The organism is Nonomuraea sp. NPDC026600 (assembly GCF_040638335.1).
Taxonomy (GTDB): domain Bacteria; phylum Actinomycetota; class Actinomycetes; order Streptosporangiales; family Streptosporangiaceae; genus Nonomuraea.
Map to the genome: position 1 here is coordinate 94,540 of NZ_JBEZYD010000028.1, position 88,359 is coordinate 182,898.

The 88,359-nt window shown below is 69.6% G+C and carries 92 protein-coding genes, 1 pseudogene and 1 riboswitch (1 of these 94 only partly in view); of the genes and pseudogenes, 50 read left to right on the forward strand and 43 right to left on the reverse strand.

What is annotated here, in order from left to right; genetic code table 11:
• The 8 genes from AB0F17_RS44835 to AB0F17_RS44870 all read right to left on the reverse strand — a co-directional run.
• Positions 1-32 carry the beginning of a BadF/BadG/BcrA/BcrD ATPase family protein gene (locus AB0F17_RS44835; RefSeq protein ID WP_358036281.1) on the reverse strand. It extends 958 nt beyond the left edge of the window, so 32 of the gene's 990 nt are visible here — the first part of the coding sequence; the start codon lies at positions 30-32; its stop codon lies off the left edge, out of view.
• Entirely contained in the window at positions 29-1,288 is a 1,260-nt protein-coding gene (locus AB0F17_RS44840; RefSeq protein WP_358036283.1) for a 6-phospho-beta-glucosidase, read from the reverse strand. The genes AB0F17_RS44835 and AB0F17_RS44840 overlap by 4 nt, the downstream gene beginning before the upstream one ends.
• Entirely contained in the window at positions 1,285-2,184 is a 900-nt protein-coding gene (locus AB0F17_RS44845; protein WP_358036285.1) for a carbohydrate ABC transporter permease, read from the reverse strand. Before AB0F17_RS44845 ends, AB0F17_RS44840 begins: the two co-directional genes overlap by 4 nt.
• Positions 2,184-3,167: a sugar ABC transporter permease gene (locus AB0F17_RS44850; protein ID WP_358036287.1), complete on the reverse strand. Its 984-nt coding sequence runs from the start codon at positions 3,165-3,167 to the stop codon at positions 2,184-2,186. The genes AB0F17_RS44845 and AB0F17_RS44850 overlap by 1 nt, the downstream gene beginning before the upstream one ends.
• Before the next feature lie 6 nt (positions 3,168-3,173).
• The gene (locus tag AB0F17_RS44855; protein ID WP_358036289.1) at positions 3,174-4,493 is read right to left on the reverse strand and encodes an ABC transporter substrate-binding protein; all 1,320 of its coding nucleotides are present in this window, start codon (positions 4,491-4,493) and stop codon (positions 3,174-3,176) included.
• Positions 4,494-4,561: 68 nt separating this feature from the next.
• A complete protein-coding gene (locus AB0F17_RS44860; protein WP_358036291.1) occupies positions 4,562-5,719 on the reverse strand; it encodes an ROK family protein in 1,158 nt (385 codons plus the stop codon).
• A 217-nt stretch (positions 5,720-5,936) separates the two neighbouring features.
• Positions 5,937-6,794, reverse strand: coding sequence for a hypothetical protein (locus AB0F17_RS44865; protein WP_358036293.1), 858 nt, complete (start codon positions 6,792-6,794; stop codon positions 5,937-5,939).
• Positions 6,795-6,993: 199 nt separating this feature from the next.
• A complete protein-coding gene (locus AB0F17_RS44870) occupies positions 6,994-7,518 on the reverse strand; it encodes an RICIN domain-containing protein (protein ID WP_358036295.1) in 525 nt (174 codons plus the stop codon).
• Positions 7,519-7,762: 244 nt separating this feature from the next.
• Here AB0F17_RS44870 and AB0F17_RS44875 point away from each other — a divergent pair, with 244 nt between their 5' ends.
• The 3 genes from AB0F17_RS44875 (at position 7,763) to AB0F17_RS44885 (ending at position 9,921) form a co-directional block, all read left to right on the forward strand.
• The gene (locus tag AB0F17_RS44875) at positions 7,763-8,239 is read left to right on the forward strand and encodes a hypothetical protein (protein WP_358036297.1); all 477 of its coding nucleotides are present in this window, start codon (positions 7,763-7,765) and stop codon (positions 8,237-8,239) included.
• A gap of 181 nt (positions 8,240-8,420) precedes the next feature.
• Positions 8,421-9,392 carry an alpha/beta hydrolase gene (locus tag AB0F17_RS44880; RefSeq protein WP_358036299.1) on the forward strand — a complete coding sequence of 324 codons (972 nt, stop codon included), beginning with the start codon at positions 8,421-8,423 and terminating at the stop codon, positions 9,390-9,392.
• 316 nt (positions 9,393-9,708) lie between these two features.
• On the forward strand, positions 9,709-9,921 hold the full coding sequence (locus AB0F17_RS44885) for a hypothetical protein (RefSeq protein WP_358036301.1): 213 nt from the start codon (positions 9,709-9,711) through the stop codon (positions 9,919-9,921).
• A gap of 215 nt (positions 9,922-10,136) precedes the next feature.
• Here AB0F17_RS44885 and AB0F17_RS44890 read toward each other — a convergent pair whose 3' ends face one another.
• The 5 genes from AB0F17_RS44890 to AB0F17_RS44910 all read right to left on the reverse strand — a co-directional run bounded on the left by AB0F17_RS44890 (position 10,137) and on the right by AB0F17_RS44910 (position 15,632).
• Positions 10,137-10,364, reverse strand: a complete 228-nt coding sequence (locus AB0F17_RS44890; RefSeq protein ID WP_358036303.1) for a hypothetical protein — start codon at positions 10,362-10,364, stop codon at positions 10,137-10,139.
• Complete coding sequence (locus tag AB0F17_RS44895; protein WP_358036305.1) at positions 10,361-10,678, reverse strand: hypothetical protein; 318 nt, start codon at positions 10,676-10,678, stop codon at positions 10,361-10,363. Before AB0F17_RS44895 ends, AB0F17_RS44890 begins: the two co-directional genes overlap by 4 nt.
• A gap of 575 nt (positions 10,679-11,253) precedes the next feature.
• Entirely contained in the window at positions 11,254-12,705 is a 1,452-nt protein-coding gene (gene sucB, locus AB0F17_RS44900) for a 2-oxoglutarate dehydrogenase, E2 component, dihydrolipoamide succinyltransferase (protein WP_358036307.1), read from the reverse strand.
• A gap of 38 nt (positions 12,706-12,743) precedes the next feature.
• Positions 12,744-14,108 carry a dihydrolipoyl dehydrogenase gene (gene lpdA, locus AB0F17_RS44905; protein WP_358036309.1) on the reverse strand — a complete coding sequence of 455 codons (1,365 nt, stop codon included), beginning with the start codon at positions 14,106-14,108 and terminating at the stop codon, positions 12,744-12,746.
• A 51-nt stretch (positions 14,109-14,159) separates the two neighbouring features.
• The gene (locus tag AB0F17_RS44910; RefSeq protein ID WP_358036311.1) at positions 14,160-15,632 is read right to left on the reverse strand and encodes a leucyl aminopeptidase; all 1,473 of its coding nucleotides are present in this window, start codon (positions 15,630-15,632) and stop codon (positions 14,160-14,162) included.
• Positions 15,633-15,737: 105 nt separating this feature from the next.
• On the opposite strand from AB0F17_RS44910, the pseudogene AB0F17_RS44915 reads away from it, so the two are divergent.
• Positions 15,738-15,953: pseudogene (locus AB0F17_RS44915) on the forward strand (GntR family transcriptional regulator); the annotation flags it as partial.
• A gap of 173 nt (positions 15,954-16,126) precedes the next feature.
• On the opposite strand, the gene AB0F17_RS44920 reads toward AB0F17_RS44915, so the two are convergent.
• Positions 16,127-16,951, reverse strand: a complete 825-nt coding sequence (locus AB0F17_RS44920) for an adenosylcobinamide-GDP ribazoletransferase (protein ID WP_358036313.1) — start codon at positions 16,949-16,951, stop codon at positions 16,127-16,129.
• A gap of 216 nt (positions 16,952-17,167) precedes the next feature.
• Here AB0F17_RS44920 and AB0F17_RS44925 point away from each other — a divergent pair, with 216 nt between their 5' ends.
• A complete protein-coding gene (locus tag AB0F17_RS44925; RefSeq protein ID WP_358036315.1) occupies positions 17,168-17,968 on the forward strand; it encodes an ATP-binding cassette domain-containing protein in 801 nt (266 codons plus the stop codon).
• Between the two features lie 28 nt (positions 17,969-17,996).
• On the opposite strand, the gene AB0F17_RS44930 is transcribed toward AB0F17_RS44925, so the two are convergent.
• Positions 17,997-18,992, reverse strand: a complete 996-nt coding sequence (locus tag AB0F17_RS44930) for a bifunctional adenosylcobinamide kinase/adenosylcobinamide-phosphate guanylyltransferase (protein ID WP_358036317.1) — start codon at positions 18,990-18,992, stop codon at positions 17,997-17,999.
• A 218-nt stretch (positions 18,993-19,210) separates the two neighbouring features.
• Positions 19,211-19,348: a hypothetical protein gene (locus AB0F17_RS44935; RefSeq protein WP_358036319.1), complete on the reverse strand. Its 138-nt coding sequence runs from the start codon at positions 19,346-19,348 to the stop codon at positions 19,211-19,213.
• A gap of 140 nt (positions 19,349-19,488) precedes the next feature.
• On the opposite strand from AB0F17_RS44935, the gene AB0F17_RS44940 reads away from it, so the two are divergent.
• Positions 19,489-19,695 (forward strand): hypothetical protein, encoded by a 207-nt coding sequence (locus AB0F17_RS44940; RefSeq protein ID WP_214637851.1) that lies wholly within the window; start codon positions 19,489-19,491, stop codon positions 19,693-19,695.
• Positions 19,696-19,761: 66 nt separating this feature from the next.
• Here the strand turns inward: AB0F17_RS44940 and AB0F17_RS44945 are convergent, their stop codons facing one another.
• Positions 19,762-20,763: an aldo/keto reductase family protein gene (locus AB0F17_RS44945; RefSeq protein WP_358036321.1), complete on the reverse strand. Its 1,002-nt coding sequence runs from the start codon at positions 20,761-20,763 to the stop codon at positions 19,762-19,764.
• A gap of 56 nt (positions 20,764-20,819) precedes the next feature.
• On the opposite strand from AB0F17_RS44945, the gene AB0F17_RS44950 reads away from it, so the two are divergent.
• On the forward strand, positions 20,820-21,788 hold the full coding sequence (locus AB0F17_RS44950) for an SMI1/KNR4 family protein (RefSeq protein WP_358036323.1): 969 nt from the start codon (positions 20,820-20,822) through the stop codon (positions 21,786-21,788).
• Positions 21,789-21,795: 7 nt separating this feature from the next.
• Here the strand turns inward: AB0F17_RS44950 and AB0F17_RS44955 are convergent, their stop codons facing one another.
• Positions 21,796-22,380: a DUF3043 domain-containing protein gene (locus AB0F17_RS44955; RefSeq protein WP_358036325.1), complete on the reverse strand. Its 585-nt coding sequence runs from the start codon at positions 22,378-22,380 to the stop codon at positions 21,796-21,798.
• A 153-nt stretch (positions 22,381-22,533) separates the two neighbouring features.
• On the opposite strand from AB0F17_RS44955, the gene AB0F17_RS44960 reads away from it, so the two are divergent.
• The 7 genes from AB0F17_RS44960 (at position 22,534) to AB0F17_RS44990 (ending at position 29,460) form a co-directional block, all read left to right on the forward strand.
• Positions 22,534-23,346 (forward strand): PspA/IM30 family protein, encoded by an 813-nt coding sequence (locus tag AB0F17_RS44960; RefSeq protein ID WP_214637848.1) that lies wholly within the window; start codon positions 22,534-22,536, stop codon positions 23,344-23,346.
• Positions 23,343-23,621: a hypothetical protein gene (locus tag AB0F17_RS44965; protein WP_358036327.1), complete on the forward strand. Its 279-nt coding sequence runs from the start codon at positions 23,343-23,345 to the stop codon at positions 23,619-23,621. Before AB0F17_RS44960 ends, AB0F17_RS44965 begins: the two co-directional genes overlap by 4 nt.
• Before the next feature lie 2 nt (positions 23,622-23,623).
• A complete protein-coding gene (htpX, locus tag AB0F17_RS44970) occupies positions 23,624-24,523 on the forward strand; it encodes a zinc metalloprotease HtpX (protein WP_358036329.1) in 900 nt (299 codons plus the stop codon).
• A gap of 6 nt (positions 24,524-24,529) precedes the next feature.
• The gene (locus AB0F17_RS44975) at positions 24,530-25,087 is read left to right on the forward strand and encodes a hypothetical protein (protein ID WP_358036331.1); all 558 of its coding nucleotides are present in this window, start codon (positions 24,530-24,532) and stop codon (positions 25,085-25,087) included.
• Positions 25,088-25,112: 25 nt separating this feature from the next.
• Positions 25,113-26,549: an alpha/beta fold hydrolase gene (locus tag AB0F17_RS44980; protein ID WP_358036333.1), complete on the forward strand. Its 1,437-nt coding sequence runs from the start codon at positions 25,113-25,115 to the stop codon at positions 26,547-26,549.
• A gap of 130 nt (positions 26,550-26,679) precedes the next feature.
• A complete protein-coding gene (locus AB0F17_RS44985) occupies positions 26,680-28,806 on the forward strand; it encodes a serine/threonine-protein kinase (RefSeq protein WP_358036335.1) in 2,127 nt (708 codons plus the stop codon).
• A gap of 36 nt (positions 28,807-28,842) precedes the next feature.
• Positions 28,843-29,460: an SIMPL domain-containing protein gene (locus tag AB0F17_RS44990; protein WP_358036337.1), complete on the forward strand. Its 618-nt coding sequence runs from the start codon at positions 28,843-28,845 to the stop codon at positions 29,458-29,460.
• A 14-nt stretch (positions 29,461-29,474) separates the two neighbouring features.
• Here AB0F17_RS44990 and nadA read toward each other — a convergent pair whose 3' ends face one another.
• Entirely contained in the window at positions 29,475-30,632 is a 1,158-nt protein-coding gene (gene nadA / locus AB0F17_RS44995) for a quinolinate synthase NadA (protein WP_358036339.1), read from the reverse strand.
• A 157-nt stretch (positions 30,633-30,789) separates the two neighbouring features.
• On the opposite strand from nadA, the gene AB0F17_RS45000 reads away from it, so the two are divergent.
• Positions 30,790-31,143, forward strand: coding sequence for an iron-sulfur cluster assembly accessory protein (locus AB0F17_RS45000; RefSeq protein ID WP_358036341.1), 354 nt, complete (start codon positions 30,790-30,792; stop codon positions 31,141-31,143).
• 123 nt (positions 31,144-31,266) lie between these two features.
• Positions 31,267-32,253, forward strand: coding sequence for a carbohydrate kinase family protein (locus AB0F17_RS45005; protein ID WP_358036343.1), 987 nt, complete (start codon positions 31,267-31,269; stop codon positions 32,251-32,253).
• 79 nt (positions 32,254-32,332) lie between these two features.
• On the opposite strand, the gene AB0F17_RS45010 is transcribed toward AB0F17_RS45005, so the two are convergent.
• The 3 genes from AB0F17_RS45010 to AB0F17_RS45020 form a co-directional block, all read right to left on the reverse strand.
• Positions 32,333-32,764: a CBS domain-containing protein gene (locus tag AB0F17_RS45010; protein ID WP_358036345.1), complete on the reverse strand. Its 432-nt coding sequence runs from the start codon at positions 32,762-32,764 to the stop codon at positions 32,333-32,335.
• Between the two features lie 91 nt (positions 32,765-32,855).
• The gene (locus AB0F17_RS45015) at positions 32,856-33,101 is read right to left on the reverse strand and encodes a sulfurtransferase TusA family protein (protein WP_214637838.1); all 246 of its coding nucleotides are present in this window, start codon (positions 33,099-33,101) and stop codon (positions 32,856-32,858) included.
• Entirely contained in the window at positions 33,098-34,240 is a 1,143-nt protein-coding gene (locus AB0F17_RS45020; protein ID WP_358036347.1) for a cysteine desulfurase family protein, read from the reverse strand. The genes AB0F17_RS45015 and AB0F17_RS45020 overlap by 4 nt, the downstream gene beginning before the upstream one ends.
• Before the next feature lie 174 nt (positions 34,241-34,414).
• On the opposite strand from AB0F17_RS45020, the gene AB0F17_RS45025 reads away from it, so the two are divergent.
• The 4 genes from AB0F17_RS45025 to AB0F17_RS45040 all read left to right on the forward strand — a co-directional run bounded on the left by AB0F17_RS45025 (position 34,415) and on the right by AB0F17_RS45040 (position 38,693).
• The gene (locus tag AB0F17_RS45025) at positions 34,415-35,215 is read left to right on the forward strand and encodes a cytochrome c oxidase subunit II (protein WP_358036349.1); all 801 of its coding nucleotides are present in this window, start codon (positions 34,415-34,417) and stop codon (positions 35,213-35,215) included.
• Positions 35,212-36,873, forward strand: a complete 1,662-nt coding sequence (ctaD, locus tag AB0F17_RS45030; protein ID WP_358036351.1) for a cytochrome c oxidase subunit I — start codon at positions 35,212-35,214, stop codon at positions 36,871-36,873. The genes AB0F17_RS45025 and ctaD overlap by 4 nt, the downstream gene beginning before the upstream one ends.
• Positions 36,873-37,286 carry a cytochrome c oxidase subunit 4 gene (locus AB0F17_RS45035; RefSeq protein WP_358036353.1) on the forward strand — a complete coding sequence of 138 codons (414 nt, stop codon included), beginning with the start codon at positions 36,873-36,875 and terminating at the stop codon, positions 37,284-37,286. The genes ctaD and AB0F17_RS45035 overlap by 1 nt, the downstream gene beginning before the upstream one ends.
• 141 nt (positions 37,287-37,427) lie before the next feature.
• Positions 37,428-38,693, forward strand: coding sequence for an Ig-like domain-containing protein (locus tag AB0F17_RS45040; RefSeq protein ID WP_358036355.1), 1,266 nt, complete (start codon positions 37,428-37,430; stop codon positions 38,691-38,693).
• Positions 38,694-38,796: 103 nt separating this feature from the next.
• Here the strand turns inward: AB0F17_RS45040 and trpD are convergent, their stop codons facing one another.
• Both trpD and AB0F17_RS45050 read right to left on the reverse strand, forming a co-directional pair.
• Complete coding sequence (gene trpD, locus AB0F17_RS45045) at positions 38,797-39,843, reverse strand: anthranilate phosphoribosyltransferase (protein WP_358036357.1); 1,047 nt, start codon at positions 39,841-39,843, stop codon at positions 38,797-38,799.
• 9 nt (positions 39,844-39,852) lie between these two features.
• A complete protein-coding gene (locus AB0F17_RS45050) occupies positions 39,853-40,251 on the reverse strand; it encodes a hypothetical protein (RefSeq protein WP_358036460.1) in 399 nt (132 codons plus the stop codon).
• A gap of 196 nt (positions 40,252-40,447) precedes the next feature.
• On the opposite strand from AB0F17_RS45050, the gene AB0F17_RS45055 reads away from it, so the two are divergent.
• Genes AB0F17_RS45055 through AB0F17_RS45070 form a run of 4 tightly spaced genes read left to right on the forward strand, consistent with a single transcriptional unit; the run spans position 40,448 to position 44,689 of the window.
• On the forward strand, positions 40,448-41,098 hold the full coding sequence (locus AB0F17_RS45055) for a heme-copper oxidase subunit III (RefSeq protein ID WP_358036359.1): 651 nt from the start codon (positions 40,448-40,450) through the stop codon (positions 41,096-41,098).
• A 14-nt stretch (positions 41,099-41,112) separates the two neighbouring features.
• A complete protein-coding gene (locus AB0F17_RS45060; RefSeq protein ID WP_358036361.1) occupies positions 41,113-41,925 on the forward strand; it encodes a c-type cytochrome in 813 nt (270 codons plus the stop codon).
• Positions 41,922-43,034 carry a Rieske 2Fe-2S domain-containing protein gene (locus tag AB0F17_RS45065; RefSeq protein ID WP_358036363.1) on the forward strand — a complete coding sequence of 371 codons (1,113 nt, stop codon included), beginning with the start codon at positions 41,922-41,924 and terminating at the stop codon, positions 43,032-43,034. Before AB0F17_RS45060 ends, AB0F17_RS45065 begins: the two co-directional genes overlap by 4 nt.
• Positions 43,031-44,689: a ubiquinol-cytochrome c reductase cytochrome b subunit gene (locus AB0F17_RS45070; RefSeq protein WP_358036365.1), complete on the forward strand. Its 1,659-nt coding sequence runs from the start codon at positions 43,031-43,033 to the stop codon at positions 44,687-44,689. The genes AB0F17_RS45065 and AB0F17_RS45070 overlap by 4 nt, the downstream gene beginning before the upstream one ends.
• A 100-nt stretch (positions 44,690-44,789) precedes the next feature.
• Here AB0F17_RS45070 and AB0F17_RS45075 read toward each other — a convergent pair whose 3' ends face one another.
• Positions 44,790-45,443: a TetR/AcrR family transcriptional regulator gene (locus tag AB0F17_RS45075; protein WP_358036366.1), complete on the reverse strand. Its 654-nt coding sequence runs from the start codon at positions 45,441-45,443 to the stop codon at positions 44,790-44,792.
• A gap of 68 nt (positions 45,444-45,511) precedes the next feature.
• On the opposite strand from AB0F17_RS45075, the gene AB0F17_RS45080 reads away from it, so the two are divergent.
• Positions 45,512-46,072: a TIGR03086 family metal-binding protein gene (locus AB0F17_RS45080; protein WP_358036368.1), complete on the forward strand. Its 561-nt coding sequence runs from the start codon at positions 45,512-45,514 to the stop codon at positions 46,070-46,072.
• A gap of 170 nt (positions 46,073-46,242) precedes the next feature.
• Here the strand turns inward: AB0F17_RS45080 and tsaA are convergent, their stop codons facing one another.
• From tsaA to AB0F17_RS45095, 3 genes are all read right to left on the reverse strand, one after another.
• Complete coding sequence (gene tsaA, locus AB0F17_RS45085) at positions 46,243-46,644, reverse strand: tRNA (N6-threonylcarbamoyladenosine(37)-N6)-methyltransferase TrmO (protein ID WP_358036370.1); 402 nt, start codon at positions 46,642-46,644, stop codon at positions 46,243-46,245.
• A gap of 179 nt (positions 46,645-46,823) precedes the next feature.
• Positions 46,824-47,111, reverse strand: coding sequence for an Lrp/AsnC ligand binding domain-containing protein (locus AB0F17_RS45090; protein ID WP_214637825.1), 288 nt, complete (start codon positions 47,109-47,111; stop codon positions 46,824-46,826).
• Between the two features lie 9 nt (positions 47,112-47,120).
• Positions 47,121-48,821 (reverse strand): DEDD exonuclease domain-containing protein, encoded by a 1,701-nt coding sequence (locus tag AB0F17_RS45095; protein WP_358036372.1) that lies wholly within the window; start codon positions 48,819-48,821, stop codon positions 47,121-47,123.
• A gap of 86 nt (positions 48,822-48,907) precedes the next feature.
• On the opposite strand from AB0F17_RS45095, the gene AB0F17_RS45100 reads away from it, so the two are divergent.
• The 3 genes from AB0F17_RS45100 to AB0F17_RS45110 all read left to right on the forward strand — a co-directional run bounded on the left by AB0F17_RS45100 (position 48,908) and on the right by AB0F17_RS45110 (position 53,416).
• On the forward strand, positions 48,908-50,416 hold the full coding sequence (locus AB0F17_RS45100) for a serine/threonine-protein kinase (RefSeq protein ID WP_358036374.1): 1,509 nt from the start codon (positions 48,908-48,910) through the stop codon (positions 50,414-50,416).
• Positions 50,406-51,839 carry a serine/threonine-protein kinase gene (locus AB0F17_RS45105; protein WP_358036376.1) on the forward strand — a complete coding sequence of 478 codons (1,434 nt, stop codon included), beginning with the start codon at positions 50,406-50,408 and terminating at the stop codon, positions 51,837-51,839. Before AB0F17_RS45100 ends, AB0F17_RS45105 begins: the two co-directional genes overlap by 11 nt.
• A 74-nt stretch (positions 51,840-51,913) precedes the next feature.
• Positions 51,914-53,416 (forward strand): hypothetical protein, encoded by a 1,503-nt coding sequence (locus AB0F17_RS45110; protein WP_358036378.1) that lies wholly within the window; start codon positions 51,914-51,916, stop codon positions 53,414-53,416.
• Between the two features lie 336 nt (positions 53,417-53,752).
• Here the strand turns inward: AB0F17_RS45110 and AB0F17_RS45115 are convergent, their stop codons facing one another.
• From AB0F17_RS45115 to AB0F17_RS45125, 3 genes are read right to left on the reverse strand one after another with little or no spacing between them, the layout of a single operon-like run.
• The gene (locus tag AB0F17_RS45115) at positions 53,753-55,249 is read right to left on the reverse strand and encodes a PH domain-containing protein (RefSeq protein WP_358036380.1); all 1,497 of its coding nucleotides are present in this window, start codon (positions 55,247-55,249) and stop codon (positions 53,753-53,755) included.
• Positions 55,246-55,734: a PH domain-containing protein gene (locus AB0F17_RS45120; protein ID WP_358036382.1), complete on the reverse strand. Its 489-nt coding sequence runs from the start codon at positions 55,732-55,734 to the stop codon at positions 55,246-55,248. The genes AB0F17_RS45115 and AB0F17_RS45120 overlap by 4 nt, the downstream gene beginning before the upstream one ends.
• Positions 55,731-55,958: a hypothetical protein gene (locus tag AB0F17_RS45125; RefSeq protein WP_358036384.1), complete on the reverse strand. Its 228-nt coding sequence runs from the start codon at positions 55,956-55,958 to the stop codon at positions 55,731-55,733. Before AB0F17_RS45125 ends, AB0F17_RS45120 begins: the two co-directional genes overlap by 4 nt.
• Positions 55,959-56,069: 111 nt before the next feature.
• On the opposite strand from AB0F17_RS45125, the gene AB0F17_RS45130 reads away from it, so the two are divergent.
• Together AB0F17_RS45130 and AB0F17_RS45135 are read left to right on the forward strand one after the other, a co-directional pair.
• Positions 56,070-57,266 (forward strand): histidine kinase, encoded by a 1,197-nt coding sequence (locus AB0F17_RS45130; protein ID WP_358036386.1) that lies wholly within the window; start codon positions 56,070-56,072, stop codon positions 57,264-57,266.
• On the forward strand, positions 57,263-57,919 hold the full coding sequence (locus tag AB0F17_RS45135) for a response regulator transcription factor (protein WP_358036388.1): 657 nt from the start codon (positions 57,263-57,265) through the stop codon (positions 57,917-57,919). Before AB0F17_RS45130 ends, AB0F17_RS45135 begins: the two co-directional genes overlap by 4 nt.
• Here the strand turns inward: AB0F17_RS45135 and AB0F17_RS45140 are convergent.
• Positions 57,894-58,970: a phosphotransferase family protein gene (locus tag AB0F17_RS45140; protein WP_358036390.1), complete on the reverse strand. Its 1,077-nt coding sequence runs from the start codon at positions 58,968-58,970 to the stop codon at positions 57,894-57,896. The two genes, AB0F17_RS45135 and AB0F17_RS45140, sit on opposite strands and share 26 nt — an antisense overlap.
• 153 nt (positions 58,971-59,123) lie before the next feature.
• On the opposite strand from AB0F17_RS45140, the gene AB0F17_RS45145 reads away from it, so the two are divergent.
• From AB0F17_RS45145 to AB0F17_RS45170, 6 genes are all read left to right on the forward strand, one after another.
• Positions 59,124-60,446 (forward strand): NYN domain-containing protein, encoded by a 1,323-nt coding sequence (locus AB0F17_RS45145; RefSeq protein ID WP_358036392.1) that lies wholly within the window; start codon positions 59,124-59,126, stop codon positions 60,444-60,446.
• 99 nt (positions 60,447-60,545) lie between these two features.
• Positions 60,546-61,505 carry a C40 family peptidase gene (locus AB0F17_RS45150; RefSeq protein ID WP_358036394.1) on the forward strand — a complete coding sequence of 320 codons (960 nt, stop codon included), beginning with the start codon at positions 60,546-60,548 and terminating at the stop codon, positions 61,503-61,505.
• Positions 61,506-62,285: 780 nt separating this feature from the next.
• Positions 62,286-62,443: riboswitch (cyclic di-AMP (ydaO/yuaA leader) on the forward strand.
• Positions 62,444-62,516: 73 nt separating this feature from the next.
• Positions 62,517-63,035 carry a C40 family peptidase gene (locus tag AB0F17_RS45155; protein ID WP_358036396.1) on the forward strand — a complete coding sequence of 173 codons (519 nt, stop codon included), beginning with the start codon at positions 62,517-62,519 and terminating at the stop codon, positions 63,033-63,035.
• Between the two features lie 118 nt (positions 63,036-63,153).
• Positions 63,154-64,065 carry a hypothetical protein gene (locus tag AB0F17_RS45160; RefSeq protein ID WP_358036398.1) on the forward strand — a complete coding sequence of 304 codons (912 nt, stop codon included), beginning with the start codon at positions 63,154-63,156 and terminating at the stop codon, positions 64,063-64,065.
• An 11-nt stretch (positions 64,066-64,076) separates the two neighbouring features.
• Positions 64,077-65,702: a M48 family metalloprotease gene (locus AB0F17_RS45165; RefSeq protein WP_358036400.1), complete on the forward strand. Its 1,626-nt coding sequence runs from the start codon at positions 64,077-64,079 to the stop codon at positions 65,700-65,702.
• Entirely contained in the window at positions 65,699-66,784 is a 1,086-nt protein-coding gene (locus AB0F17_RS45170; RefSeq protein ID WP_358036402.1) for a glycosyltransferase family 4 protein, read from the forward strand. Before AB0F17_RS45165 ends, AB0F17_RS45170 begins: the two co-directional genes overlap by 4 nt.
• 10 nt (positions 66,785-66,794) lie before the next feature.
• On the opposite strand, the gene AB0F17_RS45175 is transcribed toward AB0F17_RS45170, so the two are convergent.
• From AB0F17_RS45175 to AB0F17_RS45185, 3 genes are read right to left on the reverse strand one after another with little or no spacing between them, the layout of a single operon-like run.
• Positions 66,795-67,712, reverse strand: a complete 918-nt coding sequence (locus AB0F17_RS45175; protein ID WP_358036404.1) for a carbohydrate ABC transporter permease — start codon at positions 67,710-67,712, stop codon at positions 66,795-66,797.
• The gene (locus AB0F17_RS45180; RefSeq protein ID WP_358036406.1) at positions 67,709-68,581 is read right to left on the reverse strand and encodes a sugar ABC transporter permease; all 873 of its coding nucleotides are present in this window, start codon (positions 68,579-68,581) and stop codon (positions 67,709-67,711) included. Before AB0F17_RS45180 ends, AB0F17_RS45175 begins: the two co-directional genes overlap by 4 nt.
• Positions 68,581-69,873 (reverse strand): ABC transporter substrate-binding protein, encoded by a 1,293-nt coding sequence (locus AB0F17_RS45185; RefSeq protein ID WP_358036408.1) that lies wholly within the window; start codon positions 69,871-69,873, stop codon positions 68,581-68,583. Before AB0F17_RS45185 ends, AB0F17_RS45180 begins: the two co-directional genes overlap by 1 nt.
• Positions 69,874-70,084: 211 nt before the next feature.
• On the opposite strand from AB0F17_RS45185, the gene AB0F17_RS45190 reads away from it, so the two are divergent.
• The 4 genes from AB0F17_RS45190 to AB0F17_RS45205 all read left to right on the forward strand — a co-directional run bounded on the left by AB0F17_RS45190 (position 70,085) and on the right by AB0F17_RS45205 (position 74,169).
• Positions 70,085-70,852, forward strand: a complete 768-nt coding sequence (locus AB0F17_RS45190; RefSeq protein ID WP_358036410.1) for a DeoR/GlpR family DNA-binding transcription regulator — start codon at positions 70,085-70,087, stop codon at positions 70,850-70,852.
• A 185-nt stretch (positions 70,853-71,037) separates the two neighbouring features.
• The gene (locus AB0F17_RS45195; RefSeq protein ID WP_358036412.1) at positions 71,038-72,330 is read left to right on the forward strand and encodes an extracellular solute-binding protein; all 1,293 of its coding nucleotides are present in this window, start codon (positions 71,038-71,040) and stop codon (positions 72,328-72,330) included.
• Between the two features lie 61 nt (positions 72,331-72,391).
• Entirely contained in the window at positions 72,392-73,342 is a 951-nt protein-coding gene (locus tag AB0F17_RS45200) for a sugar ABC transporter permease (RefSeq protein ID WP_358036414.1), read from the forward strand.
• Positions 73,342-74,169: a carbohydrate ABC transporter permease gene (locus AB0F17_RS45205; protein ID WP_358036416.1), complete on the forward strand. Its 828-nt coding sequence runs from the start codon at positions 73,342-73,344 to the stop codon at positions 74,167-74,169. Before AB0F17_RS45200 ends, AB0F17_RS45205 begins: the two co-directional genes overlap by 1 nt.
• Before the next feature lie 57 nt (positions 74,170-74,226).
• Here the strand turns inward: AB0F17_RS45205 and AB0F17_RS45210 are convergent, their stop codons facing one another.
• Together AB0F17_RS45210 and AB0F17_RS45215 are read right to left on the reverse strand one after the other, a co-directional pair.
• The gene (locus AB0F17_RS45210; protein WP_358036418.1) at positions 74,227-74,598 is read right to left on the reverse strand and encodes a hypothetical protein; all 372 of its coding nucleotides are present in this window, start codon (positions 74,596-74,598) and stop codon (positions 74,227-74,229) included.
• A gap of 142 nt (positions 74,599-74,740) precedes the next feature.
• Positions 74,741-76,507 (reverse strand): AMP-dependent synthetase/ligase, encoded by a 1,767-nt coding sequence (locus tag AB0F17_RS45215; protein WP_358036420.1) that lies wholly within the window; start codon positions 76,505-76,507, stop codon positions 74,741-74,743.
• Positions 76,508-76,610: 103 nt separating this feature from the next.
• Between AB0F17_RS45215 and AB0F17_RS45220 the strand changes: the two genes are divergently transcribed.
• The 7 genes from AB0F17_RS45220 to AB0F17_RS45250 are packed head-to-tail and all read left to right on the forward strand — an operon-like array spanning position 76,611 to position 82,202.
• Complete coding sequence (locus tag AB0F17_RS45220; RefSeq protein ID WP_358036422.1) at positions 76,611-77,378, forward strand: metallophosphoesterase; 768 nt, start codon at positions 76,611-76,613, stop codon at positions 77,376-77,378.
• A 21-nt stretch (positions 77,379-77,399) separates the two neighbouring features.
• Positions 77,400-77,837, forward strand: a complete 438-nt coding sequence (locus tag AB0F17_RS45225) for an SRPBCC family protein (protein WP_358036424.1) — start codon at positions 77,400-77,402, stop codon at positions 77,835-77,837.
• 1 nt (position 77,838) lies between these two features.
• Entirely contained in the window at positions 77,839-78,996 is a 1,158-nt protein-coding gene (locus tag AB0F17_RS45230) for an ArsA family ATPase (RefSeq protein ID WP_358036426.1), read from the forward strand.
• Positions 78,989-79,399, forward strand: coding sequence for a hypothetical protein (locus AB0F17_RS45235; protein WP_358036428.1), 411 nt, complete (start codon positions 78,989-78,991; stop codon positions 79,397-79,399). The genes AB0F17_RS45230 and AB0F17_RS45235 overlap by 8 nt, the downstream gene beginning before the upstream one ends.
• Positions 79,400-79,414: 15 nt before the next feature.
• The gene (locus AB0F17_RS45240; RefSeq protein WP_358036430.1) at positions 79,415-80,347 is read left to right on the forward strand and encodes an ROK family glucokinase; all 933 of its coding nucleotides are present in this window, start codon (positions 79,415-79,417) and stop codon (positions 80,345-80,347) included.
• Between the two features lie 14 nt (positions 80,348-80,361).
• The gene (locus tag AB0F17_RS45245; RefSeq protein WP_358036432.1) at positions 80,362-81,054 is read left to right on the forward strand and encodes an endonuclease/exonuclease/phosphatase family protein; all 693 of its coding nucleotides are present in this window, start codon (positions 80,362-80,364) and stop codon (positions 81,052-81,054) included.
• 38 nt (positions 81,055-81,092) lie between these two features.
• Positions 81,093-82,202 (forward strand): hypothetical protein, encoded by a 1,110-nt coding sequence (locus AB0F17_RS45250; RefSeq protein ID WP_358036434.1) that lies wholly within the window; start codon positions 81,093-81,095, stop codon positions 82,200-82,202.
• 22 nt (positions 82,203-82,224) lie between these two features.
• On the opposite strand, the gene AB0F17_RS45255 is transcribed toward AB0F17_RS45250, so the two are convergent.
• Together AB0F17_RS45255 and AB0F17_RS45260 are read right to left on the reverse strand one after the other, a co-directional pair.
• A complete protein-coding gene (locus AB0F17_RS45255; RefSeq protein WP_358036436.1) occupies positions 82,225-82,686 on the reverse strand; it encodes a hypothetical protein in 462 nt (153 codons plus the stop codon).
• A 46-nt stretch (positions 82,687-82,732) separates the two neighbouring features.
• Positions 82,733-83,491: an alpha/beta fold hydrolase gene (locus AB0F17_RS45260; protein ID WP_358036438.1), complete on the reverse strand. Its 759-nt coding sequence runs from the start codon at positions 83,489-83,491 to the stop codon at positions 82,733-82,735.
• A 147-nt stretch (positions 83,492-83,638) separates the two neighbouring features.
• Between AB0F17_RS45260 and AB0F17_RS45265 the strand changes: the two genes are divergently transcribed.
• Positions 83,639-84,340 carry a lysophospholipid acyltransferase family protein gene (locus AB0F17_RS45265; protein ID WP_358036440.1) on the forward strand — a complete coding sequence of 234 codons (702 nt, stop codon included), beginning with the start codon at positions 83,639-83,641 and terminating at the stop codon, positions 84,338-84,340.
• 4 nt (positions 84,341-84,344) lie between these two features.
• Here AB0F17_RS45265 and AB0F17_RS45270 read toward each other — a convergent pair whose 3' ends face one another.
• A complete protein-coding gene (locus AB0F17_RS45270; protein WP_358036442.1) occupies positions 84,345-84,800 on the reverse strand; it encodes a MarR family transcriptional regulator in 456 nt (151 codons plus the stop codon).
• Between the two features lie 84 nt (positions 84,801-84,884).
• On the opposite strand from AB0F17_RS45270, the gene AB0F17_RS45275 reads away from it, so the two are divergent.
• On the forward strand, positions 84,885-85,313 hold the full coding sequence (locus AB0F17_RS45275; protein ID WP_358036444.1) for a DoxX family protein: 429 nt from the start codon (positions 84,885-84,887) through the stop codon (positions 85,311-85,313).
• A gap of 75 nt (positions 85,314-85,388) precedes the next feature.
• Here AB0F17_RS45275 and mmuM read toward each other — a convergent pair whose 3' ends face one another.
• The 3 genes from mmuM to AB0F17_RS45290 form a co-directional block, all read right to left on the reverse strand.
• On the reverse strand, positions 85,389-86,255 hold the full coding sequence (gene mmuM / locus AB0F17_RS45280) for a homocysteine S-methyltransferase (RefSeq protein ID WP_358036446.1): 867 nt from the start codon (positions 86,253-86,255) through the stop codon (positions 85,389-85,391).
• A gap of 88 nt (positions 86,256-86,343) precedes the next feature.
• The gene (gene otsB, locus AB0F17_RS45285) at positions 86,344-87,162 is read right to left on the reverse strand and encodes a trehalose-phosphatase (protein ID WP_358036448.1); all 819 of its coding nucleotides are present in this window, start codon (positions 87,160-87,162) and stop codon (positions 86,344-86,346) included.
• Positions 87,163-87,204: 42 nt separating this feature from the next.
• A complete protein-coding gene (locus tag AB0F17_RS45290; RefSeq protein WP_358036450.1) occupies positions 87,205-87,906 on the reverse strand; it encodes a Crp/Fnr family transcriptional regulator in 702 nt (233 codons plus the stop codon).
• 72 nt (positions 87,907-87,978) lie between these two features.
• Between AB0F17_RS45290 and AB0F17_RS45295 the strand changes: the two genes are divergently transcribed.
• Positions 87,979-88,236: a YciI family protein gene (locus AB0F17_RS45295; protein WP_358036452.1), complete on the forward strand. Its 258-nt coding sequence runs from the start codon at positions 87,979-87,981 to the stop codon at positions 88,234-88,236.
• Positions 88,237-88,359 lie beyond the last annotated feature (123 nt).

Here is an 88,359-nt window from a genome sequence, read left to right on the forward strand (position 1 = left end):
CCGCCGTCGATCGCCAGCACTCCGTCGATCACGCCGCCGCCCAGGGCAGAAGGTCACGGTTGACGGAGACCAGCCGGTCGGCCAGGGTCGCCGACTGGTCGATCTGGCCGATGAGCGGGTGCGCCAGCAGCGCGTCGAACACCCGGTCACGGCCGCCGTGCAGCGCCGCCTCCAGGGCCAGGTTCTCGTACGCGGTGACGTGGGCGACCAGGCCCGTGATGGCCGGCGGCAGCGGGGCCACCGGCAGGGGGACCGGGCCGGCGCCGGTGATCCGGGCGGGCACCTCGACCACGGCGTCGGCGGGCAGGAACGGCAGGGTGGAGCCGTTGCGGACGTTCACCACCTGCACATCTCCCTTGTCGCCCAGCAGGGACGCCACCAGCCGCACCGCCGCCTCCGAGTAGTAGGCGCCACCGCGTTGCTCCAGCAACGCCGGTTTGGCGACCAGGCTCGGATCGCGGTACATCTCAAGGAGACGGTGCTCGATCTCGGCCACGGTCTCGGCTCGTGACGGGCCCCGCTGGCCGGCCACGATCGCGTCGTGACGGTAGTAGTACTTCAGGTAGTAGGACGGCACGGCGCCGAGCCGGCGCATCACGTCGGCGGGGAGCCCGACGTGCTCGGCGAGCTCGTCGGCATGGTCGGACAGCAGCCGGGGGAGCACGTCCACGCCGTCGACGCGCACGGCACGCACCCAGGTCAGATGATTGAGCCCGGCGTGGTCCAGCGTGATCGTCTCCGGCGCGACACCCAGTTTCCCGGCCACCCAGCGCTCGAAGGTGATGGCGACGTTGCAGAGCCCCACCGCACGGTGACCGGCGTTGAGCAGCGCGCGGGTGACGATGCCGACCGGGTTGGTGAAGTCGACGATCCAGGCCTTCTCGCCGGCGACCCGCCGCACCCGTTCGGCGATGTCGAGGACCACCGGCACCGTGCGCAGCGCCTTGGCCAGGCCCCCCGCACCTGTGGTCTCCTGACCGACGCACCCGCATTCCAGCGGTACGGTCTCGTCCGTCACGCGGGCGGCCTGGCCGCCGACGCGTAGCTGGAGCAGTACGGCGGCGGCCCCGTCGGCACCGGCCTCGAGATCGGCGGTGAGGCGCACCTTGGCCGGATGACCCGCGTGATCGAGCAGGCGGCGCGCGAACCCGCCCACCACCTCGAGCCGCTCGGTGTCGGGGTCGACCAGCGCGATCTCCTCGATGTCGAGGGCGGCGTACTGATGGGCGATCCCGCTGACCAGTTCCGGGGTGTAGGTGGAGCCGCCTCCGACGATGGTGAGTTTCAACCCTTGACTCCTGTGAAGGTAATGCCTTTGACGAAGGACTTCTGAGCGAGGACGAAGAGGAGGATGACCGGCAGCATGACCACGACCGTCGCGGCCATGGTGAGGTTCCACTGCACCTGGTGCGCGCCCCGGAACGAGGCCAGGGCCAGCGACAGGGTCCACTCGTCCGGGTTCTCCCCGGCGTACAGCAGCGGCCCGAAATAGTCGTTCCAGGTGTACATGAAGCAGAACAGGGAGATCGCCGCGATGCCGGGCCGGGTCATCGGGAGCAGCACCCGCAGCAGCGTCCGCAGGTCGCCACAGCCGTCCACGCGGGCGGCGTCGAGGTAGGACTGCGGGACCGTGAGGAAGAACTGCCGCAGCAGGAAGATGCTGAACGCGTCGAGCAGGAAGTACGGCAGGATCAGCGGCCACAGGGTGCCGGTGAGGTGGAGACGGGCCCACAGGATGTAGAGCGGGACCGACAGGACCTGTGGCGGGATCATCATGGCGGCGATGATCACCAGGAACACCGTCTGGCGGCCCCGCCAGCGCATCCGGGCCAGGGCGTAGGCGGCCGGGACGCTGGACAGCAGCATCCCGGCTGTGGCGAGCAGCGAGTACATCATGCTGTTGCCCAGATACTTCAGCAGCGGCGCGGTGCGGAACACCTCGGCGAAGTTCGCCGGATGCCAGGACCGCGGCCACAGATCGGCCGTCAACGCCTGCCGGTCCGACATGAACGCGGTGAGCGCGACGAAGACCAGGGGCAGGACGAACATCAGCCCGATGGCCAGCGCGATGCTGTGCACCGCGATCCAGCGCATGAGGCCGCGCCGGTTCGACCGGCGGCGCGCCGGTCCGCGCCGGGACGTCGAGCCGGCGGCGAGGTCGGTGGTGGTGGTGAGAGTGGCCATCACGCCATCTCCTCGGCATGGGAAGCACGGCGTAGACGGTGCACGAAGAACACGGTGAACACCGTCGAGACCACGAACAGGGCGATGGACATGGCTGATGCGTAGCCCATGTTGTAGTAGTGGAACCCCTGCTGGTACAGCCACACAGGGAAGGTCAGCGTCGAGTTGTCCGGGTAGCCGATGACCCGCCGGCTGCCGGCGATGTCGGCCGACCCGGAGGCCACCGACGCCGCGACCACCGCCTGGGTGAAGTACTGCAGCCCGAGGATGATGGAGTTGATCACTCCGAAGACGAGCACCGGCGTGATCGCCGGAAGCGTGACGTGCCAGAACCGCCGCAGTGAGCCCGCGCCGTCCAGCGACGCCGCTTCGTAGAGCTCACCGGGCACGTCCAGCATCCCCGCCATGATGATGATGATCAGCTCGCCCGAGGCCCACAGGGTGAGCAGGGTCAGCGCGGGTTTGGCCCACGCGGGGTCGCTGAACCACAGCGGCCCGGAGACGCCGAACCAGCTCAGCACCGTGTTCACCGGCCCGGTGCCGGGATTGAAGAGGAAGGTGAAGGCCAGGGTGGCCGCCACCGGCGGGGCCAGCGCGGGCAGGTAGATCAGCGTCCGGAACAACCCCGCGCCGTTTCTGACCCGGACCAGCACGGCCGCGACCCCGGTGGCGAAGACCAGGCGGAGCACGGTGATGACGACCACCAGCCACACGGTGTTGTAGGCCGCCTTCCGGGCCAGCGGATCGCCCCAGAGGAGGAAGACGTAGTTGCGCAGCCCGACCCACACCGGAGTGTTGAGCAGGTCGTAGCGGGTGAAGGAGTAGTAGACCAGCGCGAGGAGCGGGTAGACGACGAACAGCGCCAATCCGGCCAGCGCCGGTGCCATGAAGGCCAGCGGCCGTATCCAGTGTCCCGGCCGCGGCCGGATCCACCTGGTGAGGCTGGATCCGGCCACGTGCGTGGTGTGCGGTGCGGCGGTCATCAGTGGTCAGCTGCCGAGTTGCGCGTCGGCGTCGATCTGCGCGCCCGTCTTGGCCAGTCCCGCCTTCAGGTCGGTGGCGCCACCGCTCTGATAAGCGATGGCGAAGTCCTCGGCGGACTTGAGGTAGGCGCCGCCGTTCGCGCTGGCCGGGTTCGTGGCCAGGTTCGGGTTGGCGAAGATGTCGAGGAAGGTCTTGAAGTGGACGTCCTTCTGCAGCGTCGGGTCCTGCAGCGCGGGGACCGTGGACGGGACGTTCTTGAGGCCATGGGCCAGTTCCTGCAGAGCACCGGGGTCCGTCGACAGGTACTTGAGCAGTTCCCAGCCGGCACCGGCGTTCTTGGCGCCCTTGGGAATCCCGATGATCGTGCCTGTGGTGTAGCCGCCCCCGTACAGGTCGGGCTTGTTGTCCGCGACCGGGAACGGAGCCGTGGCGTAGTCCAGCTTGGGCGCCTCGGCCTCGATGAAGGCGGTGCGGAACTCACCGTCCATCGCCATCGCGATCTGCCCCTTTTCAAAGGCATGGTCCGGTGAGTACTCCTGGCCGAGACCGGCCGTGAACTTCGCCAGCTTGTCGCGCCCGTAGAAGTCGGTGAACTTCTTCCCCCACTCGAGCATCGCCTGCCACTGCGGGTCGGTGCCGAGCGTGGACTTTCCGTCCTGGCCCGCCCACTGGGCGCCCCAGCTCGCCGCCCACATCTGCACGTGGTTGGCGTAGAAGCCGATCGTGGGCACGAAGCCGGCGACCTTGATGGACCCGTCGGGGTTGACCACCGTCAGCTTCTTGGCGGCTTCGAACAGCTCCGACATCGTCTTCGGTGGCGCGCTGATGCCGGCCTTGGCGAACATCGCCTTGTTGTAGTAGAGGCCGTAGACGTCGGCGAGCAGCGGCATCGCGCAGCGTGTGCCCTTGAATTCGGTGTACGCGCGGGTGGCGGCGGGAAGCTGGTTCAGGTCCACCTTGTCGCGGGCGATGTAGGCCTTGAGGTCCTGCCAGGCGCCGCCGGAGCAGAACTGGCCGATGTTGTCGGTGGAGAAGGAGATGGCGACGTCCGGAGGGTTTCCTCCTCTGATCGCCTGGGCGACCTTGTCGTCGTCCTGGCTTCCCTGGTTCTTGACAGTGATGTTGGGGTGCTTGGCCTGGAAACCGTCCAGCACCTTCTGGAGCACGCCCAGCTCGCGACCGCTGAACTTGCTCCAGACGCTCAGGGAGACCTTCTCGCCGGCGCTCGGCGCATTGGCCGTCCCCGATGAGCTCGTCTCCGGGCCACACGCACTCGCCAGGAGTGCGAATGCCGCACACGCCGCCGCGACACAGATTCGTCGCATCGAAACCCTCCAAGGGGGGTGAACTGCTGACCCGCCGCCATGGTCAGGTCAAGGGGTTGAGGCTGTCGTCAGGAATGGATGGCGAACACCTCGTCGCGCGCTCCGGCCAATGCCAGCCGCAGCGCGCCGGAGCGGACCGGGTTACCGGTCAGCAGGCTCGGTTGAATCTTCGGCCGGGGAAGGACGAGTCCGCCCAGTTCCTCGGTGACCAGGCCGCACAGGACGCTGCCGCCGGCCCGGCCGATATCGCCGGTGAGGACCACCAGCTCGGGATCGATCACGGACACCACACCTGCCACGGCCAGCGCCACCCGGCGGGCCAGGTCATGGAGAAAGGCCGAGCGGGCGACCGGGTCCGTGCCGAGATCCTGCGCGAGCAGCTTGTCCAGATCGTCTCCGGCGAGTCCGTGCGCGTGGGCCAGCTCCAGGACCGCCTTGGTGCCGAGCACGTCACCGATGCGCCGGCCACCGGTTACGCCGGAGGGCGGGCAGGGCATCCAGTCGATCTCGCCGGCGCCACCGGAGGAGCCTCTTAACAACCGCCCGCCCGAGACGACCGCGGCACCGATCCCTCGCCCCATCCAGATCAGCACGAAGTCGTCGACCCCGACGGCTTGACCGACCGCCATCTCGTCGAGGGCGACCAGGTTGACGTCGTTCTCGACGGCCACCGACGTGCCGAGCGATCCTGACAGCCGATCCAGGACGTCGAAGCCCTGCCACGGCGGCAGGTGCGGGGCGAAGCCCAGGTGCCCGGTGCGCGCGTCCACGGAACCGGGCACTCCCACGACGACCTTGTGCAGTTGCCCGGTGGTCAGGCCCACCTCGGCGGCGGCGACGGAGACCGCACGGCACAGATCATCGGCATCGAGGTCGGCCTCCTCGACGGGACGGTATCGGTGCTCGGCGACGATCTCTCCGCAGATGTCGGACACCGCTATGTCCAGCGTGCGCGGGGTGAGATCGACCGCCGCCACGTAGGCCAGCGCGCCGTTGACCGCCCAGAGTTGCGCGCGCGGTCCCTTACCGCCCTCCCGGAGCCCGGCGCGCCGTACGTGACCACTCTTCTCCAGCCGAAGCAGGAGGTCGGCTGTCGCCGGTTTCGACAGGCCGATGTGCGAATCCAGCTCCAATCGAGTCAGCGGCCCTCGATCGAGCAGAGCCAGCAGCGCCGCGCGGTCGTTGATCCGGCGCAGCAGCTGAGGGCTTCCCCCGCGCTGTTCCACTTGGGCTCCCTTACTATCTGGGAACTTCCCAGACTATTGGGGAGGAATGTACCCCATGCACATCGGCCCACGTCAAGAGGCCATCGCAAGAGAATCGAAGAGCGCGCTTATGCGTGATCGCGGCCGCGATGCCGGTTGAGGACGGTCATCACGCGATCTTCAGAGGTCCGCACGACCGCCGGAACATCACGTGCTGGCCGTCCACCTGAGGTGCTGGTCAGAAAGGAACTCTGCCGCCCCGCAGGACCGGCAGCCCGCTACCGGAGTCGAGCACGACGCGATCGCCGAGCGGCCGCTTGAGCGTGACGGTCGCGCGGCCGAGCAGGAGCATCAGGTTACACATGCCGCCGGAGCCTTCCTCGTCCACGTCCACGACCACCACGTCGTCGGTCTCGTAGGCCCGGGTACCGTGCACGCGGTCACAACTGCCGTACCCGTACTTGACAAGCAGCTCGTTGGGATTGCCAGGCATGGGGTCGAAGCTCCGCACCTCTTCGCGGCCCCCCTTCACCGCATGGGGACGCGGGGTCGTGGCCGAGGGATCAACGGCCACCACGACGAACCTCTCCTTGATCCCCTTGGCCGTGAAGTGCCAGGCAGGCACCCGGATCGTGCCCCGGCTGGTGGCCAGCGCCGTCTCCCCAAGCTCGACGCCGGTCATCCGGAGCCGACGGCAGCCCTTACGCGGGCACTCCTCGTCGATGAAGTCGGCCGGCTCGCTGAGCCGCGCGTACGCCGTCGCGGCGGTGATGAGCGGCACCTCCGAGACTGAGCCGTCCGGCCAACGCAGCGGCACGCGGGCCGGAGAGTCCGCGGGTAACTCGGCGTCCAGGGCCCACGCGCCGTTGTGCAGACTCAGAGCCGCCCAGGCGGGTATGCGCTCCCATCGCGGCACGACGTCGAGCCCTGCCAGCGGGACGAAGCCCGCACGCCACGCCTGGTCGATCGGGGAGCCCTGCCAGCTCGCCGCCAACCCTCGAGCACGCCATTCGAACGCGCCGGGCGAAACACGGTCGGACCAGCTGCAGGAGGTCAGGAGCAGCGTCAGTAGCAGGCACCCGATCGTCCTACGCAAGAGCTCTCCCTCGGCTTGATCACCACCAGGCTAGAGCAGATACGTCAAGCGCTGACCTGCGGTAGACCTGCTCAGGAACCGGAACTCACTCACTCACTCACGAGCGCGCCGCGATGCCTTCGACCGGCATTGCGGCGCGCTCGTGCTCGTGCTCGTCAGTACGCGCAGGTAGATGATCGATCGTCCGATCCCTGGCCGGTCAGGGGGTCGTTCCATCGTCGTAGGAGAAGCCGAAGCTGCCCGGCCAGCCCTCTAGCAGCCACTGCTGTGTGGGGCCAAGGGCACAGCTCTGCGTAACCAGCTGGGTGCCGAAGGCTGTGCTGCCGTTGGCCGGGCCGACGCACGAGAAGCCGGAGTGTTGCCGGAGGAACCATACGCCGTCAGGGGCACCGGGCTGCAGTGCGACGAAGGTCCACTGCTGATCACCTGCGGCGAAGTTGACGCAGCTCCGCAGCACCAGCCGGGTGCCGACAGGGGCCGGGTTCTGGGTGTTGGCCAGGCTGAGGCACTTGCCGCTGGAGTGACGGATCGAGTTGTCCGTCGTGCTGGCGACGGGCGCGAAGCCGTGCCAGCGTTGACCGCAGTCCATCAGCACTATCGAGGTGCCGTCGGCCGTGCCACCGTTGAAGGGGCCGATGCACCTGGCGGGTGTCACGATGGCGTTGCTACGAATCGCCGTGAACGGGAAGTCGGCCGCCTGGGCGGCCGTTGCTGCCATCGCCACGGATATCACCATGGTTAACCCGGTAAGGACGATGAGGAGAAGTCGGCGCACGTTCGCTCCTTTGAAGTTGACGGATCTTGTGACACGCGGAGCGCGTGTCTGCCTTGTAGGCGTGCCATCCGGTGCCAGGTGCTGGAACCGCGTGTACCGCATCACCGCCAGGCGTTCCATCTCGTGCCAGCTGATCGAACCTCCCCATCGATGTCCTCTTGAAGCCGACACCCGACCCCTTGGAGAAGCCGTCATGACCATGCCTGACCACATCACGACTTGGCGCGACGCTCGCTACGACATGCCTGTCAGCCAGCAGTTGGAGCGCTACGACGAGCTGGCCGCCAAGAACGCATCGGCTCGCGCGCGGATGGAGCTGGTGGCGCGGGGGATCTATGACCCTGCCCGGCACGGAGCCGATGACCGTCCTCCGCTCACCGTGGGCGAGCACATCGAACTGCTGGCGCTGGCGGAGTGCATCGCGCGCACCGTGCGCCATCCCTCCAACATCCACCACGCACTGCTGGCCGGGGTCACCTGGGCCGACATCGCCCACATCGTCGACTCCGACGAGCCGACCGTCCGGCGGGACTACCAGCAGTGGGCTGACGACCAGCACGAACTCAACCAGCGCTACCCTGACCGCGGCATGACCGCCGACGAGCACGCCGCCGCGACCGCCAGAGCCGCGGAGGGGTATGGAGGCGCGGCTGGGCATCCTGTCCCATGAGTGGAGTGATGCGCGCGATAACCCCCTGTTAGGGGAGAGTTTTATGCCCTGTTTGCTGGCTATATCCGGTTTAGCGGGGAGGGTTGAATCGCATGGCGTCGGAGGTCTCCGCCCATGGTCCGGAGTCGTCTCCGCAGGGGAGACCGGCGCATCACACGGTGACACAGTTGAGGAGAACCACATGTCCGATGCCGTCAAGCCTGTTCAGCCGGTCCTGGAGCCGGCGGCGGCCGCCTTCGTGAAAGCCACCGCCAATCCGCCGTACCTGTTCGACCTGGCGCCGGCCGAGGGCCGCAAGGCGGTCGACGAGGTACAGTCCGGCGAGATCGACAAGCCGAACGTCGACGAGGAGTGGATCACCGTCGCGGGCGGTCCGACGGGCAGCGTCCAGGCCCGCATCGTCAAGCCGGCCGGGGCCGAGGGCAAACTGCCGGTGATCCTCTACATCCACGGCGCGGGCTGGGTGTTCGGCAACGCCCACACCCACGACCGGCTGGTACGTGAGCTCGCCGTCGGCGCGGACGCCGCCGTGGTCTTCCCCGAGTACGATCTGTCCCCCGAAGCCCGCTACCCGGTCGCCATCGAGCAGAACTACGCCGTCGCCCAGTGGATCGTCCAGCAGGGCGCGGCCAAGGGCCTGGACGTCTCCCGCCTGGCCGTGGCCGGAGACTCCGTCGGCGGCAACATGACCGCCGCGCTGACCCTGATGGCCAAGGAGCGCGGCGACGTCCCCTTGCTCCAGCAGGTCCTGTTCTACCCGGTCACCGACGCGAACTTCGACACCGGCTCCTATCACCAGTTCGCCACGGGCTACTTCCTCCGCCGGGACGGCATGCAGTGGTTCTGGGACCAGTACACCACCGACGAGGCCCAGCGAGCCGAGATCACCGCCTCCCCGCTGCGGGCCACCGCCGATCAGCTCACCGGCCTGCCCCCGGCCCTGGTCATCACCGGCGAGGCCGACGTCCTGCGCGACGAGGGTGAGGCCTACGCCGGCAAGCTCCGCGAGGCGGGCGTGCCGGTCACCGCCGTACGCTTCCAGGGCATCATCCACGACTTCGCCATGCTCAACGCCCTGCGCGAGACCCACGCCGCCGAGGCCGCCATCACCATGGCCGCGGCCACCCTGCGCACTGCCCTCCACCAGCGCTGACACCCGGACGGGACCGCAAGTCTCAGCCCACTGCGGTTCCCGTGCACGGCGCCTTCGCGGACGCCGCCAGCGGGTCGGGGGGCATCGCCGAGCTTCCGAACGACGGTGGCATCGCCGAACCCGCTGCGCGGCCCGGCGTCCAACGCCGCGTACATCGCCCCGGCGGCCTCCCAGCTCGACGGCTCCGTCGAGCGCCGAATCCGGGCGGATGTCACGGCCAAGTCGGGTGATCGTGGATGGCTCGCCGCCGTTTGGCGCGCAATCCCAGAGGAAACTATCAGCAATGACTCAGTAACTCTATGTGATAGGAGTTCACATGCGTCGTCTGGTAGTCACCCTCGTCTCCGTAGCCGCCGCGGGCGCGCTGACACTCGGCTTTGCCGCGACGGCTCAGGCCGCCGCCCGCGAGTACATCACTGTCGCCGCGTGCGTGTTCGCCGGTGGTGTGGTCGTTCCTGACTGGCTGAGCCCGACCGGACGCACCTGCGTCGGCGGCGGCTACCACGGGTACCCGGTCTTCCCCTACTAGCACCCGCTATGCGAACCGGCCCGCCTCCCGCCACTCCGGGGGGCGGGCCCTCCTTCTTTTGCGTCGCGGTCGAGCGCGGCGAGCTGCCCGACGTGCCGCGTTCGTCCCGCGTGGAGAACCTGCCGTTGGACCTGTTGCGCCATGACATGTTCACCGCCGACGACCTCGGCATGATCGCCCCGTCCTCAAGGAGGGGACGGTCTCCTCTCGCCACCTCACGGGCCTCGGCGGTGCGGGTCACGCGCGGCCACGGTGCGCTCGCAAGCCTCATGTACGGGATCACCGGCCTCCCACTGGAACAGCACTCCCAGTCCGGCGCGGTCGCAGACCACGACCCGCGCGCCGCAAACGGCCGTCTCCCAGGTGGACACCCGGATTCCGGGGTGGTGCTCAACGAGGCAGAACGGTCCCACACCGGCGAACGCGAGCACATAGGTCGTCACCCCGCTCCCTCCGCATCGGTCAACAGGCGAGCAACGCGGCGGCGGAAGCAGTCATCCGGTGAAATGACGACGTGTGTGGTCGTCTGGTCGCGCTGGGTGCGCAGCAGGACCTCGCCATGCCGGTATGACGGATGACGGGCGCGTCGCTCGAGACGCACTGTCCGCACCAGGCCGCTCGCACCCGGCGAGAGCGTCTTCAGGGCTCCCACCAGCAGTTCGGTCGCCCGCTCTTTCTCGCTGGTCACACCACATGAGCCCGCACCGAGATCGTCCCGGGCGTACCACGAGTAGAAGCCATCCAGGTCTGGTTGCATGATTCCATAACTACTCTGCGTAGTCACATGTGTACAGGTGGGAATGGGGGAGAGAAGCGGAGAGCCCCCAGTCCTGCGAGGTGTCGTCCATGGGCAGCGAGCGCAAGACACGCAATCCGCCACCGGCATGGGCAGTACGGCTGAGGGCCCGCGCTACTGGTCGCAGAAGGAGATGGCCAAGCGGCTTTTCGAAGCTGCCCCACACGAGGTCCAGCAGCACTTCCCGAGCCGCGAGTCCCTCATCCGGGAGATCCGGGATTGGGAGACGGGCACCTGGAAACCGGGCGATGTCTGTCGCAGGCTGTACGCCATCGCGTACGGGATCGACGAAGCCGTTCTGTTCGCCGAGCCGCTCAAGCCGCCCGGTGCTGTCGGCCGATGTGGCCAGCGACCGTACGGCCGACCGGGCGCGGGTGGTTCTGGACCGGCTTGGGCCGTACAACGCCGTTCCGGAAGTGCGCGAACTCCTGTCGAGTTACTCCCTCGGAGCGTGCGCCGTCAACCACCCAGATGGGTAACGGGTGAGTGGCCAGGGCCGAGGAAGGCGATCCATCCTCGGCCCTGGCGCGCGTGAACTACGCGAGACCCAGCTGGGCCTCGAAACGTCCCTCTTCCAGGCGACGCTTCACGGTCGTCAGGAAGCGGGCCGCGTCGGCACCGTCGACGAGGCGGTGGTCGTACGTCAGCGCCAAGTACACCATCGACCGCACCGCGATGACCTCACCCTCGGCGGTGTCGATCACGACGGGACGCTTCACGACCGCGCCGGTGCCGAGCATGCCGACCTGCGGCTGGTTCAGGATCGGCGTGTCGAACAGGGCGCCGCGGCTGCCGGTGTTCGTCAGCGTGAAGGTGCCGCCGGTGATCTCGTCGGGCGTCACCTTGTTGGCGCGGGTGCGCTCGGCCAGGTCGGCGGTCTTGCGGGCGAGGCCGGCCAGGTTGAGGTCGCCGGCGTTCTTGATGACCGCCGCGATCAGGCCGCGCTCGGTGTCGACCGCGATGCCCAGGTGCTCGACGTCGAAGTAGGTGACCTCCATGGTCTCGTTGTTGATCGTGGCGTTGAGCTTCGGGTGCTGCTTGAGCGCCTCGATGGCCGCCAGCTCGAAGAACGGCATGAACGACAGCTTGACGCCCTCGCGGCGCAGGAAGTCGGCCTTGGCCTGGTCGCGCAGCCGGGAGATCTTGGTGACGTCGACCTCGACGACCGTGGTGAGCTGGGCCGCGGTCTGCAGCGACTCGACCAGTCGCTTGGACATGGTCTGCCGCAGCCGCGACATCTTCTCCGTACGGCCGCGCAGCGTGGTGTCGACCTCGACGGGCTCGGGGGCGGCGGCCGGGGCCGTCACGGTCTGAGCGGGTGCGGCGGCAGGAGCCTGGGCAGCGACGGCGGGGGCCGGGGCGGCGGCCTGCTCGCGCTGCGACTTGGCGGCCTCCAGGACGTCCTGCTTGCGGATGCGACCGCCCACACCGGTGCCGGTGATCGAGTCGAGGTCGACGCCGTGCTCGTTGGCGAGCTTGCGCACCAGCGGCGTCACGTAGGGGCTGTCGCCCGAGGACGGCAGCGGGGTCGGCTCGGAGACGGCCGGCACCTGCTGAACGGGCGCCGGAGCGGCCGGGGCCTGCTGCACCAGAGCCGGCGCGGGGGCCGGAGCCGGGGCCTGGGCAGGGGCGGGCTGCGGGATCGAGGAGACCGGTGCGGGAGCCGGGGCGGGCTCGGGCACCGGCTGCGGCGCGGGCTGCGCGGCGGGGGCCGGGGCGGCCTGCTGCGCCGAGGCGCCGCCGGCCTGGCCGTTCTCGTCGATGACGGCGAGCTCCGCGCCTACCTCGACGGTTTCGTCCTCAGCCACGACGATCTTGGTGAGGACGCCGGCGGACGGCGACGGGATCTCGGTGTCGACCTTGTCGGTCGATACTTCGAGGAGCGGCTCGTCGGCCTCGACGCGCTCGCCTTCCTTCTTCAGCCAACGGGTTACCGTGCCCTCGGTGACGCTCTCGCCGAGCTGGGGCATCTGTACGGAGACCGGCATCGTTATCTTCTCTCGCGTTCTGATCTCGAGGGCTTGGACTAGTTGTGTACGTGCAACGGCTTGCCGGCCAGGGCCAGCATCGCCTCACCGACGGCCTCGGACTGGGTCGGGTGTGCGTGGATGAGCTGGGCGACCTCTGCGGGCAGAGCCTCCCAGTTGTAGATGAGCTGGCCCTCGGTCACGAGTTCGCCGATGCGGCGGCCCACCATGTGAACGCCCACGACGGGTCCGTCCTTCTGGGCGATGACCTTGACGGCGCCCGCGGTGCCGAGGATCTGGCTCTTGGGGTTGCCTGCGAGGTCGTAGACCTGTTCGACGATCTCGATGCCGCGCTCGGCGGCCTGTGCGGACGTGATGCCGACCGAGGCGACCTCGGGGTCGGAGTAGGTGATCCGCGGCACGCCCGCGTAGTCGATGGCGGGCGGGTTGAGTCCGGCGATGTGCTCGGCCACCATGATGCCCTCGGCGAACCCGGCGTGGGCCAGCTGGAGGGTCGGGATCAGGTCGCCGATCGCGTAGACGCCGGAGACCGAGGTCCGGCAGTGCTCGTCGACCACGACCGCGCCGCGCTCGACGGCGATGCCCTGCTCCTCGAAGCCCATCCCGGCCGAGACGGCGCCGCGGCCGACCGCGACCAGCAGCAGCTCGGCGTCGAGGGTCTTGCCGTTGGCGAGCGTGACGACCACGCCGGTGTCGGTGGTCTTGACGCCCTCGAAGAAGACGCCCAGCTCGTACTTGATGCCGCGGCGGCGGAAGGCGCGCTCCAGCAGCTTGGAGCTCGACTCCTCCTCGGTCGGCAGCAGGTGGGGCAGCGCCTCGACGATCGTGACCTCGGCGCCGAACGAGCGGTAGACGCTGGCCAGCTCGACGCCGATGACGCCGCCGCCCAGCACGATCACCGAGGTGGGCACGCGGTCCATCTTCAGCGTGTGCTCGCTGGTGATCACGCGCTGACCGTCGATGTCCAGCCCGCGCAGCGTCTTGGGCGCGGAACCGGTGGCCAGGACGATGTTGCGGCCCTCGTACACCTCGGAGCCCACCTGGATCCGGTGCGATCCGACCAGGCGGCCCTCGCCTTCGACGATCGTCACGCCGGCGCCCTTGAGCAGGCCCTGCACGCCCTTCCAGGCGCGGGTGACGATCTTGTCCTTGAACGCGTGGACGCCCGGCACGTCGATGCCGTCGAAACGCGCCTTGACGCCGAACGCCTCGCTCTCGCGGGTCTCGTCGGCGACCTCGGCCGAGTGCAGCAAGGCCTTGGTGGGGATGCATCCCCTGTGCAGGCAGGTGCCGCCGATCTTGTCCTTCTCGATCAGGGCGACCGTCTTGCCCAGCTCAGCCGCCCGTAGCGCGCAGGCATATCCGCCGCTGCCGCCTCCCAGGACGACGATGTCGTAGGCCACAGTCAGGCTCCTTGTCGGGGTGTTCGTGATGCCGTCATCTTTTCATTTGTTTCAGATGCTCGCGTGCCGCTCGGCCAGTCCGATGAGCGTGCGGGTGATGGCCCCCGTGCCGCCCTTCGGCGTGTAGCCGTGCGGCTCGCCCTTGTTGAACGCGGGTCCGGCCATGTCGATGTGCGCCCAGCGCACCCCGTCGGGCACGAACTCCTTCAGGAAAATGCCCGCGGCCAGCATGCTGCCCCAGCGTTCGGGCTGGAGGTTGGCGATGTCCGCGATCGGGGAGTCGAGGCCCTTACGCAGCTCCTCCGGCAGCGGCATGCCCCAGGCGCCCTCGCCCGCGGCCCCCGCCACCTCGACGACCAGCTCGCGCACCGCGTCGTCGTTGGCCATCACGCCGGCCGTGCGCCAGCCGAGCGCGACGATCTGCGCGCCGGTGAGGGTGGCCACGTCGACGATCAGGTCGGGGGAGTCCTCGGCGGCGCGCGCGATGCCGTCCATGAGGACCAGGCGGCCTTCGGCGTCGGTGTCGAGCACCTCGACGGTCTTGCCGCTGTAGCTGTGGATGACGTCGGAGGGGCGCTGCGCGGTGCCGCTGGGGAGGTTCTCGGCCAGGCAGAGGTAGCCGACGACGTTCACCTGCGGGGCGAGCCGGGCGATGCCGATCAGGGCGCCCAGGACCGCGCCCGCGCCGCCCATGTCGGACTTCATCCAGTCCATGGAGGCCGACGGCTTGAGCGAAAGGCCGCCGGAGTCGAACGTGATGCCCTTGCCCACGAACGCCAGCGTCTTGGTGGCCTCGGGGTGGGTGTAGGAGAGGCGGACCAGGCGCGGCGGATTGACCGAGCCCTGGCCGACGCCGACGAGGCCGCCGTAGCCGCCGTCCTTGAGCTGCTTGTCGTCGAGCACCTCGACGGTCAGCCCGGCCTCGCCGCCACGCTGCTCGGCGATCTCGGCGAACTTGGCCGGCCACAGGTCGGAGGGCGGCGTGTTGACCAGGTCGCGGACGAGTGTGACCGACTCGGCCAGCACAGTGGCGCGCCCGGCGATCTCGTCGGACCCGTCGCTCGAGAGCACGGTGAGGTCGCCCACGGGCGCCTTCGACTCGCCGTTCGTGCGGTAGCGGGAGAAGCCGTACGCGCCCAGCAGCGCGCCCAGCGCCACGGCCTCGGCCGCTTCGGCCGATTCGGTGGGCAGGACCAGGGCGGCGCGGGCCGTACCGGCGAGGGAGCGGACGGCGGCGCCCGCGGCACGGCGCAGTGCCTCAGCGTCGGCGGAGTCACCGAGACCCACCGCGACCAGCAGCGGAGCGGCGAGAGCGCCGAACGCGGGCACCTTGGCGAGCTCTCCGGGCTTGCCGGAGAAGCCGATGGCGGTGAGCGAGGCGGCGAGCCTGCCGCCGAAGGCCGCGTCGAGGGACTCGGCGCCCGTGGCAGGGCGAGGGCCTTCGGGGCCGGACCGGAACCCGACGATCAGCGCGTCGGTGTCGAAAGAGACTGGATCTGCTGAGTTCAGCCGCACAGTGGTCACGTAAACCGATGCTATCCAGGGTTTCGAGGTACTCACAAACAGGGGTTCATCCCACCAATCTCCTTTGCGCAAACATGAAGACTTGGTGCTAGCGTCATTGGCACCATGTTGCTCACTCTGGACCTCAGCGACGCGCGTCCCCTGCACGAGCAGGTGGCCGGCGCGATCCGCCGCGCCATCGGCGAGGGCTCGTACGCGCCGGGCGACCGGCTGCCACCCGCCCGGGACCTGGCCGAGGCGCTCGGCATCAATCCCAACACGGTGCTGCGCGCCCTGCGTGACCTGCGCGATGAGGGGCTGCTGGAGTTCAGGCGGGGGCGCGGCGTCAGCGTCGCGGGCCGCGCCGACGGGCGGGCGCTGCTCCTGCAGCGGGCCCGTGAACTTCTGGAAGAGGCCATGAGGCTCGGCTACCGCCGCGAAGACCTCATCACGATGCTGGAGGAACTTGGTCGTACGGCGCGGCCGGTTCCTGGTCGTGCGACAGGCGGTGGCGGTCAGGCGAACAGGGCGCAGACGGTGAGCGTGGCGGCCGTGGCGGTCTCGACCAGCGCGCCCAGCACGTCACCGGTGACGCCGCCCAGGCGCCGTCTGGCATGGCGGAGCAGGAGCAGCGCCGCCCCGAGCCCGGCGACCACGCCGAGAGGGAGCACGTAGACCATCCGGTGTCCCGCCACCGAGCCGAGCTCGTCACCGGCCACCAGGCCGAGTCCGTGGCCGGCCGCCGAGCCGAGCCCCATCAAACCGATTCCGTGGTCGGCCATCGAGCCGAGGGCCGCGGCAGCCGCCAGGGCCGTGGCGGTGGCCCCCCAGGCGGCGCCTGGCCGTACCGTGCCCGCGACCAGCGCCCCGAGCCCGTCGGGACGGGCGGCGGGGACGACTGACCGGCAGGCCCAGGTGAGCGCCAACCGGCCGGTCACGCAGGCGGCTACCAGGGCGGCCGGCCCGAGCCCGGACAACGCGGCCACCTGGATGACCAGCACCAGCACCAGCGTCATCACGCCAAACGGCCCAATATCCGACTTTTTCATGATGTCGAGCGCCTGAGAAGCAGGCTTACCACTGCCCAGCCCGTCCGCGAGATCCGCCAGCCCGTCCAGATGCAGCCCCCGCGTCAGCACGGCCAACAGCCCGACCGCGAGCGCCGCACCCAGCAACGGCGGCCCGGGCAGCAGCAACGGCCAACAGCTCACCAGACCCAGCACCAGCCCAAGGACCGGAGCCAGCACCATCGCCCGCCCCGCGACCCCACGATCGACGCGTGTCACCCGGACCGGGAAGACACTCAGCGTTCCGATCGCGAACCGCGTCCCGTCCAACACTCCAGTTCCTCCCACGGTTGTCGGCCCGTCCACGGACCGGGGCCAAGAAGACGCACGTTACGGGGCCCGGCCCCGTGAACCGCAGGAGCGTGCCCCTGGACAGACGCCGGCCTCGTATGGCGGGTGGGGCTCACCGGGCTGGTCGTAAAAAGGAGAAATACCGCCCCCCACCAGCGGGCGCTGATCGCGGTCGGGGGCGGCCACTAGGGTGGCCGGATGCACGTTGTTGAACTCGAAGGCGTAGGAGTCCGGGTCGCCGGCAAGTCGCTGCTGAGTGCGGTCGACTGGCGAGTGGAGTACGGCGAGCACTGGGCCGTGCTCGGGCCCAACGGTGCCGGCAAGACGACGCTGCTCTCGCTGGCCGCCGCGATACGGCACCCGACAGAGGGTACGGCCAGCATCCTCGGCCACCGGCTCGGCCGGGTCGACGTGCGTTCGCTGCGGCGCCACATCGGCCTGGTGGCCTCCAGCCAGCGGCTGATCGACGAGGAACTCCTGGAGGAGGAAGGCGCCACCGCCCTCACCGTGGTGCTCACCGGCCACACGGGCACGAGCGCCCCCCTCTGGGACCGGTACGGCGAGGCCGAGCGGGACCGCGCGCTGCGGCTGCTGGGGGACGTGGGCTGCAAGGACCTGGCCGAACGCCTGTTCCGGGTGTGCTCCCAGGGCGAGCGGGCCAGGATCAGGGTGGCCAGGTCGCTCATGTCGGACCCGGCGGTGCTGCTGCTCGACGAGCCGTTCGCCGGCCTCGACCTGCCGGCCCGTGAGGACCTCATCGAGACGGTGGAGGACCTGGCGATGACCAGGCCGGTGCTCACCACGGTGACGGTGACCCACCGCCTGGAGGAGGTACCCGCCACGACCACGCACGCCATGCTCATGCGTGAAGCACGCGTCCTGGCGGCCGGCCCGGTCACGGACGTCCTCACACCGACGAACCTGTCCGACTGCTTCGGCCGCCCCCTGCACGTCGACCGCATGGACGGCCGCTGGTACGCCAGAGCCATCCGCCACTAGGGCCGGCGAGACGCGCGTGCCCCGTGTGTCACAGGCGCAGGAGGCGTCCGGCGATGACGAGGGCGACGTCTTCGGACTCGGCGGCGAGGCGTTCGTTGAGACGCCCCAGCGCGTCCCTGAACGCCCGCCCGCTGGCCGTCGCGGGCACCACACCCATACCTACCTCGTCCGACACGGCCACGATGCGCCGGCTCGTACCCCGCCACGCCGCCACCAGCTCATCACAGCGCCCGGCCACCGGCGCCCGGTCGCCGTCCCAGGCGCCGTGCTCGTCGAACACCGCCGCCAGCCACGTACCCAGCCCGTCGACCAGCAGCGGCGTCGTGGCCGCGCGGATCGTCCCCGCCAGGTCGGTGGTCTCCACCGTCGCCCAGTGGGCGGGCCGCCGCTCCCGGTGGGCCCGTACCCGCGCCGCCCACTCGCCGTCGCCTTCACCACGCGAGCCGGTGGCGACATAGGTGACGTACGGGTCGGCGGCCAGCCGCAGCTCGGCCTCGGCCGACTTGCCCGACCGGGAACCGCCCAGCAACAGGGCCCGCCTCGGCTGTTCAGGAGCGGGGGACGCGGGGAGGGACGTGTCGAGCGTCGTTCCCTCCGGTACGGCCCGCACGCGCCACAAGGCGAGCCGTCGTGACAGCTCCTCCTCGGACCTGACCCGGTGGTCCAGCCCGACGGCCACCACCTGGGTACGGTCGGCCACCAGCCCCGCCCGCCGGAGGAGCCCGATCCGCTCGGGCCGATCGAGCGGATCGACCAGCACGACGTCGTACGGGGCCTCCGGGGTCGCCGTGGTGTCCTGGGGCGCGTACAGCAGGCGGGTGCCGTCGGGACCCTCCAGACCGTGACCGTTGGCGAGGATCCGGTAGCCGCGCGGCACGTCGTCGAACGGGAAGCGCACCACACCGTCGACCACGAGCTCGAACGGCCGGCGGTGGCCGGAGGGGAGACCGGCGCACGAGGCGCACGGGCAGCCCGGCTCCGGCCAGCCGGTGCCGGCTGCTGTACCGGCGAGAAAGAGTTTCACTGGGCTGAGCGTACAAACCTCATAGACCCCGGCCCCTCCGGCTCGCAGCCTGAACTGCGGCTCTCGGTGGGTTGAGGGCCTTTGGGGTTGGGAGGCCGGGGCGGAAGCCTGAACTGCGGCTCTCGGTGGGTTGAGGGCCTTTGGGGTTGGGAGGCCGGGGCCGAAGCCTGAACTGCGGCTCTCAGCGGCCTGAGGGCCTCTGGGCGGGGATCTTGGGGCTAGAGGGCCTTGACGGGACGGGGTGCGGTGGTGGACAGGTAGCCGTTGATCGCCACCACGTCCCCCTGAGCGTTCACGCGAGCCTGGGCGGCCAACTCCAGTAGTCGGGCCGTGGAGGCGGTCTCCGCGCCCGTCACGCACTTCGTCAGCCCCTCAGAGGGCGGCTCCCGTCGCCACACGACATGCGCGCGGCATCGATTGACCTCCAAGCTCGGGAGTAGGGTTCCAGTGCCGTCGGAGGGTGCGTCGGCGAACCCGCGGAAAAGGAGCGTATGGCATGACATGGCGGTGGCGTTATGAAAATGCAAATGGTGGTGAGGTGACGGATCGCCCTTTGCCGCGAGAAGTTTTTCCGAGCCAGGCGGACGCGGAGTCCTGGCTTGGCGAGAACTGGGGTGAGCTGCTGGAATCCGGCGTCGAGCAGGTGGCGCTGCTCGACGAGGACCGGGTCGAATACACGGGATTGTCATTGCGTCCGGAGTGAATCCAGGAGAAAGGAAAAACCCCTTGAGCGTCATTGTCGCTCAAGGGGTTTTTACTGCCCGGGATGTTATGGGCGCTTCGGCGGGCTGGCCGTCTTGGTGGGGTCACGCTCGATCACCGGGCCGAGAACGGTGTCGATCCGCTCCAGTACGCCGGAGTCGAGCTTGACGCCGACCGCCTTGACGTTGTCGCGCACCTGCTCGGGGCGGGAGGCGCCGACGATGGCGCTGGCGACGTTCGGGTTCTGCAGCACCCAGGCGACCGCCAGCTGCGCCATGGTGAGGCCCAGGTCGGCGGCGATCGGCTTGAGCTCCTGTACGCGGCCGAGCACGTCGTCGTTCATGAAGCGGGAGATCATGTCGGCGCCGCCGCTCGCGTCGGTCGCCCTGGAGCCCTCCGGCGGGGCCTGGCCGGGCAGGTACTTGCCGGTCAGTACGCCCTGCGCGATGGGCGACCAGACGATCTGGCTGACGCCCTCGCGCTCGCTGAGCGGCACGATCTCCGGCTCGATGACGCGCCAGAGCGCCGAGTACTGGGGCTGGTTCGACACGATCCGGTCGAAGCCCATGTCGTCGGCGATCTTCAGCGCCTGGGCGATCTGGTCCGCCGTCCACTCGCTGACACCGAGGTAGAGGACCTTGCCCTGCCGTACGAGATCGTCGAAGGTCTTGAGCGTCTCCTCCAGCGGCGTCTCGTAGTCGAAGCGGTGCGCCTGGTACAGATCGACGTAGTCGGTCTGCAGACGGCGCAGCGACCCGTGGATGGACTCGGTGATGTGCTTGCGGGACAGGCCGCGGTCGTTCACTCCGGGGCCGGTCGGCCAGTAGACCTTGGTGAAGATCTCCAGCGACTCCCTGCGTACGCCCTTCAGAGCCCTGCCGAGCACCGCTTCGGCCTTGGTGCCGGCATAGACATCGGCAGTGTCGAACGTGGTGATGCCCTCGTCGAGCGCCGCCTGCACGCACTGCTTGGCGGCGTCCTCCTCGACCTGGGAGCCATGGGTGAGCCAGTTGCCGTAGCTGATCTCGCTGACTTTGAGACCGCTGCGACCAAGGGTACGGAATTCCATAGATCCGACCTTAGGCGCTCTCATGGGGTGATCTATTTCGGGATAGGGTGCGCGACGTGCTGAAGCTCGTACGGTTGGCGCTGACCGCGGCCATCCTGACCGCGATCGCGGTGCGGGTGCGCCGCCGGGCCCGCAGGACGGAGCCGGAGCCGGGGCCGGCGGGCCCCGAGCCGATCCTGGGCCGCCCGACCAGGGCGGATCTGGCCCGTTACGCGGGGCGCGGGAGGTCCCGGCCGATGGCGGTGCTGTTCGGGTGGGGCGCGCTGACCGCGGTCGTCTTCGGGGTGTTCGCCTTCATGGGCATGCCGATCTCGGAAAGCGAGAAGGCCCCGTACGTGAATCGGGCCCTCAAGCAGGTGAGCGAGTCGGGCAGAGTCGCGTCCTTCGCGGCCGACGCTCTGACCTCACGGCTGCCGAAGCCGGTGTTCCCCGACCCTTACTGCAGCCCCGTGCTGCGCCCGGTCACCGTCCGGCCGCTGGACCCGAAGGTGAGACGCGCGGTCGACCGGCAGTGGCGGCGCATCGAACGGTGGCTGAAGGCCAAGGCGCCCAGGACGTACGCGACGCTGGGCCGTCCGGGCCGGGCCAGGACGATCGCCGTCGCCGAGTCGCAGATGGGGATCGACTTCCCCGACAGCCTGCGCGCCTCGCTGCTGCGTCACAACGGCGCGAAGGGCTTCGGCCTCGGGTATGGAGCGCAGCTCTCGACCAGGCAGATCCGCGACGCCTGGCGGCTGATGTGCCGGGAGGACCCCACCAATCTGGAGCTCGACCCCGGGCCGGAGTTCTCCGGCGTGCTGATCCCGTTCCAGGACCGCTATGACGAGGGCTACGGCCTGATCGACTCGGAAGCAGGCTCCCTGTCGTGGGACGCGGCGCAGGAGGGCATGCTGAGCACTTCGGACCTGCCGTCCTATGACGCGCTGCTGCGCGCCACCGCCGACGCCCTGGAGCAGGGCGGGACGGTCGACGGCACGCGGCCCCGCGTGGTGCGCGGAACACTGCGCTGGGAGCCGGCGGACTGAGCCGGCGTCACTTCTTCGGCGGCACCGGCTTGCCACCCGGCAGCACCGTGGGCGGCGGGAAGCGCAGCCTGCGGATCTGCAGGGCCCGCATCGCGGCGTAGAAGCCGACGCCACGCAGACTCTCCTTGGGATACTTCTCCGCCACCAGCTTCTTGATCCGCCAGGCCACGAAGATCGAGGTGAAGAGCACGCCGATCATCATGATCGGCCAGCCGATCGTGATCACGTAGCTCAGCACCAGCGGCCGGATGTCGGCCGGCCACGGGACCCAGGTCGCCAGCAGGATCAGCAGCGAGAACGGCAGGAAGTACTGGCTCGGCAGCCGCCGCGAGTCGACCCAGTCACGCGCGAACTTACGCGCCGGGCCCTTGTCACGGGCCGGGAAATAGCGCTCGTCGCCCGCGAGCATGCCCTTTCGGGCCCGCTCGCGCTCGGCCGTCTGCTTGGCGCGGGACTGCCGATAGGCCTCTTTGCGGTCCTTGGGCGCGGTGACCGGCTGGCGCCGTCTGCCTTCCGCGTCCCGGCGCTTGGGTGTGGGACGACCCTTGCCCTGGGGCTTAGGATCGTCAATGGGGACGGGGGTGTCGTCCACGGAGGTTTGGGAACGGCGTCGCAACACAACGTCAACCCTACCTGGACGGCAACTTAGTGACGCCCCCGTGCGTTATGCGTAGGGTAATCCCAAGGCGGCTGCGCTGCACTGGGTGAACACCAGCACGACCTAAGAAGGGGACGGCCGACGCGCATGAGCGTGATGAAGAGACTTTCGATGATCTTCAAGTCCAAGGCCAACAAGGCCCTGGACAAAATGGAGGATCCGCGCGAGACCCTCGACTACTCCTATCAGCGGCAACTCGAGTTGCTGCAGAAGGTGCGCCGGGGCGTGGCGGACGTCGCCACTTCGCGCAAGCGGGTGGAATTGCAGGTCAACGGTCTTGAACAGCAGGCCAGGCGCTACGAGGAGCAGGGCCGCAAGGCGCTGTCCGTCGGGCGCGAGGACCTGGCCCGCGAGGCCCTCCAGCGCCGGTCCAATCTGCAGGGGCAGATGGCCGACCTGAAGATCCAGCATGACAACCTGCAGGCCGAGGAGGAGAAGCTCACCACGGCTTCCCAGCGGCTGCAGGCCAAGGTCGACTCCTTCCGTACGAAGAAGGAGACGATCAAGGCGACCTATACCGCGGCCGAGGCGCAGACGCGCATCAACGAGGCCTTCTCCGGCATCTCCGAGGAGATGGGCGACGTCGGTCTCGCGATCCAGCGGGCCGAGGACAAGACCGCGCAGATGCAGGCCCGCGCCGGCGCCATCGACGAGCTGCTCGCCAGCGGCGCGCTCGACGACTACAGCGGCTCCCGCACCGACGACATCCAGGCCGAGCTCGACCGCATGGGCGGCGGCATGGACGTGGAGCTGGAGCTGGCCCGGATGAAGGCCGAGCTCGGCCAGGGTCCCGCCCCGAAGAGCGCCATCGAGCCGGGTCAGGGTGGCCAGCAGGCCGCGCCCCAGCAGCAGCCGCAGTCGCAGACGCAGCAGTTGCGCCAGCCTGGGGAGGGCGCATGATCGTCAGAATCATGGGCGAGGGGCAGGTCGAGATCTCGCCCGAGGACATCTCCGTGCTGAACCAGCTCGACACCGAGCTCGAGTCGGCCATCGAGTCCGGCGACGAGGCGAGCTTCCGGGTCAAGCTGCACGCCCTGCTCGACAAGGTTCGCCACGTGGGCAAGTCGCTTCCCGACGACAGCCTTGAGCCGTCAGAGCTGATCCTTCCCCCCGCGGACGCCTCGATCGAGGAGGTCCGGGAGATGCTGGGCGACCAGGGTCTCATCCCGGGCTAGCCGTGAGCAGCACGCGGTTCGCGCCCGACCGCGGCCTGACCAGCCGTATGGTCGTGACGATGTTCCTGCTCGGGCTGCTCTACGTGGCCTTCGTGGGCGTCCTGATCGCCGTCGGCGTACAGGCTCTGGTCGTGCTGGTGTTCGCCGGGGGCCTGCTGCTCGTGCAGTACTTCCTGTCCGATCGCATCGCGCTGTTCGCGATGCACGGCCGCGAGGTCTCACCGCAAGAGGCTCCCGAGCTGCACGGCATGGTCGACCGGCTGTGCGCGATGGCCGACATGCCCAAGCCCCGGGTGGCGATAGCGGATTCCGATGTCCCCAACGCCTTCGCCACCGGCCGCAACCAGCAGAATTCGGTTCTCTGCGTGACGACTGGCATCCTGCGCCGCCTGGAGCCCCAGGAGCTGGAGGGCGTGCTGGCACATGAGCTGTCGCACGTCGCCCACCGCGACGTGGCGGTCATGACGATCGCCTCGTTCCTCGGCATCGTCGCCGGGTTGATGACCAGGTTCGCCCTGTACACCGGCCTGGGCCGCAGCCGCGACAACAACGGCGGCCTGCCGATCGGGCTGATCATCATGCTCGTCTCGATCGTCGTGTACGCGATCAGCTTCCTGCTCACCCGCGCCCTGTCGCGCTACCGCGAACTGGCCGCGGACCGGGCGGGCGCGTTGCTCACCCAGCGGCCGTCGGCCCTGGCCAGCGCGCTGACCAAGGTCACCGGCGACATGGCCAGGATCCCCAGCCGCGACCTGCGCGAGGCGGAGCCGTTCAACGCCTTCTACTTCGCCCCCGCGCTGGCCAAGGGCACCTCCATCGCCAACTTGTTCTCCACCCACCCACCGCTGGAGCGCCGCCTGGAGCAACTGGCCAGGATCTCCGCCCAGCTCGGAAGGGGCTAAAACCGCATGGGCTGGCTCGACACCCTGCTAGGCCGGTCGAAGCCGGTACAACCCAACCTCGACGCGCTGTTCGCGCTGCCGTCCGCGGCGGTGACGCTGCAGGCCGCCACCGGTCTCGTCCCCACCGGTCTCGGCTCGGTGTGCTTCCGCGCGGCGGAGGGCGGCGCGTTCGCCACGCTCGAACGCGACGTGCACGACCTGCTCGGCGACCGCGTCGACAAGTCCTCCGACAGTTACGGCTACACCTGGCTCCTGGTACGCCGTTCGCCCGACGACGTCAGTGACCTGGTCACCGAGCTCCACGCGGTCAACTCCTCGATGGAGGGCGCCGGGTTCGGCCCCTCGCTGCTCTGCTCGCTGGTGTCGTTCGCCGACGCCAACGGCCGGCGGCTGGCGGTCGTCTACCTGTACAAGCGAGGCACGTTCTACCCGTTCGCGCCCCTGTCCGGCCAGCACCGCGACAACGCGCTGGAACTCCAGGCCAGAGGCGCGCTGGAGGGCGAGCTGCCGCTGGAGCAGGATCTCGGCCGCTGGTTCCCGGTGTGGAGTGCCCCCGGGCTCTGATCGCACCGGGTGATCTAATGATCGCGTGGAGCGAAGACTGCTGGTGCTCGCGGCCACGGCGTTCGTCGTGGCCGCCGTGCTGTACAGCGCGTGGATGCCCGGCCAGTTCACCAGCCCGCTGGTCGACAGGACCGACGGCCTGGTCGGCGAGCTGGCGGCGCGCGACCAGCCGTCGACGCGCCTGTTCAGGACCAGTGACGTGCTGTCGGGCCTGGCGATCGTGCTCGGCGTGGCGGTGACGTACAGGGTGCGGCGCGAGTGGTCCGGCTGGCTCGCGCTGGCGGCGTTCGGCGTCCTCGTGATCGCCGGCGGGCTGTTCCCGCTCGACTGCGCCGCGCTGGGCGATCCGGTCTGCGAGCTCACCCCGCTGTCCCTCTCCCACCACGTCCACGCCGTGACCGGCGTCCTCGCCACGCTCGCCGTACTGGCCGCGATGGCCCTGCTGAGCCGGTGCTGGAACGCGTGCGGCGCCTGGCTCATCACCGGCGCCGCCCTGGGCGCCACCGCGCTGACACTGACGGCCATCGCGGGCGGGTACCTGGCGGGGGTGGCGCAGCGCGCGCAGGCGACGCTGACGGCGATATGGCTGGTGTACGTCGCACTCCGGCTGCTGGTGGCCGATGACCCGGTCGACGGCGGCCCGGTTTCGGGCGGGTGGTTGGTCGGCGGTCTGGTTTCCGGGGTGGTGGGGGGCGCGGGGGCGCACGTGGTCGTTCAGGGGGAGGGGCCGGTGGTGCTCATCAGCGCGGGGCTGGGCGGTGCGTGGTTCCACTGGGATCGGGTGGCCGCCGAGCTGGCGCGGAGCCATCGGGTGGTCCGCTTCGACCGGTCCGGTCTCGGCCGCAGCCCCGCCTCGCCGACCCCGCCCACCCTGTACGGCGAGGCCGCCCGCCTGGCCGCCCTCGCTCCCGCCCATCCCGAACAGGTCACCGTGGTCGCCCACTCGGTGGCCGCCTGGCACGCGGAGGCGTTCGTCCGGCTGCATCCGATGTACGTGTCCCGGCTGGTGCTCGTGGACCCGAGCCGCGACGTCCGCCGCCGGCGCGCCTCGTCGTTCGGCAGGGCGGTCGGCCCGTGGCTGCCCGCGCTGGGCAGCGCGTGGGGGGCGACCGCGCTCGCCCTGCTGGCGGGTCCGGCCGTCCATCGGATGGTCAACGGCTTGCCCGACCACGGGCGCGCGTACCGTAAGGGCCGGGTGCTCGCCGCGGCGGCGGGGGAGTGGCTCGCCCGGCACGACATGGCCGCCGACCTGCGCCGCGTCAGGGCCCGGCACGCCTTCCCCGACGTGCCCGTGACCGTGATCAGCTCGCGCGGGAGAGCGCGCGGCCAGGCGCGGCTGGCCGCCGAACTGAACGCCGACCTCGTCCACCTGACCGCCTCGGCCCGCCGAATCCACCTCGCCGCCTCTGCCCCGATCGCCGCCGCCGTCCGCCGCGATCGGGCACCCGGCTCCTCCGGCTGACCGGCAACCCGCCTGGGCGCCTCGGGTGGCTGGGCGAGGTGTTTCGGGAGGTACGTGCGCTGATGGGCTGACGAGGAGCGCTGCAACCCACCAGAATGGCGGAAAAGACGCCATATATGGGGGTTGCACAATGCCGGACCTCGCGGCCCTTCGGCCAGGGGATCCCGCGTCGGTGGGGGAGTACACCTTGTCGGGGCGGCTGGGCGAGGGCGGGCAGGGGACCGTCTACCTCGCGACCGCCGCCAACGGCGCGCGGGTCGCGGTGAAGTTACTCCGCGCGGACCTGGCGGGGGACCACGAGGCGTCGGAGCGGTTCGTCCGCGAGGTGGCGATGGCGCGGCGGGTCGCGCCCTTCTGCACTGCCCAGGTCATCGAGACGGGGCTGTTCGGCCGCCTGCCGTACATCGTCAGCGAGTACATCGACGGGCCGACGCTCGACGACGTGGTGCGCACGGACGGGCCGCGCTCGGGGACGTCGCTGCATCGGCTGGCGATCGGTACGGTCACCGCGCTCGTCGCCATCCACCAGGCGGGCATCGTGCACCGCGACTTCAAGCCGTCGAACGTGGTGCTGGCCTCCGACGGGCCCCGGGTGATCGACTTCGGCATCGCCAGGGCGCTCGACCTGACCTCGTCGTTGACCGCCAGTGCCATCGGGACGCCGTCGTTCATGGCGCCCGAACAGCTCACGGACGCGGCTCCCGGGCCTCAGTCGGACATGTTCGCGTGGGCGTGCACGCTGCTGTTCGCCGCTTCGGGGCAGCCGCCGTTCGGGCAGGACAGTCTGGCCGCGGTGGTCAATCGGATCATCCACACCGATGCCGACGTGACGCCGATCGAGGATCCGGCGCTGCGCTCGCTGGTGATGGACTGCCTGGCCAAGGATCCCGCGCGGCGGCCGACGGCGAGTGAGGCGCTGATGCGGCTGCTCGGCCACGGGCCCGGCGGCGCCTCGCCCGGCCTCCTGCGCCAGGGCACGGCCGTGGCCGCCTCGGGTCCGGTCCCGCCGGTGATCTCGGGGCCCGTGCCGCCGAGGAATCCCGTGCCGCCGGGGATGGGCTCGGTGCCTCGGTACGGCGCCGCACCTTCGTACCAGCAGCCTCCTCCGCCCCCGTTCTACCAGCAGCAACTCCCCCTGCCCCTGCCGCCCACCCGGACAGGCGGCCGGCGGGGCACCGGGTGGATCGTCGCCACGGCGGTCGCCTGCACGCTCGTGCTGGCCACGGTCGGCACCATCGTCGTGGTACGGCTCGCGTCCCTGCCCGACCCGGGCATCACGTCCTCGCCGACGCCCGACAACACGAACAAAACGGATAACTTGGCGACGCCGACACCAAGCCCGACCCCGACGCCCACCCCCACGTCCAGCGCGAACCAGACCACCCGGACGATCGCGCTGCCCGGCAGCTCGGTCGAGATCCGCGAGAACGGCTCCGACCCGATCAAACTGGCCGCCTACAGCCTGGACAGCGGCAAGCGCGTCTACGTCAGGCGGGCCGCGTCCGACGACTTCACGCTCAACAGCCGCTACTTCGAGTACGCGCTGGCCGCCGACGGCACCCGCGCGCTGGCCACCGACGTCGACTACAGCACCGACGGCTACGGCCTCGTGTCGATCATCGACCACCGGACCGGCGCCAGGCGCACGGTGAAGCTCAGCGTCAAGCCGGTGTTCCCGACGACGCCGCGCTGGTCGCCGGACGGCAAGCTCGGCCTGGTGACGCTCTTCAAGGACGCGGGCGGCAAGAGCGTCGAGTACGGCTACGGCGTCATCGACGTCGAGAAGGGCACCGGCAAGGTCTACGAGATCAAGGAGAAGGGCGCGGGCGAGTGGCGCTTCTTCTGGGACGCCGACGGGCAGGCCGTCGGCACGTGGGTGGGCGGCCGGATGAAGTTCTACGACCTGGACGGCAACGCGCTGCGCACACTGACCGGCGCGGGCTCGCCCGTCTGGGTGGAGGGCGACGACGTCTCCCCGTCGGGCGGGCTGTTCCTGTCGCACTGCGGCACGGCGGGTGACACCCTCTGCGCCAGGTCCACGACGGGCGGCGGCACGCCCGTCACCATCCCCTTCGCCTCCAACCGGCTCATCGGCTGGTGGGATGACCAGCACCTGGCCGTGTGGCGGGCCAAGGGCGCCGGGTACGAGGCGGTTGTCATCGATCTGAAGGGGCAGGTCAGCAGAGTGCTGGCCACCGCGGCGAAGCAGGCCGAGTTCGACAAGATGGGCCTGCGCTACAGCCGCGGGACGCCCTGACGAACCTGCCGATCCTACGGACCCAAGGGGGTACGCGTGGAAACGGAGCACGAGCAGATCGCCGTCGCCGGCGAGGGCGCGGTCTCGGCCGCGCCGAACGTCATGCGGCTGAACACCGGCGTCGAAGTACGCAGGACCTCGGCCGCCGAAGCCTTCGCGGCCGTCCGGGCCGCCGCCGCCCGGCTCACAGAGGCGCTGATAGGGGCCGACATCGCCCCTGAGGACCTGCGCACCAGCGAGCTTTCCCTCGGCCCCGAGTACGAGGTCTACCCCAAGGTGGCTGCCTACAGGGCCGCGCAGGGCGTCGAGGCGCTGGTCCGCGACCTGTCGCGGGCCGACCGGGTGATCGACGCCGTGGCCGCGGTGGGCGAGGAGGCGCGGCTGAACGGCGTCTCGTTCGAGCTGTCCGACCCCGCCGGGGTGCTGGTGGAGGCGAGGGTACGGGCGTTCCGCGACGCCGCCGCCAAGGCCGCCCAGTACGCCGGACTGGCCGGGCGCCCGCTGGGCCGGGTCGTCTCGGTGACCGAGGAGCTGAGGGGCGGGCCGCAGCCGCTGGCGTTCGCCACGCTCGCGGCGGAGGAGAGGGGGTCGATCAGCCCCGGACACCAGACCTTGTCGATCGGTGTCCGGGTCGTCTACGCCTTCGGTGACTAGCGGAGCCCGTGGTGCTAAGGGAGGGCCAGCATGCGGTCGAGGGCGACCCTGGCCCAGTGGGCGGTGTCGTCGTCGACCGTGATCTGGTTGACGACCTCCCCGAGCGCCAGCGACTCCAGCGCCCACACCAGGTGCGGCAGGTCGATCCGGTTCATGGTCGAGCAGTAGCAGACCGTCTTGTCGAGGAACGAGACGTTCTTGTCGGGGAACATCACGGCGAGCCGCTTGACCAGGTTCAGCTCGGTGCCGATCGCCCAGCTCGAACCCGCGGGGGCCGCCTCCAGCAACTTGATGATGTGCTCGGTCGAGCCGACGTGGTCCGCCTTGAGCACCACCTCGTGCTGGCACTCGGGGTGGACCAGCACGTTGACGCCCGGGATGCGGCGCCGTACGTCATCGACGGACTCGGCCGTGAAACGGCCGTGCACCGAGCAGTGGCCCTTCCACAGGATCATCCGCGCGCGGTCGAGCTGCTCCTGGGTGAGGCCGCCGTTCGGGCGGTGGGGGTTCCAGACGACGCAGTCGTCCAGGGACATGCCCATCTCCAGGACCGCGGTGTTGCGGCCGAGATGCTGGTCAGGCAGGAACAGCACCTTCTCGCCCCGCTCGAAGGCCCAGTCCAGAGCCCGCTTGGCGTTGGAGGAGGTGCAGACCGCGCCGCCGTTCCGGCCGCAGAACGCCTTGATGTCGGCGCTGGAGTTCATGTACGTGACGGGAATCACCCGATCGGCGAGACCGGCGTCCTCCAGGGCCTCCCAGCACTCCTCGACCTGGTCGAAGGTGGCCATGTCCGCCATCGAGCAGCCCGCCGCCAGGTCGGGCAGGATCACCTTCTGCGTCTCACCGGTCAGGATGTCGGCGGACTCGGCCATGAAGTGCACGCCGCAGAAGACGATGAACTCCGCCTCCGGCCTGGCCGCGGCCTGCCGCGCCAGTTTGAAGGAGTCGCCGGTGACGTCGGCGAACTGGATGACCTCGTCACGCTGGTAATGGTGGCCCAGCACGAACAACCGGTCACCGAGCGCCTCCTTCGCCTTGCGCGCCCGCTCCACCAGGTTCGGATCGGAGGCGGGCGGCAGCTCACCAGGACAGTCGACCCCCTTCTCGCTGTGTGGATCGGCGTCCCGGCCGAGAACGAAGAGCGGCAGCCCAGTCTGGGTGGCCATGGCCATACCCCCTTATCGTCGAACTGACGATACTCATCATGACATATGGGGCGTAGCGCTTATTCCGGGGGTCCAGGGGGCAGGGAATGTGTAGCACCGGGGATGTGTTGGTAGCGTCTTAGTAGGACGTCGTAAACAGACAGCCGGGTTAGGGAGTCAGCAGATGACGGTTGAGAGCAACGAGACCACGACGCAGGGCCTGATCCTGACTGACGCGGCCGCCGCCAAGGTCAAGGCTCTGCTCGAGCAGCAGGGCGAAGAGGGCTTGCAGCTGCGCGTGGCCGTGCAGCCGGGCGGTTGCTCCGGTCTCCGTTACCAGCTCTTCTTCGATGACCGCTCGATGGACGGCGACGTCGTCACCGACTTCGGCGACGTCAGCGTGGTCACCGACAGGATGAGCGCCCCCTACCTGCTGGGCGCCTCCATCGACTTCGTGGACACGATCGAGAAGCAGGGCTTCACCATCGACAACCCCAACGCCACCGGCTCCTGTGCCTGTGGCGACTCCTTCAACTAGTCCTCGACTAGTTCGGAGTGGGTGAGGTCCCGCTCGCATTCGTGCGCGCGGGGCCTTCGCGTCCTTCCTCGCGTATCCTCGTTTGGGCTTATTGGCTTGCTGACAACGAGGAAGAAGAATCCCGTGCGCATCGCCGTCACCGGCTCCATCGCGACCGACCATCTGATGACCTTCCCAGGAAGCTTCGGCGAACAACTCATCGCCGAGCAGCTTGACCGGGTGTCACTCTCCTTCTTGGTCGACGACCTGCAGATCCGCCGCGGTGGGTGCGCGGCGAACATCGCCTTCGGCATGGGGTGCCTGGGGCTCACCCCGATCCTCGTGGGTGCGGTCGGCTCGGACTTCGCCGACTATCGCTCGTGGCTGGAGCGCCACGGCGTGGACTGCGACTCCGTGCACGTCTCCGAGAACCACCACACGGCTCGCTTCCTGTGCACCACGGACGAGCACCACAACCAGATCGCCTCGTTCTACACCGGCGCGATGGCAGAGGCGCGGCGCATCGAGCTGCGGCCCGTCTCCGACCGCGTGGGCGGGCTCGACCTGGTCCTGATCAGCCCGAACGACCCCGACGCCATGCTGCGTCACACCGACGAGTGCCGCCAGCGCGGCATCCCGTTCGCCGCCGACCCCTCGCAGCAGCTCGCGCGCATGGCCGACGAGCAGATCCGCGACCTGGTCGACGGCGCCGCCTACCTGTTCTCGAACGACTACGAGAAGGGGCTCATCGAGCAGAAGACCGGCTGGTCCGACGCCGAGGTCCTGGACCGGGTGGGCGTCCGCATCACCACGCTCGGCCCCAAGGGCGCCGTCATCGACCGCGCGGGCGAGCCGTCCATCCAGGTCGCGCCCGCGCCGGAGGCGGGCAAGGCCGACCCGACCGGCGTCGGCGACGCCTTCCGGGCGGGCTTCCTGTCCGGTCTGGCCTGGGGCCTGTCGCTGGAGCGCTGCGGCCAGCTCGGCAACCTGACCGCCACGCACGTGCTGGAGCGGGTCGGCGGGCAGGAGTACGAGCTGGGGCAGAAGGCGTTCGTGGCGCGGTTCGGCGCCGCCTACGGGGCCGGGGCCGCCGAGGAGATCGCGGGCCTCGTCCACTGCCACCACGCCTGACACGCACCACCGCGACCGAACGCGAGCCGCCCCGCCGCACGATCAGTGCGGCGGGGCGGTGCTCTTCCTGGCCGGACGGTCAGGTGCCCGCGTAGACGCGGTGCACGAATTCGGCCAGCAGATCGTCGGGCAGGTGCTTGGCCAGGTCGGCCTCGGAGATCATGCCCACGATCCGCATGTCCTCCATCACTGGCAGCCGCTTGATCTGGTGCTGCTCCATGAGCTGGAGCGCCTCCTCGACCGTGGCGTCGACCGGCACCCAGACCAGCCCGACCACCAGGTCGCCCGCCCGCATGTAGGCCGGGTCACGTCCTTCGGCCACGCACTTGACCACGATGTCGCGGTCGGTGATGATCCCGGTCACGCGGTCGTCGACGCAGACCGGCAGCGCTCCCACCTGGTTGTCGCGCATCATCTGCGCGGCCCGGTCGAGCGTCTCGTGCGCGGGGATGCACTCCACGCCCTCGCTCATCACGTCGCGGGCGGTCTCGTGCGGGTGTCCATCCGTCATGTCTCTTCCCCCCGGAGGTCGGTGATAGGGCTCCGAGGGGTTATTACCCGTTTGGGATGGTTTACGCCGTTTATGCCGTACGTACCAGATGTCAGTAATTGCGGCGTACGTGAATGGACCAGCCGCCCTGCGGCAGTTCGTAGGAGCCCACGTGGCGGTGGGACTTCAGGCGGCACCACGCCGGGACGTCCGTGAACGCGGCCGGATCGTCGGCCAGGACGGCGATCACGGCGTTGAGCGGGACATAGTTGATCTGCTCGGCGAGCATGATGATCGGAATCGGGCACTTCTTCCCGAGCGCGTCGATCGTCAATGACGGCTGAATAACCTCGGTCATGCGACTCCTGCGTCCTGCCGGATTCGGTGCACCACATCGGGCAGCACGGCGAGGAACCTGTCGACCTCGGCCGCGGAAGCGCCCCTGGGCAGTGACACCCGGACATTCCCATGCGTGAGCACGCCCATCGCTTCCAGAACGTGCGATGGACGAAGCGTACTAGCGGTGCATGAACTCCCGGACGATACCGCGAATCCGGCTTTGTCCAGCTCGGTGAGCAGCACCTCGCCGTCGACGTAGAGACAGGAGAAGGTCACGATGTGAGGCGCCCGCTCGACGGGATCGCCGATCACCTCCACGTCGGGCACGATCTCCGGCACGGTCCGCCGGATCTTGTCGACGAGCGCGGACAGGCGGGAACGTTCCCGCACCGCCTCGGCGGTCATCGCGCGCAGGGCGGCCGCGGCGGCGACGATGGCCGGCACGTTCTCGAACCCGGGGACCCGGCGCTTTTCGCGCTCGTCCTCCGGCAGGAACGACCGGAACCGCGTGCCCTTGCGCACCGCCAGCACACCCACCCCGGCGGGGCCGCCCCACTTGTGGGCGCTCGCGGTCAGGACCGACCAGCCCTGCGGGATCGGCAGCCGCCCGGCCGTCTGGGCGGCGTCGACCAGCAGCGGGACGCCGTGCTCCTGGCAGGCGGCGGCCACCTCGTCCACCGGCTGGAGTGTGCCGACCTCGTGGTTGGCCGTCTGCAGGCAGGCCAGGCCCGTGTCGGGCCTGGACACGGCGGCCTTGAAGGCGGCCGGGTCGACGCGTCCGCGTAGATCCACCCCCACGATCTCCACCGTACCGCCGCCGCGTTCGTGCAGGCTGGCGGCGTGCAGCACGCTGGAGTGCTCGACCGCGCCGGTCACCAGGTGCCGTCCGGCCCGCCGCCTGCCGTGTAGGGTGCCGAGCACGCCGAGATGCACCGCCTGCGTGCCCGAAGAGGTGAACGACACCTCGTCGGGACGCGCGCCGAGCGCCTCGGCCACCTCCGTACGGGCCTGCTCCAGCAGCAGGTGCGCACGGCGGGCCTGGCCGTACAACCTCGCGGGGTCGGCCCAGCCGACATCGATCGCCGCCAGGAGCGCTTCGCGGGCCTGGGGGTGGAGCGGCTCGGTCGAGGCCGCGTCAAAGTACGCCACGAGACCCATCGTCCCACTTGCGGTCCACCATTGAGGGGGCGCGCAGGAGGGCGGGGCTCTTGCACGCTAATGTGTCTCCAATCAGCTGTGCTTTTAGACATACGAGCGCCCAGGAGGACTCCTGGGCTTCATCTGTGGGGTAGGCGATCCGTGAGTCCGACCCGCCGTTCGACACGGCGTTCGTTGGCCCGGCGCAGAGTGCCGCGAGCCGCCGCTTTGGCGTTGCTGCTGGCCTCCGCTACGGCATGTGCTAATGACATTCCCAAGGCCGATTGGTCCAAGGGACTGCTTCCCGAGCACATCACCAGCCAGGGCGACATCGTCCAGAATCTTTGGAACGGGGCCTGGGTCGCCGCACTCGCCACGGGCGCCGTGGTCATCGTCCTGATCATCTGGGCGTGTGTGTTCCATGTGAAGCGCAAGGCCAAGGCCGAGCTCCCGCCGCAGGTCCGTTACAACCTGCCGATCGAGATGCTCTACACCTTGATCCCGCTGGTCATGGTTTCGGTGTTCTTCTTCTTCACCGCGCGCGACAGCCGGGATCTGCAGGTGCTCTCCGGCCACCCTGATGTCAAGGTCAAGGTGGAGGCGTTCCAGTGGAGCTGGCGGTTCACCACGACGGTCAACGGCAAGACGTTGAAGCCGGTCGTGGGCCAGCCCGTGAGCGACTACAAGTCGGGCCCGCAGCTCGTGCTGCCGATGGGCAAGACGGTGGAGTTCGAGCTGGAGTCACCCGACGTCATCCACTCCTTCTGGGTGCCGGCGTTCCTGTTCAAGCGTGACGTCATCCCCGGCCTGGCCAAGGACAACAAGGGCCGCTTCTTCGAGATCAAGACGCTCACGCTCGACGACCCGAAGGTCTTCGCGGGTCGCTGCGCCGAGCTGTGCGGCGTCGACCACAGCCGCATGCTCTTCTCGGTGAAGCTCGTCAAGCAGGCTGAGTGGGACCAGTACATCGCGACCCAGGCTGGGAGTGCCCAGTGACCGCCATCCAAGAGCCACTCCCGACGACCGCCCGGCCCGTTACCAAGGGCCAGGTGATCGTGAAGTGGATGTCCAGCACCGATCACAAGATCATCGGTCACCTCTATCTGATCACGTCGTTCGCCTTCTTCCTGATCGGCGGCATCATGGCGCTGATCATGCGGGCCGAGCTGGCGCAGCCGGAGCTGCAGTTCACCAGCAACGAGCAGTTCAACCAGCTGTTCACCATGCACGGCACGATCATGCTGCTGATGTTCGCGACACCGCTGTTCGCCGGCTTCGCCAACGAGCTGATGCCGCTGCAGATCGGCGCCCCCGACGTGGCCTTCCCGCGACTGAACATGGTGAGCTACTGGCTCTACCTGTTCGGCAGCATCATCGCGGTGTCGGGCTTCTTCACCCCCAACGGCGCCGCCTCCTTCGGCTGGTTCGCCTACACGCCGCTGTCGACCGCGATCAGCTCGCCGGGCATGGGCGGTGACCTGTGGATCATGGGTCTGGCGCTGTCGGGCCTGGGCACGATCCTCGGCTCGGTGAACTTCATCACCACGATCATCACCATGCGCGCGCCGGGCATGACGATGTTCCGGATGCCGATCTTCACCTGGAACATCCTGCTGACCAGCATGCTCGTGCTGATGGCCTTCCCGGTGCTGGCCGCCGCGCTGCTGGCTCTGGAGGCCGACCGCAAGCTCGGCACCCACGTCTTCGACGCGGCCAACGGAGGGGCGCTGCTGTGGCAGCACCTGTTCTGGTTCTTCGGCCATCCGGAGGTCTACATCATCGCGCTGCCGTTCTTCGGCATCGTGAGTGAGATCTTCCCGGTCTTCAGCCGCAAGCCGGTCTTCGGCTACATCAGCCTCGTGGCCGCGACGATCTCGATCGCCGGCCTGTCGATCACGGTCTGGGCGCACCACATGTTCCCGACCGGGCAGGTGTTGCTGCCGTTCTTCTCGTTCATGACGTTCCTCATCGCGGTGCCGACGGGCGTGAAGTTCTTCAACTGGATCGGCACGATGTGGCGAGGGCATCTCTCGTTCGAGTCGCCGATGCTGTTCTCGATCGGCTTCCTGATCACCTTCCTGCTGGGTGGCCTGACCGGTGTCATCCTGGCCTCGCCGCCGCTCGACTTCCAGATCAGCGACACCTACTTCGTCGTGGCCCACTTCCACTACGTGGTCTTCGGCACCGTGGTGTTCGCGATGTTCGCGGGCTTCTACTTCTGGTGGCCCAAGTTCACCGGCAAGATGCTCGACGACAAGCTGGGCAAGGTGCAGTTCTGGTTGCTGTTCATCGGCTTCCACACCACGTTCCTGATCCAGCACTGGCTCGGCGTCATCGGGTTCCCACGCCGCTATGCCGACTACAGCGCCGCCGACGGCTTCACCGACCTGAACCTGATCTCGTCGGTCGGCGCGTTCGTGCTCGGCCTGTCGGTGCTGCCGTTCTTCTACAACGTCTGGAAGACCGCGCGCACCGGGCAGAAGGTCACGGTCGACGACCCGTGGGGCTACGGTAACTCGCTCGAATGGGCGACCTCCTGCCCGCCGCCGCGGCACAACTTCACCTCGCTGCCGCGGATCCGGTCCGAGCGTCCCGCGTTCGACCTGCACTACCCGCACGTGTCCGCCAAGAGGCCCCAGGAGGTCGAGGCCTGATGAAGGTTCAGGGTTGGCTGTTCCTGCTGTGCGGCCTGTTCTTCGCCGGTGTCGACATCGCGTACTGGTTCTGGACCAAGGCGGAGTCGGGTCACGGAGAGCCGGTCGGCACCACGGCCATGGCCATCTCGGTCGGCTTCGCGTTCATGATCGGCTACTACCTGATGTTCACAGCGCGGCGCATCGGCGCCCAGCCGGAGGACAACAAGCAGGCCGAGATCAGCGACGGCGCCGGTGAGATCGGCTTCTTCAGCCCGAGCAGCTGGTGGCCGCTGTTCCTGTGCCTGGCGGCGGCGTTCGCGTTCGCCGGGTTCGTGATCGGGTTCTGGATGTTCCTGATCGGCGTTTTCCTGATCCTCATGGCCATGATCGGATTCGTGTTCCAGTACTACCGGGGTAACTTCTCGCACTGACAGCGAGGCTTGCGGCGGGTGTCCTCTTCTGGGAGGGGGCGCCCGCTTTTTGCTGTTCTTTGTCGGGGGGCGGATGTGACGAATCAATCACTCAGGGTAATAAGTGAGGGGAATGGAGCGATCTCGGACGGGGGAGTGCACGTGGGGCGCTTGGCTCATGGATCGGCCGGACTGCTGGCCCTGGCTCTGCTGGCGTCGTGCTCGGGGTCCGAGACCGGCACTACCGGAACCGCCGGCCCGGTGGGCGCCACCGGGGGTGCGACTGCGGGGGCGGTCGGCAGCCCGGCCGTGGCCGGGGCGGGGACGCCGGCCGCGGGGGCCACGGTGGTGGTGAACCCGCTCAACAAATCCGAAAATATCCCTACAGACCACACCGTAGTCGTCGCCGCCCAGTCCGGCACGCTCAAGAGCGTCCGCATCCAGGGCGGCAAGGCGGGCCAGTTGCCGGGCGTGCTCAGCGCCGACGGCACCAGCTGGCGCAGCACCCGGATCGCCAAGCCGGGCACCACGTACACGGTCACCACGCTCGCCGCCGGCGCCGACGGCAGGACGGCCGAGACCACCAGCACGTTCTCGACGGTCAAGGCGGACAAGTTCTTCGACCTCGAGACGGTGACGCCCAACAGGTACGACACCGGCCTGACGGTCGGCGTCGGCATGCCGGTCATGATCACGTTCGACCGGCCGATCACCGACCGGGTGGCGGTCGAGCGCAACCTCACCATCCGCAGCTCGAAGCCGGTCGAGGGCGCCTGGCACTGGTTCGACGACCGGCACGTGGACTTCCGGCCGGTGAAGTACTGGCCCGCCCACACCAACGTCCGCCTGGAAGCCCACCTGGCCGGGGTACGGGGCGCCGAAGGCGTGTACGGCAAGCGCGACTTCGCCTTCAACTTCAGGATCGGCCGTGAGCAGATCACCAAGGGCAGCACCAACGTCCACGTGCTGACGGTCCGCCGCGACGGCAAGAAGATCCGTACCATGCCGATGAGCGCCGGCCAGGGCGGGGCCTGGAAGTACTACACGACCTCCGGCGTCCACCTGGCCATGTCCAGGGAGCCGGTGACCGTCATGACCTCACCCGGCATCGGGCCCGGGTCGGCGGGCTACTACCAGCTGACCGTCTACAACACCGTACGCATCTCGAACAGCGGCGAGTACATTCACAGCGCGCCGTGGTCGGTCGGCTCGCAGGGCTACTCGAACGTGAGTCACGGCTGCGTGAACGTCAGCCCGGAGAACGCGGCCTGGTTCATCAAGAACACGTTGATCGGGGACCCGATCATCATCACGGGCACACCCCGTCCGCTGGAGCCGACCAACGGGTGGGGGCACTGGCAGGAGAGCTGGAAGGAATGGCTCAAGTGGAGCTCGCTCAAGGCGGCACCGACGATGCACATCCACTGACGGCTCCCGTACGCCCTCGTGGCGGCCTGCTGAGCGGGCCGACGTCGCCAGTAGCCTGTTGAGGGAGCCGACGTGTCAGCGGTCTCCTGAGCGAGTCGGCGTGTCAGGCGGGGCGGAGGGAGCGGCTGGTCGCTATCCAGCGGTCCAGGGTGGCCGAGCCGTTGCCGGAGTCGACGGCCTGGGCGGCGCGGGCGTAGGCGTCGATCATGGCCGCGTCGAGGTCGTCGCCGGGCCCGTCCAGCGCCACCAGGGCCGCCGCCGCGTTGAGGAGCACGGCGTCGCGCACCGGGCCTGTCTTGCCGCGCAGGAGGTCGTGGACCGCCTGGGCGTTGAAGCCGACGTCGCCGCCCCTGAGGGCGTCCGCGTCGGCCCGGGGGATGCCCAGGACGGCGGGGTCGAAGACGGTCTGGGTGGCGGCACCGTCCTTGACGATCCAGACCGTGGAGGTCGTCGCGATCGTCAGCTCGTCGAGGCCGTCGTCGCCGCGGAAGACCAGGGCGGAGACGCCGCGCTCGGCGAAGACGCCCGCGAGGACCGGCAGCATGCGCTTGTCGAAGACGCCGATGGCCTGGGCCGCGGGGCGGGCCGGGTTGGTGAGCGGGCCGAGGAAGTTGAAGACCGTCGGGACGCCGATCTCCTTACGCGGCGGCCCGGCGAAGCGCAGCGCGGGGTGGTAGACGGGGGCGAAGCAGAAGGCGATGCCCGCCTCGCGGGCGACGTGGGCCGTCTGCTCGGGCGTCAGGTCGAGGTGGATGCCGAGGTGCTCCAGGACGTCGGCGGCGCCGCAGGAGGAGGAGGCGGCGCGGTTGCCGTGCTTGACCACGCGGGCGCCCGCGGCGGCGGCCACGATGGCGGCCATCGTGGAGACGTTCACCGTGTGGGCGCGGTCGCCTCCGGTGCCGACGACGTCGACGACCGGGCCCTCGATGTGGAGGGGGGTGGCCAGCTCCAGCATGGTGCGGGCCAGGCCCACGACCTCGGCCACCGTCTCGCCCTTGGCCCGCAGCGCGATCGCGAACCCGGCGATCTGGGCCGACGTCGCGGAGCCGGACATGATCTCCCGCATCGCCCAGGACGTCTCGTCGGCGGTCAGATGCTCACCTGACAGGAGAGCCGAAAGCAGGGCGGGCCAGGTCGTCCGGGCATCCACGGGAGGCACCTACTTCGCGTTGAGTCGGGTCGAGGCGCGGCGGCGCATCAGGTCGGCGACGGTTTCGGCCAGCACCATGGGCTCCAGCGGCTGCGGGACCACGGCGTCGGCCTTGGACCAGTCGGCCAGCCAGCGGTCGTCGCGCCTGGCGATGATCAGGCAGATGGGAGGGCAGTCGTAGACCTCGTCCTTGGCCTGGCGCGAGACGCCCATGCCGCCCGCCGGCTGGGTCTCGCCGTCGAGGACGGCCACGTCGATCTCGCCGGAGCCCAGCCACTGGTGCACCTTGGGCTCGGTGGCGCACTCCACGATCTCCACGAAGGGGACATCGGCGGCGGGTCGCCGGCCGATCGCCAGCCGTACCTCTTCACGGGTGGCGGCGTCGTCGCTGTAGACGAGGACCCTCATCGTGTCGTCGGTGCTCACGGTCGCGCTCACTATCGGTCGAAGCGATATGGTCACCTGGAATCGTACCGGTGCCCCGGCCCCCATACCCAGGCCGCTGCCTCTAGCGGTCGTTTTGTCCCTATTTTCTTGGGTTGTTGGCATGTTTGTCGCTGCTACGGGGGGGTCGTGCGTCGGACCGGCTACAGAAGCCGCAATAATGCTGCCCGTGGCGACAGCATCCGCAATAACTTCGACGACGACAGCACAGCCGTACCGCAGACCCAATCTGGTCAGCGTCGGTACGATCGTCTGGCTGTCCTCCGAGCTCATGTTCTTCGCGGCGCTGTTCGCGATGTACTTCACCATCCGGTCGGTGAGCGAGGGCAAGGGCCTCGTGTGGGGCCCCGCGCTCCTCATGCAGGGCGTGGAGGCCGAAGGCGCTCACCTGAACATCCCGTTCGCGACGGCGAACACGATCATTCTGGTTCTGTCGAGTGTGACGTGCCAGATGGGCGTGTGGGCCGCGGAGAAGGGACAGGTCGGCAAGCTCCGCTTCTGGTACCTCGTCAGCTTCCTGATGGGCGCGGTCTTCGTCGCCGGTCAGCTGTACGAGTACGGCGAGCTGGCGAAAGAGGGCGCGACCCTGTCCGCGAACGCCTTCACCTCGGTGTTCTACCTGACGACGGGCTTCCACGGCCTACACGTGACGGGTGGCCTGATCGCGTTCCTGTTCATGCTGGGACGCACGTACGCCGCGAAGCGCTTCACGCATGAGCAGGCCACCAGCGCGATCGTCGTGTCCTACTACTGGCACTTCGTCGACGTCGTCTGGATCGGCCTTTTCGCGACCATCTACATTATTCGTTAAGGAACGGGATCTCTGTGACTAGGATCACCGCTTGGCGGCGGCATCCCCTCGCGAGATACGCCGTCCTGATTTTCGCGTTGGCGCTGGTCGGGATGGCATACACCGCCTTTGTCCAGGTGGGCAAGCCTGCCGACGCGGCACTCGCGTCAGGCAGGGTCGACGACGTGGCCGAGGGTAAGGCCCTGTTCGAGGCACACTGCTCCAGCTGCCACGGGCTCAACGCGCAGGGCATCTCCGGCAAGGCCCCCACGCTCATCGGCGTCGGTGCCGCGGCCGTCGACTTCCAGGTGAGCACGGGCCGCATGCCCGCGGCCGACTCCGGCGCCCAGGCGCCGCGCAAGCCGCTGCCGGACTGGGTCAACCCGGATGCGATCAGCAAGCTCGGCGCCTACGTGCAGTCGCTCGGCGGCGGCCCGCAGGTGCCCGGCCAGGAGCAGGTCGACGCCAAGCTCGGCGACGCGGGCAAGGGCGGCGAGCTCTTCCGCGCCAACTGCATCCAGTGCCACAACTGGGTCGGCGCGGGCGGTGCACTGACCCGAGGGAAGTACGCCCCCAACTTGAACCAGGCGTCTCCCACTCAGATCTACGAGGCGATGGTCACCGGCCCGCAGGCGATGCCGGTCTTCAACGACTCGACGATCACGCCTGAAGAGAAGCGCAGCATGATCGCCTACATCACCCAGGTTCGCGCGCAGAAGGACCCTGGAGGTTTCGGCCTCGGACGTATTGGCCCGGTCACCGAAGGTCTCGTAGCGTGGATAGCGGGCCTCAGTGCCCTCGCCCTCGCAGCCATCTGGATCACCGCGAAGAAGCGACAGAAGTCATGACAGACAACGAGCACGAGATCGAGCAGCCGGACGAGCGCGTTCCCAAGCGCGTCATCGGCACTCCCGTGCCGGGCACCTCGATGCTCGGCACCCCCGAAACGGCGGAAGCCGAGGTCGACGTCCCGGGCGTCACGCTGCAGGACGAGACGAAGGCGCGCAAGGGCGAGAGGATCGCGACGCTCTGCTTCGCGGTCACCTTCGTCGCGGGCATCGCGTTCATCATCTCCTACGTCTACTTCCAGGTCGGCAGCCCGGAGAGCACAGGTGTCTCCAACCTCGCGCTCGGCAGCACGCTGACGCTGGCGCTGCTGGGGCTGGCCTGCGGCATCGTGGTCTGGGTCCGCATGATCATGCCCAAGTACTCCCTGGTCCAGGAGCGCCACCCCATGGTCTCCGCCGAGGACGACCGTGAGTACGTCGCCGAGACCTTCGTGCAGGGCGCCAACGAGAGCGGCTTCGTCAAGCGCAAGCTGATGCGCCGCACGCTGCTGCTCGCGGCCGCGCCGCTGGGCCTGCTCCCGGTGGTGCTGCTGCGCGACCTGGACAACTCCAAGATGCCCGGCGCCGCCTTCAACAAGACGCTGCGGCACACGGTCTGGGGCGAGAAGACCAAGGAGGGCAAGCCGCTCAGGCTCGTCGTCGAGGGCACCGGCCAGCCGATCCGCGCGGCCGACTTCAACTCGCCGGGCGGCATCCTGTCGGTGGTGCCCGAGGGCTACGAGCACGACCTGAACGCCCTGGCCAAGGCCACGCTGATCCTGATCAAGTTCCGCCCCGAAGAGATCAAGTCGGGCGTCAACCAGAACTGGACGCACGACGGCATCGTGGCCTACTCCAAGATCTGCACGCACGTGGGCTGCCCGGCGGCCCTCTACGAGCAGACCACCCACCACATCCTCTGCCCCTGCCACCAGTCGACCTTCGACGCCGCCGACGGCGCCAAGGTCATCTTCGGCCCGGCCGCCAGGCCACTGCCGCAGTTGCCGATCACGGTCGACGGCGAGGGATTCCTCATCGCCCAGGGCGACTTCAAGGTGCCGCCCGGTCCCAGCTACTGGGAGCGCGGCGACGCGGAAGCCGAGGCCAGGTCCAAGGGAGGCCAGGCATGAGCGAGCTGACCACCGTTCCCAAGGCCATCGTGGGCCCGTCCAACTTCCTGGACGAGCGCCTCGGCGCGGCCAACTTCCTCAAGCGCAATTTCCGCAAGGTCTTTCCCGACCACTGGTCGTTCCTGCTGGGTGAGATCGCGCTCTACTCCTTCGTCATCCTGCTGCTGACCGGTACGTTCCTGACGTTCTGGTTCAAGCCCAGCATGGGGGAGATCGCCTACGACGGCTCGTACGCCCCGCTCAAGGGCGTCATGATGTCCGAGGCCTACGCGTCGTCGCTGGAGCTCAGCTTCGACGTCCGGGGTGGACTGCTCATGCGGCAGATGCACCACTGGGCGGCCCTGATGTTCGTGGCCGGCATGACGGTGCACGCGCTGCGCGTGTTCTTCACCGGCGCCTACCGCAAGCCGCGCGAGCTCAACTGGCTGATCGGCGTCGGGCTGCTGACGCTGGCGCTCCTCGAGGGCCTGACCGGCTACTCCCTGCCTGACGACCTGCTGTCCGGTGCCGGTCTGCGGATCACCGAGGGCGTGATGATCTCGCTGCCGCTCGTCGGCACGTACCTCACGTTCTTCCTGTTCGGCGGCGAATATCCGGGTGAGGATGTCATCGCCCGGTTCTTCTCGCTGCACATCCTGCTCATCCCGGGCATCATCCTGGCGCTCGTCTCCGCCCACATGGTGCTCATGTGGACGCAGAAGCACACCCAGATGCCCGGCAAGAACCGCAACAACCACAACGTGGTGGGAGCGCCCTTCTACCCGGCCTTCATGGCCAAAGCGGGCGCGTACTTCCTGTTCACGTTCGCGGTGGTGGCCGGGATGGCGACGTTCGCCCAGATCAACCCGATCTGGCTGTTCGGGCCCTACACGCCCGCCGACGTGTCGGCCGGTTCGCAGCCCGACTTCTACATGGGCTTCCTCGAAGGCGCGCTGCGCATCATGGTGCCGTGGGAGATCAACCTGTTCGGCACGTCCCATGCGGGCACACTGCCGCTCAGCGTCATCATCCCGGCGCTGGTGCCGATGGGCATCATCATGACGGGCCTGGCGCTCTATCCGTTCATCGAACGCTGGGTCACGGGCGATCACCGCGAGCACCACGTCGCCGACCGCCCGCGCAACAACCCGCACCGCACCGCGATCGGCATGACGGCCATCACGTTCTACGGCGTGCTCTGGTTGCTCGGCGCCAACGACGAGATCTCGGCGAACTTCCAGATCAGCCTCAACATGACCACGTACGTGGGGCGGGTGCTGATCTTCGTACTGCCCGCGCTGGCGTACGTGATCACCTATCGCACGTGTCTCGGCCTGCAGCGCTACGACGCGGCCGTCGTCTCGCACGGTGTCGAGTCCGGCGTGATCAAGCGGCTGCCGCACGGCGAGTACATCGAGCTCCACACGCCGCCGGACGATGACATCGAGGCGCACGTGCGGGGCAAGGAGCCGGTGCTGATGCTGCCGGTCGCGCCCGACAGCTCGGGCATCCCGCCGAAGGGGATGCGCGGCCCGCTCGGCAAGCTGCGCGCCCTCATGTCCAAGGCGTACGGCGGGGAGAAGATCCCTCTCGACGAGGGGCATGGGCACGGGCATGAGCATGAAGACGAGCACGCGGCTGTCGGCGCCGGCGATGACCATACGCTGACGCGGTAGTTCTTCCTCTTCATCTCCGGGCCCGGACGGATCTTCCGTCCGGGCCCGCTCTTTTGTGCGCCCCCGTGGCTCTGCCGTGGCCAGGACGGGGCGCCGCGAGCTATGCGGGTTCCGATGGGGTGGGGGCCAGGGAGGCCAGCAGCGTGCTGAGCATCTCCCGCCGATCCGGCCACGGGAACAGCGGGACGCTCGCGGTCAACGACGCGTACCCATGCAGGGCCACCCACAGGGCGGTGGCCGCGACCTGCGGCGACCGGCTCGCAGCGTAGCCCTCTTTCGCGCGGTCGCTCTTCGCGTAGTCGGCGACCGCCTCGGTCAGCCGGGTGAATGCCTGGCCGCCCGACAGATCCTCCAGCCGCGCCGCCGAGCCGGTGGTGGTGGGGTCGGCGGCGCTGTGTCTGCCGAACGCCACCCGATAGCGGTGCGGCTTGCTCTCGGCGAAGTCCAGATACGCCTCGCACAGCTTCCACAACCGCCGCGCGGGATCGGTCTCGCCCTCGACGGTCGTGACGAGCGCCTCATCGAGTTCGGTGAACGCCTGCGCCACCACCGCGCCGATGATCTCCTCGCGGTCGGCGAAGTGGGCGTAGATCGACGGGGCGGACACCCCTGCCTGGCGAGCCACCCCCCGAAGCGTGATCGCGTCCTCGCTGCCCGCCTGCTCCAGGAGCGCGGTCGCCGCCGCGACGATCTCGCCGCGCAGCCGGGAACCCTCGCCGCGCCTGTTCCGTGTGCGGTGCGTCTCACTACTCATGCAATGAGTTTACATCCGTTAGTTCAATGATGTAACCTTACGCTCGTTAGCTTACGAAGGGATCAGGCATGAGCCAGGTAGTCGACCAGATCGAACAGGCCGCCGACATGACGGCCGCCATCGTCACCGGCATCGCCGCCGATCAGTGGGACCGGCCCACGCTGTGCGCGGGCTGGGACGTCCGTACGCTGCTCAACCACGTCGTGGGCGGCATGCGGATCTTCGCCGCCGAGCTCGACGGGACCGACCCCGGTGCCGACCACGAGGCGGACTGGCTGGGCGCGGACCCCGTGGGCGCTTACGAGAAGGCCGCGGCGGCCGACCGCTCCGCGTGGCGCCGTCCCGATGCGCTGCGGCGGACCGTGCACATCTCCCTCGGCGCTCTCCCCGGACCGCTGGCCGCCGTGGTCCACCTGACGGAGATCCTCGTACACGGCACCGACCTGGCGGTCGCCACCGGCCAGGAATCCCTGGTCGACGAGGAACTGTGCGGAGACCTCCTGGTGACGATGCGCTCCATGGGCATCGACGCCTACCGGATCCCCGGCGTGTTCGACCCCGAGATCCAGACCACCGAAGACGCACCCCCGCACCGGCAGCTCCTCGCCTTCCTGGGCCGAGCCGTCTGACCACCCGTGGTCCAAGCCTTGAGGTCCTGGTGCTACGACGAGGGGCAAGGGAAGGACGATCACCCTCGATGAGGTAGAGGCCTATCGCGCCGCCCTTGCTCCTCAACAGATCAAGACCATCTTGGACGCCCCGATCCGTTGAGATCAGGCGCGTTGACCGCGGCCGGCCCCTAGCGCGTTGCGTCCAAGACAGGTTTCACGTCGACGATCGGGGTGCCGTCGACGGCCTCCAGATCGGCCACCCGCACCCCGAGCCCGTCGACCGCGAGCACCCGAACCCGGTGCAGACCGACGGGATTGGGCCGGTCGGCGGAACGGGTACTGAAGACACCGGTCAGCGGGTTCCGCGGATCATCGCGCGGATGTACGGCCAGCACGGACCGGTCCGCGAGATGCAGCCACGTAAGGACGAACGCCTCATCGCCCACCGTAAGATCACGAATCCCATCCGCCATAACGGGATCGAACATCAGCCAAGCCTCGGGAGCACCGTCCACACCCTGCTTCGGAGCGCTCGCGCGATCCACCAAGGACGACTGGACGACCCCGATCGGACGAATCTCGTACGTCATGACTTCTCCATACCGTGCGGCGAGAAGCCGCCGGAAGCCACGGTCTCACCGTCTCGTCACGGCGCCCAGCCCCGGACACCTCAGGACCGTATCCCTGGACAGAGCCCAGCCCCGCACCCGCATGGGGGCCCACCGTGCCAGCCGTAAAAGATCAAAAAGGTTTTATGGGGTGGGGCGGGTTAGTCGCTTTCTCCGAAGCCGATGGAGAACGCCGCATCAAGGTCGTGCTTGGAATAGGTGCGGAAGGCGATGTGGGTTTCGGTGTGGAGCACGCCGGCCACCTTGTTGAGACGCCCCGGGATCACCTCGGCGATCTGCTCGTAGGCGGCCACCCGCACCATCGCCAGCAGGTCGTATTCGCCGGTGATGGAGTAGACCTCGCTGACCCCGTCGATCTCGGCGATCGTCTGGGCGACCTCCGGGATGCGGTCTACCTCGGCGTTGATGTGGACGATAGCCGTGACCATGGGCCAACTCTAGCGGCCCTGATCGAGGCCGCGGTAGGCGAGGTCGATGCGGGCTTTGTGGCGGGCGGCGCCGTGGGCGGGCAGGCTCCACTCGCCCTCGACCTCCACCAGGCGGACGCCCGGCGACTCCAGCCAGCGCAGGATGCACTCGGTCTCTTCGGCGCTGGCCGCGTGGACGGGCCCGGGACCGGGGATGACGCTCTCGGCCGTGGCCACGAGGGACTCGACGTAGGGGACGGGGTGGGCGCCGCGCGGCATGACGCCGGCCGCGCTGAGCCGGCCGTAGCGGACGACGTGGATGTCCCAGCCGCCGTCGAAGGCCGGACTCGCGGCCACCATCTGGGGGATGCGGGTGATGGCCGTGAGGCGCTGCATGCGGGCCGCGGCGCGGACGAAGGCCGCGAGACGGTCGCGGTCGATGGACGCCTCCTCGTAGCGCTGCTCGACCGAGAGGCGTTCCATGCGGGCCGACACCGCGGAGAAGACGGCCGAGGCGTCGAGGGTCATGGCCCGGCGGGCGGCCTGGGCGTGCAGCGCGTAGTCGAGCCGGCTCTCCTTGCCCTCGCACGGCGCTCCGCAGCGGCCCATCTCATGCAGGACGCAGGCCGCGCGGTGGGTGCGCAGGCTGATCGGCTGGGTGCATTGGCGCAGCGGCACCGCCTCGTGCAGGGCGATGCGGGCGTCGTCGGCCGAGCGGCTGCTGGAGAACGGGCCGAGGTAGGCGGCGCCGTCGTCCTTGAGCTCGCGGACGATCGACAGGCGGGGGAACGGCTCGTCGGTCAGCTTGAGCCAGACGACCTTCTCCGGGAAGCGGGACCGGCGGTTGTAACGGGGTTTGGCGCCGCCGATCAGGCGTAGCTCGCGTACCTCGGCTTCGAGGGCGGTGGTGCAGACGATGTGGCGGACGCGTTCGGCGATGCCGATCATCTCGCGGATGCGCGGGCGGGTCTCGCTGGCGGTGAAGTAGGAGCGGACGCGGTTGCGCAGATTGGTGCTCTTGCCGATGTAGAGGACCTCGCCGCGTTCGTCCTCGAAGAGGTAGACGCCGGGGGAGTGCGGCACCGAATCGGCCAGGTGGCGCTTGCGCTGCTGCTCGGGGGTGGGGGCGCGGACGAAGGACTTGAGCTCTTCGAGCGTGTTGACCTGGAAGGAGCCGGCCCGCTCGATCAGGCCGTGGAGCACGTGGACGGTGGCCTGGGCGTCCTGCAGGGCGCGGTGGCAGGGATCGGTCGGGCTGCGGAAGAACCTGGCCAGCGTGGCGAGCTTGGCGTTGGGCGTCTCGTCACGGGTCAGCACGCGGCGGGCCAGGTCGACGGTGTCGACGACCGGGTTGGCCGGCGGGGGATATCCGTGGGCGGCGCAGGCCGCCTTGACGAAGCGGGTGTCGAAGCTCGCGTTGTGGGCGACCAGGGTCGTGCCGCGGATGAACTCCAGGAAGGCCGGCAGCACCGACTCGATGCGCGGCGCGGCCACCACCATGGCGTCGGTGATGCCGGTCAGCACGGAGATGAACGGCGGGATCGGCCCGCCGGGATCGACCAGCGTGGAGAACTCGCCGAGCACCTCGCCCGCCCGCACCTTGACCGCGCCGATCTCGGTGATCATGTGATCGGCCGGTGAGCCCCCGGTCGTCTCGAGGTCGAACACGACGAACGTGACGTCGCTCAGCGGTGCGCCGAGCTCGTCGAGAGTGCCTTGAACCGGATCCACGAACCAAGACCATAGAGAGGAAGACCGACAGTTACCCGTTGCGAACGAATAACTGTTCACCTTGATCCTTAGTTACCCTTCCGTTTATGTCCGGGGGAAGACTCGCCAGCCGCTACTCACTGCTGCGGCCGCTCGGCAGCGGCGGCATGGGCAGGGTGTGGCTGGCCAGGGATGAGATGCTCGACCGCGAGGTGGCGGTCAAGGAGCTCACGCTGCCCGACGGACTGCCCGCCAAGGTGCGCGGCGACCTCGTCACCAGGGCCGTCCGCGAGGCCCAGGCCACCGCCCGGCTGCGGCATCCGGGCATCGTCGCGCTGCACGACGTCATCGTCGAGCACGAGCGGCCGTGGCTGGTCATGGAGCTGCTGCGGGGCCGTACGCTCGCGGAAGCGGTCCGAGAGCGCGGGGCGATGCCGCAGGAGCAGGCCGCCCGGATCGGCGCGGCCGTCCTGGACGCCCTGGCCGCCGCGCACGCGCAGGGGTTGCAGCATCGTGACGTCAAGCCGGGCAACGTGTTCCTCACCGACAGCGGCCGGGTGGTGCTCACCGACTTCGGCATCGCCCGGCAGGAGGGGCAGGCGACGCTGACGGAGCAGGGGCTGATGATCGGCTCGCCGGGGTTCATCGCGCCCGAGCGGCTGGAGGGCGAGCCGGGCGGCCCGGCCAGCGACGTCTGGTCGCTGGGGGCCACGCTGTTCACGGCCGCCGAGGGCGGGCCGGCGTACGGCGGCTCGCCGGCCGAGCGGATCAAGGCCACGCTGACGCAGCCGCCTCCGGTCGCGCGCGGCCCGATCGGGCCGGTGCTCGCCGCCATGATGGCGCGTCACCCCGCGGCCCGTCCTGACGTGCGGGCCGCGATCCACGCGCTGGGAGAGGTCGCGGCGGGCCGGACGGCCCGGCTCGCGACGCATCACGACATCACCGCGCCGGCCAGGGTGAAGCCCCGTGGCAGGGCGGTCGGCTGGATCGCCGCCGCGGCGGCCGCGGTGCTCGTGGTCGGTGCGGGCGGTACATACGTGGTGCTGAATGTCCTGAAAAATCAGGGTGAGGTGCCGGAGGCCTTCACCGTCCCCATGAACGTGTGCTCGCTGATCGCCCAGGCGGAGATCGGCGAGCTCCTGCGCACCCAGCAGCCGCCCAAGCCGCAGCCCGGCTCAGACGACGTCGGCCCCAAGTGCGGCTGGCCGGTTCAGGGCACCGGCGTCGGACTGCAGCTCCAGAAGGACTCCGACACCGCCGACCCCTGGTCGATGACCCCGGTGACGGCCCACACGCTGCTGGGCAACCAGCAGCGCTACTGGGCCAAGTACAACGAGGTCGACTGGACCTGGCCGGAGATCGGGGTGAAGGGCTCGCTCAAGGCCAAGCGCACTCCGGTCCGCGCGCTCACCGGCGTCGGTGAGGAGGCGTTCACCTTCGAGCTGACCGGGCCCTCGGGCCGGGTGCACTCCGCTCACATCTACTACCGCCTGGCGAACCTGGTGGTGAGCGTCGAATACACCACGCTCACCACCAAGCCCACCGATGAGGACATCAAGCAGTCCGCGTTGAAGGCCGCGCGGGCCAGCGAGCGGGCGTTGCGCAGTGCAGGCTGACTTCTATCTGCTGGCCGGCCGCTACCGCCTGGTGGAGCGGCTCGGCGAAGGCGGCGCGGGCACCGTGTGGCGGGCGCTCGACCAGACGCTCGACCGGCAGGTCGCGGTCAAGCAGCTGCGGCTGCCGGCCGAGCTGACGCCGCGCCAGCGGGCCGAGTTCGCCGACCGGGCCATTCACGAGGCCAGGTCCGCGGGACGGCTGCGCGACCCCGCCATCGTGCTCATCCACGACGTGGTGCTCGACGGCGACCAGCCGTGGATCGTCATGGACCTGGTCGCCGGGCGTTCACTCGACAAGATCATCAGGGAACGAGGCCCGCTGCCGCCGGAGACCGTGGCCCGCATCGGGCTCCAGGTGCTGTCGGCGCTGTGGGTGGCGCACGCGCACGGCATCCTGCACCAGGACGTCAAACCGGCCAACATCATGCTCGACGCCGACGGCTCGGCCATGCTCACCGACTTCGGCATCGCCACCCCGATGGGCGGCCGGACCGACCGGCAGGGCACGGCGGGCTCACCCGGCTACATGGCGCCCGAACGGCTGAACGAGCATGCCGCCGGCCCCGCCTCCGACCTGTGGTCGCTCGGCGCGAGCCTCTACACCGCGGTGGAGGGCCGGCCGCCGTTCGAGCGCGCCCTGCCCGCCGCCGTGGCCGCCGCGGTGCTGCTGCACGAACCGCCGTTCCCGGCCAGGGCGGGGCGCGAGCTCGGCGGGCTGCTGATGGCCATGCTGGCCAAGGACCCAGCGGCCCGGCCGACGGCCGAGCAGCTCGGCGAGCGGTTGAGCGGCGCGCCCGCCCCCCGCGCCGGCCGGCGCCGATGGTGGCTCGTGCCCGTCGCGCTGGCCGCCGTCGCCGTGGTGGGCGTGGGCGGCTGGTACGGCCTGGCCGTACTGAACGGGCCGAAGGAGACGGGCAGGTTCGCCTCCGCCCCGGACCCGTGCGGGCTGATCGGTGACGCGCGGGCCGGGCAGTTGCTGAAGGGCACGGTGCAGCGGGTACGCACCAGGGCGGGCGAGTGCGTGTGGCAGGTGCGCGACGGCTCCCAGATCACCCGCTCGATCACCGTACGGACCAGGGCCGAACAGCCCGACGCCGACTACAGCGGCCCCGCCGTGGCCCGGCTGCGGTTCGACAGCGAGCACGGCAGCCGCGCCGCGGGGAAGGGCACGGTGTTTCGCAAGACCACCGGTGCCCTGGCCGACGTGCCCGGTGTGGGGGAGGCGGCGTTCGTCCAGGACTCCTTCGAGTTCTATATGAGCAGCGTCGAATCCGGCCGATCGGACAGCACCCTGCTCTTCCGCGCGAGTAATCTCGTGGGCGAGGTCATCCTGCACCGCGAGGATGTTCCGCCGAACTCGCCGGCTGACAGGAAGACCGCGATCGAGTCCGCGCGTGTGGTCACCGCGACGCTGAACAACTGAGCCTCTGCAAGCGCCTTGCAAGTGGTGTCACTAGCATGTTTTCCCCTGAGTCAGGGCAACCCCAGGAGTCCCTCGTGAATCCCGGTAGCGCGTTCGAGCCGCCGACCAACCCCTATCGGATCCCGGGCAGGCAGTTCGAGCAGCCGACCATGCCGCCGGGACCGCCGGGGCCGCCGCCGCGCCCGCCGCGCAGGTCGTGGATCCTGCCGGTGGTGGCCGTCGCCGTGGTCGTGCTGATCGCGGGCGGCGCGGGCGCTTACCTGGTGTACGGGACGGTCGCCCGCTCCACTCCCTCGGCGGGGACCAAGCCGGTCAAGCCGCCCGTGTCGGCGGCGGCCGCGGGGCTCGACGTGTGCTCGATGCTGCCCAAGAGCGAGGCCGAGCGTCTCGTGCCGCAGGCGACGGTGGCCAAGAACTCCCGGGACTCCGACTACACACTCTCCTTCACCTGCAACTGGGTCAACCGCCGCATCTCGTTCGGCGAATACTGGCGCAGCCGGGAGGTCGACGTACGCGTCGAACAGCACCGCGGCGACGGCGCCAAGACCGGCCGGACCATGGCCCAGAACTCCTACGACCTCGACTACGGCAGCGGCAAGTACGCCGAGACGGCCAAGCCCACACCGAAGAAGGGGGAGAAGGAGTACATCTCCCCGATCAAGGACGTGCCGGGCATCGGTGACGCCGCGTACGCCCAGTACACCTGGCGCCGTTCCGGCAAGCTGCTCTGGTACTCCTTCGGCGAGGCCCACGCCCGCGTCGACGACATGACGATCGAGGTCAAGTACCAGGCCGACCAGCAGCGCAAGGACGCGCTGGTCCTCAGCAACGCGACCACCCAGTCGGTCACGGAGGCCAACGCGATCCGCGAGGCCGGCGGCGTGCTCGGGCACATCGCCAAGGGCATCGCCGCGTGGAAGGCGCAGCACCCGAACGTGCTGGCCCAGCCGGACAAGGCCGCGGTCACCACCACGCCCAAGCCCGAGGCGACGCCCTCGCCCACCGTCCTGGCCGTCTTCCCGGCCGCCTGCCAGGGCGTGACCGGGCCGGCCACCCGGCTGGTCCCCTCGCCCACGCCGCGGGCCCGCGGCACTGAGGCGGGCGGCGACGCGCAGACCGAGTGCCGGTGGCTGAACCTGGACATCCCCGTGGGCGACGCCGTCAAGCGGATCCGCAGCGCGCTGATCACCACGCACCGCTTCACCAACCGCGCCGGCGTCGAGGACGCGCCCGCCGCCCGCGCCTACTACACGGGCCAGCGCGGCAGTCGCGGCATCACCGCGGGCTCTTCGGTGGGCGGCATCACCGTGAGCAAGCTGTCCGAGGTCAAGGGCCTGGGTGAGGCGGCCTTCAGCCAGTACGTGCAGATCATGCACGGCGACACGTACGCCGCCACGGGCACGGTGCTGCTGCGGCAGGGGGCGACGGTGATCGTGGTCGACTACTCGGGCGCCGAGCGGCCCAAGGACGAGCCCGCCAACTCGCCCAAGGTCAAGCTGATGGCCGACAAGGAAGCCCACGATGGCGCGCTCTCCCTGGCCAAGGCATACCTGGCCAAGAAGCCGATCGGCAGCTGACCGCCACGGCAGCTGACCGCCACGGCAGCTGACCGCCACGGCCGCTGACCGCCCCGCCAGGGCGTCCAGCGGCCACTGTCGCGGTCCGCGAGGCCGGTGGCGGTCGCCAGGACGAACGGCGTCGCGCCGGACGTCTGGGGGCCGCTCAGCTCTCTGTGGCCGGTACGGAGCGCCCGGCGCAGGCCGCTCACCAGGCGAGATGTTGACGGCAACGGTTAACAAGGCTGCAAGTGGCCTGCAAGTGCGGCACATAACGTTGTCCCCGAACAGCAAATGAGCCGCGTGGTCTCGCTTGTCCAGGACAGGGGCATGGGCAAGGCGGGGGAGATCCGCGGCTCACTGTTCTTCCCTGTCGAGGAAGGGCTCCAGCAGGCCGGGCACGGCCCGCGCCGCCAGGTCGAGCCCGTCGCCCGTGCCGATGTCGACCACGTCGTAGTGCCCGTCTCCCGCCGCCGTCGTCGCCGAGAGCGTGAGCAGGCCGGCGCGGCGCTGGAAGAACGACTGCTCGATCGTCCAGCCGACGATTCCGCTCCTGTCGAGCGCGACCGTACGCCGTGCGGCCGAGCCCCTCCTGGTCACCAGATGGCGCGGGTCGAGCGCGTGGCCGAGCCCCCGGTAGGCGTCGCCGGCCAGCCACAGGCCGGCCGGGAACCCGATCGCGAGCACGGCCGCGGGCCAGATCCAGCCGCCCGGCCACGCCCACAGGAGCGGTGGCAGCGCGGCCAGCGCCGCGACGGTGGCGAGCGCGCGCACAACGCGCCTGCGCCGGGCCGCCACCGGATGCGCCACCAGCCCGGCCCGCCACGGACCCGCCGCCGCCTCGGAGCGGCCCAGGCTCGCGACGCGGTCGGCGATCTGCTCGGCCAGCGCGCGGGGGAGCGGTGGGGTGAGCGCGGCCACGTCCTCCGTCTCGTTCTCCGCGGCCTTGCCCAGCCCGGTGGCGACGGCCTTGACCCGCGCTCCGCCGCCCAGCCGCAACAGCAGCGGCTCACTGAGTTCCACGCCGCGCAGCCGCCGCTCCTCCAGCGTCAGCGACCGGCTGGTCAGCAGCCCCCTGCGCAGCCGGAGCCGGCCAGGCTCGCGCTCCAGCCGGTAGCGCCCCCACGACTCGGCGAACAGCAGCATCGCGCCCGCCACCCCGACCACCACGTTGGCCGCCACGAGCAGCGGCACCGCCGACCACGGCCGCCCCGTGACCCAGCCCCAGGCGTCCGAGGCCGTCCCTGTGGTGAACAGGTTCACGCCGAACGCGTCGAGCAGCTTGTAGAACGCTCCCAGCACCAGAGCGCCGCCCGCGAACGACCACACCGTCAGGGGCGCGTACCAGATCCAGGCCCACCGCAGCTCCGCCACCGCGCCGCCGTCCCCGAGCGGGACCGCGCCGGTCCGCAGCAGGGTACGGCGCAGTTCCTCGGCCTCCCGCCTGGGCAGCGGATCCAGGGTGAGCTCCGTCCCCTCGCCCGCGTGCTCCCCGGTGCCGACCTTGACGACGGTCAGCCCGAACACCCGCCGTACCGGATCCGCCCTGAGGTCGACGCTGCGCACGCGGTCGCGCGGGATCGAGCGGTGCTGTCGTACGGCGATGCCCGAGCGCAGCTCAAGGCGCTCCGTGGTGAGCCGCCACCGGGTCGAGCGGAGCCGCGCGACGTCGTACGCCAGCACGCCGGCCACGATCAGCGCCGCGGCGCCCGCGCCCGCCGCGACCGTCGCGCCGGCCGGCCAGTCGAGCCCGATCAGCGCCCGCGCCAGGACGGTCACTACGGGCGCCACGATCGCCAGGGAGAGGACCGACGACGCGCCCAGACTCCGTGAGGAGAGCCTCCGCCAGCTCACGTCGCATCACCCGGCGTGGCCTGGGTGATCGCGGTGAGCCGTTCCGCCAGTTCGGCGGCCAGCTCATGGTCCAGCGCCTCGATCTTGATCGCGCCCGCGGCCGAGGCGGTGGTCACCGTGACGTCGGCCAGCCCGAACAGTCGCTGCACCGGCCCCCGCGCGGTGTCGACCGTCTGGATGCGCGACATCGGCGCGACCCGCCAGGTGTGGGTCAGCCAGCCCTTCCGCGTGTAGACGGCCTCGCCGGTGACCTCCCAGCGCTCCACCCGGTAGTACGCGCGCGGCGCGGCCACCGCCAGCACCAGGCAGCCCGCGGCGAACGCGGCCGTCACGACCCCCAGCCAGACGGGCCGGCCGGTGAACAGCCAGTAGGCCGCCACCGCGGCGGCGGCCACCGGCCCTGCCAGGAGCATCGCCTGGACCGTCCACCAGGAGATCGCCCGCCTGTCCGCCTGGTTGCGCGGCGGACGCAGGGTCGTGCTCACGTCCGGTCCGCCTTCCCGCGCATCGACTCCGCGGCCGACAGCAGCACCAGGCCGAGGACGCCGATGACGATGGCGGCGAAGATCTCGCGGCCTTGGAGGAACGGCAGGCGGTTGACCAGCAGCAGGTCGTGGGCCCAGCGCCACCAGCCCAGCAGGGTGTTGCCCACGCCGCCGACGCCTTGGATCACCAGCAGCCAGCCGGACACGTCGAGTATCGCCTTCATGCCACCCAGCGTTCCGTGCGCGGCATCTCCGGCGCCTCGGCCGTAGGTCTCGGCGGGTATCGACTTTGGTCGCTGTCCCCCGGCAGGGGGAAGGGCCTAACCTCGGGGAACGTGACGGAATACCGGTGGGTGCTGCCCTCGGTCCTGCTGGGGGACGGCGACGAGCGGCGTCCGGTGCGGCGCTCGACCCGGGACTGGATCGTCGACGTCCTGATGTTCCTGGCCGCCTGCGGGCTGACCTTGCTGACCTTGCCGGACCTGGAGGGTCAGCCGACGCCCGTGGTCGCGATCGAGCAGGTGGTCGGCGCGCTGGCGTGCGCGGCGGTGTGGCTGCGCCGCAGGTGGCCGGTCGCGCTGGCGCTGGTGACGTCGGTGCTGTCGGCGTACCTGACGCTGGTGGGCGGGGCCGGGGTCGTCGCCCTGTTCACCGTGGCGGTGCACCGGCCGTTCAAGATCTCCGGCCCGATCGTGCTGCTCAGCCTCCTGACGCTGGTGCCGTTCTCCATCCTCCGGCCCGACTCCGAGGTGGGCGTGCTGGGGCAGGCCATCATCGGGACGGCCATCGTGCTGACGGTGTTCGCCTGGGGCATCGTGGTCCGGGCCAGGCGGCAGCTCATCTGGTCGCTCAGGCAGCGCGCCGACATCGCGGCGGAGGAGGCCAAGCGGCTCGAACGCGAGCGGATCGCCAGGGAGATGCACGACGTGCTCGCGCACCGCATCTCCATGCTGAGCCTGCACGCGGGCGCGCTGGAGTTCCGGCCCGACGCGCCCGCCGAGGAGATCGCCAGGGCCGCCGGGGCGATCAGGAGCAGCGCCCACCACGCGCTGCAGGACCTGCGCGAGGTGATCGGCGTGCTGCGCCACTCGGCGCCTTCGGCCGGCGACCCCGTCCCCGACCGCCCGCAGCCCACGCTGACCGACCTGCACCCGCTGATCGAGGAGTGCCACGAGGCGGGCATGGAGGTGGACCTCGCCCTGGACGCCGGTGACGCGCCGGAGGGGCTGGGGCGCAACGTCTACCGCATCGTCCAGGAGGCGCTCACGAACGCGCGCAAGCACGCGAGCGGCGCTCCCGTGACGGTCACCGTCGCCGGCGGTCCGGGCGCGGGCCTGACGACGGAGGTCCGCAACCCGCTCCGCGTACGGCAGATCACCCGCATCCCCGGAGCGGGAGCCGGGCTCATCGGCCTGACCGAACGGGCCCAGCTCGCGGGCGGGCGACTCGAACACGGCGCGACCCGGGAAGGCGACTTCCTGGTGCGCGCCTGGTTACCGTGGCCGGTGGAGACTTCCCGGGAGGACACATGACCGCGCCCATCCGCGTACTGATCGTCGACGACGACGCCCTGGTGCGCGCCGGACTGTCGATGATCCTGGGCGGGACGGGCGACATCCGGATCGTGGCCGAGGCGGGCGACGGTTCCGAGGTGCCGCCGCTGGTCGCCGAGCACCGGCCCGACGTGGTGCTGATGGACATCCGGATGCCCGACGTCGACGGGCTCACCGCGACCGAGGCCCTGCGTACGGCCAAGTCGCCGCCCGAGGTGGTGGTGCTGACCACCTTCCACGCCGACGCCCAGGTGGTGCGGGCGCTGCGGGCGGGGGCGGCGGGCTTCCTGCTCAAGGACATCCCACCGCGCGAGCTGGTCGAGGCGATCAGGAAGGTCGCGGCGGGCGAGCCGATCCTGTCGCCCGCCGTGACCCGCCAGCTCATCGCGCACGTCTCCGACGGCGGCGCGGACCGGCGTACGGACCGGGCCCGCGGGCTGCTCGACCGGCTCAGCGAACGCGAGCGGGAGGTGGCGCTGGCCGTCGGCCAGGGCAAGTCGAACGCCGCCATCGGACGCGACCTCTACATGAGCGTGGCCACGGTCAAGGCGCACGTCTCGCGCATCCTCACCAAGCTGGACCTCAACAACCGGGTGCAGGTCGCGCTCATGGTGTACGACGCCAGCCTTTGAGCATCCGCTCGATCGTGGCCCGGTGCAGCACCAGGTCGTCGGGGTCGTCCGGCATGGGCTGCTCGCCGAAGTGGATCCGGCGCTGCCACACCCTGGCCATGATGACGCCGTGCCGCAGCGCCGCGTACATCTCGTAGAACTCCATGTCCCGCGCCAGATACCCCGTCAGCTCCCGATATTTCCCGCAAATATCGGTGCGGTGCATGAAGTCCGGGATCCCGGGCATGCCGACGGACTCCGTGAGGTCCTGGAAGAAACGGTGCAGGAAGATCATCCATCCCAGATCGAGCTCGCGCGGCCCCACCGCCGCCATCTCCCAGTCGAACACCGCCACCGGCGTGAAGTCGCGATACATCACGTTCCCGATACGGGCGTCACCCCAGCAGAGCACGTCGGGCCCCGGATCGGCCGGCCAGTGCGCCTCCAGCCAGTCGAAGCCCCGCTCCAGCAGCGGGATACGCGTCGCGCCGTGCGCCCACTCGTAATAGGCGTACTGCTCGTCCACGTGGCGGCGCAGCCCGCCCTCGGGCAGCACGGCCAGGTCGTGCGCGGTGAACGGCGCGTCGTGCAGCGCGGCCAGGATCGCCACCGTCGCGTCCTGCAGCCGGCGCCGATCGTGCGGCGCCGCGTCGAGCAGCCAGCCCTCGAAGGTGTACGGCAGGACGTCGGGTGGTACGTCCCCGTCCTCCCGTTCCATCACGAAGAACGGGGTGCCCAGCGGACCGGGGTCGGGCTCGAACCAAAGGGCCCTCGGTGCTGGGATTCCAGCTTTTTCCCTGGCAGAACGCATGATCTCGAACTGGGCCCGCAAGTCGTACGAAGGGAAAACCGGTACGGCTTCCTGGGCGGGCGCCATCCTGGCCACGCACCGGGTACGCTCTCCGGACCAGGACGCGGTGAAGAAGAGGGTCTCGCTCGACATGCCGTTTCCCGTGGGCCGCGACAATTCGGAGACCGTCACCGGCCGGCCGACTTGTTCACTGAGCCAGGCTCCCACCCGATCGCGCAGTTCATCCAGGTCGCGGGTGGAGGTACGCATCTGATCCGTCACGGTCGGCCTCCAGGGTGAACACCGGGTGAACGCGGTCCCCGGCACAGTCGTATACCCCTAGCAAGCGCTTGTCCATACACGACCTGCCGTTACGGTCAGGTACACGACAGCCGTACCCTTGTCTGAAAGGGCATGTCACGAAGGGACCGTGGGATGAGTTCAGCGGGTGAAGGCCTGTCTCGCCCGCTTCCCGAGCAGGTGAGACTCAACGTCGTCGATCTGGCGGCGCAGGTCCTCGGGTCCATGCCCGCTGCCACGATTCCGCCGCCGCTGCGCGGGATCGCCAAATTCGATCCGCGCAAGCGCGCCAAGCTGGGCAGCGCGCCCATCGCCGCCCAGTTGGAGAACGACAAGGAGTTCCGCGAGGTGGTCGCCGAGTCGGTGGCCGCCGGATGGCCCGAGCTCGTCGCCTCGCTGGTCGAGGGCAACGTGCCGCCCGCCGCCGACCCCGTGCTGGTGGCCGCCGCGGCCTACCTGACGCGCCCGGTCGGCTGGGCGGAGATGGTCGAGGCCGCCCGGGCCGACCTGGAGCAGTCGGCGGTCGCGGCCGAGGGGTCCGAGCGTGAAGAGGCGGTCAACCGGCTGCGGGAGCAGCTCGCCGCCCAGAAGAGCGCCGCCAAGGAGGAGTCCGATCGGCTGCGCGAGCAGCTCAGGCTGGCCCGCGCCGAGAACGCCGACCTGCGCCGCAAGCTCCACGACGCCCGCGAGCGGAGCAAGACCGCCGTACGCCGCGCGGAGGAGATGGAGCACGCGGCCGACGACGCCAAGTCCGCCGCGTCGGCGGCGGGCAGCGCGGGCGAGTCGGAGCTGCGCAGGCTCCGCGAGCGGCTGGCCGACGTGGAGAAACAGCTCGAAGCCTCGCGCCGGGCCGCGCGCGAGGGCAGGAGCATCGAGGACGCCCGCGTCAGAGTGCTGCTCGACGCGCTGCAGGACGCCTCCGCCGGGCTGCGCAGGGAGCTGGCCCTGCCCACCATGATCAGCAGGCCCGCCGACTCGGTCGCCGCGCTCACGGGCGAGCGCCCCGGCGTCAGAGGCGTGCCCGCGCGCGCCCTGGCCGACGACGATCCGCAACTCCTCGACCAGTTGCTCGCGCTGCCGCAGGTGCATCTGATCATCGACGGCTACAACGTGACCAAGACCGGTTACGGCACGCTGACCCTGGCCGATCAGCGCACCCGGCTGATGACCGGCCTCGGCGGGCTGGTCGCGCAGACCAGGGTCGAGGTGACCGTGGTCTTCGACGGCGCCGAGCTCAACGCGCCCGTCCAGGTGGTGGCACCGCGCGGCGTGCGGGTGCTCTTCAGCGCGCCCGGCGAGATCGCCGACGACCTGATCCGCCAGCTCGTCCGGGCCGAGCCGCCAGGACGGGCCATGGCGGTGGTCTCCTCCGATCGCGAGGTGGCCGAATCCGTCCGTCGCATGGGAGCCAGACCGGTTCCGTCAGGTCTGCTGTTGCGCAGGCTGGGCCGCGCCTAGATTACGAATCGGCCGTTCAGGTAAAAGCACACCCGCCACTTCTGTACCATTTCGCCCCAGATGTATTCCCTGGGAGGCGACACTGTGAGGTTTGGCCGGGTGCCACTGGCTGCGGGTCTCGCGATCGGGCTGCTGCTGTCCCCAACGAGCGAGGCACTGGCCGCGCCGAAGCCCACGATCAAGCAGGCGAAAGCCAAGCTCAAAAAGCTGAACGACAAGGCCGACAAGGTCGTCGACCGTTACAACACGGCGACCGAGAAGTACAAAACGGCCCAGGGCGAGTACGGCAAGCTGAACGCGAGCTACAAGCGCAAGCTGGAGACGGTCGCCACGCTGCACGCCCAGGTGGTCGCGATGGCCGTCGACACCTACAAGCTCGGCCCCGACGCCGGCTCCTGGCCCACGATGGTCGGCCAGCCGGACCCCACGGGCATGCTGGGCAGCCTGGCGCTCGCGGACCAGTTGTCGCAGGAGAAGCTGGAGCGGCTGGTGGCCTTCGACCGGGAGAACCGCGGCCTCAAGGACGAGCGCGACAAGGCCGAGACGGCGCTGCAGGCGGCCGACAAGGAGCGCGACGGGGTCGAGAAGGAACGTTCGGAGGTCCGCAAGCTCATCGCGCAGCAGAAGAAGCTGCTCGACAAGCTCGGCGCCTACAAGACCGGCGACCCGAACAGCACCGGCATCAAGTACACCGGCGCGGCCTCCGGCAACGCCGCCGCGGTGCTCAGGTTCGCGTACGCGCAGGTGGGCAAGCCGTACGTGTTCGGCGGTACGGGGCCGCGCGGCTGGGACTGCTCGGGGCTCACCCAGGCGTCGTGGCGCGCGGCGGGCGTCTCGCTGCCCCGCACCACCTGGCAGCAGTGGGCCTGGGGTTCCTCCCGCAAGGTGGATCTGAAGGATCTGCAGCCGGGGGATCTCATCTTCAGCTCGGGGCTGGGGCATGTGAGCATTTACGCGGGCAACGGGCAGATCGTCCACGCGCCCCAGACCGGCGACGTGGTCAAAGTCGTCACCCTCTCCTCCTACGGTGGCAGCCTGGTGGGGGCCATCCGCCCGTAGCGCTTTTGCTGAGTTCAAAAGCGTTATTTTTCTGTACGGCCAAGCACGGTGGGCCCCGCCCGCCGTGCGGGGCCGGGGCCTGTCCAGGGGCACGCTCCTCCGGTGGAGACGGCTGCGCGCCGTGACGTGCGCATTCTTGGCCCCGGTCCGTGGATTCCGGCGCCCGGGGTCGCGTGCTGAAGAGTGATAAATGCCACGTCGGTGTCCGTGTTCCCGGCGTGTGTGGCGAGCTCAGCGTGGCGCGTCTGGCGCTCTGAGTGAGCGTGGCGCGCGTGCGCAAGGCGGGGTCGCGGCGTGGCCCACATCGACCATACCGGCGGCGGGGTCATGCTCGGCGTGCTTTTCGCATGCTCGCCGAGCCGCGACGGCCGACGGGGGCCGTACTTGTCCTGGGATCTCGGCCGGAGATCGTCGAGGGTTCTTTGGATCTAGGGCGAATGGTGTTCGGGGGGCTGCGACCGCTGTGACCAGCGATCTGGTGCTAACGGGACCAGTGGTGCAGAAGTGACGAATGGGACCTGACAGATCGAGGTATCGTCAAGTGTGAGAAGGGTCACATTTGCGTAACATAAACCGCTGCTCCATCTGGGATTGCGGTCCTGACTGAGGGGTCTGCCTGATCCTGACAACCCCATGACGCCTTTGCCAGTTCGTTACTTAGGGCGTAGCTTCTGGCCTCGCGGCGAACAAGCCATGGCGTCGCGGCTCTCCATCGGGTCTCCGATGTGGACAGATAGAAAAACCGTTCGGTCACCGCCATTTCCCAATGTCACCAATTGCGGCGGTGGCCTGCCGAATCCGTGCAGCCAGGAGCACGGAACCGGGGACCCAGCGATCCCGTCCCAGGGATCAGGGGTGAATCGGCGCTTATCGCGCCGTAGGGCGACTTCCAGGCCCGAATCCGTCAGCTAACCCGGTAGGCGTTCGTGGAAGATCCAAGGAGAAATCCTGTCTACCTCCCCCTATAACCCCCGTCTGTCCCGCCTTGCCCTGAGTGGCGCAGCACTAACGATGACCGTGACGGCCGGAGGTGTGGTCCTCCACGCCCCGACGGCGCAGGCGACGACGGCGCGCGAACCGGCCAGTGTTTCCCGGACGACCACCACGGCGGGTAAGACCGTCAAGTCCGTGAAGAAGACCGCGCACCAGACGGCGGTCGCTCGGCAACAGGCGAGGGCCCGCACGGCCGTATCCGTGGCCAAGGACCAGCTCGGTGACCCGTACCGTTACGGGGCCACAGGACCCGGTTCCTTTGACTGCTCCGGTCTCGTCCAGTACGCCTGGAAGAAGGCCGGCGTCAAGATCCCACGCGTGACGAACAGCCAGTTCGCAGGCATCAAGAAGAAGGTCTCCTGGAAGAATCTGAAGCCAGGCGACCTGCTGTTCTTCCATGGGCTCGGCCACGTTGGCATGTTCGTCGGCAACGGCAAGATGATCCATTCGCCGAGAACAGGTCAGACGGTGCGCATCGAGAAGCTCAACGGATGGCGCAAGGCGTCGTTCGCGGGCGCGGTGCGTCCCGGTCTGTAAGGCGGTGCGTCCCGGCCTGTATGACCGTCACGAAGGTCCCGTCCCGCTGGGGACGGGACCTTCGCGCATTTTCCCGTGACGGCCGGTCTCCCGCGGTGGGCGACTACCATCGGGGAACGTGTCCGTGCAGGTGAGCCGCCGAGTCGTGGTGGCGGGGGTGCTGCTCCTGGCCCTCGCCTCGGCCAGTGCCGTCCCGCACCGGGCCACCGGGACGGGTGACCTCGCGGCGACGGTTCGTGACCTGCCGTCCGGTGGTCGTGAGCAGCCTGTGGCGGGTCGCGGCCCGACGCCCGGTGATCGCGAGCTCCCGGCGGAGGCGCGGGGCCTCTGGGGTGACGGGGCGGATGTCGTACGAGGTGCGCGTTCGGTCGTGGTCGGTCACCACGCGGCCACCGAGCTGCTTCGCGACCTGGCGCGCAGGGCCGACGCCGCCGGGACGCGTGTCTCCGCCGTGCTCGGACGGCCGGTGCGGCCCGTGGTGCTCGTGCCTGGTTCGACGGCCGAGGCCGCGCGGGTGGCCGGGGTGGGGAGTGTCGCCGGGCTGGCGGCGGTGGCCGATGGCGGGCGGGTCGTCGTGGTGCCCGAGTACTTCGGCCGGCTGACCCCGACCGGGCGGGACGTCGTGCTCACCCACGAGCTCACCCACGTCGCCGCCGGGACGGAGCGGCTGCCTGTGTGGCTCTATGAGGGGTTCGCCGACTACGTGGGCTACCGCGACGCGGGGCTGCCGGTTCGGGTCGCCGCCGCTGAGCTGGCCGCCGAGGTGCGGGCCGGGCGCTTGCCGGGCGGGTTGCCGGGGCCTGAGGCATTCGCACCCTCTTCCCGGGACCCTGTACGGCTGGCACGGGCCTACCAGGAGGCGTGGCTGGCGTGTCGCTTCATCGCCGAGCGGTTCGGTGAGGGGACTCTGGTGAGGCTCTACCGTGATGCCCAGACGGGTGGCATCGACCGGGGGCTCGCCAGGCTCGGGCTCTCGGCAGGGACGTTGACGGCACGGTGGCGCGACTACGTGCGGGACCAGCTTGCGTAAGGGGAACGCGGATGGACGATCTGCAGAGCACCGACAACATGCCGCCTGACGACGACGCGGACCCCGCCGCCCGGCACCCGGGCTCACAGCCCGGTGAGAACGCCGCGCTGCCCGAGCCGCCCGGCCCCGGCGCCGTGTCGACTGGGCGGTCCGATGGAGACGACGTGCCGTTCGGGGCGGATGCCGGGCCGGCGGGGTCGGATACCGCCCCGGACACCGGGCAGACCGCACCGGGTGGGTGGGCCGCACCAGATGGGGGCTCCGCATCGGGCGGGCAGGCCACGCCAGGGAGGCAGGCCCCGCCAGGGAGGCGGGCCACACCTGACGGGAACGCCGCGCCAGGGGGACAGGCCATGCCGAGCGGGAACGTCGCGCCAGGCGCCCCCGCTACGCCCGCGCGTGCTGGGACCGGTTGGGCCTTGGTCCTGCTCGGGGTGGTGATCCTGGTCGTGGTGGCGTTGGCGACGCCGTGGCGGGTGATGCCGCCGGGCACTCCCACCGTGCCGCCGGATCCGGCGCGTGACTTCAGTGCGGGCGAGATCGCCAGGGCCGCCGCGTTCGACGCCGCCACCAGCGTCCCCGGGTACCTGTCGCTCGGGCTGACCGTGCTGTTCGCGGGGTTGCTGGTGCTCACGCCGTTCGGGGCCAAGGTGCTGGGCGGGCTGCGCGGGCCGTGGTGGGTGCGGGTGGTGCTCGGGGTGACGGTGCTGACCGCGATCGTGGAGGCGGTCCGGTGGCCGCTGGGCGTCTGGTTCGAGGTGGTGCTGCGTGACTACGGCCTGTCCACGCAGGACTGGGCCGGCTGGACCGGGGACCGGCTCAAGGGGCTGGCCGTGGGCGTGGTGCTGCAGTCGATCATGGTGCTGGTCGTGGTGGCGCTGGCCAGGAAGGTGCGGCGCTGGTGGATTCCGGCCGCCGTGGGGGCGTTCGCGCTGACCCTGCTGGCGTCGTTCGTGTATCCGGTCGTGTTCGAGCCGTTGTTCAACGACTTCCGCCCGATGCCGCAGGGCGCGCTCAGGGTGAACCTGATGACGCTGGCCGAGCGCGCCCACGTCCCGGTCGGGGACGTGCTGATCGCCGACGCCTCACGCCGGACGAACGCCCTCAACGCCTACGTCTCCGGCTTCGGCGCCACGCGCCGGATCGTCGTGTACGACACGCTGCTGCGCGCCCCGCAGTCCGAGGTCGAGCTGGTCGTGGCGCACGAGCTGGGCCACGCCAAGTACGGCGACGTGCTCGTCGGCACGCTGATGGGCGGGCTGGGCGCCGCGTTCGGCGTGATCCTGCTGTTCCTGCTCCTGGGAGTGGTACGGCGGCGCACGGGCATCGTCTCGGCGGCCGACCCGCGGGCGGTGGGCGTGATCATGGGCTTGCTGAGCCTGGCCACGGTCATCGTGGGCCCGGCCCAGAACCTGATCAGCCGCCACATCGAGGCCCGCGCCGACCTCCACGCCCTGAACCTCACGAAGGACCCGGGCACGTTCCTCTCGATGCAGAAACGCCTGGCAATCACCAATATTTCCGACTTGTCGCCGGATCCGGTGGAATATGCGCTCTATGCCTCGCACCCCTCCGGTCCCGAGCGCATCGCCATGGCCCGGGAGTGGGCCGCGCTGAACGGTCAGCCACAGCCGTGACCGGTGTGCTCATCGTCACGAACGACTTCCCGCCCAGGCCGGGTGGCATCCAGTCGTTCGTGCACGGGCTGGCCCTGCGCACGCCCGGCGTGGCCGTCTACGCTCCGGCCTGGCCGGGGTGCGCGGAGTTCGACCGCCGTCAGCCGTACCGGATCGTCCGTCACCCCACCTCGCTGATGCTGCCGACCCGCGCGGTCGCCCGCCGGGCGGCCCGGCTGCTGGCCGAGGAGGGGGCGGACACGGTGGTGTTCGGCGCGGCGGCCCCGCTGGGGCTGCTCGCGCCGGGGTTACGGGCGGCGGGCGCGCGGCGCGTGGTGATGCTCACCCACGGCCATGAGGCGTCGTGGGCGAGCGCGCCGGTGTTCCGGGCGGTGCTGCGCAGGATCGGGGAGCACGCCGACGTGGTGACCTACCTCGGCGAGTACACGCGCGCCCGGCTGGCCGCCGCGATCCCGGCGGCGAAGCTGGTACGGCTGGCGCCGGGCGTGGACGCCGGCCAGTTCCATCCGGACGCGGTCAGGGCCGAGCTCGGACTGGACGGCCGGCCGGTGGTGGTCTGCGTGTCCAGGCTGGTGCCGCGCAAGGGCCAGGACCAGCTCATCAGGGCCTGGCCCCTGGTGCTGCGGGCGGTGCCGGAGGCGGTGCTGCTGCTCGTCGGTGGCGGGCCGTACCGCGAGAGGCTGGAGAAGCTGGCGCGGGGGCAGGAGTCCGTCCGGTTCACCGGCACGGTCCCGGCGGGGAGCCTGGCCGGTTACTACGCCGCCGCGGACGTGTTCGCGATGCCGTGCCGGACCAGGCTGGGCGGCGTCGACGTCGAGGGGCTGGGCATCGTGTTCCTGGAGGCGTCGGCGAGCGGCCTGCCGGTCGTCGCGGGCGCGTCCGGCGGCGCCCCGGACGCGGTACGGCACGGTGAGACCGGCCTCGTCGTCGACGGCACCGACGTGCACGAGGTGGCCGGAGCCCTCATCGAGCTGCTCGGCGACCCGGAACGCGCCCGCAAGATGGGCGCCCGCGGCCGTGACTGGATCGTCGGCGAGTGGGCCTGGGACCTGGTGGCCGCCCGCTTCAGCTCTCTCCTCTAGTCCTTGATGTCTAGCCTTTGGTGGCCCCCAGGGTGAGCCCGGCGACGAACTGCTTGTGCAGCATCTGGAAGACGATCAGTGTCGGCAGCGCGACCAGCATCGACCCGGCGGCCAGCAGGTTGTAGTCGGTGAAGAACTGGCCGCGCAGGTTGTTCAGGGCTGAGGTGACGGGCAGTTTGTCGCCCGACGACATCAGCACCAGCGCCCACAGGAAGTCGTTGTACATGAAGGTGAACTCCAGCGTGGCCAGCGCCGCCAGCACCGGCCGGCACAGCGGCAGGGTGAGCTGCCAGTAGCGGCGCCACACACTGGCCCCGTCGACCAGCGCCGCCTCGGTGATCTCCTCCGGGATCGTGCGCATGAAGTTCGACATGACGAACACGCAGAAGCCGAACTGGAACCCCACGTGCACCAGGATCAGCCCGAGGTAGGAGTCGTACAGCGACTGGGAGTCCGACAGCCACGACGGCAGCGGCACCAGCGTGTAGAGGGTGTAGAGCGGGGTGATCAGCACCTGCGGCGGCAGCAGGTTGCCCGCGGTGAAGGTGATCAGCAGCGCCTTGCGCCCCGGGATGCGCAGCCGCGCGATCGCGAACGCCGTGAACGACGCCATGAACAGTGTGATCAGCACGCCGGGGATCACGACGATCAGCGTGTTGAGGTAGTAGCGCGGCAGGTCGGCCTGGCTCCACGCCTCCCCGTAGTAGTCGAGCGTCAGGTGTTCGGGCAGCGAGAAGTAGCCCAGCCGGGACGTCTCCTCGTACGGCCGCAGCGAGGCGTAGACGGCCAGGGCGAGCGGCAGCACCCAGCCCAGCGCCACCACGCTCAGGAAGGCGTACAGCAGGATCCGCAGCGGCCGCACCGGGCGGCGCACCGGAGACCGCCCGTCCTGGAGCTCGCGGGTCGTGGCGGGCGCGGTGAGCGTCATCGGTCCTCCTTGAACAGCTGCGAGAGGTAGACCACGATGAACCCGAGCGTGATCACCAGCAGGATCACCGCGATGGCCGAGCCGAACCCGATCCGGCTCGCCTCGCCCACGATGTTCTCGGTCACCAGCACCGACAGCAGTTCGAGGCCGTTCCTGCCCTTGTTGATGGCATAGACGATGTCGAACGCGCGCAACGCCTCGATCACCGTGATCACCAGCACGATCACGTTGACCGGGCGCAGAGTCGGGAACACCACCCGGAAGAACGCCTGCGCCTCGCTGGCCCCGTCGATCGCGGCCGCCTCCTTCAGCGCGGGATCGACCGCCTTGAGCCCCGCCAGATAGATGATCATGACGTATCCGACGTGCCGCCACGCCGCCGCCACCATGACCACCCAGATGTTGATCGACCGGTCGCCCAGCCAGTCCACCTTCAGCCCGGTCACCACGTTCAGCACGCCGTAGTCGGAGGAGTACACGAGCTGCGCGATGAACCCCACCACGGCCAGCGACAGCACGACCGGTGTGTACAGGGCGCTCTGGTAGACCCGCGACAGCTTCAGCCGCCGATCCAGCAGCACCGCGCAGAACAGCCCGAACGGCGTCGCGACCAGGCCGAGGAAGCCCAGCCAGAGCACGTTGTTGCGGATGGCCGACCAGAACGGCGGATAGTCGTTGACCAGGTCGACGTAGTTCCGGCCGCCCACCCACTCCATCGGCCCGATGCCGTTCCAGCTGGTGCCCGACAGCCCGATGGAGGCCAGCGTGGGCCCCCAGATGAGGCCCACGTTGACGATGATGGCCACCCCCAGCCCGATGACCAGGATGGTCACGTCGCGGGCGGAGTAGCGACGGGTCTTGGTGGCCATCAGCGGAAGATGTTGGCCTTCTGCTTCTCGATGCTCACCAGTAAGGAGTCGATCTCGTTCGGCTTGCCGACGAAGGTCTGCAGCGACGGGATCATCACGGTGGAGGCGAAGTCGGGCCGGGTGTCCCGGTCGAGGAACTGGGCGATGTGCGTCGCCTTGGACACCAGCTCGGCGCCGCGCTTCTGCAGCGCGCTGTAGCCGCTGGTGTCGCCCTTGGAGCTGGCGGCCAGCGTGCCCGGGTCCAGCTTGGTGGCGATGTTCTGCGACGAGCCCTGGGCGAAGTGCTTCAGCAGCGCCTTGGCGCCGTCGACGTTCTTGGCCTTGGCCGAGATCATGTAGCCGTCGATGGGCGCGTCGATGGAGTCGGTGCCGTAGGCCGGATTGATCTCGGGGAAGGTGAAGAAGTCGAGGTCGTCACGTTCGCTCTCCGGGAACTGCTGGGCGACGAACATGCCGAGCAGATACATGCCGGTCTTCTTCTGCTGCAGCGACTGCCCGGCCTCCTCCCAGGTCCGGCCCAGCGCCGCGGGCTGGTGATACTCCATCAGGCCCCGCCAGGTGTCGAAGACCTGCTTGACCTTGGGGTCGGTCCACGACTCCTTGCCGGCCATGAGCGAGATGTGGAAGTCGTAGCCGTTCGTCCGCATGTTGAGGATGTCGAACGTGCCCATCGCGGGCCAGCCGTCCTTGTCGGCGAACGCGATCGGGATCAGTCCGTCGGTCTTCATCTTCTTGGCCAGCGCGGTGAACTCGTCCAGCGTCTTGGGCACCTCGTAGCCCTTCTCCTGCCAGACGCTCTTGCGGTAGAAGACGGCCCATGGGTAGTAGGTGAACGGCACGAAGTACTGCTTGCCGTCGGACCCCGTCGAGGCGGCCTTCATGGCGGGCGTGTAGTCGCCCCCGATCTCCCGCCACACGTCCGAGATGTCCGTCGCGAGCCCCTGCTCGGCGAAGAACTGCATGCGATAGCCGGCGAACCAGGTGAACACGTCGTCCGGCGTGCCCTTGAGGTAGCGGTTGATGTTCTCCTGGAACGTGTTGTGGTCCACGGTGTTGATCTTCACCTGACCCTGGGTGAAGCCCTTGATCACCGAGTCGAGAGACTTCTTCGGGACCTCGTCGGAGTAGTTGGAGCCGAGCGTGACCGTGCCCAGGTTTCCGGCGGACTTACCACCCGGCGGCGCGGCCGTGGGCTCGCTGGAGCCGCAGCCGGCCAGCACGGCGGGGACGCCGAAGGCGGCCGCCGTGCCGAGCAGTAGGTTGCGACGGGAGATCGGCAGACGTTGGACCATGGTGGTTCCTCCTTGCCCGGACCCTCACATTCCCCCGAATTCGCTCGATTTCCTTCAGAGAAGAGCACACTTATCCGGCTGTCAACGCACGATTTGGTGTCGGTGTCCCCCGAGAACCATCACAACCGAGCACGGGCCTTGAACTCCGCAGGTGGCGTGTCATGATGCGTCCGAATGGCATGTCGGAAACTGTTGAGAACTGGGTGATGCGATGCTCGCCGTCCAGCGACAGCAGACAATTCTGGAACTCGTGCGGCTGAACGGCGCCGTCAAGGTGGTCGACCTGGTGCGCGAGTTCGGGGTCTCGGACATCACGATCCGCCGCGACCTCGAGCTGCTGGCCGAGCGGGGGCTGCTGGCCAAGGTGCACGGAGGCGCGACCGTCATCGGCGCCGGCTCGACCGATGAGCCGGGCTTCGCCGTCAAGTCGGTCCGGCAGGAGAGCGAGAAGCTGGTCATCGCCCGCCGCGCGGCCGGGATGGTGCTGCCGGGCACCGCCGTGGCGCTCTCGGCCGGGACCACGACCTGGACGCTCGCCCAGCAGCTGGTGAACCTGCCCGGCCTGACCGTGGTGACCAACTCGGTGCGGATCGCCGACGTCTTCCAGCACGGGGGCCGGCCGGACCAGACGGTGGTGCTGACGGGTGGCGTACGCACTCCCTCGGACGCGCTCGTCGGCCCGGTGGCGGTGGCCGCGATCCGGCTGCTCAACGTGGACGTGCTGTTCCTGGGCGTGCACGGGATGACCACGCGGGCCGGCTTCACCACCCCGAACATGATGGAGGCCGAGACCGACCGCGCCCTGGTCGAGGCCGCGAGCAGCCTGGTCGTGCTGGCCGACCACACCAAGTGGGGGACCGTGGGCATCAGCACGATCGCCCGGCTGAGCGAGGCCGACATGGTGATCTCCGACGGCGGGCTGCCCGAGTCGGCCAGGACGGCGCTGGCCGAGCAGGCGGGCGAGCTGGTCATCGTTTGATCTCGCCGCGTGAGATACCAATCCGATCACATGGCGTGCGTTGGGCTTGAGTGATCCTACCTTTATGCAGACTCTAGCCTTATCTTGACAGGGCTTGGCTGTTACCCGTAGTAGTGGTCCTACCTATCGCACGCATCAGTTTCACGCCCCCACCGAATGATCGGATGAATGAGAAGGGTGGCACAGTGAACAAGCTGTTCGCGGCTGGGGCGATGACACTCGCCGTCGCTCTCGCACTGAGTGCCTGCTCAAGCGGTACGCCCAGTGGAGGCCAATCCTCGGCGCCGGTATCCGGCGGCAAGCAGAAGGTCTCCTTCCTGGTGTTCCCTTCGCCGAACCTGCCGGAGTCGTACTGGAAGGCCCAGGTCGATCTGGTGACCAAGGCCAACCCCGACCTGGAGGTCGAGCTGGTCGCCGCGCCCTCGGAGTCCGAGCGCAACGACTACGCCAAGCAGCTGGCCGCCTCCGGGCAGCTGCCGGACGTACAGATCGGCATGCAGGACCTGATCGCCCTGGAGCCGAGCCTGGCGACGTGGACGCCGGATGAGCTCAAGGACTTCCTCTGCCCGACCTGCGGCGCGGTCAACGGCAAGGTCCTCCAGTTGCCGACCAACACGCAGACGATCCCGAACGTCTACTACAGCAAGAAGCTGTTCCAGAAGGCCGGCATCGCCGAGCCGCCGAAGACCTACGCCGACCTGCTGGCCGACGCCGAGAAGCTGAAGGCCAAGGGCATCACCCCGTTCGTGTCCGGCGGCGTGTTCGTCACCTCCCAGCCGTGGACCGCCATCCTGGCCACGGACCTGTACGCCAAGACGCCCGACTGGATGACCAAGCGGCGCAACGGCGAGGTGAAGTTCGCGACCGACCCGGCCATGAAGGCCGCCACGCAGAAGTTCGCCGACCTGGCCGCCAAGGGCTACCTCGACAAGCGGCAGATCGGGCAGGACTATCCCAAGACGCAGGAGGCGTTCCTCGGCGGCAAGGGTGCGATGTACCCGATGGGCAGCTGGTTCGCCGCCGCGGCCGACGCCTCGGACATGAAGGACGACGTCGGGGTCTTCGCCTGGCCCGGCGACGACGGCAGCCTGCACATGCCGACGTTCACCGGCGGCGGGCTGTCCGTCAGCGCGACCGCCAAGAACATGGCCGCCGCCAAGAAGTTCGCGCTGGCCTTCCAGCTCACCAAGGCCAACCTGGACGCCTCGGTCAAGGCCGACGCGCTCTTCCCGGCGATCAAGGGCTACACGCCTCCGTCGGACACGGGCCCGGTGTTCAAGGCCGTCTACGACCTGTGGCAGAAGGCGCAGAACGAGCAGGCGACCGTCCCCGCGTTCAGCTGGGAGGCCGGAGACACGGCGATGCTGCCCGGCATGCAGGGCAAGTTCTGGTCCACGGCCCAGGACCTGGTCAGCGGCAAGAAGACGGTCGACCAGGCATTGTCCTTCCTCGACACCGAGTGGGAGAAGTCCGGTTGATCCGGCGGGGCGGGCCGCCGAAGGCCCGCCCCTTCATCCTGACTGGGAGGGGTCTGGCCTGATGGCCGCTGGCACCACCATCCACCATCAACAGTCCGGCCATGCGCGGGCCCGAGCGCGCCGGCGACGATCTGGCGGCAAACGGGCAGGGTTATGGCATTTCCTGTCCTTCGCGGCGCCGGGCACGCTCATCTACTTCTGCCTGGTCGTGCTGCCGATCACGCTCAGCTTCGGCTACAGCCTGACCGACCAGGCGCTGCTGCGGCCCAAGACGCACTTCGTCGGCCTGCGCAACTACGAGCTGCTCCTGCGGGACGAGACGTTCCTGCAGTCGCTGCGGGTGACCACGATTCTCACGTTGATCGTCGTCATCGTGCCGAACGTCCTGGGTGTCGCCATCGCGGTGCTCCTCGACCGCCGCGGCTGGCTCTACAACGCGCTGCGCAGCGTCTTCTTCACCCCGATGGTGATCAGCTCCGTGGTCATCAGCGTCATCTGGACGCGCATCCTGGCCGACGACGGGCCGATCAACCAGGCGCTCAGGGCGCTGGGCGTCAGTGAACCGCCGGGCTGGCTGTCCGACCCGGACATCGCGCTCTACTCGCTGTCGTCGATCGTCTGCTGGCAGATGCTCGGCTTCTGCGTGGTCGTCTATCTCGCCGGGCTCCAGGGCGTACCCCAGGAGCTGGCCGAGGCGGCGGCGATCGACGGCGCGGGACCGGTGCGCAGGTTCTGGAGCGTCACCTGGCCGCTGCTCGCCCCCGCGCTCACCATCAACACCGTGGTCCTGCTGATCTCCGCGTTCAAGATCTTCGACCACGTGAAGGTGATCACCAACGGCGGCCCCGGGACGGGGACCACCGCGAGCGTGGCGCTCGTCATCCTGAATGAGGGGTTCGTGGAGAACCGCACCGGCTACGCCTCGGCCGAGGCGGTCGTCATGCTGATCGTCATCGCGCTGCTGTGCGTGATCACACTGCGCATCCTGCAGCGCAGGGAGGTGCAGCTGTGATGCGCTCCACCGTGCCATGGCTGCGCCCGCTGGTCGCGCTGGTCGTCGGCGGGGTGTTCTTCATCCCCCTGTACATCGCGCTGATCAACGTCTTCAAGGAGAGCAGGCAGGTGGCCAGTGGGGCCATGTCACTGCCGATCCCGCCCACCTTCGACAATCTGATCCGGGTGCTGACCAGCCCGGACAGCCTCTTCTGGTCGTCGCTGCGGACGAGCGTCCTGGTGACCTCGCTGTCGATCATCATCCTGACGCTGCTGTCGGCCATGCTCGGCCACTACCTGGCCCGGCAGAACACCTGGTGGTCCCGGGTCATCATGGTGCTGCTGCTGTGCGGGCTGATGATCCCGCCGCAGGTGATCCTGATCCCGATCACGCAGGTGCTCAAGGCGCTCGGGCTGATGTCGACGCTGCAGGGCCTCGTGCTCTTCAACGTCGGGTACTACGTGCCGTTCGGGGTCTTCGTCTTCTCCGGCTTCATGAAGGGCGTGCCGCGGGAGCTGGAGGAGGCCGCGGCCATCGACGGGGCCACGCGGTGGCAGACGTTCTGGAAGATCGTCTTTCCGCTGCTACGGCCGGCGACGGCCAGCGTGCTGATCTTCCTCGGTGTGTGGATCTGGAACGACTTCCTCAACCCGCTGATCATCTACGGGCCGCGCGAGGGGACCACGATCATGACGGGCATCTACAAGTCGCTCGGGCAGTACGCGGCGGACTTCGGCGGCATGTTCGCGCTGATGTTCCTGGCGACGCTGCCGATCCTGGTGTTCTACCTGCTGCTGCAGAAGCAGTTCGTCAAGGGGCTCACGGGGGGTGCGACGAAGGGCTGACGCCGCACAGCGAACAGCCCCCGGCCTGCGCTGCCGGGGGCTGTTCGAGTGGCTGTGCTAGTTGACGTCGAGCTTGCGCTGGATGGCGATGAGGACGTGCATCATCTCTGTCTGAGACTGCTGCATCGACGTCATTGACTTCTGCATCGTTGCCTGTCCGGCCTGGAGCTCGTCTATCGACGCCTGCATGGAGGTGACCTTGGCGTCTAGGACGGTGACCTTGCCGTCCAGGGCGGTGACCTTGCCATCCAGGACGGTGACCCTGGCGTCGAGGGCGGTGACCTTGCCGTCCAGTGTCTTGACCCGGTCCGCCACGCCGTTGATGCGTTCAGTGAGCTGCTGGCCCATCTCCATCTGGTCGGCCCCTATCCGGACGAATTCCGTCTCGATGGTGTCGATGAAGCGAATGCCCGCTTCCTTGATGCTCACAGTTATCTCCCCTACCTTTGAAGGTAGGGACCGGGGATATTAGCGATCTCCGGTCCCGATTGCCTTCACAGGCTAGCGCGAGGAAGTCAAGGCTGACCAGCGAATGTGGCACAACGTGTGGCGATTTCTATACCCAGCGTAGTCATTTGTACAGAGCGTCCACATCCTCGGCGAAGTCCCGCATCACCACGTTGCGCTTGATCTTCAGGGTCGGCGTCAGATGGCCGCTGTCCTCGGTGATGTCCACATCCAGGATCGCGAACTTCTTGATCTGCTCCGCCTTCGACACCGCCCGATTGGCCGTGTCCACGGCCTTCTGGACCTCCGCCAGGACGCGCGGATCCGTCCGCAGCTCACTCAGCGTGGCCGACGGCAGGCCGTTGGCCGACTTCCACTGGTCCAGCGCCTCCGGGTCCAGGGTGATCAGTGTCGCCACGAACGGCTGCCCGTCGCCGACGATCATGGCCTGGGAGATCAGCGGGTGCGCCCGGAGCGCGTCCTCCAGCGGGCCGGGGGCCACGTTCTTGCCCGCCGCCGTCACCAGGATCTCCTTCTTGCGGCCGGTGATGCGCAGGTAGCCGTCGGCGTCGAGTTCGCCCACGTCGCCCGTGTGGTACCAGCCGCCGGCGTCGATCGCGTCGGCCGTCGCCTGGTCGTTGTGCCAGTAGCCGTGGAAGACGTTGCGGCCCTTGGCCAGGATCTCGCCGTCGTCGGCGATGCGGATCGACACGCCGGGCAGTGGCTTGCCGACCGTGCCGATCTTGTTGGCGCCCGGCATGTTGACCGAGCAGGGGGCCGAGGTCTCGGTCAGGCCGTAGCCCTCGAACACCTCGATGCCGACGCCCCTGAAGAAGTGGCCGAGCCGGTCGCCGAGCGCCGAGCCGCCGCACACCGCCGCCGACAGGCGGCCGCCCGTGGCCGTGCGGAGCTTGCCGTACACGAGCCGGTCGAACAGCGCGTGCCGCAGGCGCAGGCCCAGGCCCGCGCCGCCGGAGCTCTCGGCCTTGCTCCACGCGACGGCCGTGTCGACGGCGCGGGTGAAGATCGCGCCCTTGCCGCCCGCGATGGCCTTCTGCTCGGCGCCGTTGTAGACCTTCTCGAACACGCGGGGCACGCCGAGCAGGAACGTCGGCTGGAACTCGGCCAGGTCCGGGGCCACGTTCTTCATGTTCGGGGTGTGGGCCAGGATGGCGCCGGCCTCGATGATGGCGACCTGGATCATGCGGGCGAAGATGTGCGCGAGCGGCAGGAACAGCAGGGCCGCCGTCCCCTTGGTGGTGAAGAGCTGCTCCAGGGGGCCCGCCACCACGTTGCGGGCGGTGAACAGCAGGTTGTCGTGGGTGATCTGGCAGCCCTTGGGGCGGCCGGTGGTGCCCGAGGTGTAGACGACGGTGGCCAGGTCTTCCGAGCTGACCCGGGCGCGCCGCTCCTCGAAGGCGGCGTCGTCCACCCCGGAACCGTCGAGCGTCTCATCGACGCGCCAGACCGGTTTCAGGCCGGGCGCGGCCTCGCCTACCGTCGCCTCGTGCGTGTCGAGCTCGACGAACACCGCCTTGGGCTCGCTGTCGGACAGGATCCACCTGACCTGCTCGACCGCCGACGTCTCGTAGATCGGCACGGTGACCGCGCCGATGGACCAGATCGCGTAGTCGATCAGCGTCCACTCGTAGCGGGTACGCGACATCAGCGCGACCCGGTCGCCGTGCTCGACGCCCGCCGCGATCAGTCCCTTGGCCAGCTCGACCACCTGGTCGCGGAACTCGGCGGCGGTGACGGCCGGCCAGCCGTCACCGGACTTGCGCCGCATGACGACCGCGCCGGGCTCCTGCTCGGCCCGCCTGAACACCGTGTCGGGCAGGCTCGCGGAGGCAGGTACGTCGACCAGCACCGGGACGCTGTACTCGCGCACGGATCAACTCCTCTTCGTGGACCGCCTTGGCCGCTATCGCGTGGAATTACCCACGGGTAGGGGTGATTCTCACGCTAGCAGCCGCTCTCATAGGATTTCCCGCATGAGGGTCCATGTCATCAGCGACGTGCACGGCAGGGCCGACGCGCTGGCCCGCGCGGGCGCGGGCGCCGACGCGCTGATCTGCCTGGGGGACCTGATCCTCTTCATCGACTACGACGACCACGCGCAGGGCATCTTCCCCGACCTGTTCGGCGCCGAGCGTGCCGCGGAGTTCATCCGGCTCCGTACGGCCAAGCGGTTCGACGAGGCCAGAGCCATGTCGGCGCGGCTGTGGTCCACCCTCGAAGGCGACCCGCGCGAGCACATCGAACGCAACGTACGCGCCCAGTACGAGCAGCTCTTCGCGGCCATGCCCGAGCCCGCCTACCTCACCTACGGCAACGTCGACATCCCGCGCCTGTGGCCCGACTACCTCCAGGACGGCCACCAGGTGCTCGACGGGCAGAGCGTGGAGATCGGCGGCTGGCGGTTCGGCTTCGTCGGCGGCGGGCTCAAGACCACCTACCGCACGCCGTACGAGATCAGCGACGAGGAGTTCGCCGCCAAGGTCGAGGCGGTCGGCGAGGTCGACGTGCTGTGCTGCCACATCCCGCCCGCGGTGCCCGAGTTGCTCTACGACGTGGTGGCCAGGCGCTTCGAGCGCGGCAGCGAGGCGACGCTGGCGGCGATCAAGCGGACGCAGCCGCGCTACGCCCTCTTCGGGCACGTGCACCAGCCACTTCACCAGCGCACCCGTATCGGGCGCACCGAGTGCGTGAACGTGGGTCATTTCCGGGGAAAGGGGGTTCCGTTCATCCTCGAATGGTGACCAGACCGGTACGGTGGTCGCATGGCTGATCGCACCACTTCGAGCATCACCATCGGCGCGGACCGCGCCGCTGTGATGGCCGTCATCGCCGACTTCGCGGCCTACCCCGCATGGGCGGGGCAGGTGAAGAACGCCGAGGTATTGAGCATCGGGGCCGACGGCAGGCCGGAGACGGTGCGGTTCGTGCTGGACGCCGGAGTGATCAGCGACACCTACGCCCTCGGCTACATCTGGCAGGACGACGAGAGCGTCCGCTGGCAGGTCGTCGAGCCGGGCAAGATGCTCTCCGAGCTGGCGGGGAGTTATCTGCTGGCCGACACGGGCAGTGGTACGGAGGTGACGTACGAGCTCGCCGCCGACCTCAAGGTCCCCATGATCGGCATGATCAAGCGCAAGGCCGAGAAGGTCATTGTGGAGACCGCGCTCAAGGGCCTCAAGAAGCGCGTCGAAGGGCGCTGAAGTGAGCCCGCGGGTTCTGCTCTTCACCGGTAAGGGCGGCGTGGGCAAGACCACGGCCGCCGCGGCGACCGCCACGCTCGCCGCCAAGCGCGGGCTCAAGACGCTGATCGTGTCCACCGACACCGCCCATTCGCTGGCCGACGCGCTCGGCGTCGAGCCGGGCGAGATCGCGCCGGGGCTGCACCTGCACCAGGTCGACACCCAGAAGACGCTGGAGCGCCACTGGGGCGAGCTGCAGGAGTACGCCAGAGGGGTGCTCACCGAGCTGGGCCTGGACGAGATCACCTCCGAGGAGATCACCATCCTGCCCGGCGCCGAGGAGATCATCGCGCTCCTGGAGCTGCGTGAGCACGCCCGCGAAGGACGCTGGGACGTCATCGTCGTCGACTGCGCGCCCACCGCCGAGACCCTGCGCCTGCTGGCCCTGCCCGAGGCGCTCGACTGGCACATGACCAGGCTGATGCCGGTCGGCCGCAAGATCATGAAGATCGTCTCGCCGTTCGTGCGCAGCGTCGCCCATGTCAGCGCGCCCGGCGAGGAGGTCATGAGCGCGGGGGAGCGCCTCCACCGCGGCCTGCTGGAGGTGCGCGAGCTGCTCACCGGCGAGCACGCCTCGGTGCGCCTCGTGCTGACGCCGGAGTCGGTGGTGCTCGCCGAGGCCAGGCGGACCCTCACCTCGCTCAACCTGTACGGCTACCGCGTCGACGCGGTGATCGCCAACCGGGTCTTCCCCGCGGAGGGCGCCGACGAGTGGCGCGCCCAGTGGGTGGCGGCCCAGTCGAAACTGCTGGCCGAGGCCGAGGAGTCGTTCGCGCCGCTGCCCATCCACGTCGTGCCGTACCTGCCGACCGAGCCGGTCGGCAAGGACGCGCTGGCCGAGGTGGGCGCGGCGATGTACGGCGAGGTGGATCCGTTCGCCGACCCCGGCGTGGAGCCGCCGCTACGGCTGTCCGCCGACGAGCTGACCCTGGCCCTGCCGGGCGCCGACCGGGCCGACGTGGACCTGGCGCGCAAGGGTGACGAGCTGATCATCACCGCCGGACCGTACCGGCGGATCCTGGCCCTGCCGGCGGCGCTGGCCCGCAGGAGGATCAGCGGCGCGGCGCTCCGCGACGGCGTGCTCCGGGTACGGTTCACAGCAGGAGGGCCAGATGACTGAGCGCAACGACAGAGACCCGATCGGCACCGTCACGGACGAGGCGCGCAAGCTGTTCGACACCATTCAGGGGCGGGCCACCCGCCAGGTCGGCAGGACCGTGCTCAACTCCTTCACCGGAGGCGGAAGCGGTGGCGGCAGCAAGGACAAGGACGTGTGGAGCGAGGCGGTGTCCGAGCCCCACGAGGAGTACATCTGCCGCGCCTGCCCGGTCTGCCGGGCGATAGCGGCACAGCGGGAGTCCGGCAACGACGTCGCCGGGCACCTGGTGGCGGCCGGCGGCGAGCTGTTCGCCGCCTTCCGCCAGACGATCGACGCGCTGAGCAGGCCGGCCCCTCGCAGGCCGCGCGACGATCAAAGCGGTGATCACCGCCGCGACAACGTAGAACATATTGATTTGGGATAGAGGGGATACAGGGGCATGCTCACGATCGGTGTGGACATCGGCGGCACGAAGGTCGCCGCGGGCGTGGTCGATGACGACGGCACGGTCATCGCCCAGGCGCTCAAGCCCACTCCAGCCGACCGGCCCGACCAGGTCGCCGCGACGGTGGCCGAGGTCGTGCGCGAGCTCGCCCAGGGCAGGGAGATCGAGGCCGTCGGTGTCGGCGCGGCCGGGTTCGTCGACGAGACCCGGTCGATCGTCCGGTTCGCCCCCAACCTCGCCTGGCGCGAGGAGCCGCTGCAGAAGAAGATCAGCGGGCTGATCGGGCTGCCGGTCGTCATCGAGAACGACGCCAACGCCATGGCCTGGGGCGAGGCCAGGTTCGGCGCGGGACGCGGCCAGTCGCACATCGTCTGCATCACGCTCGGCACCGGCATCGGAGGCGGCTTCGTCTTCGACGGCAAGCTGTTCAGGGGCCACTGGGGCATGGGAGCCGAGCTCGGCCACATGCAGGTGGTGCCCAACGGGCGGCTGTGCGGGTGCGGTCAGATCGGCTGCTGGGAGCAGTACGCCAGCGGCAACGCCCTGGTCGCCGAGGCCAGGCACATCGCCGCCGTGCAGCCGAAGCGGGCCGAGATCCTGCTCGGCCTGGCGGGCGGCACGATCGAGGGCGAGGAGGTCACCGAGGCGGCCAAGCTGGGTGACGAGGCGTCCCTGCTGGCGTTCGCCGGCCTGGCCGACTGGCTCGGACAGGGCATGGCCGACCTGGCCGCGGTCCTCGATCCGGGCTGCTTCATCGTGGGTGGCGGGGTCTCCCGCGCGGCCGAGTTCTTCATCGACCGGGCCCGCGAGACGTTCGCCCAGCGGCTCACGGGCCGGGGGCACCGGCCGCTCGCCGAGATCCGGCTGGCCGAGCTGGGCGCCTCCGCGGGAGTCGTCGGCGCGGCCGACCTCGCCAGGCTGCGCTGACCGGTTCGCGCGCGATGCTCCGCGTGGCCACGTACAACGTCCGGGGGCTGCGTGACAGCGTGCCCGCGCTGATCCGCGTGATCGAGTCGATGCGCGCCGACATCCTGTGCCTCCAGGAGGTGCCGCGCTTCCTCGGCTGGCGCGGCCGGCGGCGCGAGCTGGCCGAGGCGTGCGGCCTGCGGGTGGCGGCCGGGGGCCGGCTCGGCGGCGTCGCCGTGCTCGTCCGCCCCGGGATCGAGGTGCTGGGGGCCGAGCACCACGCGCTGAAGGTGTTCCTCGGCCTGGAGATCCGCGGGCTGGCCGTCGCGGTCCTGCGCGTCGAGGGGGTGCCGCTGGCCGTCGGCTCGATCCACCTCGACCTGCGCCGCGCGGCCAGGCTGTGTCACACGTACGAGGCGATGACGCTGATGCGACGGGCGGCGGGCGCGTACGGCGCCGCCATCGTGATCGGCGGCGACCTCAACGAGCAGGAGACCGAGCCCACCTGGCGCTATCTGGCCGGGCAGCTCACCGACTGCCATCGGGCCGCGCCCCGCGGCGACGGGCTGACCTTCCCGGCCCGGCAGCCGCGCGAGCGCATCGACGCGGTGTTCGCCGCACGCGGTCTGACAGTCGTCTCGTGCGGCGGCGCGGACGCCGCCGGGGCCGATCTCGGGGCCGCCACCGACCACCTGCCGGTGCTCGCCGAACTGCGAGTCGGACCCTAACGGAGCAGGGGTGGGTCGCGAACCCGTAGCATTTGCTCATGACCCGTCGCTTTCAGCGGCGTGCGCTCACCCTGATCTTGGCGACGTCCGTGGCCTTGTCGCAGGTCACGCCCGCCGCGCATGCCGATCCCCACCCCGCCACGCTTGAGGCGTGGCAGCAGTCGACGAGCGTCCGCCTGGACGCCGACGGCTCGCTCTCCGACGTCACCGCGCTCCCTTCCGGCGATGTCTGGGCCGTGGGCCAGCAGGAGATCTGGGATGTGTGGAAGAACCGCGGCACGGTCCGCCACTGGAACGGCACCAGCTGGTCCGAGGTGAGCCTGCGCGACGCCACCGGCGCCGGCAACCTGCGCGGCGTGGCCGCCACCTCGCCGACCGACGTGTGGGCCGTGGGCGACGGCCACGACGGCCTGCCCTACCTCGCCCACGGCGACGCGGGCGGCTTCGACCGGGTCAGGGCGCAGGGGATGCGCGGGGGCGACTGGCTCGGCGGCATCGACGCCCGCCCGGGGCGGGTCGTGGCCGTCGGCAGCCGCGACGACTACGGGCTCATCCTCACCGGCCAGGCGGGTGCCTGGAGCGTCCAGGAGACCAAGGAGAAGGGCGCGCTCTACGCGGTGTCCAACGGTTTCGCCGTCGGTGACACCGGCAGCGCGCCGCTGATCATGCACTACTCCGGCGACGCCTGGAAGGCCATGCCGGTGCCCGACATCCCCGGCGGCTACCTGCGCGACGTGCAGGTCGACAGCGCCAAGCGCGCGCTGGCCGTGGGCGGCGTCTACCGCGGGGCCGACGAGGTCGACCCGCTCGTCCTGTCGTGGAACGGCAAGCGCTGGCAGCGGGAGAAGCTGCCCGCGACCGAGTCGCGTCTCTACGGCGTCACCGGCGACGGCAAGGGCCGCTTCTGGATCTCCGGCTTCGACCCGTCACGGGCCGCCGAGCCGTTCATGATGCGCTGCGAGAAGGGTGACTGCGAGATCATCCGGGGCGACGCCGCGAAGGGCAAGGACAGCGTGCGGTTGCAGGCCGCCACCTACCTCGCGGGCAAGGGCACGGTCTGGGCGGTCGGCCATGCCGTGGACGCCCGTGAGCGCTACACCGACGTGGTGGAGTCGTTCGGGCCCAGGGACCCTTCGCTGAACTCCTAGCCGGCCTCTCCGGAGGCCGGCCCTAAAGCACGGCGCCGTCGTCCCACCCGGAGTCGTTGGGCGGGCCGTCGCCCATCCGCACCACCAGCGCCACGAAGCCGCCGATGAACGCGGCCACGGCGGTGAAGAGCGCCCAGCCCTCCATCTGCCAGTTGGCCATCGCGGCGATCAGGAGGTAGGCCGGGCCGCCGAACAGCGCCACCCAGGCCAGCTTGGTCGCCAGGTCGAGCTTGGGCAGGGGCGGCGGCACCGGTGGCTCGAAGCGCCCCTCACCGTCCTCGTCGAGGTCGTCGTCCTCGTCGCCCTGCTCCGCCTCCACGTCGGCGTCCTCGTCGGCCGCGGGTTTCACCACCCGGTGGGCGGGCTCGACCGGGACGTTCTCGCTGTCCGGCCATGGCTGATGGGCCGAGTCGGGCTCGGCTGTGTCGTTGAAGGACGCGACGATCTGCCGCCAGACCTCGTCCTCGTCACTCTGGGGCGTCACCTAGATCGGCCTCTCCGCAGCGATCGCGACTTCCCCCTGGGTGCGATCAGTCCCTCTGCAAGGGTACCGAGGCATGTGTCCGGATGAAGTCGAGGCTACCGGCAAAGATCCTGTGGGCATCGTTGTCGAGCGTCGCAACATGGTAGCTATCGGTAAGCTCCTCGATCGTGGCCTGCGGTACGTTCTGGCGAATGATCGCCACACTTGTCGGTTTCACCACATGGTCCTCCGTGCTGTGGAAGACCAGCAGTGGCTGGGTCACCTTCACCAGGTCGGCCTGGACCAGCGACCATAGGCCGGGCAGCGAGGCGGCCGCCTTCACGGGCGTGCGCGCGTAGGCCAGCTCGGTCACGCCCGGCTTCTTGACATCGTTCCCCACCCCCGGCACCGACGGCAGGAACCACTTGAGCACCGGCGCCAGCATCAGCAGCGGCGCGTCCCTGGTGATCGACGGGTTGACCACCACGACCCCGCTGATCGCCTCGCCGTGCACCTCGGCCAGCCGCAGCGCCAGGCAGCCGCCCAGCGACAGGCCCGCCACGAACACCTCCGCGCAGCGGCCCTGGAGGTCCTCGAACGCCTTCTCCACCTCGGCGTACCAGTCCTCCCAGCGGGTGCGGTTCATCTCCTGCCAGGTGGTGCCGTGTCCGGGCAGGCGGGGGAGGGAGACGCTCACCCCGTGCCCGGCCAGATACTCGCCCCAGGGCCGCAGCGACTGCGGCGTGCCGGTGAAGCCGTGGCACAGCAGTACACCGACCTGACCTGCTTCATGGTGATAGGGCTCCGCGCCTGGCATGAGCGGCATAACAGCTCCTCGAAGGGATTTCATCCCGGAATTGCCCGATCGTCGCACGATCGAGGGGGATTGTGCGAGAGGTGAGGTAGGAGCATCCGTCCTGAGATGCGAAGATGACTTTGCTTGCTGACAGCGCTCTCGAGAAGAGGTGGCCGGGTGTTCTACTGGGTGGTCAAGGCCATCTTGGGGCCGTTCCTCCGCGTCGTCTTCCGGCCGTGGGCAGAAGGTGTGGACAACGTACCCAGGCAGGGGCCGGCCATTCTGGCCGGAAACCACCTGTCGTTCGCCGACCATTTCTTCGGGCCGCTGCACCTGCGCCGCAAGGTCATCTCGCTCGGCAAGTCCGACTACTTCACCGGGAGCGGCGTCAAGGGCTTCTTCAGCCGGCTGTTCTTCAGTGGCGTCGGCACCGTGCCCATCGACCGCTCGGGCGGCAAGGCCAGCGAGGCCGCGCTGCGCACCGGCATGCGGGTGCTGGGCGAGGGCAACATCCTCGGCATCTACCCGGAGGGCACCCGCTCGCCCGACGGCCGCCTGTACAAGGGCAAGACGGGCGTCGCCCGGCTGGCCCTCATGTCGCGGGTGCCGGTGATCCCGTGGGCCATGGTCAACACCTTCGAGATGATGCCGCCCGGCCACCCGCTGCCCAAGCTCGGGATCCGGCCCGGGGTGCGGTTCGGCAAGCCGCTCGACTTCTCCCGCTACTACGGGATGGAGGAGGACCGGCTCGTGCTGCGCGCCGTGACCGACGAGATCATGTACGCGCTCATGGAGCTGTCGGAGCAGGAGTACGTCGACAAGTACGCCGCCAGCGCCAAGGTCGAGATGGAGCGCGCGGCCCGGGCCGCCAAGGGCTGACCGGTCACTGCCGCAGCGCCTGCTCCGTCTTGCACATGGCGGTGGTCATCGTCTCCAGCTCGCCGCGGGTCAGCCGGTCGATGAGGTAGGCCCGGACGACCTCCAGATGGCCGGGCGCGACGCGCTCCAGGCAACTGACGCCCGCCTCGGTCAGAACGGCCAGCACACCCCGCTCGTCGGACGGGCAGGTGGTGCGCTCGACCAGCCCCGCCCGCTCCAACTGCCCGATCTGGTACGTCAGCGCCGACTTCGACACCACGACGCCCCTGGCCAGCTCCGTCATGCGCATCTGGCGGCCGGGCGCGTCGGCCAGCCGCACCAGGATCTCGTACTGCGGGTGTGTCAGCCCGGCCGTGGCCTTGAGCTGCTCTTCGATGCGCCGCTCGAGCAGGTGGGAGGTGGACAGGAAGGCACGCCAGGCGGCCATCTCCGTCTCGTCGAGCCAGCGGGGGTCGGTCACACCGTCCAGTGTACTTGTTGTTCAGATTTGAACTTCTCTGTAGAGTGCTGGTTCAAATCTGAACAACAGCCTTTTGGAGATCGCATGCTTGACCAGTCACGTTCCGTAGCTTTCCTGATCGCCCGAGTGGTCGTCGGGGGGATCTTCCTGGTGCACGGCTACCAGAAGTTCGCCACGATGGGGATCGCCGGGACCACCAAGTTCTTCGAGTCGGCCGGGATCCCGCTGGCCGCCGCCGCCGCTCCGGCGGTGGCGGTGCTGGAGGTCGCGGGCGGCCTGGCGCTGATCCTCGGCGTGGCGCTGCCCGCGGTGGGGACGCTGCTGGCGCTCGACATGGTGGGCGCGATCCTGTTCGTGCACGGGGCCAACGGGTTCGGGGTCGACAAGGGCGGCTACGAGTTCGTCCTGTCGCTGGCGGCGGGCGCGCTGGCCGTCGGCTTCAGCGGCGGCGGCGCGCTCGCCCTCGACCGCCTGCTGGCCCGCCGCCGTACCCCTGAGACCGTCGCGGCCTGACCCGCGCGGCCCGACCGGCGCGGTGTCGCGGTCCCCGTTCTGCCGCCCCGCCGCTCGCTCGCCGCGGCGGGGTGATCAGGACACGTGGGCGCGGATCTGCTTGATGTGCTCGGGAGTGGTGCGGCAGCAGCCGCCGATGAGCGAGGCGCCGGCCCGTTGCCATTCCTCGGCCGCCTGGCCGTACTCGACGGGGTCTGCGGTGCCGAGCCACCGGCCCTGCCCGGAGTCCCAGCGTTCGCCGGAGTTCGGGTAGACGACCACCGGCAGGCCGCCGGAGAGCGCGCCGATGAGGCCGGAGATGTGGCGCGGCGCGGTGCAGTTGACCCCGACGGCCACCACCTGCGAGCTGCCGGCGAACAGCGCGGCGGCCTCGCCGATCGGGGTGCCGTCGTTGAGGTGCGCGGCGTCGCGGCAGGAGAAGCTCACCCACGCCTTGACCGACGGCGTCTCGGCGAGCAGCCTGGCCAGCGCCCGCGCCTCCGGGTAGGACGGGATGGTCTCGCAGGCGAGCAGATCGGGCCCGACCGAGGCGAGGATCTCCCAGCGCGGCCGGTGCCACGAGAGCAGGCCCAGCTCGTCGAGGTCGTAGTCGCCGGTGTATTCGGCGCCGTTGGCCAGGTAGGCCCCATAGGGACCGATCGAGGCGGCCACCAGCCCGCCCCCGGCCTCGTCGCGGGCCTGTCCGGCCAGCTCGACCGAGAGCCTCATCAGCCGCTCGGCCTGCGCCACGTCGAGCCCGCGCCGGACGAACCCCGGGATCGACGCCTGATAGCTCGCGGTCGTGGCCACGTCGGCCCCCGCGGCGTAGTAGTCGGCGTGCGTGCGCCGGATCAGCGCCGGATCCTCCAGCAGCAGCCGCGCGGACCACAGCTCGTCGCTCAGGTCGGCGCCGAGCATTTCGAGACGGGTGGCCAGGCCGCCGTCCAGGACAAGAGTGCTCACTCGTCCAGAGTATGGTGCCCCGCGTACCGGACAGGACTTTCCCGGTTGGTGAACGTCCGGTGAACGGCTCGAATGAACCACATAACTTTTATGGGGAATCCCGCTTGTCGTGGAAAGCGCGGATTATCTCGTCGAGCATGGCCGGGACGTCCGCCGGGCCGGAGACGGTGAAATCCGCCTGCCGCGCCAGGTCGTCTCCTGTTTCCGTGTTCGCCACCGCCACCCTGACTCCGATGAACTCGCGATCGCCTTCCTCGCGGGTACGCAGTGCCTCGAAGGCGCGGGCGTCGGACAGGTCGTCGCCGAAGTACCAGGCCCTGGTCAGGGCGGCGGTCTCCGTCGCGACGACCGTGCCCTTGTCGCCGGGTACGGGTGGCTTCAGCTCGACCACCATCCGGCCCAGTTGCTCGGCCAGGCCCAGCTCGGCGGCCTTCGCCGACGACCACCTCTCCACCACGCCGCGCAGCGCCGGATCCGCTCTGTAGTGCAGCGCCGCCATCAGGGCCTTGTCCTCCACCAGCACCTTCGCCGGCAGTTCGCGGGCGGCGTCGGCGACCAGGCGGCGGATGACCGGCGCCCATGGCTCGGCCTCCCCGGCGTTCTTGATCTCGCCGCCGACCACCGTCTGCAGGCCGTACAGGCCGAAGAGCCGCACGCCGGGGGCGGCCGAGAAGCGGTCGCGCAGGAAGGCGGCGGGGCGTGCGGAGACGACGGCGACGCGCGCGAACAGCTCCGACAGCGCGCCCAGCCGTTCCACCGCCCCGGGGACGGGGAGTACCGCGTCCGGGTCGTTCATGATGGGGGCGACAGTGCCGTCGAAATCGAAGAAGAAACCCGATTCGCGGGCCGCGGAAACGGTGGCGGAGACCGCCTCGGCGAAGCGCAGCGGTGCGCGAGAGGTCGCCATGTACGGTGACGATAGAACAGGCCGCCGGACTCCGATAGACGCCTATTCGTATTTCCGGCGGGCTTTATCGGCGGCGTCGGCCGGGGTGGTCTTCGCGATGCGGGCGAGCGCTTCGGCGTCCTTCACCGTCACCTCGCCGTCGCCGTCGCCGATCTCGACGAGCTCGCGGCGCTCGAAGGAGCGCAGGGCCCGGTTGACGCTCACCCGGGTCGCGCCGATCTCGGCACCCAGCCCCGCCTGCCCGGCATGCAGCCGCACCCGGCCGCCCTCGCTGTGCCGTACCAGCCACTTGGCCACCCGCGCGGAGACGTCCAGCACCACCACGTCGGTGAGCCGCTCGTCGAGGTCGCGCACGGTCTCGGCCAGCGTACGCATCAGCCGGGCCGCCACCGACGGCTCGGTGGCGATCGCCTCCAGTACGGCCACGCGCGGCAGGTAGGCCACCTCGACCGGCGTGACGGCCGTCAGCGTGGCCCGGTGCGTGCCCTCCACCAGGAGCGTCGTCTTGTCGAACGCCACGGGCGCGGCGTCCACGGCCAGCACCACCTCCCGGCCGTCCACGCTCACCCGCCCGGCCTTGACCCGGCCGTCGAGCAGGACGATCAGCTGGTCGGCCGGGTCGCCCTCGGTGCAGAGCACCTGCCCCGCCGGGTAGCGCCGCAGCCGCGCCACGGCCTCCAGCCTGCGCAGCCCCTCCTCGCCCAGCTCACGGAACATCGGGAGGGCGGCCAGCCTGTGCGTCATGTATCAGGTGATACACCACGGCTGTGCCCGGTGATGCGGCGGCCGTCTCGATGGCGGACCTAACGTGCGGGTATGGCGAGATATGTGGTGCAGTTGGCGTTCGACGGTGACCCCAGGCGGCTGGCGGCCCGGCCCGCGCATCGGGAGCATCTGCGGGCGCTTCACGAGGAGGGGCGGTTGGTGAAGGCGGGGCCGTGGGCGGATGACAGTGGGGCGTTGCACGTGTACGAGGTGGCCGATGAGGAGGAGTTGCGGGAGATCCTCCGGCGTGATCCGTATACGGCGGTGAATGTGGTGGTGCTGCTCAAGGAGTGGGCACCGATCTTGTAGCCGCGTCCGGTGTCCGGTGGTGGGGGGGGGACCGGAGAATGATATCACACCACCACAACGAGGGACAACGCCTGAGGGGTGGCAGCTGAACTAACGGGGCGCGCGCGCGAAGTGGTCGAGGCT

What these genes read in the sequence shown, in the direction of transcription:
- AB0F17_RS44845 (WP_358036285.1), bottom strand. Translation starts at nt 2,184, where the DNA reads ATGGCCACTCTCACCACCACCACCGACCTCGCCGCCGGCTCGACGTCC.
- AB0F17_RS44850 (WP_358036287.1), bottom strand. Translation starts at nt 3,167, where the DNA reads ATGACCGCCGCACCGCACACCACGCACGTGGCCGGATCCAGCCTCACC.
- AB0F17_RS44855 (WP_358036289.1), bottom strand. Translation starts at nt 4,493, where the DNA reads ATGCGACGAATCTGTGTCGCGGCGGCGTGTGCGGCATTCGCACTCCTG.
- AB0F17_RS44875 (WP_358036297.1), top strand. Translation starts at nt 7,763, where the DNA reads ATGACCATGCCTGACCACATCACGACTTGGCGCGACGCTCGCTACGAC.
- AB0F17_RS44880 (WP_358036299.1), top strand. Translation starts at nt 8,421, where the DNA reads ATGTCCGATGCCGTCAAGCCTGTTCAGCCGGTCCTGGAGCCGGCGGCG.
- AB0F17_RS44885 (WP_358036301.1), top strand. Translation starts at nt 9,709, where the DNA reads ATGCGTCGTCTGGTAGTCACCCTCGTCTCCGTAGCCGCCGCGGGCGCG.
- AB0F17_RS44895 (WP_358036305.1), bottom strand. Translation starts at nt 10,678, where the DNA reads ATGCAACCAGACCTGGATGGCTTCTACTCGTGGTACGCCCGGGACGAT.
- sucB (WP_358036307.1), bottom strand. Translation starts at nt 12,705, where the DNA reads ATGCCGGTCTCCGTACAGATGCCCCAGCTCGGCGAGAGCGTCACCGAG.
- AB0F17_RS44925 (WP_358036315.1), top strand. Translation starts at nt 17,168, where the DNA reads ATGCACGTTGTTGAACTCGAAGGCGTAGGAGTCCGGGTCGCCGGCAAG.
- AB0F17_RS44940 (WP_214637851.1), top strand. Translation starts at nt 19,489, where the DNA reads ATGACATGGCGGTGGCGTTATGAAAATGCAAATGGTGGTGAGGTGACG.
- AB0F17_RS44945 (WP_358036321.1), bottom strand. Translation starts at nt 20,763, where the DNA reads ATGGAATTCCGTACCCTTGGTCGCAGCGGTCTCAAAGTCAGCGAGATC.
- AB0F17_RS44960 (WP_214637848.1), top strand. Translation starts at nt 22,534, where the DNA reads ATGAGCGTGATGAAGAGACTTTCGATGATCTTCAAGTCCAAGGCCAAC.
- AB0F17_RS44965 (WP_358036327.1), top strand. Translation starts at nt 23,343, where the DNA reads ATGATCGTCAGAATCATGGGCGAGGGGCAGGTCGAGATCTCGCCCGAG.
- AB0F17_RS44975 (WP_358036331.1), top strand. Translation starts at nt 24,530, where the DNA reads ATGGGCTGGCTCGACACCCTGCTAGGCCGGTCGAAGCCGGTACAACCC.
- AB0F17_RS44985 (WP_358036335.1), top strand. Translation starts at nt 26,680, where the DNA reads ATGCCGGACCTCGCGGCCCTTCGGCCAGGGGATCCCGCGTCGGTGGGG.
- nadA (WP_358036339.1), bottom strand. Translation starts at nt 30,632, where the DNA reads ATGGCCATGGCCACCCAGACTGGGCTGCCGCTCTTCGTTCTCGGCCGG.
- AB0F17_RS45000 (WP_358036341.1), top strand. Translation starts at nt 30,790, where the DNA reads ATGACGGTTGAGAGCAACGAGACCACGACGCAGGGCCTGATCCTGACT.
- AB0F17_RS45010 (WP_358036345.1), bottom strand. Translation starts at nt 32,764, where the DNA reads ATGACGGATGGACACCCGCACGAGACCGCCCGCGACGTGATGAGCGAG.
- AB0F17_RS45015 (WP_214637838.1), bottom strand. Translation starts at nt 33,101, where the DNA reads ATGACCGAGGTTATTCAGCCGTCATTGACGATCGACGCGCTCGGGAAG.
- AB0F17_RS45020 (WP_358036347.1), bottom strand. Translation starts at nt 34,240, where the DNA reads ATGGGTCTCGTGGCGTACTTTGACGCGGCCTCGACCGAGCCGCTCCAC.
- AB0F17_RS45035 (WP_358036353.1), top strand. Translation starts at nt 36,873, where the DNA reads ATGAAGGTTCAGGGTTGGCTGTTCCTGCTGTGCGGCCTGTTCTTCGCC.
- AB0F17_RS45050 (WP_358036460.1), bottom strand. Translation starts at nt 40,251, where the DNA reads ATGAGGGTCCTCGTCTACAGCGACGACGCCGCCACCCGTGAAGAGGTA.
- AB0F17_RS45055 (WP_358036359.1), top strand. Translation starts at nt 40,448, where the DNA reads ATGCTGCCCGTGGCGACAGCATCCGCAATAACTTCGACGACGACAGCA.
- AB0F17_RS45065 (WP_358036363.1), top strand. Translation starts at nt 41,922, where the DNA reads ATGACAGACAACGAGCACGAGATCGAGCAGCCGGACGAGCGCGTTCCC.
- AB0F17_RS45070 (WP_358036365.1), top strand. Translation starts at nt 43,031, where the DNA reads ATGAGCGAGCTGACCACCGTTCCCAAGGCCATCGTGGGCCCGTCCAAC.
- AB0F17_RS45075 (WP_358036366.1), bottom strand. Translation starts at nt 45,443, where the DNA reads ATGAGTAGTGAGACGCACCGCACACGGAACAGGCGCGGCGAGGGTTCC.
- AB0F17_RS45080 (WP_358036368.1), top strand. Translation starts at nt 45,512, where the DNA reads ATGAGCCAGGTAGTCGACCAGATCGAACAGGCCGCCGACATGACGGCC.
- tsaA (WP_358036370.1), bottom strand. Translation starts at nt 46,644, where the DNA reads ATGACGTACGAGATTCGTCCGATCGGGGTCGTCCAGTCGTCCTTGGTG.
- AB0F17_RS45090 (WP_214637825.1), bottom strand. Translation starts at nt 47,111, where the DNA reads ATGGTCACGGCTATCGTCCACATCAACGCCGAGGTAGACCGCATCCCG.
- AB0F17_RS45100 (WP_358036374.1), top strand. Translation starts at nt 48,908, where the DNA reads ATGTCCGGGGGAAGACTCGCCAGCCGCTACTCACTGCTGCGGCCGCTC.
- AB0F17_RS45125 (WP_358036384.1), bottom strand. Translation starts at nt 55,958, where the DNA reads ATGAAGGCGATACTCGACGTGTCCGGCTGGCTGCTGGTGATCCAAGGC.
- AB0F17_RS45135 (WP_358036388.1), top strand. Translation starts at nt 57,263, where the DNA reads ATGACCGCGCCCATCCGCGTACTGATCGTCGACGACGACGCCCTGGTG.
- AB0F17_RS45145 (WP_358036392.1), top strand. Translation starts at nt 59,124, where the DNA reads ATGAGTTCAGCGGGTGAAGGCCTGTCTCGCCCGCTTCCCGAGCAGGTG.
- AB0F17_RS45155 (WP_358036396.1), top strand. Translation starts at nt 62,517, where the DNA reads ATGACCGTGACGGCCGGAGGTGTGGTCCTCCACGCCCCGACGGCGCAG.
- AB0F17_RS45165 (WP_358036400.1), top strand. Translation starts at nt 64,077, where the DNA reads ATGGACGATCTGCAGAGCACCGACAACATGCCGCCTGACGACGACGCG.
- AB0F17_RS45175 (WP_358036404.1), bottom strand. Translation starts at nt 67,712, where the DNA reads ATGACGCTCACCGCGCCCGCCACGACCCGCGAGCTCCAGGACGGGCGG.
- AB0F17_RS45180 (WP_358036406.1), bottom strand. Translation starts at nt 68,581, where the DNA reads ATGGCCACCAAGACCCGTCGCTACTCCGCCCGCGACGTGACCATCCTG.
- AB0F17_RS45185 (WP_358036408.1), bottom strand. Translation starts at nt 69,873, where the DNA reads ATGGTCCAACGTCTGCCGATCTCCCGTCGCAACCTACTGCTCGGCACG.
- AB0F17_RS45190 (WP_358036410.1), top strand. Translation starts at nt 70,085, where the DNA reads ATGCTCGCCGTCCAGCGACAGCAGACAATTCTGGAACTCGTGCGGCTG.
- AB0F17_RS45200 (WP_358036414.1), top strand. Translation starts at nt 72,392, where the DNA reads ATGGCCGCTGGCACCACCATCCACCATCAACAGTCCGGCCATGCGCGG.
- AB0F17_RS45205 (WP_358036416.1), top strand. Translation starts at nt 73,342, where the DNA reads ATGCGCTCCACCGTGCCATGGCTGCGCCCGCTGGTCGCGCTGGTCGTC.
- AB0F17_RS45220 (WP_358036422.1), top strand. Translation starts at nt 76,611, where the DNA reads ATGAGGGTCCATGTCATCAGCGACGTGCACGGCAGGGCCGACGCGCTG.
- AB0F17_RS45225 (WP_358036424.1), top strand. Translation starts at nt 77,400, where the DNA reads ATGGCTGATCGCACCACTTCGAGCATCACCATCGGCGCGGACCGCGCC.
- AB0F17_RS45235 (WP_358036428.1), top strand. Translation starts at nt 78,989, where the DNA reads ATGACTGAGCGCAACGACAGAGACCCGATCGGCACCGTCACGGACGAG.
- AB0F17_RS45240 (WP_358036430.1), top strand. Translation starts at nt 79,415, where the DNA reads ATGCTCACGATCGGTGTGGACATCGGCGGCACGAAGGTCGCCGCGGGC.
- AB0F17_RS45245 (WP_358036432.1), top strand. Translation starts at nt 80,362, where the DNA reads ATGCTCCGCGTGGCCACGTACAACGTCCGGGGGCTGCGTGACAGCGTG.
- AB0F17_RS45250 (WP_358036434.1), top strand. Translation starts at nt 81,093, where the DNA reads ATGACCCGTCGCTTTCAGCGGCGTGCGCTCACCCTGATCTTGGCGACG.
- AB0F17_RS45260 (WP_358036438.1), bottom strand. Translation starts at nt 83,491, where the DNA reads ATGCCGCTCATGCCAGGCGCGGAGCCCTATCACCATGAAGCAGGTCAG.
- AB0F17_RS45275 (WP_358036444.1), top strand. Translation starts at nt 84,885, where the DNA reads ATGCTTGACCAGTCACGTTCCGTAGCTTTCCTGATCGCCCGAGTGGTC.
- otsB (WP_358036448.1), bottom strand. Translation starts at nt 87,162, where the DNA reads ATGGCGACCTCTCGCGCACCGCTGCGCTTCGCCGAGGCGGTCTCCGCC.
- AB0F17_RS45290 (WP_358036450.1), bottom strand. Translation starts at nt 87,906, where the DNA reads ATGACGCACAGGCTGGCCGCCCTCCCGATGTTCCGTGAGCTGGGCGAG.
- AB0F17_RS45295 (WP_358036452.1), top strand. Translation starts at nt 87,979, where the DNA reads ATGGCGAGATATGTGGTGCAGTTGGCGTTCGACGGTGACCCCAGGCGG.